This window comes from Celeribacter sp. PS-C1 (assembly GCF_019429625.1).
Lineage (GTDB): Bacteria > Pseudomonadota > Alphaproteobacteria > Rhodobacterales > Rhodobacteraceae > Celeribacter.
The window spans coordinates 1-114337 of the sequence record NZ_JAHXRW010000004.1 but is presented as its reverse complement, the minus strand read 5'-3'; the positions used below and the strand labels follow the sequence as shown (position 1 = coordinate 114337).

Annotated in this window: 110 protein-coding genes and 1 pseudogene; 65 read left to right on the top strand and 46 right to left on the bottom strand. The window is 59.2% G+C overall.

Annotated features, from left to right (window positions below; all coding sequences use genetic code 11):
* Nucleotides 1–132: 132 nt before the first annotated feature.
* From J5Y17_RS07365 to J5Y17_RS07350, 4 genes are read left to right on the top strand one after another with little or no spacing between them, the layout of a single operon-like run.
* Nucleotides 133–1134, top strand: coding sequence for a carbohydrate ABC transporter permease (locus J5Y17_RS07365; protein WP_219784595.1), 1002 nt, complete (start codon nt 133–135; stop codon nt 1132–1134).
* Between the two features lie 12 nt (nt 1135–1146).
* A complete protein-coding gene (locus tag J5Y17_RS07360; RefSeq protein ID WP_219784594.1) occupies nt 1147–2409 on the top strand; it encodes a carbohydrate ABC transporter permease in 1263 nt (420 codons plus the stop codon).
* Nucleotides 2410–2426: 17 nt separating this feature from the next.
* On the top strand, nt 2427–4082 hold the full coding sequence (locus J5Y17_RS07355) for an alpha-glucosidase (RefSeq protein WP_219784593.1): 1656 nt from the start codon (nt 2427–2429) through the stop codon (nt 4080–4082).
* 22 nt (nt 4083–4104) lie between these two features.
* Nucleotides 4105–5196 carry an ABC transporter ATP-binding protein gene (locus J5Y17_RS07350; protein ID WP_219784592.1) on the top strand — a complete coding sequence of 364 codons (1092 nt, stop codon included), beginning with the start codon at nt 4105–4107 and terminating at the stop codon, nt 5194–5196.
* Between the two features lie 59 nt (nt 5197–5255).
* On the opposite strand, the gene J5Y17_RS07345 is transcribed toward J5Y17_RS07350, so the two are convergent.
* Complete coding sequence (locus J5Y17_RS07345; RefSeq protein WP_219784591.1) at nt 5256–5993, bottom strand: NYN domain-containing protein; 738 nt, start codon at nt 5991–5993, stop codon at nt 5256–5258.
* 180 nt (nt 5994–6173) lie between these two features.
* Here J5Y17_RS07345 and J5Y17_RS07340 point away from each other — a divergent pair, with 180 nt between their 5' ends.
* From J5Y17_RS07340 to J5Y17_RS07310, 7 genes are all read left to right on the top strand, one after another.
* Nucleotides 6174–7175 (top strand): tellurium resistance protein, encoded by a 1002-nt coding sequence (locus J5Y17_RS07340; RefSeq protein ID WP_219784590.1) that lies wholly within the window; start codon nt 6174–6176, stop codon nt 7173–7175.
* A gap of 162 nt (nt 7176–7337) precedes the next feature.
* A complete protein-coding gene (gene guaB, locus J5Y17_RS07335) occupies nt 7338–8789 on the top strand; it encodes an IMP dehydrogenase (RefSeq protein WP_219784589.1) in 1452 nt (483 codons plus the stop codon).
* An 81-nt stretch (nt 8790–8870) separates the two neighbouring features.
* Complete coding sequence (locus J5Y17_RS07330) at nt 8871–10052, top strand: RsmB/NOP family class I SAM-dependent RNA methyltransferase (protein WP_219784588.1); 1182 nt, start codon at nt 8871–8873, stop codon at nt 10050–10052.
* A 252-nt stretch (nt 10053–10304) separates the two neighbouring features.
* Nucleotides 10305–12599 (top strand): ATP-binding protein, encoded by a 2295-nt coding sequence (locus J5Y17_RS07325; protein ID WP_219784834.1) that lies wholly within the window; start codon nt 10305–10307, stop codon nt 12597–12599.
* A 237-nt stretch (nt 12600–12836) separates the two neighbouring features.
* Entirely contained in the window at nt 12837–13919 is a 1083-nt protein-coding gene (recA, locus tag J5Y17_RS07320) for a recombinase RecA (protein ID WP_304518549.1), read from the top strand.
* Nucleotides 13920–14057: 138 nt separating this feature from the next.
* Nucleotides 14058–16721: an alanine--tRNA ligase gene (gene alaS, locus J5Y17_RS07315; RefSeq protein WP_219784587.1), complete on the top strand. Its 2664-nt coding sequence runs from the start codon at nt 14058–14060 to the stop codon at nt 16719–16721.
* A 3-nt stretch (nt 16722–16724) separates the two neighbouring features.
* A complete protein-coding gene (locus J5Y17_RS07310; RefSeq protein WP_009571288.1) occupies nt 16725–17012 on the top strand; it encodes a DUF1330 domain-containing protein in 288 nt (95 codons plus the stop codon).
* Nucleotides 17013–17067: 55 nt separating this feature from the next.
* Here J5Y17_RS07310 and J5Y17_RS07305 read toward each other — a convergent pair whose 3' ends face one another.
* Together J5Y17_RS07305 and typA are read right to left on the bottom strand one after the other, a co-directional pair.
* Nucleotides 17068–17649 carry a VOC family protein gene (locus tag J5Y17_RS07305; protein WP_219784586.1) on the bottom strand — a complete coding sequence of 194 codons (582 nt, stop codon included), beginning with the start codon at nt 17647–17649 and terminating at the stop codon, nt 17068–17070.
* A gap of 157 nt (nt 17650–17806) precedes the next feature.
* Nucleotides 17807–19627 carry a translational GTPase TypA gene (gene typA, locus J5Y17_RS07300; protein ID WP_219784585.1) on the bottom strand — a complete coding sequence of 607 codons (1821 nt, stop codon included), beginning with the start codon at nt 19625–19627 and terminating at the stop codon, nt 17807–17809.
* Nucleotides 19628–19867: 240 nt separating this feature from the next.
* Between typA and J5Y17_RS07295 the strand changes: the two genes are divergently transcribed.
* A complete protein-coding gene (locus tag J5Y17_RS07295) occupies nt 19868–20920 on the top strand; it encodes a YjgN family protein (protein ID WP_370628891.1) in 1053 nt (350 codons plus the stop codon).
* A 3-nt stretch (nt 20921–20923) separates the two neighbouring features.
* On the top strand, nt 20924–21937 hold the full coding sequence (locus tag J5Y17_RS07290; protein WP_219784584.1) for a M48 family metallopeptidase: 1014 nt from the start codon (nt 20924–20926) through the stop codon (nt 21935–21937).
* 32 nt (nt 21938–21969) lie between these two features.
* On the opposite strand, the gene J5Y17_RS07285 is transcribed toward J5Y17_RS07290, so the two are convergent.
* From J5Y17_RS07285 to J5Y17_RS07265, 5 genes are all read right to left on the bottom strand, one after another.
* The gene (locus tag J5Y17_RS07285; RefSeq protein ID WP_219784583.1) at nt 21970–22305 is read right to left on the bottom strand and encodes a multidrug efflux SMR transporter; all 336 of its coding nucleotides are present in this window, start codon (nt 22303–22305) and stop codon (nt 21970–21972) included.
* 29 nt (nt 22306–22334) lie between these two features.
* On the bottom strand, nt 22335–22949 hold the full coding sequence (locus J5Y17_RS07280) for a YitT family protein (protein WP_219784582.1): 615 nt from the start codon (nt 22947–22949) through the stop codon (nt 22335–22337).
* 38 nt (nt 22950–22987) lie between these two features.
* Complete coding sequence (locus J5Y17_RS07275; protein WP_370628890.1) at nt 22988–23599, bottom strand: YitT family protein; 612 nt, start codon at nt 23597–23599, stop codon at nt 22988–22990.
* A gap of 131 nt (nt 23600–23730) precedes the next feature.
* The gene (locus J5Y17_RS07270; protein ID WP_219784580.1) at nt 23731–24336 is read right to left on the bottom strand and encodes a hypothetical protein; all 606 of its coding nucleotides are present in this window, start codon (nt 24334–24336) and stop codon (nt 23731–23733) included.
* Between the two features lie 131 nt (nt 24337–24467).
* The gene (locus tag J5Y17_RS07265; RefSeq protein WP_219784579.1) at nt 24468–25034 is read right to left on the bottom strand and encodes a HupE/UreJ family protein; all 567 of its coding nucleotides are present in this window, start codon (nt 25032–25034) and stop codon (nt 24468–24470) included.
* Between the two features lie 476 nt (nt 25035–25510).
* Here J5Y17_RS07265 and J5Y17_RS07260 point away from each other — a divergent pair, with 476 nt between their 5' ends.
* Nucleotides 25511–25744, top strand: a complete 234-nt coding sequence (locus J5Y17_RS07260) for a hypothetical protein (protein ID WP_219784578.1) — start codon at nt 25511–25513, stop codon at nt 25742–25744.
* Between the two features lie 62 nt (nt 25745–25806).
* Here J5Y17_RS07260 and J5Y17_RS07255 read toward each other — a convergent pair whose 3' ends face one another.
* Complete coding sequence (locus J5Y17_RS07255) at nt 25807–27021, bottom strand: NADP-dependent isocitrate dehydrogenase (RefSeq protein ID WP_219784577.1); 1215 nt, start codon at nt 27019–27021, stop codon at nt 25807–25809.
* Between the two features lie 333 nt (nt 27022–27354).
* Between J5Y17_RS07255 and J5Y17_RS07250 the strand changes: the two genes are divergently transcribed.
* The 8 genes and pseudogenes from J5Y17_RS07250 (at nt 27355) to J5Y17_RS07220 (ending at nt 34708) form a co-directional block, all read left to right on the top strand.
* The gene (locus J5Y17_RS07250; RefSeq protein ID WP_219784576.1) at nt 27355–29439 is read left to right on the top strand and encodes a TonB-dependent receptor domain-containing protein; all 2085 of its coding nucleotides are present in this window, start codon (nt 27355–27357) and stop codon (nt 29437–29439) included.
* A gap of 237 nt (nt 29440–29676) precedes the next feature.
* The gene (gene rplM / locus J5Y17_RS07245) at nt 29677–30141 is read left to right on the top strand and encodes a 50S ribosomal protein L13 (protein WP_167600610.1); all 465 of its coding nucleotides are present in this window, start codon (nt 29677–29679) and stop codon (nt 30139–30141) included.
* 2 nt (nt 30142–30143) lie between these two features.
* The gene (gene rpsI, locus J5Y17_RS07240; RefSeq protein ID WP_167600609.1) at nt 30144–30629 is read left to right on the top strand and encodes a 30S ribosomal protein S9; all 486 of its coding nucleotides are present in this window, start codon (nt 30144–30146) and stop codon (nt 30627–30629) included.
* A 45-nt stretch (nt 30630–30674) separates the two neighbouring features.
* Nucleotides 30675–31466, top strand: a pseudogene (locus J5Y17_RS07235) (GSCFA domain-containing protein); the annotation flags it as partial.
* Between the two features lie 38 nt (nt 31467–31504).
* Nucleotides 31505–31729: a GSCFA domain-containing protein gene (locus J5Y17_RS19305; protein ID WP_370628889.1), complete on the top strand. Its 225-nt coding sequence runs from the start codon at nt 31505–31507 to the stop codon at nt 31727–31729.
* 170 nt (nt 31730–31899) lie between these two features.
* Nucleotides 31900–32802 (top strand): ABC transporter permease, encoded by a 903-nt coding sequence (locus J5Y17_RS07230; RefSeq protein ID WP_219784574.1) that lies wholly within the window; start codon nt 31900–31902, stop codon nt 32800–32802.
* Nucleotides 32799–33596, top strand: coding sequence for an ABC transporter permease (locus tag J5Y17_RS07225; protein WP_219784573.1), 798 nt, complete (start codon nt 32799–32801; stop codon nt 33594–33596). Before J5Y17_RS07230 ends, J5Y17_RS07225 begins: the two co-directional genes overlap by 4 nt.
* A 2-nt stretch (nt 33597–33598) precedes the next feature.
* Nucleotides 33599–34708, top strand: a complete 1110-nt coding sequence (locus J5Y17_RS07220; protein WP_370628888.1) for an ABC transporter ATP-binding protein — start codon at nt 33599–33601, stop codon at nt 34706–34708.
* A gap of 6 nt (nt 34709–34714) precedes the next feature.
* Here J5Y17_RS07220 and J5Y17_RS07215 read toward each other — a convergent pair whose 3' ends face one another.
* The 13 genes from J5Y17_RS07215 to J5Y17_RS07155 form a co-directional block, all read right to left on the bottom strand.
* Complete coding sequence (locus tag J5Y17_RS07215; protein ID WP_219784572.1) at nt 34715–35527, bottom strand: alpha/beta hydrolase; 813 nt, start codon at nt 35525–35527, stop codon at nt 34715–34717.
* 9 nt (nt 35528–35536) lie between these two features.
* Nucleotides 35537–36154 carry a TetR/AcrR family transcriptional regulator gene (locus tag J5Y17_RS07210; protein ID WP_219784571.1) on the bottom strand — a complete coding sequence of 206 codons (618 nt, stop codon included), beginning with the start codon at nt 36152–36154 and terminating at the stop codon, nt 35537–35539.
* Nucleotides 36155–36160: 6 nt separating this feature from the next.
* Nucleotides 36161–37048 (bottom strand): polyphosphate kinase 2, encoded by an 888-nt coding sequence (gene ppk2 / locus J5Y17_RS07205; protein ID WP_219784570.1) that lies wholly within the window; start codon nt 37046–37048, stop codon nt 36161–36163.
* A gap of 43 nt (nt 37049–37091) precedes the next feature.
* The gene (locus J5Y17_RS07200; protein WP_219784569.1) at nt 37092–37937 is read right to left on the bottom strand and encodes an alpha/beta fold hydrolase; all 846 of its coding nucleotides are present in this window, start codon (nt 37935–37937) and stop codon (nt 37092–37094) included.
* 104 nt (nt 37938–38041) lie between these two features.
* On the bottom strand, nt 38042–38965 hold the full coding sequence (metA, locus tag J5Y17_RS07195) for a homoserine O-succinyltransferase (RefSeq protein WP_219784568.1): 924 nt from the start codon (nt 38963–38965) through the stop codon (nt 38042–38044).
* Between the two features lie 32 nt (nt 38966–38997).
* Entirely contained in the window at nt 38998–39870 is an 873-nt protein-coding gene (locus tag J5Y17_RS07190; RefSeq protein WP_219784567.1) for an ATPase, read from the bottom strand.
* A 59-nt stretch (nt 39871–39929) separates the two neighbouring features.
* Nucleotides 39930–40847, bottom strand: coding sequence for a DMT family transporter (locus J5Y17_RS07185; protein ID WP_219784566.1), 918 nt, complete (start codon nt 40845–40847; stop codon nt 39930–39932).
* Nucleotides 40848–41003: 156 nt separating this feature from the next.
* Nucleotides 41004–42083, bottom strand: a complete 1080-nt coding sequence (locus J5Y17_RS07180) for an OmpP1/FadL family transporter (RefSeq protein WP_219784565.1) — start codon at nt 42081–42083, stop codon at nt 41004–41006.
* A gap of 161 nt (nt 42084–42244) precedes the next feature.
* On the bottom strand, nt 42245–43144 hold the full coding sequence (locus tag J5Y17_RS07175) for a DMT family transporter (RefSeq protein ID WP_219784564.1): 900 nt from the start codon (nt 43142–43144) through the stop codon (nt 42245–42247).
* The gene (locus J5Y17_RS07170) at nt 43141–43422 is read right to left on the bottom strand and encodes a putative quinol monooxygenase (RefSeq protein WP_219784563.1); all 282 of its coding nucleotides are present in this window, start codon (nt 43420–43422) and stop codon (nt 43141–43143) included. Before J5Y17_RS07170 ends, J5Y17_RS07175 begins: the two co-directional genes overlap by 4 nt.
* Before the next feature lie 61 nt (nt 43423–43483).
* A complete protein-coding gene (locus J5Y17_RS07165; protein ID WP_219784562.1) occupies nt 43484–44455 on the bottom strand; it encodes a glycosyltransferase in 972 nt (323 codons plus the stop codon).
* A gap of 57 nt (nt 44456–44512) precedes the next feature.
* Entirely contained in the window at nt 44513–46084 is a 1572-nt protein-coding gene (gene guaA / locus J5Y17_RS07160; RefSeq protein ID WP_219784561.1) for a glutamine-hydrolyzing GMP synthase, read from the bottom strand.
* A 152-nt stretch (nt 46085–46236) separates the two neighbouring features.
* Nucleotides 46237–46530 (bottom strand): DUF6477 family protein, encoded by a 294-nt coding sequence (locus J5Y17_RS07155; protein ID WP_219784560.1) that lies wholly within the window; start codon nt 46528–46530, stop codon nt 46237–46239.
* A gap of 431 nt (nt 46531–46961) precedes the next feature.
* Here J5Y17_RS07155 and J5Y17_RS07150 point away from each other — a divergent pair, with 431 nt between their 5' ends.
* The 3 genes from J5Y17_RS07150 (at nt 46962) to J5Y17_RS07140 (ending at nt 49870) form a co-directional block, all read left to right on the top strand.
* Complete coding sequence (locus tag J5Y17_RS07150; protein WP_255571970.1) at nt 46962–48083, top strand: DUF6456 domain-containing protein; 1122 nt, start codon at nt 46962–46964, stop codon at nt 48081–48083.
* A 239-nt stretch (nt 48084–48322) separates the two neighbouring features.
* Complete coding sequence (locus tag J5Y17_RS07145) at nt 48323–49249, top strand: hydrogen peroxide-inducible genes activator (RefSeq protein ID WP_219784830.1); 927 nt, start codon at nt 48323–48325, stop codon at nt 49247–49249.
* A 3-nt stretch (nt 49250–49252) separates the two neighbouring features.
* Nucleotides 49253–49870: a hypothetical protein gene (locus tag J5Y17_RS07140; protein ID WP_219784558.1), complete on the top strand. Its 618-nt coding sequence runs from the start codon at nt 49253–49255 to the stop codon at nt 49868–49870.
* A 120-nt stretch (nt 49871–49990) separates the two neighbouring features.
* On the opposite strand, the gene J5Y17_RS07135 is transcribed toward J5Y17_RS07140, so the two are convergent.
* Entirely contained in the window at nt 49991–50539 is a 549-nt protein-coding gene (locus tag J5Y17_RS07135; RefSeq protein ID WP_219784557.1) for a peroxiredoxin, read from the bottom strand.
* A gap of 208 nt (nt 50540–50747) precedes the next feature.
* Between J5Y17_RS07135 and lipA the strand changes: the two genes are divergently transcribed.
* The 3 genes from lipA to J5Y17_RS07120 all read left to right on the top strand — a co-directional run bounded on the left by lipA (nt 50748) and on the right by J5Y17_RS07120 (nt 53889).
* Complete coding sequence (gene lipA, locus J5Y17_RS07130) at nt 50748–51698, top strand: lipoyl synthase (protein ID WP_219784556.1); 951 nt, start codon at nt 50748–50750, stop codon at nt 51696–51698.
* Nucleotides 51699–52811 (top strand): class I SAM-dependent RNA methyltransferase, encoded by a 1113-nt coding sequence (locus J5Y17_RS07125; RefSeq protein WP_219784555.1) that lies wholly within the window; start codon nt 51699–51701, stop codon nt 52809–52811.
* 157 nt (nt 52812–52968) lie between these two features.
* Nucleotides 52969–53889: a LysR family transcriptional regulator gene (locus J5Y17_RS07120; RefSeq protein ID WP_219784554.1), complete on the top strand. Its 921-nt coding sequence runs from the start codon at nt 52969–52971 to the stop codon at nt 53887–53889.
* On the opposite strand, the gene J5Y17_RS07115 is transcribed toward J5Y17_RS07120, so the two are convergent.
* Both J5Y17_RS07115 and hpt read right to left on the bottom strand, forming a co-directional pair.
* Nucleotides 53876–54058 (bottom strand): hypothetical protein, encoded by a 183-nt coding sequence (locus tag J5Y17_RS07115; RefSeq protein ID WP_219784553.1) that lies wholly within the window; start codon nt 54056–54058, stop codon nt 53876–53878. The two genes, J5Y17_RS07120 and J5Y17_RS07115, sit on opposite strands and share 14 nt — an antisense overlap.
* A complete protein-coding gene (gene hpt, locus J5Y17_RS07110) occupies nt 54055–54621 on the bottom strand; it encodes a hypoxanthine phosphoribosyltransferase (protein WP_219784552.1) in 567 nt (188 codons plus the stop codon). Before hpt ends, J5Y17_RS07115 begins: the two co-directional genes overlap by 4 nt.
* Nucleotides 54622–54709: 88 nt before the next feature.
* Between hpt and J5Y17_RS07105 the strand changes: the two genes are divergently transcribed.
* Complete coding sequence (locus J5Y17_RS07105) at nt 54710–55156, top strand: type II toxin-antitoxin system RatA family toxin (protein ID WP_219784551.1); 447 nt, start codon at nt 54710–54712, stop codon at nt 55154–55156.
* A 4-nt stretch (nt 55157–55160) separates the two neighbouring features.
* Here J5Y17_RS07105 and J5Y17_RS07100 read toward each other — a convergent pair whose 3' ends face one another.
* Genes J5Y17_RS07100 through J5Y17_RS07085 form a run of 4 tightly spaced genes read right to left on the bottom strand, consistent with a single transcriptional unit; the run spans nt 55161 to nt 58158 of the window.
* Entirely contained in the window at nt 55161–55910 is a 750-nt protein-coding gene (locus tag J5Y17_RS07100) for a sulfite exporter TauE/SafE family protein (RefSeq protein WP_219784550.1), read from the bottom strand.
* Between the two features lie 35 nt (nt 55911–55945).
* Nucleotides 55946–56437 (bottom strand): CinA family protein, encoded by a 492-nt coding sequence (locus tag J5Y17_RS07095; RefSeq protein WP_219784549.1) that lies wholly within the window; start codon nt 56435–56437, stop codon nt 55946–55948.
* The gene (locus J5Y17_RS07090) at nt 56434–56931 is read right to left on the bottom strand and encodes a phosphatidylglycerophosphatase A (RefSeq protein WP_219784548.1); all 498 of its coding nucleotides are present in this window, start codon (nt 56929–56931) and stop codon (nt 56434–56436) included. The genes J5Y17_RS07095 and J5Y17_RS07090 overlap by 4 nt, the downstream gene beginning before the upstream one ends.
* 33 nt (nt 56932–56964) lie before the next feature.
* A complete protein-coding gene (locus J5Y17_RS07085) occupies nt 56965–58158 on the bottom strand; it encodes a bifunctional 2-C-methyl-D-erythritol 4-phosphate cytidylyltransferase/2-C-methyl-D-erythritol 2,4-cyclodiphosphate synthase (RefSeq protein WP_219784547.1) in 1194 nt (397 codons plus the stop codon).
* 179 nt (nt 58159–58337) lie between these two features.
* Between J5Y17_RS07085 and dusB the strand changes: the two genes are divergently transcribed.
* The 10 genes from dusB to J5Y17_RS07035 all read left to right on the top strand — a co-directional run bounded on the left by dusB (nt 58338) and on the right by J5Y17_RS07035 (nt 71025).
* Complete coding sequence (gene dusB, locus J5Y17_RS07080) at nt 58338–59333, top strand: tRNA dihydrouridine synthase DusB (protein WP_255571946.1); 996 nt, start codon at nt 58338–58340, stop codon at nt 59331–59333.
* Nucleotides 59330–60412 carry a nitrogen regulation protein NR(II) gene (locus J5Y17_RS07075; protein WP_219784545.1) on the top strand — a complete coding sequence of 361 codons (1083 nt, stop codon included), beginning with the start codon at nt 59330–59332 and terminating at the stop codon, nt 60410–60412. The genes dusB and J5Y17_RS07075 overlap by 4 nt, the downstream gene beginning before the upstream one ends.
* A gap of 145 nt (nt 60413–60557) precedes the next feature.
* Entirely contained in the window at nt 60558–61934 is a 1377-nt protein-coding gene (locus J5Y17_RS07070; RefSeq protein WP_167600579.1) for a sigma-54 dependent transcriptional regulator, read from the top strand.
* Nucleotides 61935–62124: 190 nt separating this feature from the next.
* On the top strand, nt 62125–64386 hold the full coding sequence (locus J5Y17_RS07065; protein WP_219784544.1) for a PAS domain-containing sensor histidine kinase: 2262 nt from the start codon (nt 62125–62127) through the stop codon (nt 64384–64386).
* A gap of 21 nt (nt 64387–64407) precedes the next feature.
* Entirely contained in the window at nt 64408–65811 is a 1404-nt protein-coding gene (locus J5Y17_RS07060) for a sigma-54 dependent transcriptional regulator (RefSeq protein ID WP_219784543.1), read from the top strand.
* Nucleotides 65812–65902: 91 nt separating this feature from the next.
* The gene (gene trkA / locus J5Y17_RS07055) at nt 65903–67279 is read left to right on the top strand and encodes a Trk system potassium transporter TrkA (protein ID WP_219784542.1); all 1377 of its coding nucleotides are present in this window, start codon (nt 65903–65905) and stop codon (nt 67277–67279) included.
* Nucleotides 67279–68826: a potassium transporter TrkG gene (locus J5Y17_RS07050; RefSeq protein ID WP_219784541.1), complete on the top strand. Its 1548-nt coding sequence runs from the start codon at nt 67279–67281 to the stop codon at nt 68824–68826. The genes trkA and J5Y17_RS07050 overlap by 1 nt, the downstream gene beginning before the upstream one ends.
* A 191-nt stretch (nt 68827–69017) precedes the next feature.
* Nucleotides 69018–69254, top strand: coding sequence for an RNA chaperone Hfq (hfq, locus tag J5Y17_RS07045; protein ID WP_219784540.1), 237 nt, complete (start codon nt 69018–69020; stop codon nt 69252–69254).
* A 105-nt stretch (nt 69255–69359) separates the two neighbouring features.
* Entirely contained in the window at nt 69360–70655 is a 1296-nt protein-coding gene (gene hflX, locus J5Y17_RS07040) for a GTPase HflX (protein ID WP_255571943.1), read from the top strand.
* A gap of 1 nt (nt 70656) precedes the next feature.
* Nucleotides 70657–71025: a hypothetical protein gene (locus tag J5Y17_RS07035; protein ID WP_219784538.1), complete on the top strand. Its 369-nt coding sequence runs from the start codon at nt 70657–70659 to the stop codon at nt 71023–71025.
* A 3-nt stretch (nt 71026–71028) separates the two neighbouring features.
* Here the strand turns inward: J5Y17_RS07035 and J5Y17_RS07030 are convergent, their stop codons facing one another.
* Together J5Y17_RS07030 and J5Y17_RS07025 are read right to left on the bottom strand one after the other, a co-directional pair.
* Nucleotides 71029–71574 (bottom strand): sugar O-acetyltransferase, encoded by a 546-nt coding sequence (locus J5Y17_RS07030; protein ID WP_219784537.1) that lies wholly within the window; start codon nt 71572–71574, stop codon nt 71029–71031.
* Nucleotides 71571–74030 (bottom strand): penicillin acylase family protein, encoded by a 2460-nt coding sequence (locus tag J5Y17_RS07025; RefSeq protein ID WP_219784536.1) that lies wholly within the window; start codon nt 74028–74030, stop codon nt 71571–71573. Before J5Y17_RS07025 ends, J5Y17_RS07030 begins: the two co-directional genes overlap by 4 nt.
* A gap of 103 nt (nt 74031–74133) precedes the next feature.
* Here J5Y17_RS07025 and J5Y17_RS07020 point away from each other — a divergent pair, with 103 nt between their 5' ends.
* The 4 genes from J5Y17_RS07020 to J5Y17_RS07005 all read left to right on the top strand — a co-directional run bounded on the left by J5Y17_RS07020 (nt 74134) and on the right by J5Y17_RS07005 (nt 77528).
* Entirely contained in the window at nt 74134–75006 is an 873-nt protein-coding gene (locus J5Y17_RS07020; RefSeq protein ID WP_219784535.1) for an NAD(P)-dependent oxidoreductase, read from the top strand.
* A 135-nt stretch (nt 75007–75141) separates the two neighbouring features.
* Nucleotides 75142–75861: an RlmE family RNA methyltransferase gene (locus J5Y17_RS07015; protein ID WP_219784534.1), complete on the top strand. Its 720-nt coding sequence runs from the start codon at nt 75142–75144 to the stop codon at nt 75859–75861.
* 102 nt (nt 75862–75963) lie between these two features.
* Nucleotides 75964–76935 (top strand): hypothetical protein, encoded by a 972-nt coding sequence (locus J5Y17_RS07010; protein WP_219784533.1) that lies wholly within the window; start codon nt 75964–75966, stop codon nt 76933–76935.
* 107 nt (nt 76936–77042) lie between these two features.
* Nucleotides 77043–77528 carry an Rrf2 family transcriptional regulator gene (locus J5Y17_RS07005; protein ID WP_219784532.1) on the top strand — a complete coding sequence of 162 codons (486 nt, stop codon included), beginning with the start codon at nt 77043–77045 and terminating at the stop codon, nt 77526–77528.
* 3 nt (nt 77529–77531) lie between these two features.
* On the opposite strand, the gene J5Y17_RS07000 is transcribed toward J5Y17_RS07005, so the two are convergent.
* Entirely contained in the window at nt 77532–78782 is a 1251-nt protein-coding gene (locus J5Y17_RS07000) for an MFS transporter (protein WP_219784531.1), read from the bottom strand.
* A 230-nt stretch (nt 78783–79012) separates the two neighbouring features.
* The gene (locus J5Y17_RS06995; RefSeq protein WP_219784530.1) at nt 79013–79618 is read right to left on the bottom strand and encodes a hypothetical protein; all 606 of its coding nucleotides are present in this window, start codon (nt 79616–79618) and stop codon (nt 79013–79015) included.
* Between the two features lie 258 nt (nt 79619–79876).
* On the opposite strand from J5Y17_RS06995, the gene J5Y17_RS06990 reads away from it, so the two are divergent.
* Nucleotides 79877–80716, top strand: coding sequence for a fumarylacetoacetate hydrolase family protein (locus J5Y17_RS06990; RefSeq protein ID WP_219784529.1), 840 nt, complete (start codon nt 79877–79879; stop codon nt 80714–80716).
* Nucleotides 80717–80775: 59 nt separating this feature from the next.
* Here the strand turns inward: J5Y17_RS06990 and cobO are convergent, their stop codons facing one another.
* From cobO to J5Y17_RS06975, 3 genes are all read right to left on the bottom strand, one after another.
* Complete coding sequence (gene cobO, locus J5Y17_RS06985) at nt 80776–81387, bottom strand: cob(I)yrinic acid a,c-diamide adenosyltransferase (RefSeq protein ID WP_219784528.1); 612 nt, start codon at nt 81385–81387, stop codon at nt 80776–80778.
* Nucleotides 81388–81474: 87 nt separating this feature from the next.
* Nucleotides 81475–81927 (bottom strand): cyclophilin-like fold protein, encoded by a 453-nt coding sequence (locus tag J5Y17_RS06980; protein WP_255571939.1) that lies wholly within the window; start codon nt 81925–81927, stop codon nt 81475–81477.
* Nucleotides 81928–81989: 62 nt separating this feature from the next.
* Nucleotides 81990–83201 (bottom strand): NAD(P)-dependent alcohol dehydrogenase, encoded by a 1212-nt coding sequence (locus tag J5Y17_RS06975; RefSeq protein WP_219784527.1) that lies wholly within the window; start codon nt 83199–83201, stop codon nt 81990–81992.
* 200 nt (nt 83202–83401) lie between these two features.
* On the opposite strand from J5Y17_RS06975, the gene J5Y17_RS06970 reads away from it, so the two are divergent.
* The 7 genes from J5Y17_RS06970 to J5Y17_RS06940 all read left to right on the top strand — a co-directional run bounded on the left by J5Y17_RS06970 (nt 83402) and on the right by J5Y17_RS06940 (nt 88937).
* Nucleotides 83402–83860 (top strand): cupin domain-containing protein, encoded by a 459-nt coding sequence (locus tag J5Y17_RS06970; RefSeq protein ID WP_219784526.1) that lies wholly within the window; start codon nt 83402–83404, stop codon nt 83858–83860.
* Nucleotides 83850–84869, top strand: a complete 1020-nt coding sequence (locus J5Y17_RS06965) for a sorbosone dehydrogenase family protein (protein ID WP_255571938.1) — start codon at nt 83850–83852, stop codon at nt 84867–84869. Before J5Y17_RS06970 ends, J5Y17_RS06965 begins: the two co-directional genes overlap by 11 nt.
* 104 nt (nt 84870–84973) lie before the next feature.
* Nucleotides 84974–85870, top strand: coding sequence for a LysR substrate-binding domain-containing protein (locus J5Y17_RS06960; RefSeq protein WP_219784525.1), 897 nt, complete (start codon nt 84974–84976; stop codon nt 85868–85870).
* Nucleotides 85871–85997: 127 nt separating this feature from the next.
* Nucleotides 85998–86783, top strand: coding sequence for a carboxymuconolactone decarboxylase family protein (locus J5Y17_RS06955; protein WP_219784524.1), 786 nt, complete (start codon nt 85998–86000; stop codon nt 86781–86783).
* Nucleotides 86784–86810: 27 nt separating this feature from the next.
* Entirely contained in the window at nt 86811–87449 is a 639-nt protein-coding gene (locus J5Y17_RS06950; RefSeq protein WP_219784523.1) for an NADPH-dependent F420 reductase, read from the top strand.
* 27 nt (nt 87450–87476) lie between these two features.
* Complete coding sequence (locus J5Y17_RS06945) at nt 87477–87872, top strand: cupin domain-containing protein (protein WP_219784522.1); 396 nt, start codon at nt 87477–87479, stop codon at nt 87870–87872.
* A 204-nt stretch (nt 87873–88076) separates the two neighbouring features.
* A complete protein-coding gene (locus J5Y17_RS06940) occupies nt 88077–88937 on the top strand; it encodes an aldo/keto reductase (protein WP_219784521.1) in 861 nt (286 codons plus the stop codon).
* 206 nt (nt 88938–89143) lie between these two features.
* Here the strand turns inward: J5Y17_RS06940 and J5Y17_RS06935 are convergent, their stop codons facing one another.
* The 5 genes from J5Y17_RS06935 to J5Y17_RS06915 form a co-directional block, all read right to left on the bottom strand.
* Nucleotides 89144–90037 carry a DMT family transporter gene (locus J5Y17_RS06935; RefSeq protein ID WP_219784520.1) on the bottom strand — a complete coding sequence of 298 codons (894 nt, stop codon included), beginning with the start codon at nt 90035–90037 and terminating at the stop codon, nt 89144–89146.
* A gap of 4 nt (nt 90038–90041) precedes the next feature.
* On the bottom strand, nt 90042–91379 hold the full coding sequence (locus J5Y17_RS06930) for an amidase (RefSeq protein WP_219784519.1): 1338 nt from the start codon (nt 91377–91379) through the stop codon (nt 90042–90044).
* 355 nt (nt 91380–91734) lie between these two features.
* Nucleotides 91735–92742: an ABC transporter substrate-binding protein gene (locus J5Y17_RS06925; protein ID WP_219784518.1), complete on the bottom strand. Its 1008-nt coding sequence runs from the start codon at nt 92740–92742 to the stop codon at nt 91735–91737.
* 2 nt (nt 92743–92744) lie between these two features.
* The gene (locus J5Y17_RS06920) at nt 92745–93581 is read right to left on the bottom strand and encodes an ABC transporter permease (protein ID WP_219784517.1); all 837 of its coding nucleotides are present in this window, start codon (nt 93579–93581) and stop codon (nt 92745–92747) included.
* A 25-nt stretch (nt 93582–93606) separates the two neighbouring features.
* Nucleotides 93607–94389 carry an ABC transporter ATP-binding protein gene (locus J5Y17_RS06915; protein WP_219784516.1) on the bottom strand — a complete coding sequence of 261 codons (783 nt, stop codon included), beginning with the start codon at nt 94387–94389 and terminating at the stop codon, nt 93607–93609.
* Between the two features lie 23 nt (nt 94390–94412).
* On the opposite strand from J5Y17_RS06915, the gene J5Y17_RS06910 reads away from it, so the two are divergent.
* The 3 genes from J5Y17_RS06910 to J5Y17_RS06900 all read left to right on the top strand — a co-directional run bounded on the left by J5Y17_RS06910 (nt 94413) and on the right by J5Y17_RS06900 (nt 97773).
* Complete coding sequence (locus J5Y17_RS06910) at nt 94413–95024, top strand: MarR family transcriptional regulator (protein ID WP_219784515.1); 612 nt, start codon at nt 94413–94415, stop codon at nt 95022–95024.
* 120 nt (nt 95025–95144) lie between these two features.
* Nucleotides 95145–96215, top strand: a complete 1071-nt coding sequence (locus tag J5Y17_RS06905) for a substrate-binding domain-containing protein (protein ID WP_219784514.1) — start codon at nt 95145–95147, stop codon at nt 96213–96215.
* Between the two features lie 70 nt (nt 96216–96285).
* Complete coding sequence (locus tag J5Y17_RS06900) at nt 96286–97773, top strand: amidase (protein ID WP_219784513.1); 1488 nt, start codon at nt 96286–96288, stop codon at nt 97771–97773.
* A 155-nt stretch (nt 97774–97928) separates the two neighbouring features.
* Here the strand turns inward: J5Y17_RS06900 and J5Y17_RS06895 are convergent, their stop codons facing one another.
* From J5Y17_RS06895 to J5Y17_RS06880, 4 genes are read right to left on the bottom strand one after another with little or no spacing between them, the layout of a single operon-like run.
* Nucleotides 97929–99380, bottom strand: coding sequence for an amidohydrolase family protein (locus J5Y17_RS06895; protein ID WP_219784512.1), 1452 nt, complete (start codon nt 99378–99380; stop codon nt 97929–97931).
* A gap of 28 nt (nt 99381–99408) precedes the next feature.
* Nucleotides 99409–99945, bottom strand: coding sequence for a TRAP transporter small permease (locus J5Y17_RS06890; RefSeq protein ID WP_219784511.1), 537 nt, complete (start codon nt 99943–99945; stop codon nt 99409–99411).
* Nucleotides 99946–99963: 18 nt separating this feature from the next.
* Nucleotides 99964–100944, bottom strand: a complete 981-nt coding sequence (locus J5Y17_RS06885) for a TRAP transporter substrate-binding protein (RefSeq protein WP_219784510.1) — start codon at nt 100942–100944, stop codon at nt 99964–99966.
* A gap of 24 nt (nt 100945–100968) precedes the next feature.
* A complete protein-coding gene (locus J5Y17_RS06880) occupies nt 100969–102255 on the bottom strand; it encodes a TRAP transporter large permease (RefSeq protein WP_219784509.1) in 1287 nt (428 codons plus the stop codon).
* A 122-nt stretch (nt 102256–102377) separates the two neighbouring features.
* On the opposite strand from J5Y17_RS06880, the gene J5Y17_RS06875 reads away from it, so the two are divergent.
* Nucleotides 102378–103310: a LysR family transcriptional regulator gene (locus tag J5Y17_RS06875; RefSeq protein WP_219784508.1), complete on the top strand. Its 933-nt coding sequence runs from the start codon at nt 102378–102380 to the stop codon at nt 103308–103310.
* A gap of 302 nt (nt 103311–103612) precedes the next feature.
* On the opposite strand, the gene J5Y17_RS06870 is transcribed toward J5Y17_RS06875, so the two are convergent.
* Nucleotides 103613–104647 carry a LacI family DNA-binding transcriptional regulator gene (locus tag J5Y17_RS06870; RefSeq protein WP_219784507.1) on the bottom strand — a complete coding sequence of 345 codons (1035 nt, stop codon included), beginning with the start codon at nt 104645–104647 and terminating at the stop codon, nt 103613–103615.
* Nucleotides 104648–104812: 165 nt separating this feature from the next.
* On the opposite strand from J5Y17_RS06870, the gene J5Y17_RS06865 reads away from it, so the two are divergent.
* The 10 genes from J5Y17_RS06865 (at nt 104813) to J5Y17_RS06820 (ending at nt 114207) form a co-directional block, all read left to right on the top strand.
* Nucleotides 104813–105787 carry a substrate-binding domain-containing protein gene (locus tag J5Y17_RS06865; protein ID WP_219784506.1) on the top strand — a complete coding sequence of 325 codons (975 nt, stop codon included), beginning with the start codon at nt 104813–104815 and terminating at the stop codon, nt 105785–105787.
* Nucleotides 105788–105944: 157 nt separating this feature from the next.
* Entirely contained in the window at nt 105945–106958 is a 1014-nt protein-coding gene (locus tag J5Y17_RS06860; protein ID WP_219784505.1) for an ABC transporter permease, read from the top strand.
* 10 nt (nt 106959–106968) lie between these two features.
* Nucleotides 106969–107964, top strand: a complete 996-nt coding sequence (locus J5Y17_RS06855; protein WP_219784504.1) for an ABC transporter permease — start codon at nt 106969–106971, stop codon at nt 107962–107964.
* An 11-nt stretch (nt 107965–107975) separates the two neighbouring features.
* Nucleotides 107976–108788, top strand: a complete 813-nt coding sequence (locus J5Y17_RS06850; RefSeq protein ID WP_219784503.1) for an ATP-binding cassette domain-containing protein — start codon at nt 107976–107978, stop codon at nt 108786–108788.
* An 82-nt stretch (nt 108789–108870) separates the two neighbouring features.
* Nucleotides 108871–109770 (top strand): sugar phosphate isomerase/epimerase family protein, encoded by a 900-nt coding sequence (locus tag J5Y17_RS06845; RefSeq protein WP_219784502.1) that lies wholly within the window; start codon nt 108871–108873, stop codon nt 109768–109770.
* 11 nt (nt 109771–109781) lie between these two features.
* A complete protein-coding gene (locus J5Y17_RS06840; protein WP_219784501.1) occupies nt 109782–110783 on the top strand; it encodes a Gfo/Idh/MocA family oxidoreductase in 1002 nt (333 codons plus the stop codon).
* Nucleotides 110784–110825: 42 nt separating this feature from the next.
* Nucleotides 110826–111998 (top strand): Gfo/Idh/MocA family protein, encoded by a 1173-nt coding sequence (locus tag J5Y17_RS06835; RefSeq protein ID WP_219784500.1) that lies wholly within the window; start codon nt 110826–110828, stop codon nt 111996–111998.
* A 25-nt stretch (nt 111999–112023) separates the two neighbouring features.
* A complete protein-coding gene (locus J5Y17_RS06830; RefSeq protein WP_219784499.1) occupies nt 112024–112965 on the top strand; it encodes a sugar phosphate isomerase/epimerase in 942 nt (313 codons plus the stop codon).
* Between the two features lie 12 nt (nt 112966–112977).
* The gene (locus J5Y17_RS06825) at nt 112978–113271 is read left to right on the top strand and encodes a putative quinol monooxygenase (RefSeq protein ID WP_219784498.1); all 294 of its coding nucleotides are present in this window, start codon (nt 112978–112980) and stop codon (nt 113269–113271) included.
* A gap of 3 nt (nt 113272–113274) precedes the next feature.
* Complete coding sequence (locus J5Y17_RS06820; protein WP_219784497.1) at nt 113275–114207, top strand: TIM barrel protein; 933 nt, start codon at nt 113275–113277, stop codon at nt 114205–114207.
* The last annotated feature ends 130 nt before the right edge of the window (nt 114208–114337 follow it).

The following is a 114337-nucleotide window of genomic DNA, read 5'->3' as shown; positions in this document are numbered from 1 at the left end:
TGAGGGGCCCGGAGATGTCGCAGCCTCAGCGGGAGGCGCTGTGACGCGCTCAGACCTCGAAAAGGGGCAAACCGGCGCACGAACGGACCTGTGTCATGCCTGTGGCGCGGTCCTGTGAGAAGGGGAGAAGATATGCATCCGGCACTTCAGGGGCTTTTGACCATCGCCATCGGCGTGGGGGCCTGTATCGGTTATTTCTATTTTTCCAACATCATCCTCGACAAGGTGATCTTCCCCGCGCGGGGGCAGAATGCCGGGCGCAATATCAACCGCGCCAATCTGGTCCGACCTTGGCTGTTTCTCCTTCCGGGGCTTTTGGCCTTGGGGCTTTATCTGGCCTATCCGGTGGTCGAGACGCTGCGGCTGTCTCTCACCGACCGCGATCTCGGCGGGGCCTATGTGGGGCTTGAGAATTACCGTAAAATGTCCGGTGATCCGAAATTCTGGGAGGCGATGCGCAACAATGCCTTCTGGCTTTTGGTGGTGCCTGCGATGTCCACCGCTTTCGGGCTTTTGGTGGCGCAGCTGACCGACCGCATCCGCTGGGGCTCGATTGCCAAATCTTTGATTTTCATGCCGATGGCGATCTCTTTCGTCGGTGCTGCTGTGATCTGGAAACTGGTCTATGACGCGCGACCCTTGGGCACGGAGCAGATCGGTATTTTGAACGCGATCTATCTGGCGCTGGGGGGCGATCAGCCGATGAATTGGCTGACCATTCCGTTCTGGAACAACTTTTTCCTCATGGTGGTGCTGATCTGGATTCAGACCGGCTTTGCTATGGTGATCCTTTCAGCGGCGCTCAGGGGCGTACCTGAAGAGACCATCGAGGCCGCCATCGTGGATGGCGCCAACCCGTTCCAGATCTTCTTTCGCATCAAAGTGCCGCAGATCATGGGCACCATCGTTGTCGTCTGGACCACGATCACCATCGTGGTGCTCAAGGTCTTCGACATTGTCTTTGCGATGACCAACGGACAATGGGAGACGCAGGTGCTGGCGAATTACATGTACGACCAACTGTTCCGCGCCCGCGACTGGGGTGTCGGCTCTGCGGCGGCGATGGTGATTATGCTCCTGGTGACGCCCATTCTGGTGTGGAACGTCTACAACGCCCGCAAAGAGATGAAGTGAGGGGAGGGGATTATGGACAATATCGCCGGTAAGAAACCCGCTCTCGTTTGGGCAACGCATATTTCGGTCGCTTTGCTCGTCATCCTGTGGCTCTTCCCGACTGTCGGGCTGTTCGTCTCGTCGTTTCGCACGGCGGATCAAATCTCCAGTTCCGGCTGGTGGAAAGCGATGTTCCCGCAGGAACAGAACACGATGATCCGCACCGCAAGCCCTGAGACGCAGCAGCAGATCGACGGCAATTACGTCATCGAAGGCAATCTTTTCGCCGAAGAGGGCGGGGCGGCGGGTGAGATTTCCGCTTGGGGCATTTCGTCTCGCGATATTGCCGCCTACGCCCCTGGCGACACCGCCGATATGGGCGAGGACGGCCAGTTGACTGTTGCGGTCAACGGTGACTATCGCCTTGTGAATTCGACTGAATTTTCGGGCCGCCGCGGCGAGCGCGTGTTCCTGACCGCGATCACACCTCCGTCCTTCACCCTCGACAACTACCGCACGGTTCTGGTCGACGGGCAGGCCACCGACAAGATGGGCAAGGCGTTCATCAACACGTTGACCGTCACCATCCCGGCGACCGTCATTCCGATCCTGATCGCGGCCTTCGCGGCCTATGCTTTGGCTTGGATGGATTTCCGGGGGCGGGCATTCTTGATTGCCGTGATCGTCGGCCTTCTCGTGGTGCCGCTGCAACTGGCGCTCATTCCGCTGTTGAGCTTCCATGGCGCTGTCGTCGAATGGTTTATTGCCCTTGTTGGCACGCCGATGGAGGACAACGCGCGCCGCTTTGCCGAAGTGGGTGCTCTTGGCCGGATGTTCGGTTTTGAACCCGGCGACACGATCAATTCCAAGGGCTATCTGGGCGTCTGGGCGGCGCATACCGGGTTCGGTCTGCCGCTCGCGATCTATCTCTTGCGCAACTACATGGTCGGCCTGCCGAAAGACATCATCGAGAACGCCCGTGTGGACGGGGCCACGGATTTCCAGATTTTCACCAAAATCATCCTGCCGCTGTCCTTCCCGGCGCTGGCGTCTTTTGCGATCTTCCAATTCCTCTGGACGTGGAACGATTTGCTCGTGGCGCTCGTTTTCCTGATCGACAGTTCAGGAGAAACCACCGTGATGACGCGGCAGATCGTCGAACTTCTGGGCACCCGAGGCGGCAATTGGGAAATCCTCGCGACCGCCGCTTTCGTGTCCATCGCCGTGCCGCTGACGGTGTTCTTCTTCATGCAGAAATATCTGGTTCGCGGCCTTCTGGCCGGTTCCGTTAAATAACCAAAATGAGTGATCCTATGACCGCAACTTCCTCCTCCCCTGCGCATTTCACCCGTGAAAAAGACTGGTGGCGTGGCGCTGTCATCTATCAGATCTATCCGCGCTCCTATCAGGACAGCAACGGCGACGGGATCGGCGATCTTTTGGGTATCGTTCAGCGGTTGCCCTATATCGCCTCTCTCGGTGTGGACGCGATCTGGATTTCGCCCTTCTTCACCTCGCCGATGAAGGATTTCGGCTATGACGTTGCGGATTATTGCGATGTCGACCCGATGTTCGGCTCTCTCGCGGATTTCGACGCGGTGATCGACACAGCGCATCAATATGGCGTCAAAGTATTGATCGATCTGGTGCTCAGCCATACCTCCGACCAGCACCCGTGGTTTGTCGAGAGCCGTCAGGACAAGAGCAATCCGAAATCCAACTGGTATGTCTGGGCCGATGCGAAACCGGATGGCACGCCGCCCAACAACTGGCTGTCGATCTTTGGCGGCTCGGCTTGGCAATGGGATGCGGGGCGGCTGCAATATTACCTGCACAACTTCCTGACCTCGCAGCCCGATCTGAACTTCCACGAACCTGAAGTGCAAAAGGCGCTGCTCGATGTGGCCGAGTTCTGGCTACACCGTGGCGTGGACGGTTTCCGTTTGGACACGATCAACTTTTACACCCATGATGCCGAGCTGCGTGATAACCCGCCCTTGGCCCCCGAAGAGCGTCAGGCCAAGACGGCCCCGGCGGTGAACCCTTACACTTGGCAAAACCACGTCTATGACAAATCCCGGCCTGAGAACCTAGAGTTCCTGCGCAAGCTGCGCGCCGTGATGGAGCCGTTCAACGCCGCAGCCGTGGGCGAGGTGGGCGATGACCAACGCGATCTCGAAATCCTCGGCGAATACACCGCGGGCGATGATCTCATGCACATGTGCTACGCCTTTGACCTTTTGTCAGGGGATACGCCGACGCCCGAGTACATCAAGGGCGTGATGGACAAGGTGGCCGAGGTGGCCGCAGATGGCTGGGCCTGTTGGGCCTATTCGAACCACGATGTGGTGCGGCATATGTCGCGCTGGCACCTGGACCCGCAGGGCGCGCGAGCCTTCACGACGCTGATGATGTGTCTGCGCGGCTCGACCTGTATTTATCAGGGCGAAGAGCTTGGTCTGCCGGAAGCGGAGCTGAAGTTCGAAGATCTGCAGGACCCCTACGGCATTCAGTTTTGGCCGGATTTCAAAGGCCGCGATGGCTGCCGCACACCGATGGTCTGGGAACGCTCCCAGCATCACGGCGGCTTTTCCAGTGCAGGCCAGACCTGGTTGCCGGTGAGCGCGGATCACTACCCGCTGGCCGTCGCGCAGTCGGAATATGACCCGGGCGCGATCCTGCATCATTATCGCCGCGCGATTGCTTTCCGCCATGCGCATAAGGCGCTGATGACGGGAACGATGGAGGATATGCACGTCAACGGGCCGTGTCTGGTCTTTACGCGCAAGAATGACGAGGAAGAGCTGTTCTGTGCGTTCAACCTGTCCGATCAACCGACGAGCCTTGAGGCGCCGAAGGGCAATTGGCATCAGGTCGGCAGCGAATTGAACTCTGCCTCGCCGATGGAAGACGGCAAGCTGCATCTGGGCCCGTGGCAGCCCGCGATCATGCTGCGGTATAAGGTCTGAGGTTTAGGGAGGGGAGACGGCGATGGCTGATCTGAAACTGGAGAATGTCGCCAAGGTTTATGGCGGCAAGGTCGAAGTCCTCAAGGACATCAATCTCGACATCGCGACGGGCGAGCTGATCGTCTTTGTCGGCCCGTCCGGCTGTGGCAAGTCCACGCTCCTGAGGATGATCGCGGGGCTTGAGAAAATCTCCGGCGGCACGCTCGAGATCGACGGCGTTCTGGTCAACGACGTGCCGCCCGCCCAGCGTGGCATCGCGATGGTGTTCCAGTCTTACGCGCTCTACCCGCATATGACGGTCTATGACAACATGGCCTTCTCCCTGAAACTGGCCAAGAAGTCGAAGGAAGAGATCAAAGAGGGGGTGATGCGCGCCGCCCATATCTTGCAACTCGAAGACTATCTCGATCGTTTGCCTAAGGCGCTGTCAGGCGGTCAACGCCAGCGCGTCGCCATCGGTCGCGCCATCGTGCGCGACCCGAAGGTCTATCTTTTCGATGAGCCGCTCTCGAACCTCGACGCCGCGCTCCGCGTCGCCACCCGTCTCGAGATCGCGCAGCTTAAAGAGAGCATGCCTGACAGCACGATGATCTATGTGACCCACGATCAGGTGGAGGCGATGACCTTGGCTGACCGCATCGTGGTGCTGGCGAACAAAGGCATCGCGCAGGTCGGAAGCCCGCTCGATCTCTATGAAAAGCCCGACAATGAATTCGTGGCGCAATTTATCGGCTCGCCCTCGATGAACCTGATCCCCGGAGAGATCATCGAAACGGGAGCGGTAACCAAGGTCAAACTCGACGGCGAAGGCATTGCGACCTCCGAGATTCCGACGCAGCCCTCCGACATGGGCCGCCGCGTCAACATTGGCGTGCGCCCTGAGGACATGCATCTGGCCGAGGGCGAGGCCATTGTCGATGGCGTGGTGGATGTGGTCGAGGCGCTGGGTGAGGTGACGTTGCTCTATTTCGTGGCCGAACGTGGCCAAGAGCCCTTGATCGCCAAGCTGCCGGGTATCCACGCGGGGCTCAAAGGCCAGACGGTAAAACTCTCCGCCCCGCCGGAAAAAGTGCACCTCTTCGCCGATGGGCTATCGATGCGGCCGAAGGACTAAATTGAACGCATCCGCGTTAGATGGAAACCGCCTTCGGGTGGGGCCGCTGCATCCGGCGCTCACCCGGTTTTACGCATGATCGGCTGGTTGTTCTGATTGCGTTTCGTTTCAAACCCATTCAGGTGATCGACCAAGGAAACCATTTTCTTGTGCCCATAACTCCTTGGGTCAAAGTCGGGTCTGGCTGAGCGCAGTTTCTCGTGGACCTGTTGGATAAGATACCAATCGTCTTCTTGATCAATTGCGTCCATTGCAGTTTCGATAAGTTTTTTGGGGCTGGGAAGTTTCTTTTTCGTTGCCGGCGCAGTTACATTCTTCTTATCCGGACTGATCTTGGGAGCTTTCTCATCGTTCTCTAAGTTTTCGAGATAGATGAAGCGGTTACAGGCATTGCGGAAAGACACGGGCGTTTTTTGGAGTCCCATGCCGATTGCATCCATACCTTGCTCGCGGACGCGACTCGCGAGGCTCGTGAAATCACTGTCGGAAGAAATCAGGACAAACCCGTTAAATCGGCCCGTGTGCAGCAGGTCCATTGCATCAATAACCAAGGCGATGTCAGAGGCGTTCTTTTTCGTGGTGTTCGCAAATTGTTGCCGTGGAATAATTGCGTGTTCGGCGAGTTTGTCTTTTGTCCACCCTTGTATCGCGCCGCCACTGAAATCACCGTAAATGCGGCGTACACTGGCTTCGCCGAATGCAGCGATTTCTTCGAAGATGGCTTCTGCATGTTTGGCAGAAACATTGTCGGCATCGATTAAAACGGCGAGAAGCCTTTGTTTAGTGGCGGCAGCCATACGAAATATCTCCGGAAAACTCTTGAACCAGTGACACCAGATTAAGCGAAGATCGACAGGCTGGCTAGGTTTCCCACTGACGCGACATTGCGGCGCGGGGCAGGGTGCTAGAATGTCTTTTATGAATGCGTCACGAATGATATTCAAGCGACGCAATATGAGCGCGAAAGGCCCTTGAGAATGTCACAAACACCGCCCCGCATCATGCCCAAACCCTTCAACGCGCCGCCGCAAGGCCTCTGGCGCGCCACGCCGCCGGCGATCTTTCCGCCGATCTTGGGGCTTTTGGGGATGGGGCTCGCGTGGCGTCAGGCGGGGAACCTCTTGCCGTCTGCGCCCAACTGGATCGGGGAAATGATCTTGGGCGCTGTCTCCTTGCTCTACATTTTTGCGGTCGTGGCCTATCTGGCCAAAATGGCCCGCCGTTTTGGGGTCATCTTCGAGGATGTCAAAATCCTGCCGGGCCGCGCTGGTCTCTCCGCCATGACTGCCTCGGGCTTTCTCTTCGCCGCCACCATGGTGCCCTATAGCGTTGTCTTTGCAAAAGCCGTGCTGACTCTCGCCCTCGTCGGCCATGCCTTTGTTGCCTTCGCGATTATTGTCGGGATGATGCGCGGTCCTGCCGAACAGCGCCGCGTCACCCCGGTGTGGCATCTGTCTTTCGTCGGCTTCATCATCGCCCCTCTGGCGGCTGTCCCGCTGGGCTGGACCGGCTTGTCGCAGATCATCTTCACAACGACCCTGCCGATTGCAGCCGCCGTCTGGATCATTTCCGCGATGCAATTCGCCCGCGCCGATGTGCCGCCGCCGCTGCGTCCGCTTTTGGCGATCCATGTCGCTCCTGTGGCGCTTTTCGGCATCGTCGCCACGCTTTTGGGCTATACGACGCTTGCGGTGGCCTTCGCCTGGGTCGGGGTGACCGCGCTGATCGTCTATCTCGCCGGGATCCGCTACCTGACAAAGGGCGACTTCTCCGCGCTCTGGGGCGCTTTCACCTTTCCACTCGCGGCCTTCGCCAATCTGATGTTCGCGGCCGCCACGCTGCAACCGATGCCGTTTCGCCTCATCGGTGGACTAGAACTCGTCGCCGCAACGCTGGTGATCACCTATATTGCCGTGAAAATCATGCAGCTCTGGACCCGCGGCAAACTGGCCAAATCCACCAATGCCGCGACGGTTTGAGCTTTCTTCTTGGCAAAAATACTCAAAATAGGGCCACCTCTCCTAAGAGCGCGGCCCTAAATCTTGCGTGACATCTCGATGAAACCCACAAAACGCCCTTTCCATTGTGGGACATCCATGCAATAGGGACGTGCCAAACCGTATCCCCCATGGAGAGACCCGATGGAGATTCGCGAGGCGCTTACCTTCGATGACGTATTGCTTGTTCCGGCTGCATCTTCCGTGCTGCCGTCAACGGCGGACACCAAGACCTTTGTGACGAAGGCCATTCAGCTCAACATCCCTCTGATGTCCTCTGCGATGGACACTGTGACCGAGGCCCGCATGGCGATCGCCATGGCGCAGGCCGGTGGCGTGGGTGTGATCCACAAGAACCTCGACGTGGAAAAGCAATCCATCGAGGTCCGCCGTGTCAAACGCTTTGAGAGTGGCATCGTCTACAACCCGGTGACCCTCACTGCGAACCAGACCATCGCGGACGCTAAGGCGCTTTGTGCACAATATAATTTCACCGGCTTCCCGGTGATTGACGAGGCCCGCCGTGTGGTCGGCATCGTCACCAACCGTGACATGCGCTTTGCGACCTCCGACGACACGCCTGTGTCTCAGGTGATGACCTCGAATGACTTGGCCATCCTGCAAGAGCCCGCAGATCGCGACGAGGCGATTTCTCTGATGAAAGCCCGCCGGATCGAGAAACTGCTCGTGACGGATGCCAAAGGCCATCTGACCGGTCTGTTGACGCTCAAAGACACCGAACAAGCGGTGTTGAACCCCTCCGCCTGTAAAGACAGCCTCGGTCGTCTGCGCGTGGCCGCTGCGACCTCCGTGGGTGACGCGGGCTTTGAACGCTCCGCCGCTTTGGTGGACGCGGGCGTCGATATCATCGTCATCGACACGGCGCATGGCCATTCTCAAGGCGTTGTGGACGCCGTGGCGCGCGCCAAGAAAGAGTTCGGCGACAACGTCCAGATTATCGCTGGCAACGTTGCCACAGGCGAGGCCACCAAGGCGCTGATCGGCGCAGGTGCGGATGCGGTCAAGGTCGGCATCGGCCCGGGCTCGATCTGCACCACCCGCATGGTCGCAGGCGTTGGCGTGCCGCAGTTGACCGCGATCATGGATTGCTCGAAAGCCGCGGGCGATGTGCCGATCATCGCGGATGGCGGTATCAAATTCTCCGGCGACTTCGCGAAAGCCATCGCGGCGGGCGCCTCTGTCGCCATGGTCGGTTCGATGATCGCTGGCACGGATGAGAGCCCGGGTGAAGTGATCCTCTATCAGGGCCGGTCGTTCAAATCCTACCGTGGCATGGGCTCCTTGGGCGCCATGGCGCGCGGCTCGGCGGATCGCTATTTCCAAAAAGATGCAGCCTCCGACAAACTCGTGCCCGAGGGCATCGAGGGTCAGGTCCCCTACAAAGGCCCGGTCGGCACTGTGCTGCACCAGATGGTCGGGGGCTTGCGCGCCGCTATGGGCTATACCGGCTGCGCCACCGTTGCCGAGATGAACACGAACTGCCAGTTTACCAAGATCACTGGCGCAGGGCTCAAGGAATCTCACGTTCACGATGTGCAGATCACCCGCGAAAGCCCGAACTACCGGATCGGCTGAGCCGACCCGTTTGGATGAAACAACGACGGCGGCCTCCGGTCGCCGTTGCTTTTTGCAACAGACCCTGTTTTTGCTGAACACATGACACCCGCTGCTCGCCTTTCCGCCGCCATAGAGATTCTCGACGATGTGCTGATCGGCGAGAATGCCGAACGCGTTTTGACCACCTGGGCGCGCGGGCATCGCTTTGCGGGCTCGAAAGACCGAGCCGCGATCCGCGATCTGGTCTTCGATGCGATCCGGTGCCTGCGGTCTTATGGCTGGTTGGGCGGTGCCGGGCAGGGACGGCCTTCCGCGCGTCAGGTGATGATCGGCGCTCTGCGCGCTGCGGGCACCGATCCCGACACGTTGTTTTGTGAGGACCGCTTTGCGCCGCGTCCCTTGACCGACGATGAACGCGCGGCGGCCCCTGCGCTGGAGGATGCGCCTGTGGGTGTGCGTCTCGATTGCCCGGACTGGCTTTTGCCGCTTTACAAAGAGACGCTTGGTGAGAAGATGGAAGAGGTGCTGGCGGGGATGCGTCAGCGCTCTGATGTGTTCTTGCGGGTCAATGCCGCGAAATCGACGCTGGGCCATGCGTTGGAGCATTTGGCCAATGATGACATTGAGGCGGTGCCGCATCCGCTCTCGGAAACTGCGCTGAAAGTGACCAAGGGTGCCCGTGCCGTGGCCCGCTCACAGGCTTACCTGACAGGCCTTGTCGAGCTTCAGGACGCAGGCTCTCAGGCGATCATCGACGCGCTGCCGCTCGAAGACGGCATGTCGGTTCTGGATTATTGCGCGGGCGGGGGCGGAAAATCTCTCGCCATGGGCGCGCAGGCCAAGCTCACTCTGACCGCACACGACGTCGATCCGGCGAGGATGCAGGACATCGCGGCGCGGGCCGGGCGTGCAGGGCTTAAGATCACCACGGCGCGCAAATCTGAGCTTGCCTCAAACTACGATCTGGTGCTCTGCGATGTGCCCTGTTCCGGGTCGGGCGCCTTTTCCCGTAGTCCGCAAGGCAAATGGGCGCTGACGCCCACGCGGCTCTCCCATCTGGGCGCGATCCAATCCGATATTCTTGATGAGGTTGCGACTTTGGTGCGTCCCGGTGGATGCCTCGCCTATGCGACCTGTTCTCTTTTTGAGATGGAAAACGCCGGACAAATCGCGGCCTTCCTTGCGCGAAATTTAGAGTTTTTCCTTGAAAAACAGCGCTTGTTGAGCCCTCTCGAGGGCGGAGATGGGTTCTTTTATGCGGTTCTTCGACGCCAGAGTTGAGACTGTTTCGACTCCCGAAGGGAGAAAAATAATCCAACAATACAACTTTACCGGTAGCTCTTCACGTTCTAACGTGAAAGGGATCGGGCCTTAAAAGCACATTAACCAAACCGCTTTAAAACTCGATCTGAACAAAGGGTTCTTTCGAATTCTCTGATTTTTCCCGACGGCTGGGTCGGGCCATGAACGAGACATGCCGGATTGCAACGGCAGCACAGACGCATAGTCAAGGGGGACCGTGTGCAAACCACGATGACCGCAGGCCCATTGTCGAAACAGGCCGGACGGCTGGCACCCTATAGTTTGGCGATCGCCTTGGGCGGGGCTGTGTTATGCGGGAGTGCGTTGGTGATCCCCTTGCCGCGACTTGGCGTTATGGCTTTCGCCGTGGGGGCGGTGTTGCTTTGGGCCGCACTTCTCGTGACACTGCTGAGCAATCGTCAGAAACGGATGCAGCGCAGGCTTTATGCGGCTCTGTCCGCCTTTGTTGCCAATGATGCTGCGCCGTCTTTCACGACGGATTTGAACGGTGTGATCGGCTATGAAAACCGAGCCGCTGTTGCGCGGTTCGGGGGGCGCGGGGGAGAGACCTTGCTGGCAGCACTCGAAGACCTCTTTGCCGCCCCGGCCGCCACCCTCAGCCGCCTACAGTCGCGCGCGCTCGCGAAAGGCGCGGCCCGCGAAGACGTGGTGATGCGCCATGGCCATATGCGACTTGCGGTGCATTTGATTGGCGAAGACGGCTTTCTATGGCGGCTCGAAGATATGGCGGAGCGGGGCGGTGCGCTTGATGGTGATGCCATTTCCTTGCCGATGCTGACCTTGAGCAAGAATAACACCATTCTCTATATGAACGAACCTTTGCGTCGCTTGATCGGTCATCGCGAAAAGGCGCTGGACCGGATGATCACCGATCTGCCGATCCGTCCGGGCGATGTCCATGTTTTGGCCGGGGTCGAGGGCCGTGTCTATGCTCGTGTCGCCCAGTTTCAAAGTGGAGAGTCGGGGCGTAAGGAATTGTATTTCCTGCCGGAAACGACGCCGAATGTCGGCGAATGGGACGCGTTTGATGCGCTTCCTGTCGCGCTTTTAAAGGTGGCGGTCGACGGGCGGATTTTGCAGTCGAACCGGCACTCGCGTGAGCTTTTGTCGATCCCGACGCACGATCAATTGAGCCTGAGCGATCTGGTAGAGGGGCTCGGACGTCCAGTACAGGATTGGGTCACCGACGTCGCCATGGGGCGGGCGCGCAAACCTGAGTTCGTGCGGGCCTCGCGGCCCCAGAATGATACGTTTTTGCAGATTACCCTTAATCGCGTCGAGGGACAAAAAGGACACATTGAACTCATCGCGGTGCTGTCGGATGCGACCGAATTGAAATCGCTTGAGGCGCAATTCGTTCAAAGTCAGAAAATGCAGGCCATCGGTCAGCTCGCAGGTGGCGTGGCACATGACTTCAATAACCTTTTGACCGCAATTTCAGGGCATTGCGATCTTTTGTTGTTGCGTCACGACAAGGCGGATCCGGATTATAGCGATCTCGTGCAGATCCATCAAAACGCTAACCGCGCCGCCTCACTCGTTGGCCAGCTTTTGGCATTTTCGCGCAAACAGACGCTCAAACCCGAGGTCATCGACCTGCGCGACACGCTGTCTGATCTGACCCATTTGTTGAACCGCCTTGTCGGCGAAAAGGTCGCCCTGACCCTTAATCACGACGCGGGGCTTTTGCCGATCCGGGTGGACAAGCGTCAGCTTGAGCAAGTGATCATGAACCTCGTGGTGAACGCCCGCGACGCGATGCCGTCAGGGGGCGAGATCAAGGTAGAGACTCGCAACGAGGTTCTGCGCGAAGGGTTCATGCGCGACCGCGCGACGCTTCCTGCGGGCGAATATGTGATGGTGACCGTGTCCGATCAGGGGGTGGGCATTCCGCCCGAGCGGCTCCAGAAAGTCTTCGAGCCGTTCTACACGACGAAACGCACGGGCGAGGGCACGGGGCTGGGCCTCTCGACGGTTTATGGCATCATCAAACAGACGGGTGGCTTTATCTTTGTCGATAGTGTCGTGGGTTCCGGCACGGCCTTCACCATCTATCTCCCGGCGCATACGGCCCGTGCTGAGGCTGTGGTTGAGGCGGCGAGCAAACCGTTGCCTGATGTCGCGACGCAGGCGGTGCGGGGCTCTGGCGTGATCCTTCTGGTCGAGGATGAGGCGCCCGTGCGCGCCTTTGCCTCGCGCGCGCTGCGCCTGCGTGGTTATACCGTGATCGAGGCGGAGAATGCCGAGGAGGCGTTGGAAACGCTCGAAGATGGCAGCCTGCACATCGACGTGTTCGTATCCGACGTGATCATGCCGGGGATGGATGGGCCAAGTTGGGTGTCCGAAGCGCTCAAAGAGCGTCCGGGGGTTAAGGTGGTCTTTGTCTCGGGCTATGCGGAGGATCATTTTTCTGAGCAGCAATCGCGCATTCCGAATTCGACTTTCCTCCCAAAGCCGTTCTCTCTGTCCGAGCTGACCGCGACGGTGCAGGCGCAGTTTCACTGAGTGACACGGCGGCCATCGAAAATAATTTCGTGTCGCCGCATTTTCGCTACCATTCGTTAACCAATCTGGCCTCACAGTGATTTTCAGAAATTTAAGTTGAAATGTTCTCTTTTTGTGCTCATAAAGATAAATGAGAACAAGAGGCGAACACGAGCTCCGAATAGGACCCCGGCCCAAGCGCGCTACAGATTGTACGATGGACGCTGTGGAACGGGTGTGAAATAAGGAATTAAACAGATGGCAACGGCGACCAAAGATATGGCAAAGAACGACGGTAAACAGAACGGGGACAAGCAAAAGGCGCTCGACAGCGCGCTGGCCCAGATCGAGCGGCAATTTGGCAAAGGCTCGATCATGAAACTGGGCGCCGACAACCCGGTGCAGGAAATCGAGGCAACCTCGACGGGCTCTTTGGGCCTCGACATCGCGCTCGGCATCGGCGGCATTCCGAAGGGTCGGATCATCGAGATTTACGGCCCTGAGTCGTCGGGTAAAACCACGCTGACCCTGCATTGTGTCGCCGAAGAACAGAAAAAAGGCGGCGTTTGTGCCTTTGTGGATGCCGAGCACGCGCTTGACCCGATCTATGCGAAAAAACTTGGCGTCGATCTCGATGAGTTGCTGATTTCCCAGCCTGACACCGGCGAGCAAGCGCTTGAAATCGTGGACACTCTCGTTCGGTCCGGGGCCGTGAGCCTTGTTGTGGTCGACTCGGTGGCGGCGCTCACGCCCAAATCCGAATTGGAAGGCGACATGGGCGACAGCTCAGTTGGTGTGCAGGCCCGTCTGATGTCTCAGGCGATGCGCAAGCTGACCGGGTCGATCAGCCGCTCGAAATGCACCGTGATCTTCATCAACCAGATCCGTATGAAAATTGGTGTGATGTTCGGCTCGCCCGAAACCACCACCGGCGGCAACGCGTTGAAATTCTACTCCTCCGTGCGGCTTGATATTCGCCGCATCGGCGCGATCAAGGATCGGGACGAGGTGGTCGGCTCCGAGACCCGCGTGAAAGTGGTGAAAAACAAAGTCGCGCCGCCGTTCAAACAGGTGGAATTCGACATCATGTATGGCGAAGGCATCTCTAAAACCGGTGAGCTTCTGGACCTCGGCGTCAAGGCCGGTGTCGTGGACAAATCCGGCGCCTGGTTCTCCTATGGCGATGAGCGCGTGGGGCAGGGCCGTGAGAATGCGAAACGCTATCTCAAGGACAACCCGCAGGTCGCGCTTGAGATCGAGGATAAAATCCGTGCAGCCCACGGTCTTGATTTCGATCTCGGCGATGATTTCGAGAAGGACGATCTGCTCGACGACGAGTGAGTTCCTCCCGACAGTCAAATATTAAAGCAAAGGGCCGACGCGTTTCGGCCCTTTTTGCTGTCGCGCGTTATGGACAGCCTCGCGCGAGGACGGTAAACCGGCTTGAATGCCAAGAAAACCCGCAAGGACGCGCCCCACATGCCCAGCGTGAACGACATCCGCTCTACCTTTCTCAACTATTTTGAACGCAACGGTCACACCGTCGTGGACAGCTCGCCGCTTGTGCCGCGCAACGACCCGACCCTGATGTTCACCAACTCCGGCATGGTGCAGTTCAAGAACTGCTTCACCGGGCTGGAAAAACGCGATTACGTGCGGGCCACCACGGCGCAGAAATGTGTGCGCGCAGGCGGCAAGCACAACGATCTGGACAACGTCGGCTACACAGCGCGGCACCACACGTTCTTTGAAATGCTCGGCAACTTTTCCTTTGGCGATTACTTCAAACATGAGGCGATCCCCTTTGCCTGGGAGCTGATCACCCGCGATTTCGACATCCCGAAGGACAAGCTTTACACCACCGTCTATCACACCGATGACGAAGCGTTCGAGATTTGGAAAAAGGTCGGCGTGCCGGAGGATCGGATCATCCGCATCGCCACCTCTGACAACTTCTGGCAGATGGGCGACACCGGGCCTTGTGGTCCCTGCACCGAGATTTTCTACGATCACGGCGATCACATCTGGGGCGGCCCTCCGGGCAGCCCGGAAGAGGACGGGGATCGTTTTATCGAGATCTGGAACCTCGTGTTCATGCAGAACGAGAAATTCGCCGATGGCACAATGACCGATCTCGACATGCAGTCGATCGACACCGGCATGGGGCTTGAGCGGATTTCGGCGCTCTTGCAGGGCTCGCACGACAACTACGACACCGACATGATGCGCGCGCTGATCGAGGCCTCTGCGCATGCGACCTCCGTCGATCCCTATGGTGACAAGAACGTGCACCACCGGGTGATCGCGGACCACCTGCGCTCGACCTCTTTCCTCATCGCCGATGGCGTGATGCCGTCGAATGAGGGCCGGGGCTATGTGCTGCGCCGGATCATGCGCCGCGCGATGCGTCATGCGCACCTCTTGGGGGCGAAGGACCCGATCATGCACAAACTCGTGCCGGAACTGGTGCGCCAGATGGGCGACGCCTATCCGGAGCTGCGCATCGGTCAGGCGATGATCGAAGAGACGCTGAAGCTCGAAGAAACCCGTTTCATCCAGACGCTGGATCGCGGTCTGAAACTTTTGGAAGACGAGCTTGTGGACCTGCCTGAGGGCGAAAAGCTTCCGGGCGAGGCGGCGTTCAAGCTTTATGACACCTACGGTTTCCCGCTCGATCTGACACAGGATGCGCTGCGCGAAAAAGGCGTGGAGGTCGACACCTCCGGCTTCGATAGCGCCATGGCCGAACAAAAAGCCAAGGCACGTGCGGCTTGGGCCGGCTCCGGCGAAGCGGCGGATGCGACTGTCTGGTACGACATCGCCGAGGACAAAGGCACCACGGAATTCCTAGGTTATGACACCGAGAAGGCCGAGGGCGAAGTCGTGGCGCTCGTCAAAGACGGCGCGCGCGTGGACAGCGTCAAAGAGGGCGACACGGTGCAAATCGTGGTCAACCAGACGCCGTTCTATGGCGAGTCCGGCGGTCAGGTCGGCGACAGCGGCGTGATCCGCGTGGAAAAATCCATCGCCAAAGTGACCGACACGAAAAAGGTCGCGGGTGTCTTTATCCATTTCGCCACCATCGAGACCGGCGAGATCAAAGTTGGCGCCCCTGCCGCGCTCGAGGTCGATCACGCCCGCCGGAGCGCCATCCGCGCCAACCACTCCGCGACGCACCTTTTGCACGAGGCGCTGCGCGAAGCTCTGGGCGATCACGTCGCACAGCGCGGGTCGCTGAACGCGCCGGATCGTCTGCGCTTCGACTTCTCGCACGCAAAGGCGCTCAGCGCCGAGGAAATCGCCAAGGTCGAATCCGACATCAACCTCTACATCCGCCAAAACACGAGCGTCGAAACCCGGATCATGACGCCCGATGACGCACGTGCTTTGGGCGCGCAGGCGCTTTTCGGCGAGAAATATGGCGAAGAGGTGCGCGTGGTTTCCATGGGCACGGCGGACACCGGCAAGGGCACCGATGGCAAGACCTATTCCATCGAGCTTTGCGGCGGCACCCATGTCAAACGCACGGGCGACATCGGCCTTTGTGTGATCCTCGGCGACAGCGCGTCGTCGGCCGGTGTGCGCCGGATCGAGGCCCTGACTGGCCAGGCGGCTTTGGCGCATCTAGAGACCGAAGCGCACCGCGCGGGCGAGATCGCGGCGCTGCTCAAAACCCCGGTCTCCGAGGTCGTGGAGCGCGTGAAATCCCTGTCGGATGAGCGCAAGCGCCTCGAACAGGAAGTCGCCAATCTCAAGCAGCAAATTGCACTTGGTGGTGGCATGGGCGGCGGCGCCAAAGGCGGCGCCGAGGCGCAGGATGTGAACGGCATCCCGTTCCTCGCGCAAGCGCTGCAAGGCGTTTCCGGCAAGGACCTGCGCGGCTTGATCGATGCGCATAAAAACAACCTCGTCTCCGGCGTGATCCTGTTGATCGCCGAAGAGGACGGCAAAGTGGCGGTCGCCTGTGGCGTGACCGACGACCTGACCGACAAAGTCTCCGCCGTGGATGTGCTCAAGGCCGCTGTGCCTGCGGTCGGCGGCAAAGGCGGCGGCGGCCGTCCGGATATGGCGCAGGGCGGGGGCAAGGACTTCTCCGGTGCCGATGCCGCGATTGCTGCCGCAGAAACCCTGTTGAAAGGATAAGCCATGCCCGCGCTCTGGATTGCCCATGTGACCGTCACCGACGAGGAGGCCTACGGCAAATACGCCAAGCTGGCCGGTCCGGCCATCGCCAAACACGGCGGCAAATTCATCGCCCGAGCGGCACGTTATGTGCAGCTTGAGGGCAAGGACCGCCCGCGCAATGTGGTGGCGAAGTTTGACACGGTCGAGGCCGCTGTCGCCTGCTACCACTCGCCGGAATACCAAGAGGCGCTAAGCCATGCCAAGGGTGCCTCTGAGCGGGAGCTTTTGGTGGTCGAAACGGAAGAGTAAGACCCTTCACATGATGTGAAAACGGCGCGGGAATTTCCCGCGCCGTTTTTCATGCCTAAAAGGGATTTTTTGCCGCGCGATCAGTCGCGAGCGAGTTTGTGCCCTCGTGCAACAATTCCTCAATCGCATCGGCGAGATGTTCCCGATCAATGTGATCATCGCCCGCCGCGACTCGGATCAGATGTGCGCGGTGCAGCACATGGGTGTGTGTAAAGCCCAAAGGCGGCTCAAACCGGTAAGAGGCCAGCTCGATCAACATGCCATTGGGTTCGCGGAAGTAGATCGAATCCATAAAGCCCCGATCTTTGACGCCCGAGTGTTTCACCCCGCGTGCGTCGAGCCGGTCCACCACCTGATCAAAGGTCACTTTCGAGACATTGAACGCCAGATGGTGCAGCGAGCCCGGCCCCTGATCAATCCGGTGCCGCCCCGGTTTGCGATCCTCCGAGGTGAAGACCGTGATCAGTCGCCCGTCGCCCGGATCGAAATAGAGATGGCCTTGTTCCGGCGCGTCCAGATTGGGTTGGTCAAAGACGAAGGGCATGCCCAAAACGCCCTCCCAAAAGTCGATGGTCGACTGTCGGTCGGCGCCGGTGATGGTGATGTGATGCACGCCCTGAGTTTGAATTTTGCGCATGGCGACCCTCCTTTATGGAAGAACGATAGCGCAATCATCGCCAATCTCTAAGCCCGGAGTGTCAAACCGCTCGCACAGTCTCTGCGCAGGATTGCGAAAAAGGCCCGCCGGTGAGGGCGAGCCTTTGTTTTCATTGCAGCTGAAATACTCAGAAGACTTAGATCTGAGCCGCCTTGGCGTTGCGCTTGCGCTCGTGCGGGTCGAGGTAGCGTTTGCGCAGACGGATGCTCTCCGGCGTCACTTCGACCAGCTCGTCATCGTTGATGTAAGCGATGGCTTCTTCCAGAGATAGCGTCACCGGCGTCGTCAGGCGCACCGCATCGTCCGTGCCGGAGGCGCGCACGTTGGTGAGTTTCTTGCCTTTGAGCGGGTTCACTTCAAGATCGTTATCGCGCGAATGCTCGCCGATGATCATGCCTTGGTAGACCTTGGCTTGAGCGCCGATGAAAAGCTTGCCGCGCTCTTCGAGGTTCCACAGCGCGTAGGCCACGGATTCACCGTCTTCCATGGAGATCAGAACGCCTTGACGACGGCCCGGGATCGGGCCTTTGTAGGCGGTCCAGCCGTGGAACACGCGGTTCAAAACGCCGGTGCCGCGGGTGTCGGTGAGGAATTCGCCGTGATAGCCGATGAGACCGCGCGACGGCACATGCGCGATGATGCGCGTTTTGCCGTTCTGCTGTTTCATCTCGGTCAGATCGCCTTTGCGGGCGCCCGTCAGCTTCTCGATCACGGCGCCGGAGTATTCGTCATCCACGTCGACCGTGACTTCTTCGACCGGTTCCATGCGCTGGCCGTCTTCTTCTTTCATGATCACCTGCGGGCGGGAGATCGACAGTTCGAACCCTTCGCGACGCATGTTTTCAATCAGAACGCCCATTTGCAATTCGCCACGACCGGAGACCTCAAAGGCCTCGCCGCCGGGGGTGTCCTTGACCTTGATCGCGACGTTGGTTTCGGCCTCTTTCATGAGACGGTCACGGATCACGCGGGATTGGACTTTCTTGCCTTCGCGGCCAGCCAGCGGGCTGTCGTTGATGCCGAAGGTCACGGTGATGGTCGGCGGATCGATCGGCTGGGCTTCCAGCGGCTCATCGACTTCGAGCGCACAGATCGTGTCGGACACGGTTGCTTTGGTCATGCCCGAGAGGGACACGATGTCGCCCGCGATAGCTTCGTCGATCTCAGCCATGGCCAGACCGCGGAAGGCCTGGATTTTCTTGACCTGGAATTGCTCGATCTTTTGGCCGTTGCGGGTCAGAGCCTGCACGGTGGCGCCGGCTTTGATCTTACCGCTTTCAACGCGACCGGTCAGAAGGCGGCCGAGGAAGGGGTCGGAGCCGAGCGTGGTGGCGAGCATTTTGAACGGCTCGTCCTGATGCTTAAGCTGACGCGGGGCCGGGACGTGGTTCAGGATCAGGTTGAACAGCGCATCGAGGTTCTTGCGCGGCCCATCGAGCTCTGCGTCACACCAGCCGGAGCGACCGGAGGCGTAGAGATGCGGGAAGTCGAGCTGATCGTCATTTGCGTCCAGGGAGGCGAAGAGGTCGAAACATTCGTCCAGCGCGCGGTCGGGTTCTGCGTCCGGTTTGTCGACTTTGTTCAGGACAACGATCGGGCGCAGGCCGAGAGCCAGCGCTTTCGAGGTCACGAATTTGGTCTGCGGCATCGGACCTTCGGCGGCGTCCACCAATAGGACAACGCCGTCCACCATGGAGAGGATGCGTTCGACTTCGGCGCCAAAGTCGGCGTGGCCGGGCGTGTCGACGATGTTGATGCGATGGCCTTTCCATTCGACCGACGTGGCTTTCGCCAGAATGGTGATGCCGCGCTCACGCTCCAGATCGTTGGAGTCCATGGCGCGTTCGGTGGTGGCCTGGTTTTCGCGGAAGGTGCCCGACTGTTTCAGAAGCTCGTCCACGAGCGTGGTTTTGCCGTGGTCAACGTGGGCGATGATGGCGATATTGCGAAGATCCATAGGGTAGGGGTTTCCGTGGTGAAAATGAGTTGGCTTGCGCCTACCTCGGTCCGGGACAAAAAGCCAGACGTAAAACCGCATTTGAGAGGTTTTAGGCGGTTTGCGCGGCCCGCAAGCCGTTCCGGTGCCGGTTTCTGTGTCGGAACGGGGACAAGCCGCCGAAATTTTACCTTTGCAAATTCAAGCGATATCCGATTTTTAAAAAAGATAATTCTTCTCAAATAATAAGGGACATTGAGAGTGCAAGACCAAGAGTATCGCCCGGTGGTGTTTTCCGGGACCGCACGCGAATATTTCGGCGTGTGGATTGTTAACCTCCTTTTGAGCATCGTGACGCTCGGCATTTATTCGGCTTGGGCCAAGGTGCGCCGGTTGAAATATTTCTACCAACATACCGAGATCGAGGGTCGTCGTTTCGACTATCACGCCACCGGCAAACAGATTTTCATCGGGCGTTTGATCGTGATCGTCGCCTATGTCGTGTTCCAGATCATTGTGACCGTGCTGCCGCCGCTGGGGCTTCTTCTTCTTCTCGTGCTGATCCTCTACGTGCCGACACTGATCAACAAAGCCTATCGGTTTCACGCCCGCATGACCTCGTGGTCCGGGCTGCGTTTCGATTTCGAGGGCAACTATTGGGGCGCGTTGCGCACCATGCTGCTCTATCCCATTCTGGCGGTGTTTACGCTCTATCTGGCGCTGCCGTTCGTGATCCGCGCACAGCACAGCTATTCCACTAATAATCACCGCTATGGCACGGCGAAATTCCACTTCGAAAGCCCCATCGGCCCGTTCTACAAAGCCTTTGTCCTCGCGATCCTCTGGATGCTGGTGATCGGCGGCATCGGCCTTTGGGCCATCGGCGCGGGCGAGGTTTTCACCGCACTCGCAATGGAAACTGCGGATCCCACCCCGGAGATGATGATCCGCTTTGGTCTGATCTATGTGGTGGCTTTGGTGGCGCTTGTGCCGATGGCTTTCATCTACAAGGCGTTCTTGCGCAACGCCGTCTTTGCGGGCACCCAGTTGGAAGGCGGGCATAAGTTCCGTTCGACCATTTCGCCGGCGGGTCTTCTGTGGGTGGCGTTTTCCAACGCGTTCCTCGTGGTGATTTCCCTGGGTCTTTTGACCCCGCTCGCGAGCATCCGCATGACGCGCTATCTGGCGGCTAACACCTTTGTCGCGCCCAATGGCTCGCTTGATGAGTTTGTTGGCGGTGAAGCCCAGAAAACCTCGGCCATCGGCGATGCCTATGTCGATTTCGAGGGTATTGATCTCGGCGTGGCCATGTAAGCCATGGCGGACAGCTATTCACCGGTTCGGGGGCAAGCCTATGCCCCCGGCACCTCCCGGCTCATCGCGGCGGAGCTTCAGCGCTCAGGGCTTGAGCTTCGTCTGTGCGATGCAGCGGGGGAGGTTCTCGCGCGAGGCACCCCCATCGATCACGAGGTCGGACCGGCGGGGCGCGATATTTTGTCCTTTGACGAAGGCATGCGGTTTGAGACGACGGACCGCGAGGGCCTTCGCGCGCTCGGCGTGGTGACGACAGGCGGCTGGCTCGCGCGGCTCGAAGGCTGGCATCCGCGTCTGGCGCTTCTCGCGGTTGTGTGCATTTTGGGGGCTATCGCGATTTGGCGCTGGGGGCTGGACCTTTTGGTCTCTCTCGCGATTTTGGCAACGCCTGCGCCCGTGGTCACAAGCATGGATCGCGGCAATATGCTGATGATCGACCGCACCTTTGCAGAGGAAAGCGATCTCTCTGATGCGCGGCAAGCCGAGATCCGTGATATTTTCGATGCGCTGCGTTCTGTGGCGCCCGAGGCACCATACGGGGCCTATACGCTTGAGTTTCGCGACATCGACGAGATGGGGCCGAACGCCTTCGCATTGCCGGGCGGCACCATTGTTGTGACCGATGCTTTGATCGAGCAATTTGGCGATGCCGATGTGATCGCGGGCGTGTTGGGGCATGAGATGGCCCATATCAGTGAACGCCATTCGCTGCGCCAACTCTATCGGTCGCTGTCGGTCTATGTGCTGATCGGCATGATGGCGGGTGATGTTGGGCCGGTGCTCGAGGATCTCATCCTCGACGGCGGTGTGGTCCTCTCGCTGGCCTATTCTCGCACCCATGAGCGCGCGGCGGATGACGTCGGCGTGCGCACGGCGGAGGCCGCGGGGTATGACGGTGCAGCCTTGGCCGGGTTCTTTGAGGAGTTGGATCGGCGTTATGGCGGTCTGGCGCCCGAGTGGATGTCGACCCATCCGGACTCAGCGGACCGGGCCGCGCGCATTCGCGAGATGCAATAGTGATCAGGCGGGCGTTGGCCCGCCTGACGCACTTAATGCGAAGAGGTCTGAGAAAACAGGTGGATCACCAGCACGCCCGCGATGATCATCGACATGCCAAGGATCGCCGGGAAGTCGAGCTTTTGCCCCAAAAACACCAGCCCGATCACAGAGATCAGCACAATTCCCAACCCTGACCAGACCGCATAGGCAATGCCGACGGGCACAACTCTGAGCGTTTGCGACAGGAAGTAGAACGACAGCCCGTAGGACACCACGAGGATGAGGACGGGGATCAGCTTGGTGAATTGCTGGGACGCGGCCATGGCTGTGGTGCCGACAACCTCAAAGCAGATCGCAAGAATGAGAAAAATATATTGGGTCGGCATCGGGCACTCTTTTCGGATTACACGTTGTTTTACATAGCAATATAACGATCGCGGCGGTGGTTGATGGCGATCACGAGGTTGACGACAATCGCGCCCAACAGAGAATAGAGCACGAGCGGCAAGGGCAAGACGAAAAAGGCGACCGCAAAGAGGCAGGCGTCAAAAGCCAGCTGGACATAGCCCGCTTTGAAGCCGGTCGCGTCCTGAAGATAGAGCGCGAGAATGCCAAGGCCGCCGAGAGAGCCGCCGTGCCGGAAGATCGCCATGAGGCCGGCACCCGTCATGAAACCAACCATCACCGCACCGAACCACGGCGTGAGCCCTTCGAAAGAGACCATGGTGGGGAACCATTCGGAGAGCACGGAAATCAGCGCCACGTTGATAAAGGTTTTGCCCACGAACACCTTGCCCATGCGTTTGTAACCGAACCAGTAGAACGGCAGGTTCACGGCAAAAAACACCCAGCCGAAGGGCAGGTCGGTGACATAGGAAATCAACACGGCCAGCCCGGCCATCTGACCTGTGATCAGCCCCAAAGAGCGCAGCATCACGAGGGCGAAGGCACACATGGAGGTGCCGAAAAGATAGGCCTGAAGGTCCTCGAACCACGTGTGTTTTTCGGGCTTTTGCGCGTCCGTCGGCATGGTCTTTTGTCTGTCCTCTACGGTGTCTGTGGGCGGTCTTAATCGGCGATATACCGGTCGCGGCGGTGATTGAAGGCGATCACACCATTCAAGATCACCGCGCCCAAGAGCGAATACAGGACACGGGTCGGTTCGAAAAGAAAGAAGGCGACGGTAAAGAGCACAGCGTCGAAGCAGAGCTGCACAACGCCCGCGCGGATTCCAAAGCGGTCTTGTGCGTAAAGCGCGACCACACCGAGACCACCCAGAGATCCCTTGTGTCGAAACGTGCCCAAAAGCCCGTAGCCCGTCAGGATACCGAAAGCGATGGTGCCGAAGAGTGGATCGAGATGCGAGAATGTCATCCAGTCCGGGATCACCGCCACAAGAATTGAGAGGATCGTCACGCAAATCGCTGACTTTATTGTGAATTCAGCGCCCATACGGAACCAGGCCAGCACATAGAAGGGGATGTTGATCAGCCAGAATACCCAGGAAAACGAATAGCCCGTCAGGTAGGAAATCACCAAGGCGAGGCCTGCGGTCTGGCCGGTGATGAACCCGAGCTGGGCAATGATCGTCAGGCCGATCGCGGTCGTGATCAGCGCAATGGAAAAACCCTGAGCATCCTCGAAGAGGCTGTGTTTCTGGGCGTTTTGTGGGATCGGCATAGGGGCTGGCATAGGGCAGATTTAGGACAGCTTTACTGACCTGTCCAGCGAAATCTGAGCGACATGATCTTGGCGCGGTCATGACCCGTGCGCGTGATGAAAAGAATGGCACACGCTTCGCGAGGTGGGGCTTATTCGACCCAGAGACGTTGGGCCTGAAACAACACCAAGGTTTCGGCCAGTTGCGGGGCGGAGGAGGGGGCGGAGGCCCCACTGGCACGGCTCATCTGCGCCTCTTCCAGTTTGAAAAGCTGGGTCGAGAGGCGCACGGTGTCCTGACCATAGCGCTGCGCCAAGGCAAGCTCGGAGCGGGTTTTGGCGATGAGATCGACCGGGGCGTCGGCGTCGAAATCCTCGTCGCCGATGCCGTAAACGCTGCCGGAGGCCTCCATCTCTGCATGATAGGCCGCACCTTGGCGTTCGAGCGACATGGCAAAGCCAAGATCGTCAAAGCGCGCGACTTTGAGATCGGCGGTCAGCGCGTCGATCTGGGCGGGTGTGATCTTTGTCAGGTCATATTTGGCAAAGACATCGGCCGCGCCTCGGATGGTTTTGCGCGCGGCGGAGGTGTCCCACGGGCCTTCGCTTTGATCCGTATCCTTACTGGCACTTTTCCGGTTCTGAGTGTCCGCTGCGACAGAAGAACCGCCGGCATCCTGAGCGGCGGTTTTCGGGTCTTGCGGGTCCTGACGCAGGCGCGATTGCGCCCAAAGCTGTGCGGCAGAGGAAATCTGCATGATCGGGAAACCTTCTGTTCTCCGTTTCCGAAGAACATAGTTCCACGAGGATTAAGGCCAATATAACAAATAAAAGTTTCGCGGATTTTCGCCCGCGCAATCTGAAGCTTTTGGTTAATTAAATGTGGGACTTAGCCGATCAAAAGCGACAGCCCCAGAAGCGTCGCAACGGCCCCCAAGAGACGCGGGCCATAGGGCAAGGCGCGACCCGTGAGTTGGGCGGCCATGATGCCAGCGGCATGAAGCGCGGCGGTGGCGATCACGAAGCCCAGGCCAAAGCCAAGCGCATTGGCCGCACCAAGTTCGGCGCCATGGGCATGACCGTGGAATAGGCCGAACAGGGCCACGATGGCCACGCCGCCGGCCAAAGCCGGTTTGACGGCGAAGGTGGCCAGAAGACCGATCAGGATCGCGGATGCGAGGATCATAGGTTCGACGAAGGGCAGGGACAGGCCCGTGATGCCGCCGAAATAGCCCAGAGCCATCGCGCCGACGAATCCGGCGGGAATGGCCCAGACCGCTTTGCCACCGATCTGAAGGGCCCAGATGCCGACGGCGACCATGGCGATGATATGATCGAGGCCAAAGAGCGGGTGGGACGCGCCCGCCATGAAAGACCCCTGCTGTGCCGGCGGCAGGTGGGCGAGAGCGGGGCTGGCGGCAAGAGCGAAGAGGCCGGTCAGAAGGTGTTTTTTCATAACTGTCCCTGAGTGTTATTCGTGGATGTTGAGGGGCGCACCAGGTTGGGCGCTCATTCTCACAACCTGACGAAGTGCCGCCGGAGAGGCAAGGGCTGGCGGGCCGTTGCGGCGAAAAGGTCACGCTTTCGTCGGGGAAGAAAAAAGCCTTTGCCTGAATTTCGGGCGTCCGTCATGTTGATCTTATTGAAACTGGCCACATTGGAGGGCGACATGACTGTTATCACGCAACGCACCCTTCGAGGACACGCCGGACGCGGACAAAACCGTTCGGCTGGGGTTCAACGTGGGCAGGGAGCATGCGACGCTCGACGATCTTAACAGATATTTTCCCTGAAAACGCGCCTCTGCCGGGCTCTGTCTTCGTGATGGGCCGGTTCATGACCTGTGTTTGAACGTCTGTTCAGTCTTACAGGTGGCGCCGCCCATATCCTTACAAATCTTCATAAAAGGCCGGCTTTTGTCGGGCATTTCTCATGTTGGATACTCTTCCTCCCGCGCCGCTCTCGCTGCGGCATCACCTTGAACCCTTGATCGAAAACCACGGCTTTTGGCCTGTGCTCAAGGCGGCTTTTGCCGCGCGGCGCGCGCTGAGGCATGACGCGCGTTTGGCCAAAAGCCTCGCCCATCTGAGCCCGCATCTGCGGCATGACATCGGTCTTCCGCCAGAGGCGCCGCCGGAACGGAACTATCGGCTGTGGCTGCGGTAGAGCATGAAAAAAGGCCGGGGCGTGGAAGCCCCGGCCATCTGTGGCGGAATGGACTGGGGGTCTTATCCCGCCAAAGCTTTGTTCAGGTTCTCGTCGATTTTCTCAAGGAAGCCCATGGTGGTGAGCCAGGCCTGATCCGGGCCGACGAGAAGGGCGAGGTCTTTCGTCATGAAGCCGCTTTCGACCGTGTTGACGATGGTTTTCTCCAAAGTGGTGGCAAAGCGCATCAGCTGTTCGTTGCCATCGAGTTTCGCGCGGTGCTTGAGGCCACCGGTCCATGCGTAGATGGAAGCGATCGAGTTGGTCGAGGTCGCTTCGCCCGCTTGGTGCTGGCGGTAGTGGCGGGTCACGGTGCCGTGGGCCGCTTCGGCCTCGACGATCTTGCCATCCGGCGTCATCAGCTGCGAGGTCATCAGGCCCAGCGAGCCAAAGCCCTGTGCCACGGTGTCGGATTGCACGTCGCCATCGTAGTTCTTACAGGCCCAGACGAATTTGCCAGACCATTTCATCGCGCAGGCGACCATGTCGTCGATCAGGCGGTGTTCGTACCAGATGCCGGCCTTTTTGAAGTCTTCGGCAAATTCCTCGTCAAAGACCTCTTGGAAGATGTCTTTGAAACGGCCGTCATAGGCCTTGAGGATGGTATTTTTGGTCGACAGATACACCGGCCAGCCAAGATTGAGACCGTAGTTCAGCGAGGCGCGGGCGAAATCGCGGATCGAGTCGTCGAGGTTGTACATCGCCTGATAGACGCCCGCAGAAGGCGCGTCATAGACGACTTTCTCGATCACCGTGCCGTCTTCGCCCTCGAATTTCATGGTCAACTGCCCCTTGCCGGGGAAGCGGAAATCGGTGGCTTTATATTGGTCGCCAAAGGCGTGGCGGCCCACGACGATGGGGTCGGTCCAGCCGGGCACAAGGCGCGGCACGTTTTTGCAGATGATCGGCTGGCGGAAGACGACCCCGCCCAGAATGTTGCGGATCGTGCCGTTGGGCGAGCGCCACATTTTCTTGAGATTGAATTCCTCGACGCGCTGCTCATCTGGCGTGATGGTCGCGCATTTAACGGCAACGCCAACTTCTTTGGTTTTCTCAGCCGCATCGATGGTGATCTGATCTTCAGTCTCATCACGGCTCTCGATACCCAGATCGTAATAGAGCAGATCGATGTCGAGATAGGGCAGGATGAGTTTCTTTTTGATGAAATCCCACATGATGCGGGTCATTTCATCGCCGTCCATTTCGACGATTGGGTTGTCTACCTTGATCTTGGTCATCTGGGGGAGCTCCATGAGATATCTGGAAGAGTCGGTTTTGTTTTAGCCTAGTTCGGGGCGGAGTGAAATGGCCTTGTATGCCATTGCATACATTTTTCGCAGTTTTGAAATCGACAGACGTTGAGCGTCACTTGTGTCGATGAGGTTTGATATCACGAATGATTGTTTCAAATTTGCAACGACGTTTCTCCGCGACCTAGATTTATTCTTGATAAAAACAGTAAGATTTTGTAGGCGCAACATGCTGGCTCCGATCCGGAAGGCGGAGTGACCAGGTAGCGACAGCCCCCAAGACGTCAGCACATCGAAAATGCAAACGATGAGGGGGTTTCCATGACCACTTTGACCCGGACCGCTGGGGTCCGTCTGCGCCTGCAGTGCAGTGTCGCCATTCTAGTTTCCTGTTGTCCGATCGCCACGTTCGCGCAAGACATTACTGTCCTTGATCTGATCGTGGTCGAGGGCAATATAAATGACACCAGTGTCCAGACGCTGTCTGGCGGCGAGACCGTGTTGTTGGAGGGCGAAGCCGTCAGCGACAGCTACACCGGCGATGTCGCGACCGCGCTACGTTCCGTGCCGGGGGTGTTCACGCGCTCGCCGGGGGACAACCCCGCCGTCACGGTCAACATTCGCGGGATGCAGGGTTTGGGCCGCGTCAACACGATGATCGACGGCATCCCACAGACGTTCCGCAACATGTCGGGGCATGGCGGGTCCTATGACGATCAGGTCTTTGTCGATCCGGGTCTCGTCGCGGGGGCGGATGTCGCCAAAGGCGCTGTGGCGGGGCCCGCGGGGATGGGCGCGCTGGCGGGGGCCGCGAATTTCCGCACCATCGGCATCGACGATGTGCTCGATGGGGAGAAACGCGTTGGCGGGATGTTGAAATTCAGCGCCGGCACCAATGGCTACGGCCCGCACGTGACGGCGGCGGGCGCCATGCAGGGCAATTTCGCCACCGGCGGCGACTGGGGGACGATGCTGGCGATTTCCGGCTATGAGAATGGGCAATATGCGGATGGCGATGGCACCAAATCCAGCGAATATACTCAGGACGAGCCACTCACGATCCTTGCCAAAGCCCGCTTCCGCCCGTCGGACGCGCTTGAGATCAATGTCGCGGCGCAGGACTATAATAACAAAATGTTCCCGGCGAGTTCCTCGGGCTACATCTGGGATATGGAGCGCCAGAGTGTCTCTGCCGATCTGCGCTACAACCCCGCGAGTGAGCTGATCGACATCACGGCGAGCGCCTATTGGCAGGACTTCTCCTTTGACTTCCCGGAAGGCGAGGGGCGCAGCAGCACGGGTTCTTACATCGGGCGCGAGGGCACGGATATTTCCAAGGGCTTCTCCGTGTCGAATAGTAGCCGTATCTCCCCCGACCTGCGTCTCGACTACGGGCTGGCGTGGTCGAACAACGATTACGATGTGAATGAGCTGGGCGGCACCAATGGCTCGGGCGAGTTGGACAAGCTGGGCGCGTTCTTGCAGGCCAGTTACCAGATGGGCGCCTGGGATTTCGGGGCGGGGCTGCGCTATGACACATGGGAGCTGTCGGGGGAAATTCCCGAGACGGTGAATAACCTGACCACCGTGGTGCCGCTGGACAATTCGGGCGAGGAGCTTTTGCCGAACCTGAGTGCGCGTTATCACTTTAGTGACGCGCTTTCGACCTATGCCTCCTATGCGAAAACCATGCGCGCGCCGACGGCGACCGAGATGTTCTACGGCGTGAACGGCAATGCCCACACCGGCGGCGGCACCACGATCCGCGTGAACCCGGATCTCGATTCCGAAAAAGCGGAGACCTTCGAGATCGGGGTGAACTATGCTACCGAGCTCTACAATGTCTCGGCCTCGGCGTTCCAATCCAATGTCGAGGATTTCATCGTCTTCGAGACCGACAGTGACAACACAGTGCGGTTCATCAACGTTCCGGGCAAGACCACGCTGCGGGGGATTGAACTGGCCGGGGGCTTTGAGACCGAGCGCTTCTTCGGCACGCTTTCCGTCACACTGTCCGACACGGATCAACCGGCCAGTCAGCAGGCAGGCGGCGGGCATGACCAATATGGTGAACTGCCGAATGAATATCTGACGCTTGATCTGGGGGTGAAGTTCCAGGGTGACGACGGCCGTATCGGCGCACGGATGCGCTATGTCGGCGACAGCGTCGTTGCGCGTTACACGAGCTTTACCGACATGACGGCGATGATGATCGACAAACCGTCCTACACGCTTTTTGATCTTTATGGCACTTATCAAGTCAGCGAGACGGCGGAGCTGTTTGCCAGTGTGGAAAACGTCTTCGACACATACTATGTCGAAGCAAATTCCGGCGACACCAGTCTCAATGGCGGCATCGGCGGGAGGGGCCGCACCTTTACGCTTGGCGCGACGTTCCGGTTCTGAGGCTTTGCATCTTGGCATCTGGAATGCTTTGGCGTGTCCCGAGAGGGGCGCGCCGTTCGTTTTTTATGGAAAACCCGATTTTGGGCTGGGAATCCCCGGAAAAGATTGGGGTAAAATGATACCTATTTTTTAAGATGTTGTTTTTGCTTATTAAATCATAAAAAGAGCTGCTTGACGTGGCGCGCGAAATGCTTAGAACACGCTCAATCGAATTCCTATCCCATAAGGGCTGAACCTATGAAAACCTTTTCCGCAACACCGGCGGACATCGACAAGAAATGGATCATCATCGACGCCGAAGGCGTGGTGCTGGGCCGTCTCGCTTCGATCGTCGCTATGCGTCTGCGTGGCAAGCACAAAGCCACCTTCACCCCGTCCATGGACATGGGTGACAATGTCATCGTGATCAACGCCGACAAAGTGCAACTGACCGGCAAAAAACGCACCGACGAGCGTTTCTACTGGCACACCGGCCACCCGGGCGGCATCAAATCCCGCTCCATGGGCGAGCTGCTTGAGGGCAAATACCCCGAGCGCGTCGTGACCAAAGCTGTGCAGCGCATGCTGCCGGGCGGCAAATTGTCCCGTCAGCAAATGACCAACCTGCGCGTCTACGCTGGTGCCGAGCACCCGCATGAAGCTCAGAACCCCGAAGTTCTGGACGTGAAGTCCATGAACAAGAAAAACACCCGGAGCGCATAATCATGGCTGATGAAATCAAATCCCTCGACGAGCTGAACGCCGTCGCCGGTGGCGAAACCGTCGTCGAAGTTGCAGCTCCGCGTGAACCCGTTCGTGATGAACTGGGCCGCTCCTACGCCACCGGCAAGCGTAAAGACGCTGTCGCTCGCGTTTGGATCAAACCGGGCTCCGGCAAAGTCACCGTCAACGGCAAAGACATGTCTGTCTATTTTGCTCGTCCGGTGCTTCAGCTGATCGTGAAACAACCGGCTCAAATCGCTGGCGTCGAAGGTGAATTCGACGTGGTTGCCACCGTCAAAGGCGGCGGCCTCTCCGGTCAGGCCGGTGCTGTGAAACACGGCATCTCCAAAGCTCTGCAGCTTTACAACCCGGAACTGCGCGCCGCTCTGAAAGCCGCTGGCTTCCTGACCCGCGACAGCCGCGTCGTCGAGCGTAAGAAATTCGGTAAGCGCAAAGCTCGTCGTTCCTTCCAGTTCTCCAAGCGCTAATCGCTTACTGGAACCGAAATCTGGAAACCGCCACGGAGAAATCCGGTGGCGGTTTTCTCTTTTCTGGGCCTGTTTTCGCCCTTGGCAGTTTCGCCGCGCTGTTTCATAATTTTCGAAACAGAAAAGGCCTGTCTTTTGCAAAATCCCTATTCAGATTTGCCGCCTCAGGCGTTTTGGAAAAGCGGCGTGGTCGAGGCGGATAAGCGCCGTTGGCCAGAGATTTACCCCCCGATTTTTGAAATTGGTCCTCAGACGGCCGTCGCCACCGCCGGAAGCTGTTTTGCGCAGCATATCGGACGGGGTTTGCGGGGCGCGGGCGGGAATTTTCTGGATGTGGAGCCAAAGCCCGAGGGTATGAGCGAGGAGGAGGCCGTGCGGCACGGTTACGGTCTCTATTCGGCGCGATACGGCAATATCCATACGGCGCGGCAGCTGCGCGAATTGCTTGAGGATGCGTTTGAAATCTATGTCGACGAACGCCATTTTATGACCCGCGATGTGGCCTGGTTCGACGCGTTGCGCCCGGGCGTGGAGCCAGATGGATTCGCAACGCTAGACGACGCCACTGAGGCCCGCCGCGCGCATCTTTTGAAGGTGGTAGAGCTGGCGCTGGAAATGGAGGTTTTCGTCTTCACTCTGGGGCTGACGGAGGGCTGGATCGATCGCGAAACAGGCCGCGTTCTAGCGATGGCGCCGGGTGTCATCGCGGGTGATTTTAATCCTGCGCGTTACGTGTTTCACAATTTCACCTTTGACGAGGTTTACGCCGATCTCGTTGAGATTCGGCGGCTTTTGAATGGCATCAATCCGAATGTGAAGCTTTTGCTGACAGTTTCATCGGTGCGGTTGGTCGGGACGGCGTCAGGCGACATGTTTTGGCGGCGACGACCTATTCGAAATCCGTTCTACGTGCTGCGGCGGGGGACTTGGCGGAGACATATGAGACGGTGGACTACTTTCCCGCCTATGAAATTGTCACCACATGGGCCGCGCCCAAGGCCACCTTTACCGCAGACCGGTGCTCGGTACGGCCCGAAATGGTGGCGCGGGCGATGGAGGTGTTTTTGTCGGCACATGGGTTGCGGGCATCTGAGGGTTGAAGCGCTGCCTGTTTGATGGTCGAACATTCGGCACATGCCATGAAATTGATCTTTGGGTCGGGATGACTTTGGGAAAGCCCTTGCAAATTTGATCAAAATATTTTCAGGATCAGGGCAAGTGACAGGGGATAAGGGTCGGAATGGGCCAGACTAAGGGGAAGGAAAACAGCATGGCGGCGAGCGGCAGGATACGTCGTTTTTTCCGAACAGAGCAGGGGATCGGGATGCTTTTGGTGTCCCCGACTGCACTTTATGCGCTGTTGCTTTTGGCCGTGCCTTTGATAGCAATTTTTGTGATTTCGTTCTGGACACAGACCGGCGTTCGCGATTTTGACACTGCTTTTACGCTGGCGAATTACAAAGAGGCGCTGACCGATCCGCTCTATCGTCAGCTCATGCTACGGTCACTGATGGTCTCGGGGCTGGTGACGCTGATCACGGTGGTGCTGGCTTTTCCGATTGCGTACTTCGTGTCTTTCGGGGTGAAGCCGGAGCATAAATCGCTGTGGATTTTCCTGATCACCATCCCGTTTTGGACCTCTTACCTGATCCGCGTGTTCCTCTGGAAAGTGATCCTGGGCTATAACGGCGTTCTGAACTCTGGGTTGCAAGCTGTTGGCATCATTGAGGAACCTCTGTCTTTCATTCTCTACAACGTCAATGCGGTGATCATCACGCTGGCGCATGCCTATGCGCCATTTGCGATCCTACCGATCTTTGTCGCGCTGGAGAAAATCGACCGCTCCCTCTTGGAGGCTTCGCGCGATCTTGGGGAAAGCAGGACGATGACCTTCCTACGCGTAACCCTGCCTTTGGCTGCGCCCGGTGTGGTCGCTGCTGTGTTGATCGTCTTCATCCCGACCATTGGCGACTATGTGACGCCGCGCCTTGTTGGTGGGCCGGGGGGGCTGATGATCGCCAATATGATCCAGACGCAATTCCTGCGCCTCAACAACGCGCCTTTGGGGGCCACTTTGGCGGTGCTCGCCATGCTGATCGTCGCGGTGATTGCGATTGCGTTCCTGATCCTTGGCAACCGTGCCGCAGGTGGAAAGAAAGGAGCGCGCAAATGAAATCGCTCAAGACCTACGCGATCCTCTATCTGATCTTCCTCTATGCGCCGATCTTTCTGTTGCCGCTCTTTGCGTTCAACAGCTCGACGATCATCGCCTTCCCGCTGGAGAGCTTCACAACCGAATGGTTCACCGAGCTTTTGACCCTCTCCGAGATGCACGGCGCGTTGCTGAACTCTCTGAAGATCGCTGTGACCTCCGCCGTTTTGGCCACCACTCTCGGCATTTTCGCCGCCATGGCCGTGTCGCGCTATTCCTTTCCCGGCCAAAAGGGCATCATGGGTTTTATCATGCTTCCTCTGGTGCTGCCTGAGATCATCGTCGCGGTCTCTCTTTTGATTGTGATCCTGCGTATGGGTTTGGACACCGGCGCATGGTCGGTGATCGCGGGGCACACGCTCATTTGCACGCCCTTTGCCATCGCGATCCTGCAATCGGCCTTCGCAGCACTTGATCCGTCACTCGAAGAGGCGGCCTACGATCTGGGGGAGACGCCTGCGTCGACCTTCCGCCTCGTGACTCTGCCGCTGGTCATGCCGGGGATCATTTCGGCACTGTTGATCTCCTTTACCATCTCGATGGACGAATTCATCATTGCCTTCTTCCTGACCGGCGCCGAGCCGACTTTGCCGGTCTATCTCTTCTCCATGCTGCGGTTCCCGAAACTGCTGCCTGCGGTGATGGCTTTGGGCACGATCCTTGTCGTGCTCTCCATCCTTCTCATCACAATCGCCGAATTTTTCCGCCGCCGGGGCGCCAAGCGCACGGGCAATGACACCGGGGGCTTTCTTTGACTATGGCTGATATGACTGCTGATAAACCACTGATCTCTCTGCAAAACGTCAACAAACACTATGGCGACTATCATGCGCTGAGGGGCATCAATCTCGACATCCGACAGGGTGAATTTTTCTCGCTTTTGGGACCGTCTGGCTGTGGCAAAACCACGTTGTTGCGCACCATCGCGGGCTTTGAGGATTACGACACCGGCTCTGTGATGATCTCTGACCGCGACATGCGCGGTGTGCCCGCGAACAAGCGTCCGACCAATATGGTGTTCCAGTCTTACGCGATTTTCCCGCATCTCTCCGTGATTGAGAACGTCGCCTTCGGGTTGCGCAAAGCGTCGATGTCGAAGTCGGAAAAGATGCGGGCCGCCGAAGCCGCGTTGGAAATGGTCGGCCTCAAAGGCTATGGTCACCGCGCGGCGCATGCTCTGTCCGGTGGGCAGCGCCAGCGGGTCGCTTTGGCACGTGCGCTGGTGCTGAAGCCCAAGGTTTTGCTTTTGGACGAGCCGCTCTCCGCGCTCGACCGCAAGATGCGCGAACAGATGCAGGTGGAGCTGATCAAGCTTCAGCGTGAGGTGGGCATCACCTTTATTCTCGTGACCCACGATCAGGAAGAGGCGCTTGTGATGTCCGATCGGATCGCGGTGATGTTCGAGGGCGAGATTGCGCAATGCGACGACCCTGAGGTGCTGTATCGCAAGCCCAACTCGAAACGTGTGGCCGATTTCATCGGGGTGATGAACTTCTTGCCTGCAACGGTTCGAAAAGAGGGCGAGACCTATCTCGCCGAGATTGCCGGGCTGGGCGAAACCGAGATCACCGAGGCGCAATGCCCGGGCGGCGTGCCTGTTGGCGAGGCGACGGTGGGCTTCCGCCCCGAGACCTTGACGCTGCTCTATGAGGGCCAATCAGCTACGCATCGCGAAGCGCCCGCCGTGGTCGACGAGGTCGTCTATTACGGCGACATGACCTATTACGACGTGCGGTTCGAGGGCGTCGAAAAGCCGGTGCGGATTTCGATGCGCAACATCTTTGGCCGCGATGTTCTGGGAGTTGGCACGCAGGTCCGCGTAAGCTGGTCTCCGGGCGCGTTGGTGGTGTTTGATCAGAGCGCGTGAGTTGGCTTAGCGCTGCAAAACCTTGGTTATAAACCCTGTCACGGCGCGCTCCAGATCGGGGATTTTGCCTGTGCCCAGCGTGCGGTTCACCTCGGCGTGGCGGTAATCAGAGCCATCGAATAAGGTCGCATCCGCGTCATTCGCCCGCGCATTTGTGACGAAATTCGACATGGCCATACCGTGCCCGTGGGCTTGTGAGGTGATGGCGAGAATGGGCGGCAGGGTCTTCGCAAGATTGTACGCGGGTGACAACGCCCCCCATTGGTCGCGGTCTTTAAAGGCGTTTGATGTGCCAAAAGGCAGCTGGCCCTGATGGGCGCGCGCCAGCGTGATCAGATCGACGGCCCCACTGTCATTGACGATCACCCCCGCTGGCTGTGGCATCCACCCCGTGAGTGCGGCCATAGCGACCAGATGCGCGCCTGCAGAGTGGCCTATGACCACGGTGCGCTCAGGCGTGGCGATATTGGCGAAACACCAGTCGATCGCTTGCCGCACGGCTTTGATCTGATCGGTGACATGCGTTTTCGGCAGCATCGGGTAGTCGATGGAGACGAAATCGAGGTTCATGCTGTTGAACCAATCGGGTTTCGCGTCCACGGCCTTGCGCGAGCCTCTGCGCCACGCGCCTCCATGGACATAGATCACTGCGCCACGCGGCGCGACTGCGCGATAGATGTCCAAACTTTCCACGCCATAGCTTATGGTCTCGGGCTTATCAGCCGCCCGAACGGGCCAAGGATAGGCCACAGCCAGAGCGCTCATCATAAGGTGGCGACGGGTCAGGGCACTGTGTTGAGGCCGGATTTGATTTGGCATGGGCGCTCCTCACTTGTCTTGAGGAATTAACCCCAATCCGCGCAAGTATATGCCGATTCCGGTTTCCAAAAGGTCTTCGGGCGGGAAGGGCACACGCGCGCCGGGCGTGCCACGGGCGAACAACTCGACCACGCCATGCGCCATGGCCCAGACATGCGCCGCGAACATCTGGGCCGGGGGGCGTTTGCCTTCGGGGATTTGTTCCGACAGTTGCGTCGCGGCACGTTCCAAGACACCCAGGGCGCGCTCGGCCACGGCAAACAACTCGGGCGAGCGCTGCATCGAGATGCCGCTTTCGAACATGGCGATGTAATGGCCGGGGTAGCGGCGAGCAAAGGCGAGATAGGCGCGGCCCACCGCCTCAAAGGACGCCAGAGCCGAGGGCTGGCCGGTGTCATAGGCATAGTCGAGAAGATCGGCGAAGACCTCAAAGCCTTGCCGGGCGATCTCGGCGATCAGGTCCTCGCGGCCCTCGAAATGGCGATAGACGGCGGCGGGGGTGACGCCTGCGGTTTTGGCGGCCTCAGACAAGGTGAAGCCCGTCGGGCCCTTTTCCTCGATCAGCTGCAAAGCCGCCTCGATCAGCGCTTGTCGCAGATTGCCGTGATGATAGCCGCGCTTGCTCATTCCGGCTTACTCATCCTCGTCGCCGGTAATCAACAGGCTCGGCCCATCGACGATCTTGTCGTCGATCTCGCCGATGTTGTCCGCGTTTTTGCCTTTGTAGTCGATCTGACAAAGGACCGAGCGGATCGCATTTAGCCGCGCGCGATATTTGTCGTCAGAGCGGATCACGGTCCAGGGCGCATCCTCGGAATGGCTGCGCTCCATCGTTTCGGAAATCGCCGCCGTGTAATCGTCCCAGCGCTTGAGGCCCTCGACATCAATCGACGAGAGTTTCCACTGTTTTAGCACATCCTGTTCGCGGGTCAGAAAGCGTTTGAGCTGTTCGGCGCGGCCGACGTTGAGCCAGATTTTGAAGAGCTGAATGCCCTCTGAGACCAGCATGTCCTCAAACTCGGGCAGCTGATGAAAAAACTTTTCGCGCTCCTTGTCGGAGCAAAAGCCAAAGACCTTTTCGACCACGCCCCGGTTGTACCACGAGCGGTCGAAGAGCACGATTTCGCCCTTGGTCGGCAGGTGGTCAATGTAGCGCTGGAAATACCATTGCCCGGCCTCACGCTCGGTCGGTTTCGAAAGCGCCACCACGCGGGCGGACCGCGGGTTCAGGTTCTCGCGGAAGCGTTTAATCGTGCCACCTTTGCCCGCTGCATCGCGGCCTTCGAACACGACAACGATGCGCTTGCCGGTCTCGCGCACATCGGCGAGCATCTTGACCAGCTCACGCTGCAACAGCTTGATTTCATCCTCGTAATCGGACTTTTTCATCCACTCGTTATAGGGGAAGGAGGGCGAAAGGATCTCTTTCTTGCCGCCATCCTCGACCGCTTTGCGGATGGATTTTGGCGCATCTTTCTCGAAATAGCGGGAGATGGCGCCGTCAAAAGGCAGGTCGGTCATGATGAGGCCCTATGTGTTAATCGCCTTAACACTATGGGGTTTTTCAATCCGGGTTGCAATGTGTGGCGGCGCGAGAACTGGCGCGCTTCACGGCCTCGACCACGGCCTCTGTCGCAACGTGATGCGGCATGTGTCCGATGCCGTCCAGACGCGTGAGAGCATTGGAGGCCACCTTGGCGTCAAAGGGCAGGGCGTGGACGTGATCCGGGACGATGACATCCGCCGTGCCATGCAGACTCTCAATCGGCAGTGTGAGCGTATCATAGCGCCGCACCATTGCGGCCATTTCCGCCTTCAACGCAATACGTTGACGGGCGTTTTGACGGTGACGCGGTGGGTGGATAGAATTGCGGGGCTGGAAGTGGTCGGCGTAGCCTTCTGGGACCTCTTGCGGCGCAAAGACTTCGGCCAGTTGTTTGGCGATGACCCACTGGGGCGTCAGCGCGTGGATCAATTCGGAGGCCCACCATCCAATGACGGGTTCGGCAAGCGTGCGGTGCAAAAGCGGATGCCCGGTCTCCCAGTCGTGGGAGGGTGACGAGACCAGAACCAAAGCCGCCAGATCGTCGGATTGCAGCGCCCATTCAAGCGCCACTGCACCACCGTAGGATTGGCCTAAGACGATTGCGGAGCGGCTATCGAGGGTCTGGATCGCCTCGCGCAGGACGCGGGCTTGGGCGGCGAGGCTTTCGTCTTTCATCCGCGGGCTATGGCCAAAGCCGGGGCGGTCGATGACATAGACGCAGTGGCTGTCCATCAGGGCCGGTGCGAGGCTGAAAGTCATGTCGTAGGTCGAGCCGGAGGCGCCGTGGATCAGCACCACGGGCGGAGCCTCTTTTGAGCCGTAGGCTTCGACATGCACGACGGCGCCGGAAGGCGTTTTGACCAAAACGCCCCTGCGCCGGGTCTTCATGGCACGCACAAAGGTGCGGTTTCCGGAGAGATGAGAACTTGGCCCCAACTCCCGTAGATCTTCAGGCAGACGCACCGCGCTTAGGTCCCGATGTCATTCAGATCGTAGGGCGTGTCCTGATAGATCGCATTGATCCAGTTGCCGTAGAGAAGATGCGCGTGCGACCGCCAGCGGTTCATCGGACGCAACGACGGGTTGTCGTTCGGGAAATAGTGTTTCGGCAGAATGATCTCTTTGCCCGCATCCACATCCCTTTGATATTCCTCGAACAAAGTGCCCGTGTCATATTCGAAATGGTTGAAGATATAGAGCGCGCGATGATCCGGGTCCTGCACCAGGCAGGGGCCGGTCTCGTCCGAACCCAGAAGCGGGATCAGGTTTGGCACGGCGTCGATTTCGGATTGGCGCATTTCGGTCCAGCGGCTTACGGGGATATAGCACAGGTCAGAGAACCCACGCAGATAGGGCGAGCTCGGTGCCAGATTTTCCTGCTGAAACAACCCGAACGCCTTGTGATCCAGATCGTATTTTTTCACGCCGTGGAAATAGTTGATCATCGCCATTCCGCCCCAGCAAACGCCGAAGGTGGAGAAGACATGGGTTTGCGTCCACTCAAAAACCTCTTTGAGCTCGTCCCAATAGGTGACCTCTTCAAAAGGCAAGTGCTCGATCGGCGCGCCGGTGATGATCAGCCCGTCGAATTTCTCGCCGGAGGCTTTGACCTCGGAAAACGGCCGGTAGAATTGCTCCATATGTTCGGCGGCGGTGTTTTTGGTCTGATGTTCGCTCATGCGGATCAGTTTGAAATCGATCTGCAGAGGCGTGGCACCGATCAGGCGGGCGAATTGGTTCTCCGTCTGAATTTTCTTCGGCATCAGGTTCAAAAGCGCGATTTTGAGCGGGCGGATTTCCTGTGACTTTGCCCGGCCTTCGCCCATGACCATGACGCCCTCGGCGGAGAGCACGTCATAGGCGGGAAGGTTTTCGGGCAAGGTGATGGGCATTTCACAAGATCCTTTTAGGGCAGGGAGATAATTTATGCCTGCGCGGTACGTTTATCAAGCGCGGCGGCGATCAGGGCAGAGAAGTCGTCCGGGCCGGTGATGCGTTTGACATCTTCGTAATCGAGTGTGATGCCCCAGTTTTTTGCCATCGCCTCATAGCGCGGCTGGCGGTGGTTGAGGGCACGGGCGTAGGTGTAGCGGATGAAATCGTCCGGGTTGACCTGATCTTCTTTGAGGCCTTTTTCCGAGAGATATTCGTCCCAGATTGCGGCGAGGAATTCGGGCTGATAGGCCATCGGTTTCGGCGCCTTGTCGAAGCGGCGGATCAGCTCTTCGGTATGAGCCTCAGTCCCTTTGAGCCACACGAGGAGCGCGTTTTTCGAGAGTGCGCTCAGGATCGGGTCGTTGGCGTCTTCGGGATCGACCCATTCACAGATCGAGCCACCCGTGTCACAGACGAAATGCGGGTAGTCATAGAGTGTCTGGGCACGATTGATGAAATGTCCGGTGTCCATCAGAGCGGATTTTTCGGCGGTTTCAAACAAGTTCTGACGGCGCTGGAATTCTGTGATTGGGATGCCGCCTTGAGACTCGTCGCCGGGTTTTCCGAGGAAATAGGAGACAGGCGCGAGGTTGTCGAAGGTGATGTTCGATTTGATATAGATGCTGTCCGATAGAAATTGTTCACGCAGGAACGGCTCGCGCATGGCGACTTTTTTCAGATTGTCGTCAATGGCTTCGCCCAAGTACCGGGTGCCGATGCGGTAGTCGATCGAGTAGTGATACCAATCGCCCGTGTCGCGCAGCATGTTGGAGATCACGGTTTTCCCGAGACCCGACATGCCGAAAAGAATAAGGCGTTTGTGGGCGGCATTTTGCCACTCTGCCGCTGTGTCGTAATGCATCGTGTCTGTTCCTGTTGGTCGCGCATGGTGGTGCCATGCCACGCGCGGCCTCGCAAGTGTTATGCGGGTTTTTGACGCCTTAGGCGTCTCAAAACCCGCCCGTCGATCACCAAAAGCCCCAAGGCGATGAGGCCAAAGCCCAAATAGGCCTGAAGTGAGAGGTTTTCACCCAGAACGAGCGCGCCCAAGGCGATGGAGACCGGCGCCACGATGAGCGTGGTCAGCGATGTGTTCCCGGCGCCTGCGAGTTGGATCACCTTGTAATAGATGATGTAGGTGAGGCTGGTGGAGAGGATCGCCAGATACAAGAGCGCGCCCCAGGTTTCGGGTCTGAGCGCCAAAGGTGGCACGCCATCGACAAGAAATGCAGCGGGCAGGGCAAAGATCGCCGCCCCCGTGAGCATGCCCGCGGCGGCAACCTCGGGGCGCAGATCGGATAGCAGGATGCGCCCGACGCAGTTCGACAGCCCGTAACACATGGTTGCCCCGATCATCGCCAACTGCCCCAAAGAGGTGAGGTCAAAGGACTGAAGCGCCTCGATGCCGATGATGGTCACGATGCCAAGCACGCCCAAGAGAACGCCGGTGCCTTTGCGCAGGCCAAGCTTTTCATCGGCAAAGATGAGCGCGGCGAACAGCACGCCGAAAATGGCGGTGGATGCATTGAGAATGCCCGCAAGCCCCGAGGGGATGTGATGCTGCGCCCATGAGATCAACAGGAAGGGCACGGCGGAGGTCAGGCAGCCGACAAGGACGAAGCGCCAGAGGTAGCGCGACAGGGGCGGCACGGGCAGGCCTTTGACAAGGACATAGGTCCAAAGCACGAGAGCGGCGATAGAGACCCGGCCTGCGACGATCCAGAACACCGGAAGCTCACGGATCAAGACGGCGACCGCGAGAAAGGAACAGCCCCAGAGGCCGCCCATGGCGAAAAGCCCGGCCCATGCGGCGGGCGGAATGGTTTTTTGCGGTGCCATGACGGTCCTCTCAAGGTTCGGCGTAAGATCGCGCGCGGGAGCGTGGCTGGCAAACCGGAAATTGTGCAAAACGGCATCACGGTTTCTGATGAATGGCGCGAAAATGAAAAAAGGCCCCGCGAGATGCGAGGCCTTTCAAATGCGTGTCCGGTCGGATCAGAAGTGATGCGACAGTTTCAGACCGACACCAATGGCAGTGTTGTCTTCGAACTCGGAGGCGATGGATGTGGCGGTGTCGCCCAGCCAGACATAGGAGACGCCACCGGAGATCGCGGTTTGCTCGGTGATCTGGTATTTCGCACCGACCGTCAGAGAGGTGTAGCCATCTCGCGGCGACAGGTTGCCAGACAGGCCTCCCGTGGCATCTTCATAGCCAATCGCGAAAGAGCCGGACCACTTGTCGTTGAATCGACGCCCGATGCCGAGGCTGTAGGAGGTGGTGTCACCGTTGTGATCAACGAGGTTGTCGCCAACCAGCGTGCGGTAATCATTCGGGTCAATGATGGTTTCGGTCCATTCTGCCCAACGTGCCGAGAACATCAACAACGTGTCAGCGGCAATCCCGGTCTGGAAATCGAAATTGACGGATTGCGGCATGACGACCTGCATCTGAGAGGCGTTCGTGCCAAGCGGGATCGAGCTTTCCGTGACGTCGAAGTCGATTGTCGTGTCGGAATGATAAGTCAAAGAGGCCCGCAGAGCGATGTCCGGAATCTCATAGGCGACACCTGCAAGCCAGGACCAATCGTTCTCGGTCGAGGTCTCCATGTCGTAAGTCAGGAACGGCAGGGACACTTCGCCAGAGGCCGTTAGGTTGCGCACACCGCCGTGAACGGAGAAGCCGTTGCCAAGCTTGTAACGCAGGATGGCCGTCACACCGACCGTATCGACGGTGGCGGTGGAACCGCCGAGCAAGTAGCCGGGATCGGCGCTGCCATAATCGACATCGGCGCCATAAGGCTGGTCGATGATGATCGCCATGGAGAGTGCGTCGGTGAGGTCACGCTTATAGGCGCCGGACACCTGCGTGTAGGAGGGGGCCATATCGCCCGAATACCCAAAGATGGGAGAGGTGCCGCTGACGTCAGGGCTGATGGAGCCAAAGCTCAGCTCGACATAGGTGCCTGTCTCAAAGATCGGGGCAATGGATTGGCCTGAGCGATCCATGCCTCCTGCGAACGCAGCGGTAGAGCCGACCGCAAGTGAGGCGGCCAGAAGTGTTGTTTTTGATTTCATGATCTCCATCCCTGACGAGCCACGCGGCTCGCTTCGATCTAAAAATTTCGAGGTGAGCGACTTACCGCTCTTATTGTTCAAACAGCCTAAGCTGCGACAAATTTTCAAGCAATTCTGACGCCACGTCATACTGAAAGCGGGGCGATCATGGCATTTGTGCATCAACTTGGGGTGGAGTGCGCGGAAATCCGGCGGTTTTCTGCCAAGATGTTGATGTAATTGGCGGAAAATATGATCGCTGCGCCCAGAAACACCAGCGCATCGAGGCCTTCGCCATAGAACATCATGCCGATGACAGCGATGATTGGCAGGCGCAGAAAGTCGATCGGCGTGACGATTGAGGCCGGCGCCAGCGACAGTGCGGTGGTCAGGCAGAAATGCGCGCCGAGACCTGCGACCGCCACCACGGTGACCCAAGGCAGATCGACCAGCCGCGGCAGCGCAATATCGCCATCCGCGAGCGCACAGATAATGCCAAATCCGAGCTGGAGCGTGACCATCCAGAACATGATGCCCAAAATCGTCACATGCGCGGTCAGCGTTAGCCGCTTGGTGAACAAAGCCGAGGCGGCAAAGCCCAAAGCGCAGGCCATGGCGGCAAAGATGCCGATCGAGAGCCCTTCGGCGCCGAAGGGACGCGCGACGATCAGGATACCGGCAAATCCCATCGCGGAGGTGAAGGCCCTCGTCGGGGTCATTTTCTCGCCCAAGAAAATCGTGGCTCCCAAGCCTACGAGGATCGGGTAGGAAAATTCGAGCGCGAAAAGTTGCGCCATAGGGATCAGGGTCAGGGCGTAGAGCCAGAGGTTCTGCCCGGCGAAATGGCCGAGATTGCGACCGACATGCAGCGGCATGGCGGAGGGGCGACATTCGCGCAGGCGGCCCTGGGTGACGGCGATGGTAAGAACGATCATCAAGCCGATGAGAGACCGGTAGCCGAGGATTTCAAAGGTATCGAGATGACCGGCAAGCTGGCGCCCGGCCACGGCCATGGAGGAAAACCCCAAAAGTGCGCCGCTCATCCAAAGCGCGGCTTTGATTGGCTGGCTTTGTGCGCTCATACGTTGGACGTCCGGAAGTCGCGGGCCATGTGATGGGTCACGCGCCACCAGTCCGAACTTTGCGTGCGATCTTGATGGGCGGCAAAGGCCCGCGCGTCGCGGAACACTTCGGTGACGTGAAATTCGGTGGGGCGGACCTCGTCCTGCCAGAGATCGAATTGGAGACAGCCGGGTTCGGCGCGCGACAGACGAATATGCTCGGGCAGCAGTGCCAGAACATGATCAATCTCATGGGCGGCACATGTCATCGTGCCGCTGAGCATCACTTTGCCAGCCATGATTCCTTGTCTCCTCCCTGTGCCCGACACGCCTGCGTTATTTTGGCAATGAATACATCTGTCAAGCGGCCGAAGGGTCGTTGCAAAGGTGGCGGATGTCCATCCCTGTTTCCTCCGAAAGACGCTCAGCCTCTTTGCGCCAATGCAGGAAGGCCTCGCGATGCAGAGTGCTCAGGTCCGTGTCAGTCTCCATGTCCCGCCAGGGTTTCCGATCTCCGGCGAAATGCAGGATGCCGGGGCGGGCAAAGCCGTCTTTGTAGTCTTTGCGCATATGGCGGGGTGTGTAGCGCTTGCGTGTTCGGCTTGGCACGATCAACATGATTTGGAAATTCCACCGGAGCGGCATCGGCGCGATCCGTCCAGCGAACATAAAATTCATCCAGTCCTGATCGTTGTGCTCCCAACCTTTTTCCAGTTTGGTGCTCAGGCAGGTGTCAAGATCGCAAAGACGGTCCGCCCATCCTGTAGCGCGCAGTCTCGGCATATCGATCAGGACGATGCCGTTGTTGCAGTAGTGGCGCAAGGGAATGTCGCGTTTGCTCTTAAGGAGGATGGCGGGAATGTCACGCCATTTGTCTTGCTCGAACGGATAGAAGCGCCGGTAGTACCGCTTTCGGTAATAGAGATCCTGAAAGTGGTAATCGGGGGCGGCGGCGATGGCATGTTGTCCCAGAGGCGTTTCATAGGCCTCCGCAGGGTCTTCAATCACCAAAGTGTCGCCGTCGATCGCAAGGCTTTTGCGCGGCAGGATCTTATAGAGAGACAGCTGCCAGAAATTTTGCAACCGCACCTTATGCGCCAAGGGATGTTCCGCGCCGGGGAGGGTCGGGTCTTCGACGAGGTTGATCCGGGCTTCTGGATGGCGCTCGCGCAGGCAGTCCAAGGCGGCCTTGAATCGCGGTGTCGCGCAGTCGGTCAGGAGGAGAACTTCGCAACCTTTGCGGCTCTGGCGCAGCAAAGACGACAACGAGACTAGAGACGGAAACGCATAGCCGCGATTGAACACGTAAGAAAAATGGGCGGGGGCTGACATCAATGTAGGCTTTAAAACAGGAACATGCCCCGAAACGGGGCATGTTGAAACTTGGACTTATTCCAGCTCGATCGTGCCCGGCGGCTTCGAGGTGCAATCGTAGAACACGCGGTTCACGCCTTTGACCTCATTGATGATCCGGGTGGAGGTTTCACCGAGGAACTCGTGGCTGAACGGGTAATAGTCCGCGGTCATGCCGTCGACCGAGGTCACGGCACGAAGGGCGAGCGCATAGTCATAAGTGCGCCCGTCGCCCATCACACCCACAGTCCGCATCGGCAGAATGGCCGCGAAGGCTTGCCAAATCTCGTCGTAGAGCCCGTGTTTGCGGATCTGGTCGATGTAGACGGCGTCGGCCTTGCGCAGAATTTCCAGCTTGTCGCGGGTGATCTCGCCGGGGCAGCGGATCGCGAGACCCGGCCCGGGGAAGGGGTGACGACCGATGAACGACGCGGGCAAGCCCAACTCATGGCCCAGCGCACGCACCTCGTCCTTGAACAACTCACGCAGCGGCTCCACCAGCTTCAGGCCCATTTTTTCAGGCAGACCACCGACGTTGTGGTGCGATTTGATCGTCACCGACGGACCGCCGGAGAAGGAGACCGACTCGATCACGTCCGGATACAGCGTGCCTTGGGCGAGGAATTCTGCGCCTTCGATCTCATTGGCGTATTTCTGGAACACGTCGATGAAGAGCTTGCCGATGGTTTTGCGCTTGGTCTCCGGGTCGGAGACTCCTTCGAGCGCATCAAGGAACAGATCCGATTCATCAGCTGCGATGAGGTTCAGGTTATAGTTGTCACGGAACATTGTGACGACTTGCTCCGCCTCGTTGAGCCGCAGCAGGCCATGGTCCACGAAGACACAGGTCAACTGATCGCCGATGGCTTCGTGCAGCAGGATCGCGGTGACCGAACTGTCAACGCCGCCCGAGAGGCCGCAGATGACTTTCTTGTCGCCGACCTGTTCGCGAATCTTCGCGATCATCTCTTCGCGGTAGGCGCCCATCGTCCAATCGCCCTTGAACCCGGCGATTTTCACGAAGTTCTCATAAAGCGTCGCGCCGTTCGGCGTGTGGTGCACTTCGGGGTGGAACTGCACGGCGTAGAAGCGACGATCAATGTCGGCGGTCATGGCGAACGGTGCACCCGGAGAGGTGCCGTAGACGTCAAAACCCGGCGCGATCTCGGCGACGTGGTCGCCGTGGGACATCCAGACTTGTTCGCGGCCAGAGGCATCCATAAACCAGCCGTTGAAGAAATCAGTGTGCTTGTCGGTTGGCGTCACATAGGCGCGGCCGAACTCGGCGGTGGCATGTTCGCCCGCCTCAACACGACCGCCCAGATCGTGCATCATCACCTGCTGGCCGTAGCAGATGCCCAGAATCGGCACGCCCATCTCATAGGCCGCTTTCGGCGGACGGGGCGAGCCCTCGCGCATCACCGAATCCGGGCCGCCGGAAAAGATGATCGCTTTCGGATCGAACTCTTTCAGGCTTGCGTCGGTGACGTTCTGATAGGGGTGGATTTCGCAATAGACATTCAACTCGCGCAGACGCCGCGCGATGAGCTGCGTCACCTGAGAGCCGAAGTCGATGATGAGGAGGCGGTCATGGGATGTCTGGGTCATGACTTGCCTTTATGCGCGCGCGCGCCTTGAGGCAAGATGGATTCCCGCCTCGCTTTCGCTGTTGCGGGGTTTGGCGCGCAAAAAGGCACGAAAAAGCCCCCGTGCCTGCCTTCTTAAAGGGGCGTCGGGGGCTTTGAGGCGCGTTGTCGGGATCAGGCTGCGTGTTGTTCGCTCGGGAGCAGGCGCGCCTCGCCCATCAGGGCGATCAAAAGCTCTACGTGGCGTTTCACGCTGTAGGTTGCGTCCCCGGAGCGGCGGATCTCCTCGATCTTGGCCTCTTCCTCAATCAACGTGGAGAGGGCGCGGGCGGGCGAGGGGGCAGTGCTGGTGCGCATCACGCGCTTGAGGTCACGATTGCGGTTGTAGTCGTTCAAGCCAAAGCGCGCGGCCCGGATCAAAAGACGGGGGCGGCGCAGGGCGTTGAGCAGGGTCGTGACGTCGTTCATGAATTTGATCTCCTGTTGTGGTCTTGCCGCACTTTGTTTCGTCTCTGTGGATAAAAGCTTTGGCGTGTCGAGGTGTGTTGTCACAATGACGCCACATTGATGACACAATTACACAACCTGAGCGTGTGTTGCGGATTGTTTCCGAAATGCGAACGGTCCTGATCTCAAGTGTTTAGAATTAGGAAACAATACTGGACAAACGAGGCCGCAATTAACTTTTGGGTAACAAATACAACTCATGGTTGTGGCAAGATTCGGGATAAATTTGGGGATTTTCTTGGAAAACTGGTGGGTAATTGCTGCTCCGCCGAAATCTCTGCCTCAAGTCATAACCGTATCAATAATGGAAACAATGAACAGAACTGCCGGGGGAAAGATGCTGGAATCAGGGAAGCCGACAATGAACCAAGGGAGCGCCCAGGGGGGGGCGTCTGCCGAAATGGGTGCCGCAAGAGGCCGAGCGCTATCTCGCACATACCGAAAGCGGAGACACAATCCGGGAACTGGCGCGAAAGGGGGGCTGTGCGCCCTCTACGGTCATGCGACAGGTCCGCAAGCTTGAACAAAAACGCGACGATCCGTTGATCGACGAAGCATTGGTCTCGCTCAGTCGTCTCACTCCCCAAAATACCGATCCCCAGCCTTACCCCACGAAGCCCCAAGCCAAGGACAAGGACACGATGACCGACAATACCCCGTTCGACGCCCCCATGGGGGCCACCCCTCCGGATGACGCGACGATCCATCGCGAAGCGCGCCGCATCTTGCGCCGCCTGTCCGAACCGGGGGCCTGTCTGGCGGTAGCGAGGGATATGGAAAAGGCGGTCGTGGTGCGCGATCTGCCGGACGGGCGCACCACGCGCACCGCCGTGCTCGATCGCCCGATCGCACAGGCGATGGCGCTCAAGGATTGGATCGCCGCCAATGCCAAGGGCAAGATCACGCGCTATACGATCACCTCGGCAGGCCGCGCTGCGCTGCGCCGATTTCTGGCAGAGGACGAATCCGCGCGCGCAGGCTTTTCCGAGACGCCCGCGCGGTTTGGCGAGATGGACCCGGACTATGATGTCCGCGCTGAATTTTCATTAGATGCGGGCGAAAGCCGCAACAAGCGCGTCCGCTACAATACGGCGGAAAGCCCGGTTATGGTGCTGGCCCGTCGTCGCGACAAGGAAGGCGAGGCTTTCCTGTCACCCGAACTTGTGGGCGCGGCAGAGCGTCTGCGCGAGGATTTCGAACTGGCCCAGATGGGCGCGGGCAGGGACCAGAATTGGGACCTTTACCTGACCTCCGGCGCGCCGAAGGAGGTTGCGGGCAACATCAACGGCTTCGGTCCCGATGCAGCGCGCGCTCGTGTCGGAGCGGCGCTTCTGGACCTCGGGGCGGGGCTGGGCGATGTGGCGCTGCGCTGCTGTTGCTATCTCGAGGGCATGGAGCAGGCGGAGCAACGCATGGGTTGGTCGGCTCGCTCTGGCAAGATCGTGTTGCGGATTGCTTTGCAGCGGTTGAAGAAGCATTATGATGAGGCGGGGTATAGCAATCTGATTGGGTGAAATCCGGTCCGGGGCTGTGCCCCGGCAAAAGCTCCAGTGGAGCGTTTGAGGGTTTCACGGGTGGAGCCCTGGAGGAGCGCCAGTCCTTTGTAGCATGAAAAGGTCCGGTGGACCTTTTCATGGCGCGAACTCCCTCAAACACCTGCGAGCGCTGGCCGAGCTAAGATCATCCGCGTCATTGTGTGAAGTTGTCAGTTTGGCCTCATGCGATTAGATAATCTAATCAACATGAGGCCCACCTGATGCTCACACTCCGACAAATGACCTATTTTGTAGCCTTGGCCGAGCAACGCAGCTTTTCGGCCGCGGCCGAGGCCGTGCATGTCACGCAGCCCGCGTTGTCTCAGCAAATCAAGGAGATGGAGGCCTCTCTCGGGGCGCAGCTTGTCGAGCGCTTGCCGCGCGACATTCGTCTGACGCGCGCCGGGCAGGTGGTTCTTGAGCGCTGTCACGAGATTCTCGCGATGACCCGCAACCTTGAAGCCGAAATTCGACTGTCCAAAGGCCTCACCGGGCGGCTGACCCTCGGCGTGATCCCGACCATCGCACCCTATCTCTTGCCGCGCGCGCTGACGCGGATCAAGGCGGCGGCGCTTGATCTCGATATGCGGGTGCGGGAGGCGCAGACGGCGGAACTTTTGTCAGCTGTGCAGAAAGGACAGCTTGATGCAGCCGTGATCGCGCTGCCCTATGACGTCGAGGGGCTGATGGCGCAGCCCCTGTTCACCGATCATTTCCTCTTGGCGGGATCGCAATCTCGGATCGATGCGCTCACCGCGCAAAGTGCGCCACGCCCGACCGAACTGTCGCCAGATACGCTTTTGCTCCTCGACGAAGGCCATTGTCTGGCTGATCAGGCGCTCGATGTTTGCGGTCTGAAACGCACACGGCAGACGGTGGACCTTGGCGCATCGTCTCTGGCCACGCTTTGCGGGTTGGTGGCGCAGGGGTTCGGGCTGACGTTCCTGCCGGAGATCGCACTCTGTTCTGAGATGGCGGCGAGCCCCGATATGGCCGTGCTGCGCTTTCCCGACCCTCAACCGGAACGCACCGTTGCTTTGGTGCGGAGGCAATCGACAGAGGTGAAAAGCTGGTTCACGGAATTGGCCGCGCTTTTGACCGAGGCAGGCGAAGAGTTGATGATTGACGCGCGGGGACGGGGCTAGAGGATGGCGCAAAAGATGCAGGACGCGCCTCAGAACACTGAGCGGGACGAACGGCTCTTGTTCTACAGGTGGCGCTGGCCTGTGATGATCTGGGTGGCTTTGGGACTGCTGATGATCATGGCGCTGCCGATGCTGGTCTTGGCGGTCTGGATGCCGTTGCCGGGTACCTTTGCCTGGTGGCTGATGCCCGCATTTTCCCTCCCTGTGATGCTGATCGGTCTCTATCGCATCCTCTCGGCTTTGCGCGGGCGTCCGACCTTGCAGGTGCGCCGGGGACGGATCACCGAAGTGCGCCTGTTCGGCACGCGGCGCTATGATCTCGGGCAGTATCAGGCTTTGGCGCTCACCGCGCGGCGCACGCGCAGTCGTCGACAGGTGTTTCTGACAGCGAAGGCGGCGGGGCGCGGGGCGTCACTGCGGATCGATTTGACGCATTACCGCGATACGAAGGGTCAGCTGGCCTCGCCCGAACAGATCGTGCAGCTTGCCACCGGACAGGCGCCGGACGGCGTGCAAAAGCGGATCGCGGAGGGCTTTACGCCACCGAGTTCCGGGGTGGACCGCGTGGTGGCCTTGGGCACGATTGCCGCACTTGTCGTGATCGCGCTGATGCTGCGGTAAGCCATGCGCTGGTGGTATTCCCGGTATGCGACGGTATTCCCAAGTTTCAAAATGCCGCAGATGCAAAAAGGCCCGCGAGTGTTCCTCACGGGCCTTTCTTAATCGATAGAGGCGGGCGTCTTACGCGACGGCTTCGGCTTCTTCGCCTTTGAGCCACTTCAGCACGTTTTCCGGGGAGGAGACGCCGTAGGGGTCTTCGCCGTGGTTGTCGGAGAGACCCGGCTCTTCGAACCAGGCTTCGACCACACCGTTGTTGACGACGGCGGCGTAGCGCCAGGAGCGCAGACCAAAGCCGAGGTTGTCTTTGCGCACCAGCATGCCAACGCGACGGGTGAATTCGCCGGAGCCGTCCGGGATCACGCCAACGTTCTCAAGTTCTTGAGATTGCGCCCATTTGTTCATGACAAAGCTGTCGTTCACGGACATGCAGTAGATCGCGTCGATGCCTTCGGCTTTGAAGTCTTCGAAGCCTTTTTCAAAGCCCGGAAGTTGGTAGGTGGAGCAGGTGGGGGTGAAGGCGCCCGGCAGGGAGAACAGCACAACGCGCTTGCCTGCGAAGTAATCGGAGGTGGTTTTGTCTTCCCATTTAAACGGGTTCGGACCGCCGATGCTCTCGTCGCGCACGCGGGTGTGGAAGGTCACTTCGGGGAGTTTGTAACCGGCTTTCATCATCTTGCTCCTTGGATCGCGCGCCCATCGGGAGAGGGGACGCTTCATTCTGTCGCAGACCTTTTAGAGCGATTCTAAAGCGCGTATCAATGCACTTGCAGCGAAACCGGTCCCGCCCCGGAAATCTGCGGATTTCGCGAGACATTTGCGGGCAGGTTGCCTATATCGTGATCCATACGGAAAAGCCCAAACGGAAAAGCATCCTGCCATGCGTGATCTCAAGATCCCCGACCAACGCCACCCCGAAAAGGCGCATCGTCCCGACAATGCCCAGCCGAAGAAACCGGATTGGATCCGGGTCAAGGCACCCACGTCTAAGGGCTACATGGACACGCATAAGATCATGCGTGAGCATAAATTGGTGACTGTGTGCGAAGAGGCGGGCTGTCCCAACGCGGGCGAGTGCTGGTCACAGGGGCATGCCACCATGATGATCATGGGCGAGATTTGCACCCGTGGCTGCACTTTCTGTAACGTCGCCACCGGGCGTCCGGATGAGCTTGATGTCTTCGAGCCGGGCCGCGTGGCCGATGCGGTTCAGAAACTGGGCCTCAAACACGTGGTGATCACCTCTGTTGACCGCGACGACCTTGAAGACGGCGGTGCGGAGCATTTCGCCATGACCATCCGCGCGGTGCGTAAGCGTAGCCCCGAGACCACCATCGAAATCCTGACGCCGGACTTTTTGAAATGCGACCCAAGCGCGTTGGAAACCGTCGTCGAGGCCAAGCCGGACGTGTTCAACCACAACCTCGAGACCGTGCCGGGTCTGTACCAAGAGGTGCGTCCCGGTGCGCGCTATTTCCACTCGCTGCGTCTGTTGCAGCGTGTGAAAGAGCTCGACCCGACTATGTTCACCAAATCCGGCATCATGGTAGGATTGGGCGAGAAGCGCCCCGAAGTTCTGCAAGTCATGGACGATATGCGCGCCGCGGACATCGATTTCATGACCATCGGGCAATATTTGCAGCCGACGCCGAAACACCACCGCGTCGCGGAATTCATTACTCCAGATGAGTTCAAAAGCTACGAGAAAGCTGCGATCAACAAAGGTTTCCTGATGGTCTCCGCGACGCCCCTGACGCGGTCGTCCTACCATGCGGGCGATGATTTCGCCCGGTTGCGCGCGAACCGTCTCGCCAAACTCGGTCAAGCTTAAGTGTCAGACACATTCGAAATTTTCCTCGGCACCCAGCCGGGGCTTGAGCCGTTTCTGTTGGCCGAGGCGGAGGAGGCGGGTTTCCCGTCACCAGTCGCCGTTGGCGGTGGCGTGACCTTTGAAGGCACCTGGGAAGACGTCTGGCGGGCGAACCTCACCCTACGTTGTGCGGCGAGGGTTCTGGCGCGGATCGGCAATTTCCGAGCGCTGCATCTGGCGCAGCTCGACAAACGCGCCCGCAAATTCCCTTGGGGCGAGGTGCTCAAACCCGACGTGCCGTTCCGGGTCGAGGTCGTCACCGGAAAGCGCAACAAAATCTACCACGCAGGGGCGGCGCAAGAGCGCATCGAGCGCGCCATCACCGAAGAGCTTGGCGCGCCTGTCTCGCCCGAGGCCGAGGTCGTGCTCAAGGTGCGGATCGAGGACGATATGGTCATCCTCTCCGTCGACACCTCCGGCGAGGCGCTGCACAAACGTGGCTTCAAGGCTGGTGTGGGCAAGGCGCCGATGCGCGAAACCATGGCGGCCTCTTTTCTGCGGGCCTGTGGCTATACCGGCTCTGAGCCAGTGCTGGACCCGATGTGTGGTTCCGGGACCTTTGTGATCGAGGCGGCTGAGATAGCGCGGGGGCTGTTGCCCGGTCGCGCGCGATCCTTTGCCTTTGAACATCTGGTCGGGTTCGACCCCCGGCCTCTGCAAAATTTCAAAGACCAAGCCCCCAAATGGGATACGGATTTGCAATTTTACGGCTCTGATCGCAATGTGAACGTTATTCGCATGGCGAACGACAATGCAGAACGCGCGGGCGTGGGGGATCTCTGCCAGTTCAAACCTGTGTCTGTGTCCGAGATCGAGCGCCCCGAAGGCGCGCAGGGACTGGTGATCGTCAACCCGCCTTACGGCGCGCGGATTGGCAAAAAGAAAGACCTTTATGCCCTTTATGGTGCCTTCGGTGACGTGATGCGCGCGCGGTTCTCCGGCTGGCGTGTCGGCATGATCACCTCGGATGCGCAGCTTGCGCAGTCGACGGGTTTGCCGTGGCTTCCGACCGGTGCGCCGGTGGCCCATGGAGGGTTGAAAGTCACGTTGTTTCAGACCGCGCCTTTGCCCTGATCGCTTCTCCAAAACGTATCGTGATTGGGCGCCTGAACGCGATTTTTCCTGATGAATCGCGCCCAATTGTGCAAAAACCGTCCTTCAAGTGATCTCTCTCAAGTCAGATCGCACTGCACCTATGCTATATTTAGGTGTGATGAGGGGAGGGACGGACATGATGCACAGACCAAATTGGGACGATTATCGGTTCGTACTCGCGGTGGCGCGCTCGGGTTCCGTGTCCGGGGCCGCACGCGAGTTAGGGGTCAATCATGCCACGGTTTTGCGCCGTGTCGCGGCCATTGAGAAACGTCTTGGCGTCGAGTTATTCGAGAAATCTGTCCGCGGCTATGACATTGCGCCGGAAAAATTGCGCCTGATCGAAGCCGCACGCGAGGTTGAGGCCGCGGTGGGCGCCGTTGAACGGTTGGCGCAGGTGGGTGAGGCGCCTTTGGCCGGTGTCATCCGTGTCACCTCGACGGATACGTTTTGCCAAACGGTCCTGCCGAAACTTCTGGCGCGGCTCTCCGCACATGAGAGCGGGCATGGGCATGAGTTGAGTTTCGAGCTTTTGTCTACCAACAGCCACCTCGACCTGTCGCGGCTCCACGCCGATGTGACGGTGCGCCCGACCTACAAGCTGCCCGATGATTTGTTCGGCGACATGGCGACGCAGATGGCCTTCGGTTTTTATGCCTCATCCGAGGCGGTGCCCGAAGATCATTGGCTGGGCCTGACGGGCGGCATCGGGCGGTCTCACGCGGGGCAGAAGCTGCGCGAGGAACTTGAGCGGCGGCGCGTGCACTTTATGGCGGCCTCCGACAGTTTTCTGACGCTCCGTGCGTTGGCGGAGGAAGGCATGGGGCGCGTGATGTTGCCGGTGTTTATGGGCAATGCGTCCAAGATGTTGCGCCGGATCACGCCGGTTCTGGAAGTCCCGCCCGTGCCGATCTTCGTGGCCTCGCATGTCGATTTGGCCGATGCGCCACGCCTTCGCCAAGCGCGGTCTCGCATTGCTCTTGCGTTGGAGGCGGAGGAAGATTTTCTGATGGGGCTGGAGAATGTGTCGCCGGCCTCTGAGCTCACTGAAGCTTGATCTTTGGCGTCTGGGTCACCTGCATCCATTCAGGCAGGCCGACGGTTTTCTCAACCGCATAGATCGCAACGCAAACCGCGATGATCGCAAAGGTGAACTTCACCCGCTTGGCGGACGGCGGATGTTGCGCCCATCGTTTTGCGCGTAACATCCAGCGCATCTGGTTCACGCGCCGTCGCTTTCTTTGGCGTCTTCGTCGTCGAACACCACGGAGCCGATGAACGGCAGGTTGCGATTGGCTTGGGCGAAGTCGATGCCATACCCCACGACGAAAGCGTCGGGGATTTCAAAGCCGGTCCATGTCGCCTTGAGATCGACCTCGCGGCGCGCAGGTTTGTCCAAAAGCGCGATGGTCTCAATTTTGCGCGGGTTGCGTGAGTGCAGGAGTTTCATGACAGCCGACAGTGTATGCCCGGTGTCGACGATGTCTTCGACGACCAAAACATCGCGGCCTTCGATGGGGCCGCGCAGGTCTTTGAGGATTTTCACCTCGCGCGACGACTCGGTGGCATTGCCGTAGGATGAGGCCTCCAGGAAATCGACCTCGACATTCATTTCCAGCTCCCGCACCAGATCGGCAATAAAGACAAACGAGCCGCGCAACAGGCCCACGACCACCAATTTGTCAGTGTCCTTGTAGTCTCGCCTGATCTCTTTCGCGAGGTCCTCGATCCGGGCGGCGATCGCCTTGGCCGAGATCATGACATCGATGTGATAGGGTCGCTGCGTCATCCTGTTCCCTTTCGGTCCCGTTTTGGACACTTGCAATTTTGGGCTCAGCCATAGATGTATCAGGCAAGGAAAACATAGACCAGAGACCATGCCGACGCACCAGGAAACAAAGCACATGCCGTTCAGCGCCGATCAGATGTATGCGCTGGTGGCCGATGTCGAAAGCTACCCGAAATTCCTGCCGTGGAATGCCGCCGCGCGCATTCGCTCGCGCACCGATATGGGCGACCACGAGCTGATGCTCGCCGATCTGGTGATCTCGTTTAAGGTGTTTCGCGAAAAATTCGGCTCGCGTGTGAAACTGTTTGCCGAAGAGCGCCGCATCGACACCGAATATCTCGACGGTCCGTTTCGCTACATGAAAAGCTGGTGGCAATTCACGCCCGCAGAAGATGGCGGCTGTGATGTCGAATTCTTCGTCGATTTCGAATTCAAGAACGCCATCCTGCAAGGGGTGATCGGCATGGTGTTCAATGACGCCATGCAACGCATCGTGCGCGCGTTTGAACGCCGGGCGGCGGAGCTTTACGGCTGAATGCTTAAAGCAACCGCACCGTAAAAATCACCGTCATCACCACACCGACCAGGACGATAAACTGCTTGAGCCGAGCGGTGTTCTTGATGCGCCGCGCGTAATGCGCGCCTAAGAACCCGCCCGCAATCATCGCGGCGGCCAGAACGGCGGCGAAGTTCCAAGCGATCACCCCCGCCAAAACATAGGTCACGGCGGAGACCAGCGATAAAAGCACCGACAAAGCGTTCTTTAGCCCGTTCATCGCATGCAGATCGGTAAAGCCGATCAGTCCCAAGACGGCCAGAAGCATGATCCCCAGCCCGCCATTGAAATAACCGCCATAGATGGAGACGGCGAAGAGTGCGACTGCGGCCCCCAGAGGTCCCATCATCTCGCGCGCAAACAGGCGTTTGATCATCTGCGGCCCACCGGCAAAGAGCAGGGTCGCCAAGGCCATGAGCGCAGGTACCACCACCAGAAACGTGTCATTCGGCGTGATCAGCAAAAGCAGAGCGCCCAACACCCCGCCCAGAGCCGCAATCGCGATCATCCGCGCGGCGGGCATGGTGGCGGTGGTGTGCAGATCGCGCCGGTAGGCCCAGACGCTAGAGACATAGCCGGGCAGGGCGGTGAGCGTGGCGGTGGCGTTGGCGGAGACCGGCGGCACACCGGCCAAGATCAGGGCTGGTAAGGTCAGAAATGTGCCGCCGCCCGCGACGGCATTGAGCGCGCCGCCTGCAAGCCCGGCGAGGATCACCAAAATCGTTTCGAACATGAGTCCTCCCAAACCCGTGTTGTGCCGAGGCGCTTTTACGCCTCAAGTGCGTTTTGCATCATTTCCAGTGCCGTAATGACGGTGGCGCTGCGCACATTGGCGCGGCCGATTGGCCCGAAGTTCACCGTTTTCACGATCGTGTCATGCCCCTCATAGGCAAGGCCGAAACAGACCCGACCTTCGGGTTTGTGTTCGGACCCGCCGGGGCCAGCGATGCCTGTGACCGCGACGGCGATCTGGGCCTGCGAGCGGCTCACGGCACCTTCGGCCATTTCGCGCGCCACCTGCTCAGAGACTGCGCCATATTGCGCTAAGGTCACGGGCGAGACGCCCAACATCTCGCGTTTCGCTGTATTGGAATAGGTGATGAATCCGCGTTCGACCACGTCGGAGGAGCCCGCCACCTCCGTCAGGCTGCCGATGATCATGCCACCGGTGCAGCTTTCGGCGGTGGCGATCATCACGCCCTTGGCGCGCGCGGCTTCCAATGTGACAGCGGCGAGGGTGACTGGAATTCCGGTCGTCACATGATCACCTTGTGGTAAATCCCAGCCATGACCACCACGACCAGCGCTGCAAACACGCCGGCGATCACGTCATCCAGCATCACACCCAAGGCATCACCGCGCCGGTCGGCCCAGCCAACAGGGCCGGGTTTCCAGATGTCGAAAAGACGAAACGCCAGAAACGCAGTGGGCCAGGCAGGCCAAAGCGCGGTTGAGGGCGCGCCGGCCATGGCCGAGCCGATGGACACAGGGATCAGCGCGATCCACATGCCGACAAGCTCGTCGATGACAATCTCTGAGGGGTCGTGGTTCTCCATCCCGCGCGTCATCTCGCCCGTGGCCCAAAGTCCGGCAATAAACATCACGACGGTGCCGATCAGAACTCCGGGAACGCCCAGCGTTTCGTGAAGCAGCCAGAACAGGGGCACAGCGGCGGCAGAGCCCCATGTGCCGGGGGCAGGACGCATATACCCGATCCGGGCCATGGTCGCGATGAGTTCGGCGAAAGGGTTCATCTGGGTCTTCCTTCTTAAGCGGTGCGGATCAGGTCAGGTTCGGATCAAAGCTGCGGTGGCGAGTGAGGCGATTCCTTCCTCGCGGCCGGTAAAGCCCAGCCGCTCGGAGGTGGTCGCCTTCACCGAGACTTTCTCAATATCCACGGACATAATCTCTGCCAGAGCGGCGCGCATGGCCTGCGCGTGCGGCCCCACCTTGGGGCGCTCACAAACCAGTGTCACGTCGCAATTCATCAACTCATAGCCCATCTCGCGGGCCAACCCGATCGCATGGCGCAGGAAAATATGGCTCTCGGCGCCTTTCCATTGCGGATCAGACGGCGGGAAATGTTGGCCGATGTCACCGCGTGCCAGAGCGCCATAAATTGCATCGGTGAGCGCATGCATGCCCACATCGGCGTCGGAATGGCCCTGTAGGCTGCGGCCATGCGGGACTTTGACGCCGCAGAGCCAGACGTGATCGCCCTCTCCGAAACGGTGGACGTCGTAGCCATTGCCCAGGCGCATATCGAGGCGAATATCCATCTGTGTCGTCTCCTGCTCTTTTTGCCGCAACAGTGCGGAGGCCCGGGCGAAATCTTCCGGGTGGGTGATTTTGAAATTCTCTTCGGATCCTTGCGTGATCGCTACTCGGATGCCGGCAGCGCGGGCCACTTCGACATCGTCGGCGGCCTCTGCGTGATGGGCTCTGTGCGCGGTCAGAATCGCCTCAAAATCGAAGCCTTGCGGTGTCTGTGCGCGAAACAATCCGCTGCGATCCTGCGTACCGTCCACGAAATTGCTCGTTTCTGTCGCGTTCTGAGGCGCCGCACCTCGCCACAGCGCGTCCGTCACAGGGAGCGCAGGTGCGGCGCCTTGGTGCTGCTCAAGAGCGTCTTTCACCCCTTCGATCACGGCAGACGGGATCAAGGCGCGGGCCGCATCGTGGATCAGAACCGTGTCGATCCCTTGTCCGACAAGGGCCTCAAGTCCAGCCCGCGCAGAGGCCGCGCGCGTCGCGCCGCCGCTGACAAGTGTCACATTTTCAAGGCTTTGCGCGAGGTCCTGGTCGTCCGGGTGATGCACCACGACGATTGCGTCGGCATGCGCACGGAAGCGCGCGATGCTGTGGTCGATCACGCGCAAAGAGGTTCGGCCGCCCCCGAGCGTTTGCCATTGCTTCGGCAGTGTCCCGCCCGCGCGGGTGCCGCGTCCGGCGGCAACGATGATGACGGCAGTTTTTGTCATGCGACTTGGGATAAGCGCTGGCGCGCGCCCTTGCAATGCGCTGTTTTTGACTGTTTGATAGATTAAATTTTGTGCGAATGTCGTTTTTCGCCCCTTTTTTCCTCGAAAGCCCCTCGCGCCCCTTTGCGACTCGCGCCCGTGGAGGCTACCTCTGGTCGAAATGCACAAGGATTAATCGCTTGCCCGTTCGTTTGGCGCAACTCACACTGGACCCGCCCGTGTTCCTGGCTCCCATGGCCGGGATCACCGACCTGCCGTTCCGCACGCTGGTCTCCAGCTTCGGGGCCGGTTTGGTCGTGTCCGAGATGGTCGCCTCGCACGACATGATCAATGCGCGTCCAGGCACGCGCGAGAAGGCGGAACTTGGCTTTGGGGTCGAGAACACCGCCGTGCAGCTTGCGGGGCGCGAGGCTGAGCCGATGGGGCTGGCCGCGAAGATCGCGGAGGACAACGGCGCCCGGATCATCGACATCAACATGGGCTGCCCCGCGAAAAAGGTGGTCTCCGGCTATTCCGGCTCGGCCCTGATGCGCGATCTGGATCATGCATTGACGCTGATAGAGGCGGTCGTGGCGGCGGTCCATGTGCCTGTGACGTTGAAAACCCGACTGGGTTGGGACGATGCGCTTTTGAACGCGCCGGAGCTGGCCAAGCGCGCCGAGGATGCGGGCATTCAGATGATCACCATTCACGGTCGCACGCGATGCCAGTTTTACAAGGGGCGCGCAGATTGGGCGGCGATCCGTGCCGTGAAAGCGTCGGTGTCGATCCCGGTGATTGCCAATGGCGACATCACCTCGCCCGAGACGGCGCAGGATGCTCTGACGCAATCGGGCGCCGATGGCGTGATGATCGGACGCGGCGCGCAGGGGCGACCTTGGGTTTTGGCGCAGGTGGCGGCGAACCTGACGGGGTCACCGGAACCCGTCCGGCCCGAGGGTAAGGAATTCGCCGAGATGGTCGCTGGACATTATGAGGCCGGCGTCGCGTTCTATGGTACGGACCTGGGCGGGCGTGTGATGCGCAAGCATCTGGGGTGGTACATGGACACGGCCGGCACGCCCGCGGTGCTGCGTAAGCGCGTGCTGACGGAGAAGGCGCCGAAAGCGGTTCTGGCGCTCTTGCCGGACGCGCTCAGCGGAGATTTTACGGATAAAGAAGGATGTGCCGCATGACGGATGCGCGGTTCGATATGCTCTGGCCTTCACTGCCGGTGCCTGCGGTGATGATCGACGCGGACAATCTGATCAACGAGGTGAATTCCTCGGCGGAACTGTTTTTGAACGCTTCCGCGCGCACCCTGATGGGCGTGCCGGTGTTTGACAAACTGGCGATTGATGCGCCGCTCGAAGAGGCCTTTGCCCGCGTGCGTCGCGACGATTCACCGTTGTTCATCAACAATGTCGATGTTTCGGGTGGCAACGCTGCGCCCGTGCAATGCAACATCCAGATCGCGCCTCTGCAGGGCATGGACGATTGGCTGATCCTGTTGATGGAGCCGCGCCAGATCGCGGATCGACTGGGGCGCGCACATCAGGTGAAAACTTCTGCACGGTCTGCGATCGGCATGGCGGAAATGCTGGCGCATGAGATCAAGAACCCGCTGGCGGGGATCACGGGTGCTGCGCAGCTTTTGTCGATGAGCCTGAGCCCCGAGGATCTTGAACTGACCGATCTGATCGTGGCCGAAAGCCGCCGGATCGTGGCGCTTTTGGAGCAGGTCGAGCAATTCGGCAACCTGCGCCCCCCCGCGAAACGCGCGATCAACATCCACGATCTGCTGGACCGCGCCCGCAAATCCGCCGAGCTGTCCTACGGCGCGAATATGAAGTTCATCGAGGAATTCGACCCCTCGCTTCCGCCTACGTTTGTCGATGGCGATCAGTTGCTGCAGGTGTTTTTGAATCTGATCAAGAACGCCTCCGAGGCTGCGGGCAAAGAGGGCGGTGTGATCCGTCTACGCACCTTCTACGACCTGTCGCTGCGTCTGCGGCGCAAGGACGGCACTGGGGGGGCGTTGCCGTTGCAGGTTGAGATCATTGACGACGGCCCGGGTCTTCCGCCGGAGATCGCGTCGGATATTTTCGAACCCTTCGTATCGGGCCGCGAGAATGGCACGGGTCTCGGCCTCGCGCTGGTGTCCAAGATCATCTCGGATCACGAGGGCTGGATTTCGGTCGACTCGACGCCGGGTAAAACCGTGTTCCGCATTTCCCTCCCTGTCGCGCCACGCGATGCGACATCCTCGACGTGAAGGCGTGGGGCAGGCAAGAATGGGACAGGGCGCGATGTGTAATAAAACTGTGAAAAACCCCGTTAAAAAGGGGATGCGCGACGGACAAGGGACAGCTTTGGTCCCGGTTTTGAGTCTGGCGCGAAACTGACAAGGAGAGAAAAACATGGATGGCACGATCCTCGTCGCTGATGACGACCGCACGATCCGCACCGTTCTGACCCAGGCGTTGACCCGCGCCGGATGTAAGGTCCATGCGACCTCATCTTTGGTCACCCTGATGCGATGGGTCGAGGAGGGGAAGGGCGATCTGGTCATCTCCGATGTGATGATGCCCGATGGAAATGGCTTGGAGGCGCTGCCGAAGATCGCGGAGCTTCGTCCCGGTCTGCCGGTGATTGTGATCTCTGCGCAGAACACCATCATGACGGCAATTCAGGCGGCGGAGGCTGAAGCCTTCGACTACCTGCCGAAGCCTTTCGATCTGCCCGATTTGATGAAGCGCGCGGCCAAGGCGCTTGAAGTCAAACGCCGCGCAAACCCTGCGCCGTCGAATGCCAAAGCGCCCTCCGAGGGGCCGAAAGAGGACCTGCCGCTGGTGGGGCGTACGCCCGCGATGCAGACGCTTTATCGCCTTGTTGCCCGCGTGATGAACACCGATCTTCCGGTGCTGATCACGGGAGAGAGCGGCACGGGTAAATCGCTTATCGCGCGTGCGATCCATGATTTCTCCGACCGTCGCACGCTGCCCTTCGTGGTGGTCTCTGCCGCCGATCTGGCGACGATGGAAGGCCCGGCTGCGGTGATTTCCAAGGCCAAGAACGGCTCGATCCTGTTTGACGAAGTGGGTGATCTCGACGAAGAGGCGCAGGCCCGCATCGTGCGGATGCTCGACAGTTTCACCGACAACGGCCCCCGCATCATGGCCAGTTCTCAGGCCAATTTGGCCGCGAAAATGGAAAGCGGCGCCTTCCGTCAGGATCTGTTCTACCGTCTCGGCGGCGTCACGATCTCCGTACCGTCCCTGCGTGAGCGCGTGGATGATATTCCGCTTCTGGCCGAGTTCTTCCTGTCGAAAGCCGAACGCGACGGCTTGTCTGCGCGCCGCTTCTCGCATGAGGCAATGGAGCTTGTTCGCGCCTACAGCTGGCCGGGCAACGTGCGCCAATTGGAAAACACCATCCGCCGCCTGATCGTGACCTCTCCCGAGGAAGAAATCACCCGGATCGAAGTGGAGACGGTGCTGGGCAACCAGCCCGCGATGGAACCGCTGCAGGGCGGTTCCGAGGGCGAAAAACTGTCGTCCTCCGTGGCGAAACACCTGCGCCGCTATTTCGATCTGCATGGCGGAGTCCTGCCGCCGCCGGGGCTCTATCAGCGGATTTTGAAGGAAGTCGAAGGGCCTTTGATCGAAATAGCGCTCGATGCAGTTGGCGGAAATCAGGCCAAATGTGCCGATTTGCTTGGCATCAACCGCAATACCTTGCGTAAAAAGATCAATGATCTCGATATTCAGGTGACACGCCGCCGCAAGTTGATGTAAAAAGGCCACATCCGTGGTGATTTGGGCGCAGTGATGCGGAAAGCACGCAGCTGCGACCCGATTGCAACGGATGTCCGTGCTTTGCGTCTTGGTCCTAGTCTTGGTTTTGGTCCAACCCGCGCAAGAGGGCAGGACCAAGAGCAGGATAAAGACGAGGCGCAACGTGGCCAAAATGCTGGCGGATAAAGCCATGGCACAACGGATCGGACGGCAGAGCTGGCAGCGTTTGACTCGGCTGCGGCGTCAGCGTCGGTTGCAGAATGTCGCAACGCTTGCGGTGTTCGTTCTCGGTCCAATTCTGGCGATTCTGACCTTCCTCGTTCTCGGGCCTTTAGACCACGGACCGGCCTCAACCGTGCTGCGCTCCGTGCTTTTGGCAGATGTGGTCTATGTGCTCGTCGTCGCGGGGCTTGTCGCGCAGCGCATTGCCAGCGTCGTCGCCGCGCGGCGCGCCCATTCCGAAGGCTCACGGCTTCACCTGCGGCTCTCCGGTGCCTTTGTGCTGTTGGCGCTCATCCCGACCGTCATGGTCGCGGTTTTCGCCGTGGTGACGGTGAACTTCGGCCTCGAAGGGTGGTTTTCTGATCGGGTGCGTAATGTGGTGGGCTCCTCTTTGGAGGCCGCCAAAGCCTATGAGGACGAGCACCACGATGGCCTCTCGGAAGACACCCGTGCGCTGGCCAATTTCATCATCGACCGCCGCCGTCAGGTGACGATCCTGCCCGATGGCGCACTGCGTCAGGTGCTCAACCAGGGACAAGGCCTCATTCAGCGGGGCCTGCGCGAAGCCTATGTGATCGACCGGGCGGGCGACATCAAAGCCCGCGGCGATCGCTCCTATCTCTTTGATTATGAACAGCCATCCGAGGCCGATCTGGCCCGTGCCGAGACTGGCGAGCTGGTGCTGATTGATGATTGGGACCAAAATGAATCTCGCGCACTGCAGCGTCTGGCCGGCTTTTCTGACCGCTATCTCTATGTGACCCGCGATGTGGATGGCAAAATCCTCAATCTGCTGGATGAAACACAGGACAGCATCGCGCTTTACAACCAGTTGGAAAGCGACCGGGGGCGGTTGCTCTTCGAGTTCGGCCTTCTCTACATCGGCTTCGCGCTGATCCTCATTTTGGCGGCGACTTGGCTGGGTCTGTGGTTCGCCGAACGTCTTGCGCGGCCCATCGGGCGGCTGGCGGGGGCCGCGAAAAAGGTGGGTGAGGGGGATCTGTCTGTCCGTGTGCCGGAAGAAGAAGGTCAGGACGAGATCGCCACCCTGGGCCGTGTGTTCAACCAGATGACCGGGCAGGTCAAACTGCAACGTGACGAGCTGTTGGACCGCAACGAGCAGATCGACCAGCGCCGCCGCCTGTTTGATTCCGTGCTGTCTTCGGTGACGGCCGGGGTCGTGGGCTTGGACGCCGAGGGGCGGGTGACGCTTTTGAACCGCTCTGCGCAGGCGCTTCTAAGCCTCGGCGAGCGCGACGTAACGGGCGAGGCGCTGGCCGTTGTGGTGCCGGAATTCGGACCTTTGTTCGATGTGCTGCGCGCGGGCAATCGCGAGGTGGCGCAAGAAGAGCTGAGACTCATTCGCTCCGGCGCACAGGAAAGCCTCTTGGTGCGGATCGCCACGCGACGCGACGTCGAGGGGCGCCTTGAGGGCTATGTGGTCGCCTTTGACGATGTGACCGATCTGGTGAGCGCGCAGAGACTGGCCGCTTGGGGCGATGTGGCGCGGCGTATCGCGCATGAGATCAAGAATCCGCTGACGCCCATTCAACTGTCTGCCGAACGCATCCTGCGCAAATTCGGCCGTGGTCTCGATGAGGAGGCGCGGGCGGATCTTGAGCAATACACCTCTGTGATCGTGCGCCAGACCGGCGATTTGCGCCGCATCGTCGATGAGTTCTCGAAGTTCGCTCGGATGCCGAGCCCCGAGCGGCGCGAGCATGATTTGGTCGAACTGGTGAAAGGCGCGGTGCTGTTGCAACAAAACGCGCTGCCGGATGTGAAGGTGCGGGCCGAGATCGAACCGGATCACGCCTGGGTCGAAGTGGATGCGACCATGATCGGACAGGCCTTTACGAACTTGATCAAGAATGCCGGAGAAGCCATTGAATCCTTGCAGGAAAACGGATTTGAGTTGGGCTATGAGCCAACCGTGCGTGTGGCGATGTGGCGCGACGACAACGATGCGGTGGTGACGATCACGGACAATGGCATTGGCCTGCCGGAAGATCGCTCGCGCCTGTTTGAACCCTATGTGACGACACGCGAGAAAGGCACTGGGCTGGGCCTGCCGATCGTCAAGAAAATCATTGAGGAACATGGCGGGACGCTGACGCTCACGGATGGTGAGCCGATTGATCCGTCGGGTCGCATTGGGGCCTGTGCCACCATTCGCCTCTCCTTGATGGAAGTGGTGAAAGAAGATGAAAAACAAGAGCTTGCAGTGTAATGATGAAGTCGGGAGTAAACCATGTCTGATATTCTGATCGTCGACGATGAACGCGATATTCGCGAGTTGATCGGAGATATTTTACAGGACGAAGGCTTTGAGACGCGGCTGGCCGCCAATTCCGACGACTGCATGAAGCGAATTGCTGACGGCGTGCCCGCGTTGATGATCCTCGACATCTGGCTGAAGGACAGCGAGATGGATGGGATCGACATTCTCAAACATGTCAAACGTGAGCACCCGGAAGTGCCGATCATCATCATTTCTGGCCATGGCAACATCGAAATTGCGGTCGCGGCGATCAAACAGGGCGCATACGATTTCATCGAGAAGCCATTCAACATTGACCAGCTTATGGTGGTGATCACCCGTGCGATGGAGACCTCGCGTCTGCGGCGCGAAAACGCGACGCTGAAACGGTCGGGGTCGGGCGATGTCGAGATGATCGGTGTCTCCACCGCCTTCAAACAGCTCAAAATCAACCTGGAAAAAGTCACCAAATCCAACGGCCGCGTCATGCTGACGGGCGGCGCGGGCGTGGGCAAAGAAGTGGCGGCGCGGTTCATCCATGCGGGTTCTGACCGCAACGATGCACCTTTCGTCTCTGTGTCCTCCGCCAATATCGAGCCCGACCGGATGGAAGAGGTGCTCTTTGGCCGTGAAAGCCCGGAGCGCGGCATCGAGAAAGGCTTGTTGGAGGAGGCCAACGGCGGTGTGATCTATTTCGACGAAGTGGCGGATATGCCGCTTGGCACCCAGTCGAAAATCCTGCGCGTGTTGGTCGATCAACGGTTCACCCGAGTGGGCGGCACGACGCAGGTCTCGGTTGATCTGCGAGTGATCTCTTCGACCTCGCGCGATCTGACGGCTGAGATTGCCGCCGGGACCTTCCGCGAGGAGCTCTATCACCGGCTGAACGTGGTGCCGATTGAGGTGCCTGCGCTCGAAAAACGTCGCGAGGACATCCCGGAACTGGCCGGGTATTTCATCGAGAAACTGAACCGTGAACAGGGCCTGCCGCAGCGCGCGCTGTCCGAGGATGCCGCTGCGATGCTTCAGACCATGGCTTGGCCGGGCAATGTGCGTCAGCTCAAGAACGTCATCGAGCGCGTCCTGATCCTAGGCGACAGCACCGGTGCGATTGATGTCTCTGAGCTGCCTGCTGAGGATGGCGGACGCGAAGAGGAGGGCCGGGCGGTCTTGTCTCCCGCGATTGCGACGCTGCCGCTCAGAGAGGCGCGCGAACTCTTCGAGCGCGAATACCTGCTGACACAGATTAACCGCTTTGGCGGCAACATTTCTCGCACGGCAACCTTCGTCGGGATGGAGCGTTCGGCGCTGCACCGCAAGTTGAAATCTCTGGGCGTTGTCACGGGCAACAAACAGGGCGGGCGCGTGGCCTATGTCTCGGAAGAGGCGGAGTGAGTCCACGTGCGGGCCAAATGTGACGCGACAGCCGCGTTGACGCCTTCGCCGTTAAGTGCGAAGGCTGGGGCGAAGCAATAAAGGTGATGCGATGAAAGTCATCATTTGCGGCGCGGGCCAGGTCGGCTGGCAGATCGCCAAACAACTCTCTTCCGAGAAAAACGACGTCACCGTCGTGGACAACAATCCCGCGCTGGTGCGCCGTGCGACCGATACGCTGGACGTGCAAGGCATCGAGGGCTTTGCCTCCTACCCGGACGTCCTGGAGCGGGCAGGGGCGCGCGACGCCGATATGGTGATCGCCGCGACCTATTCCGATGAGGTGAATATGGTCACCTGTCAGGTGGCGCACTCGGTCTTTGGCGTGCCGCGTAAGATCGCGCGCCTCAGATCGCAGTCCTACCTGACCGCAATTTATTCCGACCTCTACCGCCGCGATCACCTGCCGATTGATGTGGTGATCTCGCCCGAGAAAGAGGTCGCCGAGGCCGCGCTCCGCCGTCTGGCGGCGCCGGCTGCATTCGACACACAGGCCTTTCTCGCAGGCGGCGTGCAGCTCATGGGCATCATGCTCGAAGAGGATTGCCCGGTTCTCAACACCTCTTTGCGTGAGCTGTCGGATCTCTTTTCGACGCTTCGCGCCATTGTCGTCGGCGTGCGCCGCGAGGGGCGGTTGTTCGCGCCCGAGCCCAATGATCAGCTTTTTGCCAAAGATGAGGTCTATGTCTTTGCCCATTCCGATGACCTGACCCGGACGTTGGAGATTTTCGGCAAGACCCACGCCAAGCAAGAGCGCGTGGTCATTTTGGGTGGTGGCAACGTTGGTTTGGCCGTGGCGCAAGCCTTGGAAACCCGCACCGAACGCGTGCGTGCCAAAATTATCGAGAAAAACCGCAAGACCGCCGAGAAGGCCGCCGACAGTCTGGAGCGCACGATTGTGCTCAATGGCGATGCTTTGGATCAGGAACTCTTGGCCGAGGCGGGGATCACCCGTGCCGATGCCGCGCTTTGTGTGACGGACGACGACAAGGTCAACATGCTGGCTGCCGTGCGCGCCAAGCAACGCGGCGCGAAGATGGCGATCTGTCTCGTGAACGACCCGACTCTGGTGCCAATCCTCAACGCGCTCGACATCGACGCCTATATCAACCCGCGCGCCACCACGGTGTCCTCGATCCTGCGCCACATTCGCCACGGGCGGGTGCGCAACGTCTATTCTGTGGGCGATGGCGAGGCGGAGGTTATCGAGGCACAGGTGCTCTCGACCTCTCCGATTTCCGGCAAGCCGATCCGCGACATCGACTTCCCCGAAGGTGTCTTGGTTGGCGCGATCTCCAAGGGTGGCAAATACGTCAAGCCGACCGGTGCCACGCGCATCGACGAGGGTGATGTGATCACCATTTTCTCGCTGAGGGACGACGTGCCCGAGGTCGAGCGTCTGCTGCAAGTGTCGATTGATTACTTCTGATGAACCGCTTCTCGCGCATGCCATTTTTTGTCCAGCTGGTGCTGGTGAGCGGGGGCGCGATGATGGTCCCTGCGATCTATGCTATGGTGCTGCGCGAATGGGATGATGCGCGGGCGTTTTTCTATGCGGCGGTGCTGTTTTCCTCTCTCGCGGGGTTTATCGCCATTGCCCGGTTCCGTCCCGAGGCGACCGAGGATCGCGACAGTTTGCGTGATCGGGACCGTGAAGGCCGAAACCAGCTTTTGACCCTACTGGGCACCTACACCGCCGTGCCTTTGATCCTTGCCGTGCCTTTTGCGGAGGCCACCAAGGACACCACGTATTTCAACGCCTATTTCGAGATGGTTTCTGCGCTGACCACCACGGGGGCGACACTGTTCGACGATCCGGCGCGCTTGTCACGCCCTGTGCATCTCTGGACCGCGCTGGTGGGGTGGCTCGGAGGGCTTTTCGCCTGGATCACGGCTGTCGCGGTTCTGGCGCCTCTGAACCTTGGCGGGTTTGAGGTGCTTTCCTCGCGCGGGGCGGGCCAAAGCGAAGTGCGCGCTTCCCAGATCACCCGTGTGGCGGCTGCGCCCGAACGCCTCGCGCGCTTTACCGTCAAGCTGTTCCCGATCTATCTGGGCCTGACCTTGGCGCTGTGGTTTGCGCTCTCGATGATCGGTTCGAACCCCTATGTCGCGCTCTGCCATGCCATGTCCGTGATGGCCACCTCCGGCATTTCGCCCGTCGGCGGGCTGACCGAAGCGGGGACCGGCTTCATCGGCGAGGCGCTGGTCTTTGCTTTCCTGTTCTTGGCGCTCTCGCGCAAGACCTTTACCGCCGACCAGACCCGCACCGATGCGCCGCCTTTGTGGCGCGACCCGGAGATGAAAATCGGTCTGGCGCTGATTGTCGTGATCCCGATTTTGCTGTTCCTGCGCCATTGGGTGTCGGTGCTTGAGGTCTCTGGCGACTGGACCTTTGCCCGCGCGATGTCGTCCCTGTGGGGCGGCACGTTCATGGTGCTGTCCTTCCTCTCGACGGCCGGTTTCGAGAGCCTCGGCTGGGAAGAGGCGCGGCTTTGGTCCGGGCTTCAGGCGCCGGGGGTTTTGCTCATGGGGCTGGCGATTTTCGGCGGCGGCGTGGCGACCACGGCGGGCGGTGTCAAGCTGCTCCGGCTTTACGCTTTGGTGCGTCACGGTGAGCGTGAAATCGAAAAGTTGATCTCGCCGCACTCTGTGGGCGGCGCGGGCGCCAATGCGCGGCGCATTCGGCGCGAGGGCGCATATGTGGCTTGGGTCTATTTCATGGTCTTCGCCTTCACCATCGCCGCGGTGATGATGCTTTTGTCCTTGTTTGGCCTGCATTTCCAAGAAGCAGCTGTGTTCACGATTTCTGCACTCACGACCACGGGGCCGCTGGCCAATGTGGTGGGCGATGTGCCGTTGAGCTACGCGAGCCTTGGCGATGCGGAAAAGATGATCTTAGCTGCAACAATGGTACTCGGGCGGCTTGAAATGTTGGCGATCATCGCGCTTTTGAATCCGGAATTCTGGCGGCGCTGAAACGCAATTCCAGGAATGTTAGCGTCCCGAGTGACGTAAATTTGTGTCGTGTTTTCCATAGCCGCCTTACAAGAGCGGGGAATTTCAGGCGCTTATCTTGACATTCGAGTGAATCTGCGGCGAGGTGTCCACAAGTGCTGTCGCCCGAGGGACAGTTCGCAACATAAAGCGCAAGAAAAAAGGCAAAGATCATGGCCGGCGATAAACAAAACCTTCAGGACGCCTTCCTTAACCACGTTCGCAAAACCAAAGTTCCCGTGACGATCTTTTTGATCAACGGTGTGAAACTTCAGGGTGTGATCACTTGGTTCGATAACTTCTGCGTCCTTCTGCGCCGCGACGGCCAATCTCAGCTCGTGTATAAACACGCGATCTCGACGATCATGCCGGCCCAGCCGATCAATCTCTACGACGGCGAAGAGGCGTAATTTCAGCCCTCTTGCAATCCGTCCAGTCAGATATATGTGACGGTATGAAATATCGGCACCTGTCGTATGGCGGCGGGTGCTTTCTCGCGTTTAAAGGAGCGGCATTTGGCCGAACTATACGAACATGAAGTGAAGCAGACCCGCGCTTGGGTGCTTCATCCCGACATTACCTCCGACCGAGACCGCCGCGAGCCGCAGGCAGGGTTGGAGGAAGCCGTGGCGCTGGCCGCAGCGCTGCCCGATCTCGAAGTCGTGGGCTCCGAAATCGTCCGCCTGCCAAAGATCCAGCCCGGCCATCTCTTTGGCTCCGGTAAGATCGAGGAATTGAAACAGCGCATGAAAGCCGCCGAGGTGGAACTTGTGCTGATCGACGGCCCGGTGACCCCGGTGCAGCAGCGCAACCTTGAGAAGGAATGGAAGGTCAAACTTCTCGACCGGACCGGCTTGATTTTGGAGATCTTCTCCGACCGCGCGCGCACCCGCGAGGGCGTGTTGCAGGTCGAAATGGCCGCGCTCAGCTATCAGCGCACGCGATTGGTCCGCGCCTGGACCCACCTTGAGCGGCAACGTGGTGGTTTGGGCTTTGTCGGCGGTCCCGGCGAGACCCAGATCGAGGCCGACCGTCGTGCCATCGACGAACAACTCGTGCGCCTGCGCCGTCAGCTTGAGAAGGTGGTCAAAACCCGTGAGCTACACCGCGCCTCGCGCGCGAAAGTTCCGTTCCCGATCGTCGCGCTGGTGGGTTACACCAACGCGGGCAAATCGACGTTCTTCAACACGGTGACCGGCGCGGATGTGTTCGCCAAAGACATGCTGTTCGCGACGCTCGACCCGACCATGCGCCAGCTTGTGATCGAGAACGCCCATGGCGGCGACCGCGAGATCATTCTGTCCGACACAGTGGGGTTCATCTCCAACCTGCCGACCCAGCTTGTCGCCGCTTTCCGCGCGACGCTCGAAGAGGTTCTTGACGCAGATCTCATCCTTCATGTGCGCGACATTGCCGCCGAGGAGACCGAGGAACAAAAGGCCGATGTCCTGAAAATCCTGTCTGACTTGGGCATCAAGGAAGACGCTCCGATGTTCGAGGTCTGGAACAAGATCGACCTTCTGGATGAAGAGGCCCACGCAGCCCGGATGGAGCGTGCGGGGCAGGAAGACGGCATTTTCGCCATCTCTGCCGTGACCGGCGAGGGCGTGCCGGAGCTTTTGTCGGCGATTTCCGGGTTTTTCGAAGAAGACAAGATTGAACGCGATCTCGTCCTGCCCTATGCCGAGGGCAAGAAACGGGCCTGGCTCTTTGAGGAGGGTGTGGTCTTGAGCGAGGAGATGGCCGAGGACGGCTATCAGCTCAAGGTTCTCTGGACCCCGCGTCAGGAAAAGCAATTTCGGGAGATGTGAGATGAGCAAAGAGCAGGCTGCCAAGACAAAGACCAAACCTGACACCAAGACAGCCGGCGAGGGCAATACCCAAAGGCGTCTGTTCATGATGCTCTTTGAGGCCACCGCAGGCGCTAAAACCGGCCTGCGCATGGGCGCGCGTCACGCCGTGATGGTGTTCATGGTGGCGGGTGAGCAAAGGCTCGCGATTGCGAAGGCCTTCAAAGGTCTCGAGGCGACCGGCTGGTCCGCTATGGAAATGAAGAAGGGCGGCGACATCACCGGTCAGAAGCGCTTCGAAGACAAGGCGCTCGATGCCTCCGCGCGCAAAGCGATGGAAAAGGGCGCGGCGTTTCTGGTCTACAAGAAAGAGATCAAAGGGCAGGCGTGAGGTTTAAAGAACCCGCGCCGGATTGCCCGCAACACGCGCGCCCGGCGCGACGTCTTTTGTCACCACTGAACCCGCGCCGACAATCGCACCATCGCCGATGGTGACACCTGGTAGGATGATCGCAGCGCCGCCGATCCAGACATCTTTCCCAATCGTGACGGGCAGGGCGCGTTCAATGAGTTGCCCGCGCAGCACCGGATCGCGGTGGTGATCGGCGCAGTAGATTTGCGTGCGCGGACCGATCATCGTGTTTTCTCCGATCTCGACCCGCGCGCTGTCCAACACGACACAGCCGACGTTCAGAAACGCGCCGTCTCCCAGAAACAGGTTCTCGCCATACAAGAGGTGAAACTGCCCCTCGATCCGCGCGGTCTCGGGAGCGGCGCCTAGCAAGGTCCGCAGCTCCGGGTGGATGTCACCCCGTTCCGAGGGCAGCGCCATGTTGTGGCGGTGTACCGCGTCAAAGACCTTGGTCCGGCGCGCATCTATTTCGGGATCCATGCAGCAATACCAGTCGCCCGCGCGCATTTTATCCCACTCTGAGGTCATTCCTCCGGCACCAGATGCGTGATGCCGACGCCAGCGGCGCGGGCCAATTCGGGGTCGAGGCTCATCGGGACATATTCCCCACGCCGCCACAACTCGCCCAGATCGTCATAGTGACGGCTCAGCGGATGGCCTGACTGGCCGGTGGCGGTGACGAAGACAGAGCTGTCCGGGTCGGCAAAGTCGTAGACCCCACGGTACGCCGCGCCATGGACGTTGGCGAAGGGCTGCGGCCCATCTCCAGCCGTCACGCCGCGCATCAGCGTGTTGTCACCGCCGGAGGTCGATTGCCGGATGTTCACAACCCATTTCAGCAAAGGCACATCGCCCAACACCGGGTGATCGTGCTGCGCCATATGGGCGTCGCCCCAACGAAGGCTCTCAAGATTGGTCGAGTAATGCTCTCCGATCCACAGAAGCGCGTCATCAAGAGAGAGGCGCGCAATGTCGGTGCAGGTTTCCATCGGCGCCGATTGGATGACATCGCACCAGGCCGAGGCGCCGCCGATGTCGCGGTAAACACGCTCGATGAAGATCGGATCGACATGGGTGAACTCGCGCGCCAGTGGCCCGATCTCGTCGCGGATCAGACGGTCTTGGAGTGCGCGCATCCAGGCATAGTAGATCAGCGGTTCCGGTAGGTGTTCGTTCATCTCGCCATTCCACTCGGCCAAGAGCGTGAGCGCGCGTTGACGCTGACGTTCGGGCGTGCCCTCGGGCGCGGCCTCGCCGGTGAACCACAGATCGGCCCCCACGAGCGGCAAGAGGTTGCGTGCCGCTGGGGAGACCACGTCGTTTTGCACTTCGATGAAGCTGTCGCGGGTGTGGACCTCGCGCGCCTGCATGAGACGCTGCCAGCGCTGAATGCGCTGGGTGTCGCCCCAGTGATAGGACAGGTGGTCGGGGAAGGGGGCATCGACGGTTTTGTTGTTGGTGTTGCCGATGATGCCGTCACGATCGGCGGTAAAGAGCGGCAGATCGTCGAAATCGCGCCAACCTTGCCAACGATCCGCCTCAAGCCAACCGGGCGAGGGGATGCGGCCCTTGGATTGATGCAGCGCATCACGAAGGGGCGCGCGGCCGATGACCTTCATCTGCACCCGGTCCGGGTCCGCCATGGCGAGGTTCAGCGCGGGGGCGGCAAAGTCGCGCGCGGCCACCATCGCTTGCGTCAACGTCGTCGCATGGTTGAGCGCAATCACTGCCGTCATAGACCGATCATCGGGCACAAGGGCGGTCCAGGCCACAGAGACGAGATGTCCCGGCGGAGTGATCGTATCGACGTCAAAGGCGGTGTTCGGCAGGATCGGGCCGTTGTCGGACCATTGCAGCGTTAAGGTGACGGGGGCCGCATCCTTGATCTGGACAATCGATGGTCGGCTGCGCAGCGGTTTGAACCCTTCAGGCGTCAGAACTTCGCCCGGCGCCTCGGGGTTTTGTTTCTCGATGTAGAGATCGGCGTCATCCAGATAGGCCGCCGTAATGCCCCAACCAAAGCTCTCATGTCGGCCCGAGACAATCGCGGGAATCCCCGGCACAGAGGCGCCAATCACGCCGCCGGTGCTCAGTTGCAGCCGTGCCAGATACCACGCGCCCGGTGCGGCAAAATTCAGATGCGGGTCATTGGCCAAAAGCGTTGCGCCGGTGGCCGAGCGCCCCGGACCCGCGGCCCAGACGTTGGAGGCACCCGCAAGGCCGGATTTCGGGAAAGGCGACAGGGCATATTGCGTGCCAGAGGTGGCAACGCCCGGCTGCGCCTCGGGGAAAAGCGCCGCGTAGGACGGCAAAAGCCCGAGGCCCGTGCCGGGTGCGTCCGGCATGAGATCGCGCAGTCGCTCTTGCGGTAACAACAGAGAGGCGCGGGCGCGGAGCACTTCGTTCGGGATCTGATCCGAGAGCTGAACGGCAACGAGTTTCAGGATCGCGATGGAATCGGCGGGCTGCCAATAGGCGATCTCTGAGGGGAAGAGAAAGAACTCCGGCGCGCCGCGTCCCAAAGCGCCTTCGTTGACCTCCTTGATCCAGGCGTTCACCCCGCGGGCATAGGCCTCGAGTGCGGCTGTAGCCTCGGGGCTTTGCACCTGTGCGGATTGCCGCGCGGCCTCGTAAAGGCCAAGACGCCGCATCAGCTCGTCGGTCTTCAATGTGCGCTCGCCGAACATTTCTGACAACCGGCCCTGCGCTGTACGCCGCAGAAGCATCATCTGGAACAAGCGGTCCTGCGCATGGGCGAAGCCCAGCCCGTAATAGACATCCTCATCCGTGGCGCCGAAAATATGCGGCACATTGGCGTTGTCTCGCGCGATCTCGACGGGCGCGCTGATGTCCGCCACCTCAAAATCCGCGTTGTAATCCGGCAGGGAGCGCGCGGCGAGCCAATAGGTCAGCCAGATCGCCAAAACGGTCAAGAGAACGAGACCGGAGACGATCTTGAGCAACAAAGAGAAAATCCGGGCCATGAGAGGGCGGTCCTGTCGGCTGTGCGGTAATGCATGTTGACGCCGGGCCGCGAGCGGCTACGGTTTGCGCCGTTAAACCACATCGACGCGCGAGGGAAAAGCCATGGTGAACGCTGCATTTCTGGGTCTTGGGGTCATGGGATACCCGATGGCGGGGCATCTGGTCGCGAAAGGCCATGCGGTGACGGTCTACAACCGCACCACGGCGAAAGCGGAGACCTGGGCTAAGGCGCACGATGGCGGTTTTGCGCCCACTCCTCGCGAGGCCGCGGAGGGCGCAGATTTCGTGATGGCCTGTGTGGGTAATGACGACGACCTGCGCTCTGTCTGCCTCGGTCCTGATGGCGCTTTTGCGGGGATGAAACCTGGCGCGATCTTTGTGGATCACACCACAGTGTCCGCCAAAGTCACCCGTGAGCTGGCCGCGATCGCCGTAGAGGCCGGAATCGGCTATGTCGACGCACCTGTGTCAGGCGGGCAGGCCGGTGCTGAGAATGGCGTGCTCTCCGTCATGTGCGGCGGCGCGGAAGGCGATTATGCCAAGGCCGAGCCGGTGATGGTCGCTTATGGCAAGATCGTCAAACGCCTTGGCGAGGTCGGCATGGGCCAGACCGCCAAGATGTGCAACCAAATCTGCATCGCGGGGCTGGTGCAGGGGCTCTCCGAGGCGCTGTTGCTCGCGGAAAAATCCGGCCTCGACGGCGAGGCTTTGGTCGATGTGATCTCCGGCGGCGCGGCAGGCAGCTGGCAAATGGTCAACCGCCACAAGACTATGCTGGCAGGCCATTACGAGCACGGCTTTGCCGTCGACTGGATGCGCAAGGATCTGGCGATCTGTCTCGAGGCGGGTGAAGACACCGGCACGCCCTTGCCGGTCACGGCGCTGGTCGATCAGTTCTACAAGGATGTGCAAACCATGGGCGGCGGGCGTTGGGATACCTCGAGCCTCATGGCGCGGCTCAAGGCCTTTGGCTAATTTTTGAATGAGTATTTTTGCCAAGAAGAAGACGGATTGGTTTTCTTCTTGGTGTAAATACTCATAAAAGCGGCTCTTTCCCTGAGCGCTTCGGCTCTGTTATAAGGCCTTTCGATCAAAAGGACGCGTAGACTCATGGCTGGTGACAAAAAGAAACCCGGGGCGACATCGGGACGCGGCGCGCGGGATTTGCGCGTCAAGGTGAAGTCTGCGCGGGGGCGGAAGCTGTCGTCGACCCGCTGGTTGGAGCGTCAGCTCAACGATCCCTATGTCAAACGGGCCCGCGATGAGGGCTATCGGGGCCGCGCGGCCTTCAAGATCATGGAGATCGACGACAAGTTCCGCTTTCTCGTGCCCGGTGCGCGGGTGGTCGATCTGGGCTGTGCGCCCGGCGGCTGGTGTCAGGTGGCTGTGAAGCGCGTGAACGCTCTGGGCGAGAAGTCCGGCAAGAAGATAGGCACGATTCTGGGCGTCGATTTGCAGGAGGTCGAACCGATCCCGGGGACCGAGATTCATCAGCTCGATTTCATGGAAGACGATGCCGATCAAAAGGTCAAAGACTGGCTGGGTGGCGAGGCCGATGTGGTGATGTCCGACATGGCCGCGGCCTCTTCCGGGCATAAACAGACCGATCACCTGCGGATCATGGCGCTTTGCGAGGCGGCGGCCTATCTGGCTTTTGATGTGCTGTCTCCGGGCGGGACGTTTGTGGCCAAGGTTCTGGCGGGGGGCGCCGAAGGGGATTTGCAACATCTTCTCAAGCAGAAATTCGAGAAGGTTCAGCACTTCAAGCCGCCGTCTTCGCGTTCTGACAGTTCCGAGAAATTCGTCGTTGCGACAGGGTTCCGTGGTTAGGGTTTGGGGCTGATGGTGTTGCGGCTGAGCTGCGGGGCGTTTGCGCTGAGCTTTGACGCATCTGTTGGCAATATTCGAAGTTACACTGTTAAGGATCACGAGGTGTTTCACACCGCGCATTGGGTCGGCACGCCTTTGGCGGCAGAGGCTTCGAGCGTGGTCGATGCCCATTTGGCGGGAGATTTTCTGGCCGCTCCTTTCGGCACCTCAGATCTGATCAATGATCCACCGCATGGTTGGAGCGCCAATTCGTCGTGGCATCTTATCTCACGCACCGAGACCGAAGACCACGCCCGGATGAAGTTGGCGCTGGAGCGTCCGGTGATGGGGGCAAAGATCACCAAGCAGATCACGCTCTACGCCGATCAACCGGTGCTCTATCAGCGTCATGAGATCACGGGCGGTGCAGGGGGGCTGACCTTTGCCCATCACCCGATGATCCGCGTCTCTCCCGGCGATCACATTGCGACCTCGCCCAAACGCGCAGCGCTGACCTCTGTCGCGCCCTTGGAAGCGGCGCATATTCTGGCCTATCCGGGGCGCAGCGCCGATCTAACGCAATTCCCCGCGCGGGACGGGTCTGAGGTGGATTTGAGCCACTATCCGCACGCGACAGGCGATGAGGATTTCGTCACATTGGTCGAGGAAAACGTCGATGGCCTTGGCTGGACCGCAGTTTCGCGGGCGCGGGAGCGCGACATTGTGATCTTTGTGAAAGACAGCCGCGTCATGCCGGTCACCATGCTCTGGATGTCGAACGGCGGGCGCGACTATGCGCCTTGGGACGGGCGGCATGACGGCGTTTTGGGGGTTGAGGATGGCTGCGCGGCGGGGGCCGAGGGGCATCGGGCCGCGCTCGGTGACAATGCAGTGGCGCGTGAAGGTGTGACCACAGCGCTCACGCTGGAAGGCGGCCGAACCCATGTGCTGTGCCATGCGACGGTCGTGCTGGATCAGCCCGAGGGTTGGGCAGGCGTTGCGGATATCCGCTTCGAGGATCATGAGATGATTGTCGAGAGCCGGTCAGGCGCATCGCTCCGCGTGCCGTTCGAGGCGACTAATTTCGTAATCTGAGATATACCTTTCTGATCCAGATCAACGTCACAGCGTTTTGATGCCCTGTAACGTTACGGAAACCTGCGCGCGCGCCTTGTCTAAGCCCAAGATGGAGACCAACAGCCATGCGTTTGACGATCAGAACCAATCTCGCCATGCGTGTGCTCATGGCCTGTGCCGTGAACGAAGGCCATATGGTGCGCCGTGCGGGCATCGCCAAGGTCGCAAATGCGTCCGAGAACCATCTGGCGCAGGTGGTGCATCTTTTGGCCAATGAGGGCTATATCGAGACCACGCGCGGACGTGCGGGTGGCATCGTTCTAGCGCGCGCGCCCGACGAGATTTCTATTGGCGAGGTGTTCCGGCACTTCGAGGCGCATGTGCCTTTCGCCGAATGTTTCGCCGCGTCAGACAACACCTGTCCCTTGCAGGCCGTCTGTCGTCTGCGTCTTGCGCTAACGGCGGCTTTGGAGGCGTTCTACGGCGTGCTCGACGATATGACGCTGGCCGATCTGGTGACGGACAACGCGGGACTTGAGGCGCTTTTGAACCTGCCGCACCCGGATATGATGATGCCGCAGGACGGCTGCAATGGCTCGCGGCTGAACTGAGGTTTATGAACCGCCGCCTCTGAGGTGCGGTTGATCGGGTTCCTTGAGCGCAAGGATCATGAGCGCGGCCAGCCCGAGGCAAATTGGCACCGCCGACAGCGCAAGCGCATGATTGCCGCCAGTGAGATCCAAAAGCCAGCCGACCAGCGGTTGAAACACCAAAGCCGCGCCGATCCCAATCATGTTCACAAACGCTGTGACCGTGCCCACCGCACTTTGGTCCTGTCCCTCTTTGGCCATGGCAAAGGTCAGCATCTGCGCACCGCAAAACAGGCCGCCGAGAAAGAGCGCGGCGGAGATCAGCACCATATTGCCGCTGCCGCCCAGAATGACCCAGCCCCAGAACAGGGTTGCCGCAACGGCGCCCGCGAAGACGATCCATTTGCGATGCCCTAAGGCGTCGGACACCGCCCCCCAAAGCACCGATCCCGCGGCCATGCCCCAGAACACCATGGAGACGGCGGTCTCGGCGGAGACGGCAGAGAGGGCGTGATCGGCGATCAGCTCTTCGTTGCCCCAAAGCCCGCCGTAGACGTTGATCGGCATGTAAATAAAGGCGCCCACGAGGGACAAAAGCCAGACCTGCGGGCTTTTGATCACCTGTTTCAGCGGCCCGATCGGATTGGGATGGGTGTCCGTATCGCCTGCGGACGGCGCCTCGCGGTAGAAAAACAGGGCGAGCACGAACAGCGCGCCGCCGGTGATCCCGATGCCGATGAAGGACGGGCGCCAGCCTGCGGTCTCTGTCAGGGAGGTGAGCCAAACGACGCCAATCGCGGTGCCCAACATGCCGACCGCATTGACGAGGCCCGACAGCAGCGCAAAGCGCGCGGGCGCGAACCAGTGGTTCACCACATAAAGCGCGCCGACAAAGGCGAAAGACGCGCCAAAACCTGTCATCAACCGCCCGACGGAGGCGATCACCACATTGGGCGCGAGACCGATGAGGGCAATCCCGCCCGCGCAGAGCGCAATGGCCGGAACGACAAACCGCCGCGCACCCCAGCGGTCGAGCAACAGCCCGACCACGATCTGCATCGGCGCGTAAACCCAGAAAAACAGAGAAGAAAACACGCCGAGTCCGGCTTTGGTCAGATCAAGGTCCTGTGTGATCGCCGTGGTCGCAGTGGAGGGCGCGATGCGGGAGATGAATTCGAAGAGGAAAAACAGCGTCGCCAAAGCGAATGCCGCCGGGGCTTTCCAGTTCTTACTCCGTCTTGTGCACAGTTTTGTGCTCTGTGGGGTGTCGGTCATGCGCGGCGTCTCCCTTCGTCGCGCATGTGTTTCGGGTATTGTGTGTAGGGGCGCAAGGGGGGAGGTTCTTGTCATATGCAGCGAAGGTCTGGTTTAAGCCCATATTACCGAGTGAGCAGTTGCAGCAATTCGCTTTTGCAGAGAAACCGCGCGGGAAAGTCCGGCTAGAGAGGACTTCAATGAAAATCTCAGCGAAACGTAGATCGAGCCTTTGTCGAATTTACATCCTATCACACGGGCTCAAACAAGATTCCCGTCAATCCTTCATCCAACCAGTTGCGCCGAAATTCATCATTAACAATAACATTTTCCTGTCCATCAGGATTATACATACCATCATAGTGACGACGAAACGCCGTCAGCCCCTCAACTTTGTAATAATTGATCGCTGGTTTTTTGATCGTTAGGCCCCCGCCGTGTTTCTCTGAACGCTCGAAGTCGATGCTATCTTCCACCCATGGAACCCACCACAGATAGAAGTTTTCGTCATGATTTTTGACGGCGAGTGGTAAAACGTACCCTTCTCTCTCCAGAAGAGGTCGCATTTTTTCGACGGCATTTTCTGATAAAAAGGGACCGACTACGCTACCCATGATACGATCTGCCCTGGTCAGTTTTCGACCAGAATCTCTTTCGTGAATACAAATCGGCTGTGGCGTCCAATCTTCGCCAGGCTTCCAAGCCGAACAGTAAGTTTTGACTTTCCTGAGTTCGGTGAAATCTTCCTTACCTGTTATTTTATCGTAAACAATCTCTGGGGTCGGACCCAACGTTGCCACCCAAGAATTGGTCTTTCCGAATTTCAATTCAAAATACACTGCAGACACAGGCGCCACTCTATTCTCCTTATTTTACGGAAAGCCTTCTTCGGTCACCACAAGTGTATCGCCAGAAAGTGAACAAGTCTTCCCCGATGCCTTCCGCTACGTCTCCAGCAGCCTTTCCCAACTCGTTTGCAGTACATATCGAGCGATCGCGGCGAACGGCAGCTTTGTCCGCGAACCAGCCTCTCCAAGTCGTCATTCCCCCCCCCACACACTTCCCCCTTTACCTTTCCCCCAGATGCGCCATCTTCCTCCCAACAGGAGGACCTCATGAAATTCACACGTTTTGGCCCCAAGGGGGCGGAGAAGCCCGGTTTGATCGACGCCAAGGGCCGGTTGCGCGATTTGTCGGATCATTTGGACGACCTGTCGGGCGATGTTTTGACGCGGCTCAGCGAGTTCAATCGGCTCGACATCGAGACGCTGCCCTTGATCACCGAAGAGGTGCGGTTGGGGCCTTGTGTGGGCGGCACGGGCAAATTCATCTGCATCGGGCTCAATTTCGCCGATCATGCCGAGGAGAGCGGCATGGAACTGCCGAAAGAGCCGGTGATTTTCGCGAAATATACCTCTGCGATCTGTGGGCCTAACGATCCGATCCTGATCCCGCGCGGGGCGGAAAAGGTCGATTGGGAGGTCGAATTGGGTCTGGTGATTGGCAAGCCCGCGAAATACGTGAGCGAAGACAAGGCTTTGGAGCATCTAGCGGGCTATTGCCTCGTGAACGATGTCTCCGAGCGCGGCTTTCAACTGGAGCGCGCGGGGCAATGGTCTAAGGGCAAGTCGTCGGACAATTTCGGCCCCGTCGGCCCGTGGTTGGTGACGCCTGACGAGATCAAAGACCCGGACGATCTGGCGATGTGGTGTGACGTGAATGGTGAACGCATGCAGGACGGGACGACCGCGACGATGATCTTCAAACCGGCGTATCTGATTTCCTACCTGTCGCAGTTCTTCACGCTCCATCCGGGCGACATCATTTCGACCGGCACACCCGCCGGTGTCGGCATGGGCAAGTCGCCGCAGCAGTATCTCAAGGATGGCGATGTGGTCGAGCTGGGCATCGAGGGCCTCGGCACCCAGCGACAGGTTTGCGTGGCGGACGAGTAAACCACCTTTGCATTGATCTACCGGCCCCGTGTGCGACACCGCGCCGGGGCCGGATGTATTTAAAGCTCCACGCCCTTTTGCGCCTTCACTCCGTCCTTGAACGGGTGTTTGACCAACGTCATTTCGGTTACCAGATCGGCGGCTTCGATCAACTCGGGTTTGGCGTTGCGGCCGGTGAGGCAGACGTGGGTCATCGGCGGCTTTTGAGTGAGCAGGAAGTCGACCACTTCGTCGATGTCGAGATAATCGTAGCGCAGCGCGATGTTGATCTCGTCCAAGAGGACGAATTGGATGTCCGGGTCGAGGATCTGTTCCTTTGCGATGCGCCAGCCGTTTTGCGCCGCTGCCACATCACGGTCGCGGTCCTGGGTTTCCCAGGTAAAGCCTTCGCCGGTCACGAAAAACCGCACTTCATCCGCGAAACGTTCGCGCAACAGGGTCTTTTCGCCGGTCTCCCAGCTGCCTTTGATGAATTGCACGACCGCGGCGGGCATGCCGTGACCTATGCAGCGCATGATCATGCCGAAGCCTGACGAGGATTTGCCCTTGCCATTGCCGGTGTGCACCATGATGAGACCTTTTTCTTCGGTCTTTGTCGCCATCAACTTGTCCCGCGCGGCTTTGATTTTGCGCATTTTTTCGTTGTGGCGGGCGGTGAGGTCGTCGGTCATGGTGCGTCCTGGCAAAGTTCGTTTCTGCCGGGAAACTGGCACTCAAAGAGAGGGCTGTAAACAGGGAAAGGCGCGGAGCGTGTGGCCCTAGTCGATGATCGCGATCCGCACGCGTGTGTCACCGGCTTTGACCAGCGGCGCAAGCGATCCGTCAAAGGTGCCCAGACGCACAAGCCCGTTGGATTTCTGGAAGGGTTTGTAAAAGATCGCAAGATTGCCCCAAGGCGCATAGAGCGTGATGTCGCCGGTCTCGGGTTTATAGGCCCGGGGCGCGCCGGAGGTGTCGAGCTTGCGCGGCAGGTCGGCGACCTTTTCGATGCCGTGGTAATCCTTCAGCTCCAGTTCAAGCGGCAACATGGCGGCGAAATCCTGTCCGGCGGGTGTGTCGTCGAGCGTGGCGGTGAGAACCTCTGAGCCGAAGGTGAACTGGATTTTCGTCATCATACTGTCTTTCTGAAGTGTCGTCTCGGAACTGTCCGCGAAGGCCGGTGCGGTCAACGCGAGGCCGAGCAAGGCGGTGCGGAAGAGGGGGGCGAACATCTCTCTGGCTCCGTAAGGTGTGTGTCAGGACGGACACTGTGGCCCGTCCTGACAGGATGGCATCAGGCCGCAGTCATGTCGATGACATAACGGTAGCGCGCCTCTTTGTTGACGACCTTTTGGCAAGCCTCGCCGATCTGATCCGGGGTGATCATCTCATAGGTCGCGGCCACGCCGTGATCTGCGGCAAAGTCGATCACGGCTTGGGTTTCCGCGATGCCACCGGTCATGGAGCCGGCAAGGCTCTGGCGGTTGAACGCCATCATCATGCCCTGAGCGCCTTGGACCTCGAACAGTGCGCCAACATTGACCAGCGTCTTGTCGAGTTTCAGCATGTTGAGGAAGGACTGCATGTCGTAGGCCACGGGGACGGTGGAGATCATCAGATCAAAGCTCATCGCCTGTTGTGCGAGTGCCTCTTCGTCGGACCAGAGATAGGCTTCTGTGGCGCCGAATTCCTTGGCATCGGCGATTTTGTCCTCGGAGGTGGTAAAGACCACAACCTCGGCGCCTTTTGCGACGGCGAGTTTGACGGCGAGGTGGCCCAGACCGCCCATGCCGATCACGCCATAGCGCTGACCCGGTTTCAGATCCCAGTGGTTGATCGGAGAGAAGGTGGTGATGCCCGCACACAAGAGCGGCGCAAACCCCGCAAGGTCAACCCCCGGCGGGATGCGCAGGGCGAACTCTTCTTTGACGACGATCTTCTTGGAATAACCGCCATAGGTCACACCACCGGAGATCTTGTCCTCGGAGCCATAGGTGAAGGTTGTGCCGTTGAGGCAGTTCTGTTCACGGTCGGCGAGACAGTTGGCGCATTCGCCACAGCTGTCCACCATGGTGCCGACACCGGCGAAGTCGCCTTCGCGGAATTTGATCACGTCGGAACCAACGGCCACAACGCGGCCGACCATCTCGTGGCCCGGCACAAGCGGGTAAACCGCAGGGCCCCAGTCGCCTTTGTAGGTGTGAATGTCGGAGTGACAGATCGAGCTATACATGATTTCGACCACCACATCCTTCGGCCCGGCTGCGCGGCGGGTGATGGTGTGGGGGGCAAAAGAGCCGTCGGTGTCGAAGGCGGCCCAGGATTGCACTTGGCTTTCGGCCAGAGCGTTGGCGTCTTGGGCGTCTTGCGCACGGGCGGCCCCGACAAAGCCTGTGGCGGCCAGCGGCGCGGCCACAGCGGCGGCGGCCCCTGCTGTCAGAAAGCCACGGCGGCTCTCGCCGTCACGGGTCAGAAGTTCGGGGGAGGTGTTACACGCGTCACACATGGTTTCTTTGGCATCCTCTTTTGGGGAAGGGGTCAAATGTATGCCGATAAAATGGCGCAAAACGCGGCGAGGATAATCGCTATTCCATGCAAGCCATTCATGAGGGCTCATCATGAATGCGTTGAGAGAAGTGACCATGATCCGAAAGGGTGCGCGACCTAGGTTGTCTGCAACATGCATCATTTGAGAGAGGAACACCTATGAAACGCACACTTGCACTGGGCCTGACGCTTGCACTGGCCCCCGCCGCGCTCTTCGCACAATCCGTCGAAATCTCCCACCATCACGAACGCCCCGGTCAGATCGGCAGTGACGAGACTTTTTCCGGCACTGCCTATGTCGCGCCGGTCTTTGCACCTGAGATGAATGACGTGAGTGCGGGCGAAGTGACCTTCCTTCCGGGCGCACGCTCTGCGTGGCACACGCATCCGGCAGGTCAGATGTTGGTGATCACCCATGGGACGGGCTGGACCCAAGAACGCGGGCAGGAGAAACAGGTCATCACTGCGGGCGACGTGGTCTGGTGTCCGCCGGGTGTCGAACATTGGCATGGTGCGACTGACAGCACCTCGGTCACGCATTACGCCATTCAGGCCACCGTCGACGGTTCCGCGGTTGAGTGGGGCGAGAAAGTCACGGATGCCGAATATGGTGGGTAAGCTGAGACCCGCGCTGCGGGGCGTAGCCTTGGGGCTGACCTGCGCCGTGACAGGTGTGGCGATGGCACAGGGGGAGACCGTCTTGGACGGTCTCGACTACCCTTGGGACATCGAGGCGCATGGCGATGTGATCTATGTGACCGAGAAGGCGGGCACCTTGGGCCTGTTCGACGGGGAGGGCTTTACGCGTCTGCCCGTCGAGACCTCTGTGCCGATCCTGAATCATCGTGGCGGGGGGCTTTTGGGCCTCGCGCTGCGTCCCGATTTTGCCGACACCAGCCGCGCGGTGCTCTATCATCACGCTGGCACGCCCGAAGAGCGCTATAACCGGGTGATCGAGGTTGAGAGAGACGGAGAGATTTGGCGTGAGACTCGCGTCCTCTTGGACAATATCCCGGGCCATCCGCTTTACAACGGCGGGCGCGTTGCCTTTGGGCCGGACGGGATGCTCTATGTCACCACCGGCTGGACCGAAAACCGCGCGCTGCCGCAGGATGTGGAGAGCCTTGCGGGCAAGATCCTGCGCCTGACGCCGGAGGGCGCGGTGCCTGAGGACAATCCTTTCCCAGGTTCGCCAGTATACTCTTTGGGGCATCGCAATCCGCAGGGGATCACTTGGGACGCGTCGGGACAGATGTTTGCCGCAGAGCACGGGCAATCCGGTCACGACGAGGTCAATCGCATTGTCGCGGGCGGCAATTACGGCTGGCCCGTGATCCAAGGCGATGAGACCCGTGAGGGGATGCAGGCGCCTTTCGCGCACTCCGGTCGAAGCACCTGGGCGCCGTCCGGTCTGACGTCTTCAGGGCAGGGGCTTTTGCTCGCCGGACTTCGGGCAGGTGCTGTGCTGGGTATCTCTGAGACGGGCGCCGTTTCAGAGGCCTATGCCGCAGGGGAGCGTCTTCGCGATGTTCTGGTTGTGGGCGATGAAGTCTATGCCATCACCACCAACCGTTCGCCCCGCCGCGATGGTGCCTCGGACGATCGGCTCGTGAGACTTGCGCCATAACGATCCCGTTATGAGCTTCGCATAATCCGTCGACTTTATGAGTCTGAAACATATATCATGAGGGAACCCGTTAGATGATCACCTCCCAACCTCCGGCTTCCCTCATGATACGCGAGAATATCAACGACCTTATCGCCTTCGCCGCTGTGGCCGAAGAGCGCAGCTTTACCAAGGCTGCGGCTCGGCTCAACGTGTCGCAATCGGCGCTGAGCCATACCATTAAGGGGCTGGAGCAGCGCCTTGGATTGCGGCTTTTGACCCGCACGACGCGCACGGTGGCGCCGACGCTGGAAGGGGAGGACCTTTTGGCCACCCTCAACCCCTGTTTCGAGAAAATCGAAAGCCGGTTGCAGGCGCTCAACGATTCCCAGGATACGCCCACTGGCACCGTGCGGATCGTTGCCGTGGAATACGCCATCGAGAGCATTCTCTGGCCCAAACTCTCGCCAGTGCTCAAGCAATTCCCCGCCGTCAATGTCGAGTTCGTCATGGACTACGGCTACACCGATTTGGCCGCGTCGCAATGTGACGCCGGTGTGCGCTACGGCGATCAGGTCAGTGACGGCATGATCGCGATGCGGATCGGGCCGGACGAGCGGATGATCTGTGTCGGCGCGCCGGAGTATTTCGAGGCGCTGGGCACCCCTGATGTGCCGCAAGATTTGGTCGATCACCGCTGCATCAACCTGCGCCTCTCGACCCATGGCGCGCTTTATGCCTGGGAATTCGAGGACAAGGACGGGCAGGAGATCAACGTCAAGGTCAAGGGGCAAGCCTGTTTCAACACCGTCAACCCGGTGCTTCAGGCAGCGATTGACGGGCATGGGTTGGCGCTTGTGCCCGAACGTCTGGCGCAGCCGCATCTTGATCGTGGGGCGCTACGTATCTGTCTGGATGACTATTGCCCGTATTTCCCCGGGTTTCACCTCTATTACCCAAGCCGCCAGAGGCCGTCTTCGGCCTTCACGGTGGTCTTGGATGCGCTCAGGGAACGGGCGTAAATCTGATCTCAGAGGGGTGTTTAGGGGATTGATGAAAGCGGCTCATGAGTGGGGTGATGCACAGCGGCATTAACCGCAGAGCAATCCGCCCCACATGTGCAGCAGACACAAACAACAGGAGTTCCCCATGACGTTCCCGAAGAAGTCCCTGAAAAAGACCCCGATCGCCGCCTCCGCCTTTGCCCTTATGACCAGTGCCGCTCTCGCGCAGGACGTGCGCGACACCGTGCCGTCGTCGCTTGCCCAAGTCGCTCCGGCGCTTGAGGCCTACACCAGCGAGACGATCCTCGGTTCCGAGTGGGAGAGCGAGGCCATGTCCGTGCGCGACCGCGCGCTCGTAACCTTTGCAGCCCTCATGACCCGTCATGAGACCGAAAACCTCGACAGCTATGTGACGCTGGCCTTGGACGCCGGTGTAACGCCTGCGGAACTCTCCGAGACCATCACCCATCTCGCCTTCTACACCGGTCTTGGCAACGCCACCGCCGCCGCCGAAGCCGCAGCCCCCGTGTTTGAGGCCCGTGGCATCACGCCTGATAGTCTTCCCGGCGCAGAGGTTGAATTCCTGCCGCTGAACCAAGAGGCCGAGGATGCGCGCGAGGAGCTTGTCAGCGGGCTTTATAGCGATGTCAGCATCGGTGTGGTGGACAACACCCGCGACGTGCTGTTCCGCGATCTCTGGCTCCGTCCGGACCTCGCACCGCGTGACCGCAGCCTCGTCACCGTCGCCGCCCTCATCGCCGCCGGTCAGCCGGAACAGATGACATTCCACCTCAACCGCGCCATGGACAATGGTTTGACCCAAGAGGAAGCCGGCGCCATGCTGTCGCATCTGGCCTTCTATGCGGGCTGGCCGAAGGTCTTCTCCGCCATGCCGGTCGCGAAAGAGGTGTTTGAGAACCGCGCAGAGTAAACTGAGGCGCTGAAAGGAGAGCTTGGCATGAAAATCGGCATTCTGGGATCGGGTCTCATGGGCGGCAAACTCGGCCGCATCTGGGCCGAGGCGGGGCATGACGTGACCTTTTCCTATGCCCGCAGCCGTGCCAAGCTCGACCGGCTTGCAAGCGAGGTCGGCGCCTTTGCGGGCACTGTGGCGGAGGCCGTCTCTGGCGCCGATGCGGTGCTTTTGGCGGTGCATTGGTCGCGCCGCGCCGATGTTTTGGAGCAGGCGGGGGATCTGGCGGGCAAGGTGGTGCTCAACTGTTCCTTGCCGCTCAACGACAGTGACACAGCGCTGGTCGTCGGCACGACTTCGTCTGGTGCCGAGGAATTGGCAAAACTGCGTCCCGAGGCGCGTTGGGTGTCATGTTTTAACACCAACCCCTCGGAAAGTTTCTATCCGGTCTTTGCCCGCAAAGGGCAGGGGCCTGCACCGCAGGTCATGACCTATGGTGATGACGCGGGCGCCAAGGAAATCGCGTTCGGGCTGATCCGCGATGTCGGTTTTGAGGCGTTGGACTGTGGCGGCATGCGCAACGCGAGGTTCATCGAACCCTTCGCCATGGCGACCGTGGAACTGGCCTATGTCCAGCCCGGCGGCCCGGCTCTGACCTATCGTTTTGACAAATTGCGCGGCTGAGCCCGCGTTTCTGAAAGGAGTATCCCCATGAAAATCATCCGTTCCGGCAGCATCCCCTCCATGGCTGGTCCCGAGGATTGGTTCACCGGCACCGTGCGTGTCGATCCGATGTTCCAAGCCGAAGAGCCGGGCCGCGTCGGTGGTTCGCATGTGACCTTCGAGCCGGGCGCGCGCACCGCATGGCACACCCACCCCGCAGGTCAGACCATCATCATCACTTTTGGACGTGGTCGTGTTCAGCGCGAAGGTGGTCCGGTCGAAGAGGTGAGCGCTGGCGATGTTGTCTGGTTCCCGGCGGGCGAGAAACACTGGCACGGGGCAGCACCCGAAAATGCCATGAGCCACTATGCGATCCAAGAGACCGTCGATGGCTCTGCCGTGACCTGGATGGAGAAGGTCGCGGACGAAGATTACAACGGCTGACCTTAGATTTGCGCTAAAAGGAGTCACTCATGATTTTGAGTCATGAGTGGCATCTATTTTGCCCGGATTATAATAGCTCACGCTTTGGCCTAGATTGAGCACATCAAGATGACACCGGCTGTTCGATGTCCCGTCTGGGACAGATGGAAACAGCCCCGTTTGCCCAGTTCGGCAAACGGCCAAACGCAAAGAAAGGAAGATCTCATGATCCTTCAAGAGACATTCACCCTCTCCAATGGCGTCGAAGTCCCGAAACTCGGCCTTGGCACCTGGATGATTGACGACGACAAAGTCGCCGAATCCGTGAAAGCCGCCGTCAAACTCGGCTACCGCCACATCGACACCGCACAGGCCTATGGGAACGAACGCGGTGTGGGCGAAGGCTTGCGTGACTGCGGCGTGGCGCGCGAAGAGCTGTTCCTGCAAACCAAACTGGACGCAGGCATCAAGGACTATGAAGGCGCGAAAGCCGCGATCCAGGGCTCGCTCGATCTTCTGGGCGTCGACTACATCGACCTGATGATCATTCACAGCCCGACGCCTTGGGACAAATTCGGTGGCGAAGATCGCTATTTCGAAGGCAACCTCGCCGCCTGGACCGCGCTCGAAGAGTTCTATAAAGCGGGCAAAATCCGCGCCATCGGCGTGTCCAACCACGAGAAAGCCGACCTCGACAATCTCATCGACAACGGCACTGTGGCGCCGATGGTCAACCAGATCCTCGCCCACATCACCAACACGCCCTTCGAACTGATCGACTACTGTCAGAGCAAGAACATCCTCGTGGAAGCCTATTCTCCAATGGGCCACGGCGAGCTGATGAAAAACACCGAAGTGCAGGCCATGGCCGACAAATACGGTGTGAGCCTGCCGCAGCTGGCGATCCGCTACTGCCTGCAACTGGACCTGCTCCCGCTGCCGAAAACCGCAACGCCTGCCCACATGGAAAGCAACGCCACCGTCGATTTTGAAATCTCCGCCGAGGACATGGACGCCCTCAAGTCCATGGAGAAAATCAAGGACTACGGCGACGCTAGCATGTTCCCGGTTTACGCCGGCGTATAAGCGATCGTTTGATCTCTCTGCTCAATGCTTCAAGGGCCCCACGAAAGTGGGGCCTTTTTTATTTGGCACCGAATGAAAGAAACTTTCTTTCGATCTGATGCGGATGGCTTGAGGTAGGGGTGTTTGAAGGCATCCGTTGGCAGCGGTGAAGATAAAAGAGCTGATCCACCTTCATACTTCCTTTCACTTTGCGACATTGCGCCATTTCAGCGGCGGCGGTCTATCACGAGGAGGCTGAGGATCAGAACGGCGATCGTTGTCCCAATGACGAATTGCGCTCTGAGTGTCTCGGAGAGAAACACCACCCCGAAGACAATCGTGAGTAAAGGAAAGAGCACCGTGACGGCTGAGACCAGACTGGGCGGATGGTTTTTAAGGAGATGATAATAAACCGTATGTGCGCCAACAGTCACGATAAGGGCCGGTGCGACGATACTGATGGCCGCGAGCCAAGGTTGTGCGGTGAGCTCGCCGAGACCTTCCGGTTCAAGAAGTGGAGCCAATGCCGACAGAACGACGGCGGATCCAATGGACGTCCACGCCTGGATGGTAAGGGCACCGACAGATCCGCTTCTCGCCATTATGACTGAGCCGAGAGAAAGCGTCGCCGCGGCCAGGATGATGCAACTTGCCCCGATCAGATCAAGTTGTCCCGGGCCACCGAGCGCAAAGATGATCGCAACGGTTGAACCGACGACGAGCAGGAGCCGGCGAACCGAGAGACGTTCTGCGCCGAGAGCCATGGAGAGCAGTGCCGTCAAAGGGACACCGATCTGGAGGAGAACGGCGGAGGCGACGGCTGTGATTTGCCCGTAGCCGACCATCAGGAAGCCGAAATGGCACGCCCCCATTAAGAGGCCCGCGACAAGAATGCGCGGGAGATTTGTAATTGGTCGCAGCAAAAGCGGTGACAGCAAGACCGCAACAATCAGAAAGCGGCCCGCCGCCACATGGATTGGGGGCAGGGATCGGATGCCGATCGAATACCGGAGAAAGACCGCATTCCCGGCCCATATCGCACAAACACCGATCAATAGCGCGAGTGCGCGGATCGGCAAGCCACCTCGCATTTCTCGCGGGTGGACATCGGAGTTCATCATGAGATCAGCTCGCGGCGAAGGAGAGAAGGTCGCTCTCTGCGCCGTCCCGTCCGATCAGTTGAATTCCGACTGGCAGCCCGTCGCCAGTCTCTGCTGGCAAACTGAGCGCAGGCAGAGCTGCGCAGCTCGCGAGAGCCGTGAAGCGCATATTTGCAGTCAGCGCACTTTCGCGATGGCCTGAAAGGATAACTTCTGTCTGCCCGACCTCTGGTGCAACAAACGGAAGCGTCGGCATCACGATCATGTCCACGTCATCAAGAATGCCAAGAACACGACGACGAAAGGCGGCTCGGAATCTTTGAGCGTGCAGATAGTCGGTCGCCCGAATACTGCGTCCGGCGAGAAGTTGTGCCCGGACATCATCGCCGTAGTTCTCAGGGCAGCGATCGAGCCAAGCATCATGCAGGGTGGTCGGCTCTGCTGCATCGGCGATGACCAAAGCATCTACCGCAAGATCCATGTTCGGCAGATCAATTTCGACGATTTCTATGCCGCGCGCGCGCTGGCTTTTCAGCCATCCGTCGAATGCAGCTTCCACACCTGCTTCGAGCCGCGCCCTGACATATTCAACGGGCAGTCCGAGGCGTCGCGGTAAAGTGGCGCGTCGCGCCTCAAGCGAGGGGTCGGTTTCGCCAGACATCGCTCGATAGAGGAGAGCCGCGTCCCGCGCCGATCGCGTCATTGGACCAACCGTATCAAGGGAAAACGCGAGCGGGAAAATACCATCTACGGGCAGCTTTCCGACTCCGGGCCGCAATCCATAGATTCCATTGAGGGCTGCGGGCAGACGCACCGATCCCCCCGTATCCGTCCCAAGTGCAGCCATGGCAGACCCGGCCGCCACAGCTGCACCGGAACCGCCCGACGAGCCGGCAGGGATACGGCTCGGGTCCCGGGCGTTGCGGCCTTGTCCGTAATGTGGGTTGTCCGTCGTCCCGCCCCACGCGAACTCGTGCATGTTGGTTTGACCAAGAATAACGGCTCCGGCACGTTTCAAGCGGTGCGTTACATCCGCATCGCGCGTCGCGATGTGTTCGGCGAGGATTTGGGATCCTGCGGTATGAGGGAACCCCGCAACAGCGATATTGGACTTGAGGCCGATCGGCATGCCCTGAAGTGGGCCGAGGTCATATCCGGCTGCGAGCAACGTATCTTGAGCCCGCGCCGCATCGAGGGCTTCCGTGGTGCACAGGCGTTCCCATGCATTCAGCTCCGAAGTTTCTTCCGCCCTCTTCAGACAGGCGCATGTGAGTTCTTCGAAAGTTGTACGGCCAGCGCGGACCGCACGTCCGGCCTCTGTCATATCCATCTGTGCGAGGTCAGTTTCAGTCATGTCTTTCATTTTGCCTCTCCGGCGCGGGTGTCCTGTTCGAGTGTGAAACCTCGACCGCTTTCCCGGCGCACAGGGCCAAATGGCGAAACCCGTGCGCTCAACGGCGTTTCGTAGGGATCAAGATGCGCCTTTGCATACGCCGTCAGTGCCTCGCAGCGTGTAGCCCAGTCTGAGACAACCGTTCGCAGATCGGAGGTCATCTCATCGTGGGAAAGGCCAATCATGGCGAGGCGGGTTTCAAGAGGGAGCGGCATCGGGATCTTTCCGGAAATTTTGGCAATTATTACCCGTCTGGTAGGACGGGGTTTGGGGGGTGTGGCGTCGGACAAGAAACTGTCCGACGCCGATCATTTTGGCGGACGCCTTAGTTGAGTGCGTCTGCGGCTTCGGCTGCTTTCGTGGCGAGCTCGACGTTGACGTTTGCAGCGTAGGAAGTGGCATCTGACGGGTATTCGGTCAGCGTGCCGGCATAAACGGAGATGTTCATGTTGTTTTCCCAAGCTTTCTCGGACACGAGCACGTTTTCCGGGTAACCTTTCGCGTCGATTTCTCGTTGCACGGAGGTGCGGACGACTTCTTCGGAAAGGGTCGGGAAGTACTCTTGCGCGATCTCAACGGTGCGGTCGAAGTCTGCGTAGATGAAACGGGACGCTCGTTCGAAGGCTGTCACGACACCCTGTGCAGCTTCCGGGTTTTCGTCGATGTAGCTCTGGGTCGTGGTGAGGCTGGAGAATGCGTAGGGGTACCAGTCCTTGTTCGCCGAGAAGGAGTAGACCGAAGAGAGACCGTTATCGAGCTCGGCCTGAGCAACTTGCGGGTCCACTGCGAGAGCGTAGTCGGCACGACCGGCCATAACCGCAGGAATTTCGTTGCCGATGGACACGTTGACGATGTTCACGTCTTCGAGGCCTTCCTGTTCGATCAGATAGGACATGAAGGCCCAGGTGGTGTCCGGCTCGGGGGAGGTGATCACGCGCTTGCCGGAGAGCAGGGACAGATCATCTTGAAGCGGGGTTTCGTCAGAACCGAAGATGAACACGGTCGGCGCGTTCTGGACACCAGCAACGACAACACCGTCGGCGCCCATTTCACGAGACTTCGGGACGAACACCGGGTCCTGAATGGAGAACTGTGCGGACCCGCCGATCACAGCAGCCCAGCTCTGCGCACCACCGCCACCGGTTTCGATCGTCACTTCGAGACCTTCGTCGGCAAAGAAACCTTGTTCCTGAGCCACATAGAGCGGGAGGTACAGCAGCGACTGGAACGCTTGGTTGATGGTCACTTCGGTCATGTCCTGTGCGGAGCCTGCAACTGGCAGGAGCGTCAGACCGAAGGCAGCGGTAGAGGCGAGGAGGGTTCTACGGTTCATGTTTATTTCCTTTCCCAAGATAGAATGAAGCGCTCGAGGAGAGTGATCAGCGCGTTGAAGACAAGCATCATGACCATCACCACCGCGATGCCGGCGAGGACGATGTTCATGGAGAAGTTGGAGGAGCCGAGCAGGATCATGTGACCGACACCGCTCTGCGAGGTGATGTATTCGCCGACAATTGCGCCCACGAGGGAGAAGCCGACACAGAGCTTCAGACCCGAGAAGACCCAAGGCATCGCAGCGGGAACCACCAATTTCAGGAAGATCGCGGACCGTTTCGCGTTAAAAGACCGCATCAGGTTGATCAGATCTTCGTCCGTACGCATCGCGCCTTTGTAGGAGGTCGTCAGCGAAACGACGATGCAGGAGAAGGCCACAATCATGACTTTGGCGAGGATGCCGGTCCCGAACCAGATGATCGTCATAGGCGCCACAGCGAGGACCGGAATGGACCCGAGTGCTGCAATAAACGGTGCCGAGAGGTCGGAAATAAACCGTGAATACCATAGGCCGAGGCCAATCAAAGATCCGCCAATCGCGCCGACAATGTAGCCGACGAGTGTTTCGACAGAGGTCGTCCATACATCTTCGAGCAATTCCCCCGACAGAGCCCGGTCGACGAGAACGTCCCAAACCATGGACGGGCTGGCAAAGAGGAAGCGGTTGATCCAGCCGGCCTGCGCCCCGAATTCCCAAGTCGCGAGTAGCGCAACGGTAATCGCGACCTGTAGGCCGATCAGTACATATCGGCGTCCGATCGGATTGGAGGTGAGCGGGAAGAGATTGGCGAGGGGGCGACGTGCCGCCTGGCGGGCGGTTTCTGTGTGCGTGCTCATTTTGAGAGTCTTTCCAGCTTTCGGCTCAGGCGACAGCGGCGTGGGCACCGCCGATCCGTTTCCAGATCCGTGTGTAGTATTCGTTGAAATGCGGAGACATGCGCCGTTCCGGGATGTTGTGGCTATCGGTTCCCAGATCGATCTTGATTTCCTCGACGATTTCACCAGGTCGTGCTTTCATCACGTAAACACGGTCTGCAAGAGTCACGGCTTCTTCGATGTCGTGGGTGATGAAGATCACGGTTTTGCCCGAACCTTTCACACGGTCGAGCAACTCACCCTCCAGTTCGATTTTGAGAGGGTAGTCGAGAGCCTTGTAGCTTTCGTCGATGAGGATGATTTGAGGATCGGTCACCATCGTGCGCATAAGGGCAACGCGCTGACGCATGCCGCCAGACAATTCACCGGGCAATTTCCGCTCATAGCCGCTCATTTTGTAATCTTTGAGTATGTCGCTGGCCATTGCGCGGGCTTCGCGCTTGGAGACGCCTTTGATTTCGAGGCCGAGGATGATGTTGTCTTCGACAGTCCGCCACGGAAAGAGGAGGTCTTTCTGAAGCACATATCCGATCTTTTCACTGACCCGTCCGGTCGTTTCCGACCCATCGACAACAATGCTGCCGGTGTCGGGGGCCAGAAGACCGGTGATGATGTTGAACAATGTCGACTTGCCACACCCCGACGGCCCGACGAAGGCAAAGAACTCGTCCTTCTCTGCACGGAATGACATGTTACGCAGAACCGTATTCGGTCCATCCGAGGACTGGTAAGTCTTGCTGATTGAGATTGCTTCGAGAGCATGTGCCACGGGATATTCTCCGGTCTCGCTTAGTGTTGAGATCAACTGAAAGTAAAATAATTGAAACAGCAACTATTATTTTTGCAAATTTATTGGAATCCCGGAATTCAGTGAAAATTGCCTATTTTTTGAACTTTTGGGCGAGGTGGAATTTTTCTTGCGTCAAAACGACAAGCGAATTAACTGAAAAGGCAAATAATGGAAAAGAAAGTTTTTGGAGGTTACGTGAGATGACAGAGTCAGTATTGCCGCTCACGCGTTTGATTGCCCAAGTTAATCGAAGACTGGAAAGTTCGCTGTCCTCCACACTTAAAGAGAAGGGGCTTTCACTCGAGCATTTCCGCATTCTCACCGCGCTTGCGGAAGAGGATGGCCGGACGATGAGTGACCTTGCAGCTTGGGCTTTGGTCGATCCGCCGACCATGACGAAGATGGTTGATCGTCTCGTGTCAGCCGGATCGGTTTATCGTGCCCCATCTCCAACAGACAGACGTAAAGTCTTGGTTTTCATATCAGATCACGGTCGTGAACTTCAGGCTGGGGCAGCGAAGCCTGTCGAATCCTGTGAGAGCGAAGTCTTCGAATCTATCGCGGCGGGAGATCGTGCAGAGCTCTCACGCATTCTGAGAACTTTGGCAAATTAACACGCAGACACCACGCGCAGAGCACAAAAAACGGTCACCACTAACACAGCGATGTCCGGCAAGGGGCTTTGGCGAATTTTGAACTGGAAGCTGCGCGTGTCTCGGTGGGAGGCTCAAAACATGACTGCTTCCTTGATTTCACGCCATTCCTCGACGCCCATGAGGTTATGCCTGCTGGTTGCGCAATCTGGCCCTGCCGGACTGTGGTCTCCTTCCGCTGTTGCGGCAGCTGAACTCGCGGTAACCGAACTTAACGCAGGCGGCGGCATTCTTGGTCGGCACGTCGAATTTTTTGCCAAGGACTGCGGACGCGCTTCGGGGCAACTCGCTCTCGAGGCCGTCGAAGATCGCGGGGCAGAGGCGATGATCGGCATGTTTCCGAGTTACGCACGCGCCGATGTAACGAGAGCTTTGGCTGGCCGCATCCCGTTTCTTTACACGCCGCAGTTCGAGGGAGGAGAACACAGCCCTGACGTGATCGCGACCGGAGAAACCACAGAGGACTTGCTTCGTGTTGCTCTGCGTGTGATTTCCGAGAAGCGTAAAATCCGGAAAGTGTTTCTCTGTGGATCAAACTATCGCTGGCCCAGAGAAAGTTTTGCTGTCGCGCGGCGTCTGATCGCGGCTGCGGGCGGCGAAGTGGTGGGCGAAGCGTTTCAGCGCTTGGGCGACTGCGACTATTCATTGGTGCTTGAGAACTTGAAATCGAGCGGTGCAGATACCGTGATTCCGATGTTCCTCGGACTCGACTCTGTTTCCTTCAATCGCGCCTTCGCCGAAGCAGGGTTGGCGGGACGCATCACGCGTTGCATTCCGGGTTTTGATGAAACGATGCTCTATGGCCTCGGGCCTGACGATACCGAAAACCTGTTCGCGGCTTCCAGTTACTTTGCGAACCAGCGTTCGCGAAACAACGGTCTGTTTCTCGAGAGTTACTACAATCACTTCGGAGACTCTCCGCCACCCGTCAATGCGTATGGTCAGTCGGTCTATGAGGGGATCTATAATCTGGCGGCTCTTATGGAACAGAGCCGATCCTCCGTGCCGACACAATTGCGAAGCCATTTAGGGTCTGTTCTTCCCGGACGTTCGGCCCGCAATGGGTCAGAAGTGCGGCCCGTCGGCGCGCGCGCATCGATTTTGATCGCTGAAGCGCAGGGCTATGATCTGAATATTATCGCAAATGAGTAATTTTAAAATATAGCATTTACAATAGTTGCCAATTCAATAATTCTGACGGGACATCCTGAAGGAGTTGATCATGGCATTTAACCGACCCGACACACAGCAACTGATCGCATTGGGCAGCGAGCTCGGTTTGACTCTCACGAAAGAGCGGGCGGCTGAGATGTCCGAGATTATGGAAGGCAGCTTCCAAGCCTACGATCTTTGTGACGCACTTGATGATAGCCCGGAAAAGCCCGTCTATCCGCGCCGGGTGACCAGCCACCTTCCAGAGCATGCTCTAAACGCATGGTATGCGACCTGTGATTTGGTTGGCGCTGAAGAGGGGCCGTTGGCGGGGCGTACTGTTGCTTTGAAGGACAATATCTTCCTCGCAGAAGTGCCGATGGCCAACGGCTCTTCTTTGCTCGAAGGCTTTATTCCATCGCGAGACGCGACTGTCGTGACGCGGCTTTTGGAGGCGGGCGCGCGCATTGCCGGGAAAGCGGTGTGCGAGAATTTCTGTATGTCAGGTGCGAGTTTTACCTCTGCAAGCGGACCTGTCCTCAACCCGAAGGATCCAACACGATCCGCCGGAGGGTCGAGTTCGGGCTGCGCCGCACTTGTCGCGAACGGGGACGTCGATATGGCTGTCGGGGGAGATCAGGGCGGTTCAATTCGCATTCCTTCGAGTCATTGCGGTATCATTGGAATGAAACCGACCCACGGGCTTGTCCCCTACACCGGCATTATGCCGATCGAGGCCACACTCGATCATGCGGGCCCGATGACCCGCACGCTTGCCGACAATGCCTTGATGCTATCGGTTCTGGCGGGCCCTGACGGCCTCGATCCGCGTCAGCAAGGAATGCCGGCACAGGACTATCCCGCATCACTAGAGCGTGGCGGCAAAGGTATGAGGGTCGGGCTTCTTGAAGAGGGCTTCTCTGTCGAAGGCATGCAGCCTGAAGTTGCGAAAACGGTTCGGGCGTTTGCGGAACGCCTCGAAGAGGCAGGTGTGGAAGTGGTGCCGGTCTCAATCCCGGAACATCACATTGCCGATAAAGTCTGGGCCCCGATTGGCCTCGAGGGATTGACCCGTCAAATGATGGAAGGATTGGGAATGGGCTTCAATTGGCGCGGGCAATATGCGCCCGAGTTGATGGAAGCCATGCAGGATTGGAAATCGCGTGCCGAGGAGCTTCCGATCACCTTGCAGATTTCTCTTTTGACAGGCACTTGGGCACTTCGCCAGACGCAGGGCAAAAGCTACGCCAAGGCCCAGAACTTGTCTCTCAAAATGCGGGCTGCATATGATGCCGCGCTTGGTGGCGTTGATGCGCTCTTGATGCCGACGTTGCCCTATGTTGCTCCGAAATTGCCGGATGCAGAGACAAGTCTCTCAGACTTTATGCAGCGCGCATTGGGTGTGAATGTCTCGACGTCGCAATTCGACGTGACGGGGCATCCGGCCCTGACGGTCCCGTGTGGCGAGGTCGATGGGCTTCCTGTTGGGGCGATGTTCGTCGGTCCCTGGTACGGCGAGGCCAATCTCTATCGCGTTGCATCGACGGTTTGTAAATAAAGCCGCCTGACCGATATGTGAAATGGCCGTAGATCAAGCCGTCCCATCGGACGAGAAATGGGGCCCCTTCGGTTGATGTTCGTTTATGCCCGACACACAGCCATCGCGGAAATGGCTGCGTGAATTTAGGGGAGGCATTGCTGTGCGTGCCGCACTTAAACGATCTGACACGGCGCCGTCTGTGTGAGTGGTCTGCCTGGACGCGCCCCCGTTTTCTTTCCATCGGTCCAGACTGCGCGTCCGTTGACGAACACGCAATCTATGCCGACAGAAGGGCGGACTGGCGTTTCAAATGTCGCTCCTTCGGCCACCGTTTCGGGATCGAAAATCACAAGATCGGCGAAGCCCCCGACAGCGATCCTACCGCGCCCGCCAAGACCGAACCGGTCCGCGGGCATTGAGGTCATGCGGCGTATGGCTTCTTCGAGGGAGAACAGGTTCAGGTCGCGCGCATAGCGACCCAAGACGCGGGTGAAGGTACCCCAGACGCGCGGGTGCGGGTGTTTGCCGGTGGGCATCCCATCGGAGCAGATGATTGTGTGTTCATAGCTCAGAATGCGCTGCACATCATTTTCATCCATGATGAAGAACACCCCCATCGCCGGCAAAAGCCGTTCCATCGCAGTGTCTAGATCGACGCACCATTCCTCCGCAATGTCGCTCAGGTCGCGGCCTGCCATCTCGGGGAAGGGCGCGGATTCTGCAACGATCACACGGCTGGCCTGTCGATGGCGTCCCGAGTTGAGGATCGTGGACGAGGCCACCCACGGCGTGGTGTCGAGGCCGACATCCTGTTTCGACATGGCCTCGTCAATCATCTTCAAGGTGACTTCCGAAAGGCCGTGATTGTTCATGCCCGCGCACTTGTGGTGAGAGACATGTACCCCGCAACAGCTTTCGCGCCCGACTGTGAAGGTTTCTTCGAGCGCCTCTATCACGCGGTCGCCTTCGTCGCGCATATGGGTGACATAGAGCTTGCCATGAGCGTGGGCGACCTTGGCAACAGCGATCAGTTCGGCCGTCGTTGAAGCACGGGACGGCGGATAAAAAGGGCCCGTCGAGAGACCTATTGCTCCTTCGCCAAGCGCTTGATCGAGCTTGCGGCACATCTCCTTGAGTTGCCGGGCATCGGCGGGCTGGTTCAAGTCCGCGAGTTCGTTGATGCGTAGGGTCGAATGTCCGATCAGACAAGCGGCGTTCACTGCGGGCGGTTCATTGGCGATCCGGTCTTGATAGGCGGCATAGGTCGGGAATACGAGTTGCGGATCATCAATGATCATCCGCAACTGATCAGGCAGTTTGCCCTCAAGCGTCACGGGCGCGATAGAGAACCCACAATTGCCGTTGATCACCGTGGTAACGCCTTGGCTCGTCATAAATTCCATGTCCGGCTGCGTAAACAGCGCTCCATCGTGGTGGACGTGCGGATCTATGAAGCCGGGCGCGACGACGCGGCCTTTGGCATCAATCACCTTGCCGGCGGACCAGTGACGCAGATCACCCGTCGCGACAATCCGGTCGCCCTGTATTGCCACATCGCCTTTGCGACGTGGCGCGCCTGTCCCGTCAATAATATCGGCGCCGCGAATGAGAGTGTCCGCCTGCATGAAAAACTCCTGCTCGTAAAATGGGATTTTAGGTTGCGTCGTCTTCGGGTGCGTCAAGGCCGGTATCGCCGGACCAGCGTGCCGCGAGATGGACGAAGATAAAGACGATCATCAGAGGCACGGCGATCGCCACCCAGAAGGTCGTAAAGGGCAGGGTGTCCGCCATCGTCCGGCTGTGTCGCGTGATGAACGCCCGCGCAGGGTTCATGCCAGGGCCGAAGAATACATGCCATAGGATCGGCGCGAGGTAGAGAATGACGACCAGCGACTTCGCGACATTTGCTGCATGCAGGAGAAACTTCGGTCCTCGGGTCGCTCCGTTGAAAAGAGCGGGATCAAATCGGCGTTTGAACGACATGGTTGCGCCGATCAGTCCGGCCCAGATCATCGCGTAGCGTGCGAGCTCCTCTGTAAAGACCGGCGGCTGCTTGAACACATAGCGCGCGATGACTTGGAGCATGACCGCCCCCACAAGGACAACCAATGCTATCCCGGAGAGAAGGGTAGCGATGCGATCAAGCAGGTTCGAAATCTTGATCACGGAATTGGCGAGGGTGTTCTTCATTGGGGGCGGCCTATGTTCTTATTGCACCGATGCCTTGGCGTCGGTCCAAAGTTTGAGGTCTTCGGGGTTCAGGGTTGTGGCCCAGACGCCTTCGGAGAGGGCGATCATCTTTTCACGTTCGCCGGGTTCAAGTTCGGTGATGGTCACGCCTGCGGCTTCGTGGCGGGTCCGCACCTCAGAGGACCATGCATCGACCCAATCGCGGTTCGCCTTGATCCCTGCGTCAATGGCGGCATCAATCTCTGCTTTCTCCTCATCAGACAGAGACATGTACCAGTCCTCGGAAATCAGGACGGAGCGGATCGACGGGGCGATGTTGGCAGGGGTAAAATGCTTGAGAAACTCGGTGTGACCCGTGCGGATGGCGGAGTTCGGCGGGTTGAAGTAGCCGTCCGCCACGCCGGTCTGGATCGCGTTCGCAACCTCGGCCCAGGCAACGATGGTGCCGCTGGAGCCGAGCGCCTCTTGGAAGGCGAGCTGTTCAGCATTGAGCGCGCGGAAGCGCATGCCCTGCATGTCTTCGAGTTTGGAGATCGGTTTCTTTGCATTGTGGATGCCAATGCCGACACCGATGAAGTTGAAGCCAACCATGCGCACGCCGTTTTCAACCAGCGGGCCGTTCATTTCGGCCATGATGTTGCTCTCGCCAATCACCGTGTCGAACTCTTCCGCATCCGCAAAGAAGAACGGCATCGCCGCGCCTTTCACGAGCGGGGACATCCCGAAGGCGGTGGAGGTCGTCGCGAGGTTCACCTCGACGAGACCCTGCGCGATCTGGTCATAGCGCTCGCTCTCGCTGCCCAAGGTGTTGGACGGGAAAATCTTGACTTCGAACTCGGTGCCTTCGAGCGCATCGGCAAACCCGTGGGCAAAGGCGGCTTCGGCGTTGGCGACAGGATCGTCCGCGCCGTTCATTGCGATTTTGACTTCCGCCGCTTGGGCTGTGGCGGCAAGCAAGGCGATAGAACTCGCATAGGTCAATGTTTTCAGAAAGGTCATCATGTCACTCCACTGTCGGTTTCTTTATGAGGCCAGACCCAGAATGCGGGGGAGGGCCAGAGAGATTTGGGGGAAGTATGTCAGCACGAAGAGCAGCAGAACTTCGGCGACGAAGAAGGGAAAGGTCGCGCGCATCAGGCGCCAGTAGTCCATCTTGACCGTCGTCGAGAGCATCAACAGCACCGCGCCCAACGGAGGGGACAGAAGGCCGGTGGTGATGTTGAAGCAGATAACGATGCCAAGATGGACAGGGTCGATGCCCAGTGCCAGAGCCACTGGAACAAAGATCGGAGCAAAGAGAGCCACCGCCGCTTTCACATCCATCGCCATGCCTGCCACAAGGAAAATGGCGTTGATCAGCATGAGATATTGAAGTGGGCCGAGGCCCCAGCCTTCGACGGTTGCTTTGATCGCCTGCGGCCATTGAAGCAGCGCGGCGAGGTAGCTAAAGGTCGAGATCGCACAGAGCAGGATGAACAGACCGCCGAGCATGACACCCGTGCGCTGAAGGCTCGCGCCGACATCCTTGAGCGACAGCTTGCCATAAGCGAACCCGATGATGAGTGCCGCAACGACGGCGACGGCGGCGGCCTCCGCGGGGGTCATGAAGCCGAACAGCGTGCCCCCCAGAATGATGAAGGGCAGAAGCATCGCAGGAAGCGCACGCAGGAGCGAGGCGAAGAACGGCGGCACGTCCACATCCTTGCCGCCCGGGTGGTTGTCTCTATGGGCGAAATAAGCGTTCATGACCATGAGCACTGCTGCGAGCAGAAGTCCGGGCAGAATCCCTGCGGCAAAGAGCGCGGTGACGTTCGTTTCCATCAATGCGCCATAAAAGATCAGGATCGACGACGGCGGGATGATCGGTCCGATGATCGACGAGGCCCCGGTGATCGCTGCCGCGTAATCAAGCGTGTATCCACGGCGCTGCATTTCAGGGACGAGAGAATTCCCGAGAGCCGCCGCGTCGGAGACGGCAGAGCCGGACACACCCGCGAAAAACACGGACGTGGCGATATTCACATGACCCAACCCGCCTTTCAGGCGCCCGAGGAATGACATGCAGAAATCAATCAGGGCAGTTGCGAGGCCCCCGCGGTTCATCAGATCTCCCGCAAAGATAAAGAGCGGCATCGCGAGAAAGGCAAAGGAATCGAGCTGGCTGAATAAGCGCTGCGGCAGGACCGCCATGTAGTTTGTCTTCTCCGCCGCGATGAAGGTCAGGATCGCCGACGCGCCGATCACATAGGCAATGGCCGATCCCGCAAGAAGCGTGAGAAGAGTAAAGGCGATGATAATAGGTGCCTGCATTTAAGGCTTACGTCCCTGTGTCTGTCGTTTTTGGAACCGTGCCGTGCAATGCGACTTGCAGAAATAGAAAATTTTTTCTTTTTAGATAGTATATTTCTATATACTCACGGGATACCTCAAACATGCGACCGCTAACACTCCAACGTTTACAGGTGTTCTGTGCCGTTTATGAGCACGAGTCGATCACGACCGCCGCGCGGAGCATGAAGCTGTCCCAGCCGACGGTGAGCCGTCATTTGCGCGATTTTGAAGCAGCTTTGGGGCTCACGCTGTTCGTTCTTGACCGTGGACGGGTCATTCCGACGGCGGAGGCCGATTCAATCTATAACGAGAGCCGCTTTCTCTACGACGGGTTGAACCGGCTGGAAAACCGGATTGAGGCCGTGCGCAAAGGCACAGGTACGCGCCTCTCCGTGATGACCGTCGGCCTGCTCGCGCAGCACTTCGTGACCGGTGCGATCTCGCGGATCAAAAGCGACATGCCTAATCTTCACATCTCGGTGGATGTCGGCACGCTCGGGCAACAGCTTCAAGCGATGAAGAACGGTCAGGCAGAGATCGGCATCGTCGCCGGACGCATTCATGCAGAGGACGTGCAGTTGAGCCACCTCGGGCGAGGACGGCTCGTAGTCCTCGTGCCGGAGGAAATGGAGATCGCCGCGAAGGATCAGCTGTCGCTCGACGATTTAAGGAACGTGCCGCTTCTGGCCACGACGACCCGGGGGCCGATTGGGCGCGTGTTGTCGGACGAAATGGTCGAACGCGGCATGACGGTCGATCCGTCGATCGCCGTGAACTCGCTTATCCTTATCCCTCTCTTGGCCAGCCAGACGCGCATGGCCGCCATCGTGGACGAGTTTACCGCCTATTTCAGCACACCGCCTGGATTTGTCGTCAAACCGCTCGCGCCGAAAGTGAGCTTTGACATCTACGCGATCACTTCCGGTCCCGTAGGCAACAAACTCGCCGCTCAGAACTTCGTCGCTTACATGCGCAAATACCTTGCAGATTGGGCGAGAGGGGATCGACCACTTTTGCGGCAAACATCGGCATGAATTTCGGTGGGCCAATCACCCGAGAAATGCGGTCGCCAGCTCGATCAAAGATCGGATTTCTACCGCAAACTCTTCGTCATCATTTTTGGAATTATGGCGGAGAGATAGAGCATGTGAACCCCGGGTCCCCGCAAAGGGACAACGGTTTTCGAGTCCGTTTTTGGGGTCAGGTTGGAGTTTTGAGACCCAATGAAATAAGGGTTTTGCTGCTGCATTCTGAGCGAAATCGGCATCATCAGAAGTCGAGGGTGTCATAGTCATCGTTTCAGTGTCCAACGCGTTAGAAGTGCTCCGGTGCAAACCTAAATATTTTCAGGTGTAATGATCTCGAACGGGACGGTGTGGTGGACTGTTGAGCGCGGGCCATCGTTCGCAACGGCATTGATCATGGTTTGCACCAGAACTTCGCTCGTGTGCTCCATTGGGTGGCACAAAGCCGCGGTGATCAGGCCTTCCGAGAGGCCCTTTCGCGTCTCAGGGCCGATGTCACGGCAGATCAGTTTTACGCCCCGACGACGCTCAAGCGGCACTTCGCGAAGCGCGCGAAGAACGCCAGAGATGCCGCCGCCCACCATGAAGATCCCGACGATCTCATCGGTCGATTTCAACAGATCACGCACCATTTCATGGGCGCGATTGGGTTCTTCGTTGGTCGATCGGCACTCATCGACGCTCAGATGCGGGGCGTGTTCGCGGATATAAGAGCGAAAGCTGGCCTCCGCCACGTCCTGACATTGATAGCGCGGGTTGCCCTGAAAGACGCCGATGCGTCCGGTATGGTTGGTCATTTGCGAAATCAGGAACGCCGCCGTGCGGCCGAGTTTCCAGTTGTCTGTTCCGACGAACGCGGCACGCTCGGGCGCGGATTGGTCGGTGATATAGGCGACTACGGGTTTGCCCATCTCACTTAGCGCGCGAACCGTTTGACCGATCTGCGGGTGATCTGCCGCGATCAGAGCCACCGCATCACAGTTCCGCCCGAGCGCGAGGAGACGTTGCGAGATATTTTCCGGCGTCAGGAGGTCGACGAAATCAATGAGCGGGTCTGCTGTGTCGAATTGACGGCCACGGCAGGCCTTGGTGATTTCGCGACCGAAGTGTTGGTAAAGCTCACGCGTCGATTGTTGCAGCAGGAAGCCGAGCCGATAGTGCGGTGCGTTCTTTTTGATTTGGTCCTCGATGGAGCCAAGCCCGTAAAATCCGATCTTTTCCGCGGTCCTCTGAATGTGCTGCGCGGTGCTCGCTTTCACATTTGTTGCGCCGGAGAGAATCCGGTTCACGGTCGACACGGAAACGCCTGCCTCTCGGGCGAGATCGGAAATCGTTGGCCTTTTCATGATGTTGCCCGCCTGTAGTATCTGAAATGTATCATTATGAATGACACAAAATGACACATATGCAACAGATTTATTCAGTTTGTGTTTCGAGAATCCTCCCGCATCCGTATCCAGAGTGCACATGGTGGCTCCTGGGAGGACAGGAGCTTATGGGAGGAAAATATCATGACCAAATTCAGCCGTTTCGCGGCCACTGCAACTACTGCCATTGTCGCTGCCTGCGCTGCAGGTGCCGTTATGGCTGCCGACATTTTCGTGGTGGGTGGCAAGCCCGATGACCCGTTCTGGTCCCGCGTTAAGCTCGGTGCCGAAGAAGCCGGTAAAGTTGCAGAAGCACAGGGTGGCTCCGTCACCTGGCTCGGCCCCCAGAATTACGACAACCTCGGACCGGATGCCGCAGAACTTATCCGTCAGGCCATCGACCAAGGTGCAGACGCAATCGTCGGTCCGGACTGGGTTCCGGAAGCAATGGACCCGGCTTTCGAAGCTGTTGTTGCCGCTGGCATCCCGCTCGTTATCTACAACGCTGGTGGCCTCGAAGCTGCCGACCGTCTCGGCGCTCTGAACTATGTTGGTGCTGTTGACTACAAATCCGGTTTCGCCGGAGGCGAATACCTCGGCAACGCGGGCCATAAGAACGGCGCATGTGTGAACACCCTTCCGGGTGCGGCCAACATCGAAGCGTTCTGTAGCGGCTTTAACGACGGCATTGCATCCGTTGGCGGAACGGGCTCCGTGCTTCAGCTTCCGGCCACCGCATTTGGTGACGCAACCGCTGTCGCTCAGGCTGTCCGTGCACATCTTTTGCAAAACCCGGACATCGACGCCATGTTCGCCATCGGTGACGCCGATACAAACGCGACCGTTTCCGGTATCGCTCAGGCTGGGAAAACCGGCAGTGTCCATGTCTGCGGCATGAACTTCAACGACTCGATCCTTGCGAATATCCAGGCCGGAACGCAGGATTGTGCGATTGACCAACAGGGTTATCAGCAAGGCTTCTTTGCCGTTTCGATCCTCAACAACTTCGTCAACTACGGCGTGACCATCCCGACCCGTGAAATCCTCACCGGTCCGGGCGTCATCGACGCCGCGAACGTTGAGTTGGTGATGGAAGGCGTGAAAGCCGGAGCGCGCTAAGTCTCCCGAGGCGACCCGCGCGCCGACCGCGCGGGTCACTTTTCCCACATGAAAACGGAGGTCGCCCGTTCACTGCGGACGGCATTTCCCGCCAACGGTGCCCGCTGCGCACGCAGTCGTCGGCGCGCCGTCGGCACAACCAAACGGATACAAATCAATGGAACCGAAAACCGGCGCGAAAGGCATTTCGCTTGGCAGTTTGGCCAGGCGCCCCGAAACGGGCTCTCTGATCGGGTTTGTCGTCGTCTACATCTTCTTTGCAGCTCTCGGCGGGAAGGTCTTTATGTCCGCTCCCGGTTGGTCGAGCTGGCTCAACATCGCCGCTGAAGTGGGCATCATCGCGCTGCCCGTTGGCCTTCTGATGATCTCCGGCGAATTCGACATGTCTGTCGGGTCAGTCATCCCGGCGTCCTCGATGATGGCGGCCATTCTCTCCGGTCACTACGAACTCCCAGCCATCGTTGGCATCCTCGGCGGCCTGAGTGTCGGTCTGCTCGTCGGTTTCGTGAACGGTCTCATCGTCACCCGCACCACCATTCCGTCGCTCATTGTGACAATTGGCGTGATGTTCGCGGTGATGGGAATGACCCTCGGCCTCGCTGTGATGATCAAGGGCTCCACCAGCGTATCCTATGTCCCTGATCCGCTGACCAAGTCGATCCTCGGCCAATTCATCAATGGCATGTTCAACGTGTCGATCTTCTGGTGGCTCGGGTTTGTGGCGGTGTTCTTCTATTTCCTGCACATTTCGCCCATCGGGAACTGGGTCTTTGCCCTCGGTGGTGACCGCGAAAGCGCCCGCAACGCCGGGATCCCGACCGACAAGCTCACCATCGGCCTTTTCATGATGTCCGGTTTCAACGCAGCCTTCGTCGGCATCGCCCAGGTGATGACCTACCAAAGCGCACAGGTTGCAGGGGGGCAGTCGTTCATCTTCAACTCGATCATGTGTGTGGTTATCGGCGGTGTGCTGCTGACCGGCGGTGCAGGATCGGTCGTGGGTATCCTGCTCGGCACGATGACCTTCGCGGTGGTGAACCAGGGCATCTACTTCGCCGCACTCGACCCGAACATCGGCTCCATCATAATCGGCGCATTGCTCCTCGCAGCGGTTCTTTCGAACGACAGCTTCCGGGCACTCGCGATGAACTACGCAACCAAGAAGAAGTGAGGGCGGATCAATGGACCTTATTGCAAACCTTCTGCGCCGTCCCGCTGCGGCTTCCATCCTCAGCCTGATCGGTGTCCTCGTTTTCTACGTCGTCTTCGGCGGTGTTGAACTCGGCAAACTCGCCAACGCCGCCAGCTGGCTCAACTACGCCGCCCGCATCGGCATCGTGGCTCTGCCAGTCGGCCTTCTGATGATCTCCGGTGAGATCGACATTTCCATCGGGGCCATGATCCCGGCAGGGGCAATGACCACCGCGATTATCTCCGGCTACTACGATCTGCCGATTATCTTCGGCATCATCGGCGCCCTGACCATCGGTGTTCTGGTCGGTCTTTTCAACGGCATCCTCGCCGTGCGCACCACGGTGCCGACGCTGATCATCACCCTCGGAACGCTTGTTGCGATGCAGGGTGTGGTGCTCGCTGGCTCGAAACTCCTGACCGGTGCGGCCTCTGTTCCGCTGACGTCTCCTGCCTGGGCCAAGACTTTGTTCGGTGACTTCATCTTCGGCGGCAGCCATCAGGTCATCATCATCTGGTGGGTCATTCTGGCCGTGATCTTCTGGTTCGTCATGCACATGAGCAAGTTCGGCAACTGGATTTTCGCCATCGGCGGCGACAAAGTCAGCGCCCGCAATGCAGGCATTCCGGTGGATCGCATCACCATCCTGCTGTTCGTTCTAACCTCCACCGCTGCGTCCTTTGTCGGAATGTGCCACGCGATCCTATTCAACTCGGCGCAGGTCTCCGGCGGCATGAACGACATCTTCAACATCATTGTCAGTGTGGTTGTAGGTGGTGTGCTCCTTACGGGTGGCTTCGGATCCATCGCCGGCGTCTTCATCGGCACCCTGACCTTCGCCATCGTGAACAAGGGCATCGACTTCACCGCCATCGACCGCAACTGGGCGAACCTGATCATCGGCGTGATGCTCCTGATCGCCGTCGCGATGAACGAGAGTTTCCGCAAAATGGCGCTTTCCTACTCACCGAAACCCAAGAAATAAGGACCGAAACGATGAACAAACCTGTTCTTGAATTGAAAAACGTGAACAAGTCCTTCGGCCCGATCGACGTGCTTCACAACATAACACTCCAGGTGAAAGCGGGCGAGGTTCTGTGCCTTCTGGGGGATAACGGCGCCGGCAAATCGACCCTGATCAAAACCCTCGCAGGCGTTCACAAACCGACCTCCGGCGAGATGTTGATGGATGGGGAACCCGTTTCCTTCGCCCGTCCGAAAGACGCAGCCGACCGCGGGATCGCCACGGTACACCAGTTTGGCGGAACTTTCCCGCTGATGTCCATCGGCCGCAGTTTCTTTGTGGGTGTGGAACCGACCAAAGGCTTCGGCCCGTTCAAGGTCTTCGACAAGAAGACGGCGAATGAAGTGGCGGTGAAGGCCGTGCAGGAATTCGGCATCACGCGGATCACCGACGGTGATCGCCTGATTGGTGGCCTGTCCGGCGGTGAGCGTCAGTCCCTCGCCATCGCCCGCGCTCTGCACTTCGGTGCGCGCGTTCTGATCCTCGACGAGCCGACAGCGGCCCTGGGTGTAAAACAGGCGAGCCACGTTCTGCGCGTGGTAATGGAAGCCAAAAAGCGCGGCGTCGCCGTCATCTTCATCACCCACCAGGTGACCCACGCCATGGCCGTTGGCGATCACTTCGCGGTTCTGATCCGTGGTGCGCTCGCTGCCAACTTCATGAAGGGCGAAAAGTCTCGCGAGGAAATCACCGACCTTATGGCCGGTGGCGAAGCGCTCGCTGATCTCGATGCCCACCTTGAAGACAACACAGGGCAGGGCGCGGCCGCTGCGACGGTGTCCTGATCCAAGCTTCTCCTGGCGCCCGCTCGCTCCTCCTTCTCTCCCGGCGGGCGCCCCTTGAAATTCCAATCGAAGGTTTACCCCTATGAAAATCGCCCTCGACCCGTTTATGCACCGTCACCTGTCTCTGGAGGAGCTTCCGTCCAAAGTGGCCGAACTTGGCTACGAGTGGATCGAACTGTCTCCGCGTGCCGATTTCCTTGAGTGGTTCAAGGCACCGCGCGTCTTTCCGGACCGGATCAAGTCGTTCAAAAAAGCGTTGAAAGACAGTGGAGTGGGCATCTCGTCTCTGTTGCCGATGTATCGCTGGGCGTCGAATGACGAGGGCGAACGTCAGGCCGCCGTAAAACACTGGAAACGCGCCATAGAGATCGCCGTCGAGCTTGACGTCGATGTCATGAACTCCGAATTCGGCCGTGGCCCGCACCCCGACAAGGGCGGCTGCTACTGCTGCCACACCGGTGCAATGATAGAGACCTGCGAAGACGCATGGTGGCGGTCGATGGACGAACTGGTGCCGATTTTCGAGCGCGAAGGCGTGAACCTGCACATCGAGCCGCACCCCGAGGACTGGGTTGAGGAGTTGAACCCCGCCGTGGACCTTATCCGCACGGTGAATTCCAAGAACGTCAAGTTCCTCTACTGCGCGCCGCACACCTTCTACTTTGGCGATGACACCAAAGAGATGCTGCGTGAGTGCAAGGACGTTTTGGCCCACGTGCACGTCGCAGACACCTTCAATCACAAGGCCTCTTCAGGTCTGCGCTACATCCTGAACCCGCCGGGCACCAACGCCCGCATCCACCAGCATCTCGACATCGGTCAGGGCGAAGTTCCGTGGGACGACTTCTTCGGCACGCTCGCCGAGATTGGCTTCGACGGCATCATGACCGCCTGTGTCTTTGCCTGGGAAGACCGGATGGACGCCTCCGGCAAATTCATGCGCTCCGAAATGCAGCGCTACGTCGACAAATACTTCAAGTAAGGAGCAGATCCATGGCACTCAAAGTTGGTGTTATCGGCACGGGCATGATCGGTCAGGATCACATCCGCCGCCTTACGCAAGTTCTTTCTGGCGTAGACGTCACCGCAGTGACGGACATTGATGCAACGCGTGCGGCCTCTGCCGCACCCGAGGGCGCAGAGGTTTTCGCAACCCCGCAAGATCTGATCCGCTCGGACAATGTCGATGCGATCGTGATCTGTTCTTGGGGGCCTGCTCACGAAGAGCAGCTCCTCGACTGTATCGCTGCGGGCAAAGCGGTGTTCTGTGAAAAGCCGCTCGTGACCTCCGAGGCCGCTGCGCTCAAGGTCATGGCTGCAGAAGTCGAATTCGGAAAGCGTCTCGTTCAGGTCGGTTTCATGCGTCGCTTCGATGCGGACTACCGTCGCCTGAAGGCAGTCATCGATGGCAACACGCTCGGCGCGCCGTTGATGTATAAGTCGGTGCACCGCAATGCGTCCGTGCCGGAGGGCCTCTACACCTCCGAGATGCCTCTCAACGATACGCTGGTGCATGATGCGGATATTTCCCGCTGGCTTCTGTCAGACGAGATTTCGTCTGTCGAAGTGCGCGTCCCGCGCCGTTCCACGCGCGGCACCGACCTGCGCGATCCGGTCATGGTGATGCTGCACATGCAGTCCGGCGCCATCGTCGATGTCGAGATTTCGGTGAACATTTCATACGGTTACGACATCCGCGGCGAAGTTTCCTGCGAGACCGGTGTGGCGGCTCTCCCGAACCGTCCGGCGACGGTGATCTCCGACCAATACGGCATCCGTCAGGCAATCCCGGAAGATTGGCGCGAGCGTTTCATTGAAGCTTATGATCAGGAGTTCCGCGAATGGATCGTGGCTGCGGGGCAGGGCGGTGCGACGGGTCCGTCAACATGGGACGGCTATGCCGCAACGCTCGTGGCTGATGCGGCTCTGCGGGCTGTCGATACGGGGGCACGTGAGCCGATCACGATGATCGAAAAACCCGAAATCTATTCTTGAGAAAACCTACCCGCGAAGGGTCTCTTCAGAAGGTTGATGCCTATGATTAATGGCGAAAGAACAATCCAACGTCCGCTCCGCTGGGGCATGGTCGGTGGTGGCCGCACAGGTCAGGTCGGATACAAACACCGCACCGGCGCGCTGCGGGATGGCACTTATCAGCTCGTCGCTGGTGCCTTCGATCTTGATGCGGAGCGCGGCCGTGATTTCGGCATCAACCTCGGTGTCTCTGAGGGCCGGTGCTATGCGACCTATCAGGACCTGATCGCGGGTGAAACGGGCCGTGAGGATGGAGTCGATGTCGTATCTGTCGCGACGCCGAACTTCACCCACTTCGAGATCACCAAAGCACTGCTCGAAGCAGGAATCCATGTGATCTGCGAAAAGCCGCTCTTTTTCACCGTCGAGGAATGCGAGATCGTCGCGAAACTCGCCGAAGAAAAGGGCCTGATCGTTGGGGTGACCTACGGCTTCACGGGCCATCCGCTCGTGCATCAGATGGCTGCGATGGTGGCCAAGGGGATGCTCGGCGATATTCGTATCGTCGATATGCAATACACCCACGGCTTTAACGCAGGCGACGACACCAACGCGGGCGATGCGGTGAAATGGCGGACCAATCCGGCGACGGCTGGCTCCACTTTCGTTCTTGGCGACATCGGCACGCACCTCTACTACCTCTCCGAGGTGGTTCTACCGGAGATGAAAATCGAGAAACTGCTCTGCGACCGCAAGGCGTTCATCCCGACCCGTGCGCCGCTCGAAGATCACGCGACGGTGCTCATGCACTACGACAACGGTGCCCGTGGCCGTCTCTGGGTCTCTTCGGTGAACGCCGGTAACATGGGGTCGCAGCGCTACCGCTTTGTCGGCTCCAAGGCCTCCGTCGAGTGGTCCGATAGCCATCCTGACCAGCTCATCTATGAGGTTCAGGGCGAACCGAACCAGATCCTGCACCACGGCATGCCCTACCTCGAGGAGGAAGGTCTCAAATACGACCGTATGGGCGGGTTGCACACCGAGGGTCTCGGCGACAGCTGGGCCAACATCTACCTTTGGATCGCCGAAGCCATCGACGCGAAACTGCGCGGTGACGAAGACTTCCTGAAAACCCACCACTACCCCGGCATCAACGCAGGCACCGAAGGCGTGCGCTGGCTCGAAAACTGTGTTCGCTCCGCCGACGCAGGGGCCGCCTGGGTCGAATACGCCTAACCGTCTGCCTTAGGAGATTGCAGATATGAAACTGTCCATTTGTACTGATGTGATGCGCGACCTGTCCTTCACGGACATGCTCGACAAATGTGTGGAGCTTGGTGTCGAAGGCATCGAGATGACCGGCGGCGGCTGGTCCAATGGCCCGCACTTCCGCGCGGACGAACTGCTCGCCGATAAAGGCCTGCTCAAGTCCAAGCTCAAAGAGATTGAGGCCCGTGGGCTTCAGATCGCCGCGCTGAACTGTTCTGCCAACCCGCTCGATCCGGGCGCAATGGGCGAGCGCCACCTCAAAGAGATGAAAGAGACCATCACGCTTGCAGGCGAGATCGGTGTCGAAACCATCGTAACCATGTCCGGTCTGCCCGAAGCGGCTCCGGGCGACAAGGTTCCGAACTGGCTCGTCTACACGAAATCCTGGCCGGACGAGATGCCGGAGCGCGACCGTTACCAGTGGGAAGACCGTGCGTTCCCCCTCTGGCATGATCTCGTGGAGTTCGGCAAGAAGGCGGGCATCAAGCGTTACGCGCTCGAGAACTTCTCCGCGATGCTCGTGTGGAACCCGGAAACCCTGTTCCGTCTGCGCAATGAAGTCGGCGACATGGTCGGTATGAACCTCGACCCGTCCCACCTCATGTGGATGGGTGCAGAGCCGATTGCCTCCGCGCGTGCACTGGGTGCCGCGATCCACCACTGCCACGGCAAAGACACGCGCATCGAGCGGGGTCTGTGCGACGTCAACGGTCTCTTGGAACTCAAGGATGTGACTGACGTTGCGAACCGTTCGTGGAACTACGTCGCCGTTGGCGCGGGTCGTGATCTCCAGTGGTGGAAGGAATTCTTCTCCGTCGTCGGCATGTGCGGCTACAACGGTTGGGTCTCTCTGGAGATGGAAGATTTCACCATGTCCACCGAGGCAGGCATCCAGTCCTCCATCGCAGCGCTCCAAGCCACGATCATTCGCTAAGAGGGCCTGCAGGTGTACAAGTTCATCATCACAATTGACCTGCAAAAGGACACGCGCGACATGATCCTCGCGCGTGCGCCAGCGGCTCAAAAGGCCACCCGCGAAGAGCCGGGTTGCATCGCGTATGACTTCTACACCTGCACTGACAATCCGGACCGTCTCGTCTTTGTCGAAACATGGCACGACGAGGCGGCCCACGCTGACCACATGGAATACGAGCACACGAAAGAGTTCATCGCTTTTCACGAGCAATTCCACAAATCCCTGACCTTCGAAACGATCAATGTCGCCTCATCGACGGACTGAGCCATGACCAGCAACCCCATCACAGTGACCTGCGCCCCGTGCTGCTGGGGGGTGGATGACGTCAAAAATCCGCACCTTCCGGCGTGGGATCGGGTGCTGGATGAAGCCGCGCGCGCAGGGTTTGGCGGGCTCGAACTCGGTCCTTACGGATATATGCCGCTCGACATTGATGTGATGTCCGAGGCGCTGGAGGCGCGCGGGCTGTCGATTGTTGCCGGAACGATCTTTGACGATTTGGTTTCCGAGAAAAACACCGAGTCCCTGATCAAACAGACGCGCGAGATCTGTGCCCTGATCACCGCTCTGCCAAAACCCGACCGTCATAACGGCCAACGCTTTGCCGCGCCGTATCTCACGGTGATGGATTGGGGCCACGATGAGCGCGATTTTGCCGCGGGTCATTCGGGCCGCGCCCCGCGTCTCGACCTGTCGGATTGGGCGGCGTTGATCAAGAACATCCGCACCATTTCCGAGATCGCGCGTGATGAATACGGCGTCCGTGCTGTGATCCATCCGCATGCTGGCGGCTATATCGAATTCGAGGACGAAATCGACCGTCTCATGATGGACGTCGACCACACCACTGCGGGCCTCTGCCTCGACACCGGACACATGGCCTATTCCGGTATGGACCCGATCCGGACGCTCGAAAAGCACTGGGCGCGGGTCGACTATATCCATTTCAAAGACATCGCCCCCGAGGTCTACGAGACCGTCATGGGCGAGCGCATCCGCTTTTTCGACGCCTGCGGCAAAGGCGTCATGTGCCCCATCGGTAAGGGGAATATCGACTATCCGGCCATCCGCGCGTTTCTCTCCGAGAAGGGCTACGGCGGCTACATCACCATCGAACAGGAACGCGATCCGCGCAACACGGGCTCCATTTTGGATGACCTCGCTGCCTCGCGTTCGTTCCTCAAAGAAACGGGTTTCTGAGCCATGAAAGACCTTGACGTAATCACCATTGGACGCGCGGGCGTTGATCTTTATGGCGCACAGATTGGGGGGCGTTTGGAGGACATGGGGTCCTTCGAGAAGTATATCGGTGGCAGCCCGACCAATATTG

Coding starts and splice junctions, on each gene's coding strand:
- J5Y17_RS07280 (WP_219784582.1), bottom strand. CDS start 22,949: ATGCCGACGGACGCGCAAAAGCCCGAAAAACACACGTGGTTCGAGGAC.
- J5Y17_RS07210 (WP_219784571.1), bottom strand. CDS start 36,154: ATGAGCAAGCGCGGCTATCATCACGGCAATCTGCGACAAGCGCTGATC.
- J5Y17_RS07105 (WP_219784551.1), top strand. CDS start 54,710: ATGCCGACGCACCAGGAAACAAAGCACATGCCGTTCAGCGCCGATCAG.
- J5Y17_RS06875 (WP_219784508.1), top strand. CDS start 102,378: ATGCGACCGCTAACACTCCAACGTTTACAGGTGTTCTGTGCCGTTTAT.
- J5Y17_RS06975 (WP_219784527.1), bottom strand. CDS start 83,201: ATGTGTGACGCGTGTAACACCTCCCCCGAACTTCTGACCCGTGACGGC.
- J5Y17_RS06865 (WP_219784506.1), top strand. CDS start 104,813: ATGACCAAATTCAGCCGTTTCGCGGCCACTGCAACTACTGCCATTGTC.
- J5Y17_RS06990 (WP_219784529.1), top strand. CDS start 79,877: ATGAAATTCACACGTTTTGGCCCCAAGGGGGCGGAGAAGCCCGGTTTG.
- hpt (WP_219784552.1), bottom strand. CDS start 54,621: ATGACGCAGCGACCCTATCACATCGATGTCATGATCTCGGCCAAGGCG.
- J5Y17_RS07290 (WP_219784584.1), top strand. CDS start 20,924: ATGGCGGACAGCTATTCACCGGTTCGGGGGCAAGCCTATGCCCCCGGC.
- J5Y17_RS07000 (WP_219784531.1), bottom strand. CDS start 78,782: ATGACCGACACCCCACAGAGCACAAAACTGTGCACAAGACGGAGTAAG.
- J5Y17_RS07175 (WP_219784564.1), bottom strand. CDS start 43,144: ATGAGCGCACAAAGCCAGCCAATCAAAGCCGCGCTTTGGATGAGCGGC.
- J5Y17_RS06945 (WP_219784522.1), top strand. CDS start 87,477: ATGAAAATCATCCGTTCCGGCAGCATCCCCTCCATGGCTGGTCCCGAG.
- J5Y17_RS06950 (WP_219784523.1), top strand. CDS start 86,811: ATGAAAATCGGCATTCTGGGATCGGGTCTCATGGGCGGCAAACTCGGC.
- J5Y17_RS07365 (WP_219784595.1), top strand. CDS start 133: ATGCATCCGGCACTTCAGGGGCTTTTGACCATCGCCATCGGCGTGGGG.
- J5Y17_RS07020 (WP_219784535.1), top strand. CDS start 74,134: ATGGTGAACGCTGCATTTCTGGGTCTTGGGGTCATGGGATACCCGATG.
- J5Y17_RS07345 (WP_219784591.1), bottom strand. CDS start 5,993: ATGGCTGCCGCCACTAAACAAAGGCTTCTCGCCGTTTTAATCGATGCC.
- typA (WP_219784585.1), bottom strand. CDS start 19,627: ATGGATCTTCGCAATATCGCCATCATCGCCCACGTTGACCACGGCAAA.
- J5Y17_RS06965 (WP_255571938.1), top strand. CDS start 83,850: ATGGTGGGTAAGCTGAGACCCGCGCTGCGGGGCGTAGCCTTGGGGCTG.
- J5Y17_RS07185 (WP_219784566.1), bottom strand. CDS start 40,847: ATGGCACCGCAAAAAACCATTCCGCCCGCCGCATGGGCCGGGCTTTTC.
- J5Y17_RS06855 (WP_219784504.1), top strand. CDS start 106,969: ATGGACCTTATTGCAAACCTTCTGCGCCGTCCCGCTGCGGCTTCCATC.
- J5Y17_RS07100 (WP_219784550.1), bottom strand. CDS start 55,910: ATGTTCGAAACGATTTTGGTGATCCTCGCCGGGCTTGCAGGCGGCGCG.
- ppk2 (WP_219784570.1), bottom strand. CDS start 37,048: ATGACCGACCTGCCTTTTGACGGCGCCATCTCCCGCTATTTCGAGAAA.
- J5Y17_RS06955 (WP_219784524.1), top strand. CDS start 85,998: ATGACGTTCCCGAAGAAGTCCCTGAAAAAGACCCCGATCGCCGCCTCC.
- J5Y17_RS07285 (WP_219784583.1), bottom strand. CDS start 22,305: ATGCCGACCCAATATATTTTTCTCATTCTTGCGATCTGCTTTGAGGTT.
- J5Y17_RS07005 (WP_219784532.1), top strand. CDS start 77,043: ATGCGTTTGACGATCAGAACCAATCTCGCCATGCGTGTGCTCATGGCC.
- J5Y17_RS07215 (WP_219784572.1), bottom strand. CDS start 35,527: ATGCCAAATCAAATCCGGCCTCAACACAGTGCCCTGACCCGTCGCCAC.
- J5Y17_RS07265 (WP_219784579.1), bottom strand. CDS start 25,034: ATGAAAAAACACCTTCTGACCGGCCTCTTCGCTCTTGCCGCCAGCCCC.
- J5Y17_RS06900 (WP_219784513.1), top strand. CDS start 96,286: ATGGCATTTAACCGACCCGACACACAGCAACTGATCGCATTGGGCAGC.
- J5Y17_RS06940 (WP_219784521.1), top strand. CDS start 88,077: ATGATCCTTCAAGAGACATTCACCCTCTCCAATGGCGTCGAAGTCCCG.
- J5Y17_RS07135 (WP_219784557.1), bottom strand. CDS start 50,539: ATGAAAGCCGGTTACAAACTCCCCGAAGTGACCTTCCACACCCGCGTG.
- J5Y17_RS06835 (WP_219784500.1), top strand. CDS start 110,826: ATGATTAATGGCGAAAGAACAATCCAACGTCCGCTCCGCTGGGGCATG.
- J5Y17_RS06870 (WP_219784507.1), bottom strand. CDS start 104,647: ATGAAAAGGCCAACGATTTCCGATCTCGCCCGAGAGGCAGGCGTTTCC.
- J5Y17_RS07085 (WP_219784547.1), bottom strand. CDS start 58,158: ATGACAAAAACTGCCGTCATCATCGTTGCCGCCGGACGCGGCACCCGC.
- J5Y17_RS07065 (WP_219784544.1), top strand. CDS start 62,125: ATGGCACAACGGATCGGACGGCAGAGCTGGCAGCGTTTGACTCGGCTG.
- J5Y17_RS07330 (WP_219784588.1), top strand. CDS start 8,871: ATGACACCCGCTGCTCGCCTTTCCGCCGCCATAGAGATTCTCGACGAT.
- J5Y17_RS07140 (WP_219784558.1), top strand. CDS start 49,253: ATGGCGCAAAAGATGCAGGACGCGCCTCAGAACACTGAGCGGGACGAA.
- J5Y17_RS07190 (WP_219784567.1), bottom strand. CDS start 39,870: ATGCATTACGACACAGCGGCAGAGTGGCAAAATGCCGCCCACAAACGC.
- J5Y17_RS06890 (WP_219784511.1), bottom strand. CDS start 99,945: ATGAAGAACACCCTCGCCAATTCCGTGATCAAGATTTCGAACCTGCTT.
- J5Y17_RS06830 (WP_219784499.1), top strand. CDS start 112,024: ATGAAACTGTCCATTTGTACTGATGTGATGCGCGACCTGTCCTTCACG.
- J5Y17_RS07220 (WP_370628888.1), top strand. CDS start 33,599: ATGGCTGATATGACTGCTGATAAACCACTGATCTCTCTGCAAAACGTC.
- J5Y17_RS06980 (WP_255571939.1), bottom strand. CDS start 81,927: ATGTTCGCCCCCCTCTTCCGCACCGCCTTGCTCGGCCTCGCGTTGACC.
- guaA (WP_219784561.1), bottom strand. CDS start 46,084: ATGACCCAGACATCCCATGACCGCCTCCTCATCATCGACTTCGGCTCT.
- J5Y17_RS07260 (WP_219784578.1), top strand. CDS start 25,511: ATGTTGGATACTCTTCCTCCCGCGCCGCTCTCGCTGCGGCATCACCTT.
- alaS (WP_219784587.1), top strand. CDS start 14,058: ATGCCCAGCGTGAACGACATCCGCTCTACCTTTCTCAACTATTTTGAA.
- J5Y17_RS07165 (WP_219784562.1), bottom strand. CDS start 44,455: ATGTCAGCCCCCGCCCATTTTTCTTACGTGTTCAATCGCGGCTATGCG.
- J5Y17_RS07030 (WP_219784537.1), bottom strand. CDS start 71,574: ATGACCTCAGAGTGGGATAAAATGCGCGCGGGCGACTGGTATTGCTGC.
- J5Y17_RS06920 (WP_219784517.1), bottom strand. CDS start 93,581: ATGAGCACGCACACAGAAACCGCCCGCCAGGCGGCACGTCGCCCCCTC.
- rplM (WP_167600610.1), top strand. CDS start 29,677: ATGAAAACCTTTTCCGCAACACCGGCGGACATCGACAAGAAATGGATC.
- guaB (WP_219784589.1), top strand. CDS start 7,338: ATGGAGATTCGCGAGGCGCTTACCTTCGATGACGTATTGCTTGTTCCG.
- J5Y17_RS07270 (WP_219784580.1), bottom strand. CDS start 24,336: ATGCAGATTTCCTCTGCCGCACAGCTTTGGGCGCAATCGCGCCTGCGT.
- J5Y17_RS06935 (WP_219784520.1), bottom strand. CDS start 90,037: ATGATGAACTCCGATGTCCACCCGCGAGAAATGCGAGGTGGCTTGCCG.
- J5Y17_RS06850 (WP_219784503.1), top strand. CDS start 107,976: ATGAACAAACCTGTTCTTGAATTGAAAAACGTGAACAAGTCCTTCGGC.
- J5Y17_RS06885 (WP_219784510.1), bottom strand. CDS start 100,944: ATGACCTTTCTGAAAACATTGACCTATGCGAGTTCTATCGCCTTGCTT.
- J5Y17_RS06820 (WP_219784497.1), top strand. CDS start 113,275: ATGACCAGCAACCCCATCACAGTGACCTGCGCCCCGTGCTGCTGGGGG.
- recA (WP_304518549.1), top strand. CDS start 12,837: ATGGCAACGGCGACCAAAGATATGGCAAAGAACGACGGTAAACAGAAC.
- trkA (WP_219784542.1), top strand. CDS start 65,903: ATGAAAGTCATCATTTGCGGCGCGGGCCAGGTCGGCTGGCAGATCGCC.
- J5Y17_RS06845 (WP_219784502.1), top strand. CDS start 108,871: ATGAAAATCGCCCTCGACCCGTTTATGCACCGTCACCTGTCTCTGGAG.
- J5Y17_RS07355 (WP_219784593.1), top strand. CDS start 2,427: ATGACCGCAACTTCCTCCTCCCCTGCGCATTTCACCCGTGAAAAAGAC.
- J5Y17_RS07035 (WP_219784538.1), top strand. CDS start 70,657: ATGAGCAAAGAGCAGGCTGCCAAGACAAAGACCAAACCTGACACCAAG.
- rpsI (WP_167600609.1), top strand. CDS start 30,144: ATGGCTGATGAAATCAAATCCCTCGACGAGCTGAACGCCGTCGCCGGT.
- J5Y17_RS07070 (WP_167600579.1), top strand. CDS start 60,558: ATGGATGGCACGATCCTCGTCGCTGATGACGACCGCACGATCCGCACC.
- J5Y17_RS06960 (WP_219784525.1), top strand. CDS start 84,974: ATGATACGCGAGAATATCAACGACCTTATCGCCTTCGCCGCTGTGGCC.
- J5Y17_RS07310 (WP_009571288.1), top strand. CDS start 16,725: ATGCCCGCGCTCTGGATTGCCCATGTGACCGTCACCGACGAGGAGGCC.
- J5Y17_RS07180 (WP_219784565.1), bottom strand. CDS start 42,083: ATGAAATCAAAAACAACACTTCTGGCCGCCTCACTTGCGGTCGGCTCT.
- hfq (WP_219784540.1), top strand. CDS start 69,018: ATGGCCGGCGATAAACAAAACCTTCAGGACGCCTTCCTTAACCACGTT.
- J5Y17_RS07170 (WP_219784563.1), bottom strand. CDS start 43,422: ATGGCTGGCAAAGTGATGCTCAGCGGCACGATGACATGTGCCGCCCAT.
- J5Y17_RS06895 (WP_219784512.1), bottom strand. CDS start 99,380: ATGCAGGCGGACACTCTCATTCGCGGCGCCGATATTATTGACGGGACA.
- J5Y17_RS07060 (WP_219784543.1), top strand. CDS start 64,408: ATGTCTGATATTCTGATCGTCGACGATGAACGCGATATTCGCGAGTTG.
- J5Y17_RS06905 (WP_219784514.1), top strand. CDS start 95,145: ATGACTGCTTCCTTGATTTCACGCCATTCCTCGACGCCCATGAGGTTA.
- J5Y17_RS07155 (WP_219784560.1), bottom strand. CDS start 46,530: ATGAACGACGTCACGACCCTGCTCAACGCCCTGCGCCGCCCCCGTCTT.
- J5Y17_RS06860 (WP_219784505.1), top strand. CDS start 105,945: ATGGAACCGAAAACCGGCGCGAAAGGCATTTCGCTTGGCAGTTTGGCC.
- cobO (WP_219784528.1), bottom strand. CDS start 81,387: ATGACCGACGACCTCACCGCCCGCCACAACGAAAAAATGCGCAAAATC.
- J5Y17_RS07340 (WP_219784590.1), top strand. CDS start 6,174: ATGTCACAAACACCGCCCCGCATCATGCCCAAACCCTTCAACGCGCCG.
- J5Y17_RS06880 (WP_219784509.1), bottom strand. CDS start 102,255: ATGCAGGCACCTATTATCATCGCCTTTACTCTTCTCACGCTTCTTGCG.
- lipA (WP_219784556.1), top strand. CDS start 50,748: ATGCGTGATCTCAAGATCCCCGACCAACGCCACCCCGAAAAGGCGCAT.
- J5Y17_RS06840 (WP_219784501.1), top strand. CDS start 109,782: ATGGCACTCAAAGTTGGTGTTATCGGCACGGGCATGATCGGTCAGGAT.
- J5Y17_RS07350 (WP_219784592.1), top strand. CDS start 4,105: ATGGCTGATCTGAAACTGGAGAATGTCGCCAAGGTTTATGGCGGCAAG.
- J5Y17_RS07050 (WP_219784541.1), top strand. CDS start 67,279: ATGAACCGCTTCTCGCGCATGCCATTTTTTGTCCAGCTGGTGCTGGTG.
- J5Y17_RS06970 (WP_219784526.1), top strand. CDS start 83,402: ATGAAACGCACACTTGCACTGGGCCTGACGCTTGCACTGGCCCCCGCC.
- J5Y17_RS07075 (WP_219784545.1), top strand. CDS start 59,330: ATGACGGATGCGCGGTTCGATATGCTCTGGCCTTCACTGCCGGTGCCT.
- J5Y17_RS07225 (WP_219784573.1), top strand. CDS start 32,799: ATGAAATCGCTCAAGACCTACGCGATCCTCTATCTGATCTTCCTCTAT.
- J5Y17_RS06925 (WP_219784518.1), bottom strand. CDS start 92,742: ATGAACCGTAGAACCCTCCTCGCCTCTACCGCTGCCTTCGGTCTGACG.
- metA (WP_219784568.1), bottom strand. CDS start 38,965: ATGCCCATCACCTTGCCCGAAAACCTTCCCGCCTATGACGTGCTCTCC.
- J5Y17_RS07360 (WP_219784594.1), top strand. CDS start 1,147: ATGGACAATATCGCCGGTAAGAAACCCGCTCTCGTTTGGGCAACGCAT.
- J5Y17_RS07250 (WP_219784576.1), top strand. CDS start 27,355: ATGACCACTTTGACCCGGACCGCTGGGGTCCGTCTGCGCCTGCAGTGC.
- J5Y17_RS07305 (WP_219784586.1), bottom strand. CDS start 17,649: ATGCGCAAAATTCAAACTCAGGGCGTGCATCACATCACCATCACCGGC.
- J5Y17_RS07325 (WP_219784834.1), top strand. CDS start 10,305: ATGACCGCAGGCCCATTGTCGAAACAGGCCGGACGGCTGGCACCCTAT.
- J5Y17_RS07275 (WP_370628890.1), bottom strand. CDS start 23,599: ATGCCGATCCCACAAAACGCCCAGAAACACAGCCTCTTCGAGGATGCT.
- J5Y17_RS07025 (WP_219784536.1), bottom strand. CDS start 74,030: ATGGCCCGGATTTTCTCTTTGTTGCTCAAGATCGTCTCCGGTCTCGTT.
- J5Y17_RS07120 (WP_219784554.1), top strand. CDS start 52,969: ATGATGCACAGACCAAATTGGGACGATTATCGGTTCGTACTCGCGGTG.
- J5Y17_RS07255 (WP_219784577.1), bottom strand. CDS start 27,021: ATGACCAAGATCAAGGTAGACAACCCAATCGTCGAAATGGACGGCGAT.
- J5Y17_RS06930 (WP_219784519.1), bottom strand. CDS start 91,379: ATGAAAGACATGACTGAAACTGACCTCGCACAGATGGATATGACAGAG.
- J5Y17_RS07015 (WP_219784534.1), top strand. CDS start 75,142: ATGGCTGGTGACAAAAAGAAACCCGGGGCGACATCGGGACGCGGCGCG.
- J5Y17_RS07230 (WP_219784574.1), top strand. CDS start 31,900: ATGGCGGCGAGCGGCAGGATACGTCGTTTTTTCCGAACAGAGCAGGGG.
- J5Y17_RS07090 (WP_219784548.1), bottom strand. CDS start 56,931: ATGAACCCTTTCGCCGAACTCATCGCGACCATGGCCCGGATCGGGTAT.